The organism is Kitasatospora sp. NPDC058063, from assembly GCF_042885395.1.
Classification (GTDB): domain Bacteria; phylum Actinomycetota; class Actinomycetes; order Streptomycetales; family Streptomycetaceae; genus Kitasatospora; species Kitasatospora lactacystinica.
The window spans coordinates 1-85669 of sequence record NZ_JBHVSD010000012.1; the positions used below are offsets into that span (position 1 = coordinate 1).

The 85669-nt window shown below is 73.0% G+C and carries 76 protein-coding genes and 1 pseudogene; 45 read left to right on the forward strand and 32 right to left on the reverse strand.

Going from position 1 to position 85669, the window contains the following annotated elements; genetic code table 11:
- Positions 1–78 precede the first annotated feature (78 nt).
- Both ACFVUY_RS21770 and ACFVUY_RS21775 read right to left on the reverse strand, forming a co-directional pair.
- Positions 79–1923 (reverse strand): beta-galactosidase family protein, encoded by a 1845-nt coding sequence (locus ACFVUY_RS21770; RefSeq protein ID WP_387732163.1) that lies wholly within the window; start codon positions 1921–1923, stop codon positions 79–81.
- A gap of 107 nt (positions 1924–2030) precedes the next feature.
- Positions 2031–2162: a hypothetical protein gene (locus ACFVUY_RS21775; protein WP_387732165.1), complete on the reverse strand. Its 132-nt coding sequence runs from the start codon at positions 2160–2162 to the stop codon at positions 2031–2033.
- Between the two features lie 142 nt (positions 2163–2304).
- Here ACFVUY_RS21775 and ACFVUY_RS21780 point away from each other — a divergent pair, with 142 nt between their 5' ends.
- Positions 2305–3585 (forward strand): alpha/beta hydrolase family protein, encoded by a 1281-nt coding sequence (locus ACFVUY_RS21780; protein WP_387732166.1) that lies wholly within the window; start codon positions 2305–2307, stop codon positions 3583–3585.
- 126 nt (positions 3586–3711) lie between these two features.
- Here the strand turns inward: ACFVUY_RS21780 and ACFVUY_RS21785 are convergent, their stop codons facing one another.
- Positions 3712–4455, reverse strand: a complete 744-nt coding sequence (locus tag ACFVUY_RS21785) for a class I SAM-dependent methyltransferase (RefSeq protein ID WP_387732167.1) — start codon at positions 4453–4455, stop codon at positions 3712–3714.
- A gap of 364 nt (positions 4456–4819) precedes the next feature.
- Here ACFVUY_RS21785 and ACFVUY_RS21790 point away from each other — a divergent pair, with 364 nt between their 5' ends.
- The 4 genes from ACFVUY_RS21790 to ACFVUY_RS21805 all read left to right on the forward strand — a co-directional run bounded on the left by ACFVUY_RS21790 (position 4820) and on the right by ACFVUY_RS21805 (position 8619).
- Positions 4820–5830 (forward strand): metallophosphoesterase family protein, encoded by a 1011-nt coding sequence (locus tag ACFVUY_RS21790; protein ID WP_387732169.1) that lies wholly within the window; start codon positions 4820–4822, stop codon positions 5828–5830.
- Positions 5831–5909: 79 nt separating this feature from the next.
- Positions 5910–6620, forward strand: coding sequence for a TetR family transcriptional regulator (locus ACFVUY_RS21795; protein ID WP_387732172.1), 711 nt, complete (start codon positions 5910–5912; stop codon positions 6618–6620).
- A complete protein-coding gene (locus ACFVUY_RS21800; protein ID WP_387732174.1) occupies positions 6617–8164 on the forward strand; it encodes an FAD-dependent monooxygenase in 1548 nt (515 codons plus the stop codon). The genes ACFVUY_RS21795 and ACFVUY_RS21800 overlap by 4 nt, the downstream gene beginning before the upstream one ends.
- Positions 8165–8349: 185 nt before the next feature.
- A complete protein-coding gene (locus ACFVUY_RS21805; protein WP_387732177.1) occupies positions 8350–8619 on the forward strand; it encodes a hypothetical protein in 270 nt (89 codons plus the stop codon).
- A gap of 93 nt (positions 8620–8712) precedes the next feature.
- Here ACFVUY_RS21805 and ACFVUY_RS21810 read toward each other — a convergent pair whose 3' ends face one another.
- Complete coding sequence (locus tag ACFVUY_RS21810) at positions 8713–9156, reverse strand: hypothetical protein (RefSeq protein WP_387732179.1); 444 nt, start codon at positions 9154–9156, stop codon at positions 8713–8715.
- A 370-nt stretch (positions 9157–9526) separates the two neighbouring features.
- Between ACFVUY_RS21810 and ACFVUY_RS21815 the strand changes: the two genes are divergently transcribed.
- Positions 9527–10579 carry a hypothetical protein gene (locus ACFVUY_RS21815; RefSeq protein WP_387732182.1) on the forward strand — a complete coding sequence of 351 codons (1053 nt, stop codon included), beginning with the start codon at positions 9527–9529 and terminating at the stop codon, positions 10577–10579.
- A 210-nt stretch (positions 10580–10789) separates the two neighbouring features.
- Here the strand turns inward: ACFVUY_RS21815 and ACFVUY_RS21820 are convergent, their stop codons facing one another.
- Positions 10790–11425: a DUF4937 domain-containing protein gene (locus ACFVUY_RS21820; RefSeq protein ID WP_387732185.1), complete on the reverse strand. Its 636-nt coding sequence runs from the start codon at positions 11423–11425 to the stop codon at positions 10790–10792.
- Positions 11426–11631: 206 nt separating this feature from the next.
- Between ACFVUY_RS21820 and ACFVUY_RS21825 the strand changes: the two genes are divergently transcribed.
- Together ACFVUY_RS21825 and ACFVUY_RS21830 are read left to right on the forward strand one after the other, a co-directional pair.
- Positions 11632–12639 (forward strand): GlxA family transcriptional regulator, encoded by a 1008-nt coding sequence (locus ACFVUY_RS21825; protein WP_387732188.1) that lies wholly within the window; start codon positions 11632–11634, stop codon positions 12637–12639.
- A 34-nt stretch (positions 12640–12673) separates the two neighbouring features.
- Positions 12674–13426 (forward strand): MBL fold metallo-hydrolase, encoded by a 753-nt coding sequence (locus ACFVUY_RS21830; RefSeq protein ID WP_387732191.1) that lies wholly within the window; start codon positions 12674–12676, stop codon positions 13424–13426.
- Between the two features lie 70 nt (positions 13427–13496).
- On the opposite strand, the gene ACFVUY_RS21835 is transcribed toward ACFVUY_RS21830, so the two are convergent.
- From ACFVUY_RS21835 to gcvPA, 5 genes are all read right to left on the reverse strand, one after another.
- Positions 13497–14150 carry a GntR family transcriptional regulator gene (locus ACFVUY_RS21835; RefSeq protein WP_380548517.1) on the reverse strand — a complete coding sequence of 218 codons (654 nt, stop codon included), beginning with the start codon at positions 14148–14150 and terminating at the stop codon, positions 13497–13499.
- Positions 14151–14250: 100 nt separating this feature from the next.
- Positions 14251–14997, reverse strand: coding sequence for an SDR family NAD(P)-dependent oxidoreductase (locus ACFVUY_RS21840; RefSeq protein WP_387694537.1), 747 nt, complete (start codon positions 14995–14997; stop codon positions 14251–14253).
- A 20-nt stretch (positions 14998–15017) separates the two neighbouring features.
- Positions 15018–16193: an ATP-NAD kinase family protein gene (locus tag ACFVUY_RS21845; protein ID WP_387732193.1), complete on the reverse strand. Its 1176-nt coding sequence runs from the start codon at positions 16191–16193 to the stop codon at positions 15018–15020.
- Complete coding sequence (gene gcvPB / locus ACFVUY_RS21850) at positions 16190–17788, reverse strand: aminomethyl-transferring glycine dehydrogenase subunit GcvPB (protein WP_387732196.1); 1599 nt, start codon at positions 17786–17788, stop codon at positions 16190–16192. Before gcvPB ends, ACFVUY_RS21845 begins: the two co-directional genes overlap by 4 nt.
- Positions 17785–19143 (reverse strand): aminomethyl-transferring glycine dehydrogenase subunit GcvPA, encoded by a 1359-nt coding sequence (gene gcvPA, locus ACFVUY_RS21855; RefSeq protein ID WP_387732199.1) that lies wholly within the window; start codon positions 19141–19143, stop codon positions 17785–17787. Before gcvPA ends, gcvPB begins: the two co-directional genes overlap by 4 nt.
- A gap of 96 nt (positions 19144–19239) precedes the next feature.
- On the opposite strand from gcvPA, the gene ACFVUY_RS21860 reads away from it, so the two are divergent.
- From ACFVUY_RS21860 to ACFVUY_RS21890, 7 genes are all read left to right on the forward strand, one after another.
- Positions 19240–20631, forward strand: a complete 1392-nt coding sequence (locus ACFVUY_RS21860) for an ABC transporter substrate-binding protein (protein WP_387732202.1) — start codon at positions 19240–19242, stop codon at positions 20629–20631.
- Between the two features lie 11 nt (positions 20632–20642).
- The gene (locus ACFVUY_RS21865; RefSeq protein ID WP_387694543.1) at positions 20643–21578 is read left to right on the forward strand and encodes a carbohydrate ABC transporter permease; all 936 of its coding nucleotides are present in this window, start codon (positions 20643–20645) and stop codon (positions 21576–21578) included.
- Positions 21575–22435 carry a carbohydrate ABC transporter permease gene (locus tag ACFVUY_RS21870; RefSeq protein WP_387732205.1) on the forward strand — a complete coding sequence of 287 codons (861 nt, stop codon included), beginning with the start codon at positions 21575–21577 and terminating at the stop codon, positions 22433–22435. The genes ACFVUY_RS21865 and ACFVUY_RS21870 overlap by 4 nt, the downstream gene beginning before the upstream one ends.
- The gene (locus ACFVUY_RS21875; protein WP_387732208.1) at positions 22432–24495 is read left to right on the forward strand and encodes a beta-galactosidase; all 2064 of its coding nucleotides are present in this window, start codon (positions 22432–22434) and stop codon (positions 24493–24495) included. Before ACFVUY_RS21870 ends, ACFVUY_RS21875 begins: the two co-directional genes overlap by 4 nt.
- Positions 24492–26672, forward strand: coding sequence for a trehalase family glycosidase (locus tag ACFVUY_RS21880; RefSeq protein ID WP_387732211.1), 2181 nt, complete (start codon positions 24492–24494; stop codon positions 26670–26672). The genes ACFVUY_RS21875 and ACFVUY_RS21880 overlap by 4 nt, the downstream gene beginning before the upstream one ends.
- Before the next feature lie 42 nt (positions 26673–26714).
- Positions 26715–27452 carry a ribonuclease H gene (locus ACFVUY_RS21885; protein WP_387732213.1) on the forward strand — a complete coding sequence of 246 codons (738 nt, stop codon included), beginning with the start codon at positions 26715–26717 and terminating at the stop codon, positions 27450–27452.
- Between the two features lie 95 nt (positions 27453–27547).
- Positions 27548–28249 carry a hypothetical protein gene (locus ACFVUY_RS21890; protein WP_387732215.1) on the forward strand — a complete coding sequence of 234 codons (702 nt, stop codon included), beginning with the start codon at positions 27548–27550 and terminating at the stop codon, positions 28247–28249.
- Positions 28250–28349: 100 nt separating this feature from the next.
- Here ACFVUY_RS21890 and ACFVUY_RS21895 read toward each other — a convergent pair whose 3' ends face one another.
- From ACFVUY_RS21895 to ACFVUY_RS21905, 3 genes are all read right to left on the reverse strand, one after another.
- The gene (locus tag ACFVUY_RS21895) at positions 28350–29642 is read right to left on the reverse strand and encodes a hypothetical protein (RefSeq protein ID WP_387732217.1); all 1293 of its coding nucleotides are present in this window, start codon (positions 29640–29642) and stop codon (positions 28350–28352) included.
- A gap of 297 nt (positions 29643–29939) precedes the next feature.
- Positions 29940–30269 (reverse strand): hypothetical protein, encoded by a 330-nt coding sequence (locus ACFVUY_RS21900; protein WP_387732219.1) that lies wholly within the window; start codon positions 30267–30269, stop codon positions 29940–29942.
- Positions 30270–30398: 129 nt separating this feature from the next.
- Positions 30399–30614, reverse strand: coding sequence for a cold-shock protein (locus ACFVUY_RS21905; protein ID WP_387694551.1), 216 nt, complete (start codon positions 30612–30614; stop codon positions 30399–30401).
- 159 nt (positions 30615–30773) lie between these two features.
- Here ACFVUY_RS21905 and ACFVUY_RS21910 point away from each other — a divergent pair, with 159 nt between their 5' ends.
- Positions 30774–31499 carry a dienelactone hydrolase family protein gene (locus ACFVUY_RS21910; RefSeq protein ID WP_387732221.1) on the forward strand — a complete coding sequence of 242 codons (726 nt, stop codon included), beginning with the start codon at positions 30774–30776 and terminating at the stop codon, positions 31497–31499.
- 142 nt (positions 31500–31641) lie between these two features.
- On the opposite strand, the gene ACFVUY_RS21915 is transcribed toward ACFVUY_RS21910, so the two are convergent.
- Together ACFVUY_RS21915 and ACFVUY_RS21920 are read right to left on the reverse strand one after the other, a co-directional pair.
- Entirely contained in the window at positions 31642–32214 is a 573-nt protein-coding gene (locus tag ACFVUY_RS21915; protein ID WP_387732223.1) for a PH domain-containing protein, read from the reverse strand.
- A 113-nt stretch (positions 32215–32327) separates the two neighbouring features.
- Positions 32328–33569 (reverse strand): GNAT family N-acetyltransferase, encoded by a 1242-nt coding sequence (locus ACFVUY_RS21920; protein ID WP_387732225.1) that lies wholly within the window; start codon positions 33567–33569, stop codon positions 32328–32330.
- 218 nt (positions 33570–33787) lie between these two features.
- On the opposite strand from ACFVUY_RS21920, the gene ACFVUY_RS21925 reads away from it, so the two are divergent.
- From ACFVUY_RS21925 to ACFVUY_RS21940, 4 genes are all read left to right on the forward strand, one after another.
- Entirely contained in the window at positions 33788–35077 is a 1290-nt protein-coding gene (locus ACFVUY_RS21925) for a TolB family protein (RefSeq protein ID WP_387732228.1), read from the forward strand.
- 181 nt (positions 35078–35258) lie between these two features.
- Positions 35259–35579, forward strand: coding sequence for a hypothetical protein (locus ACFVUY_RS21930; RefSeq protein ID WP_387732231.1), 321 nt, complete (start codon positions 35259–35261; stop codon positions 35577–35579).
- Positions 35580–36080: 501 nt separating this feature from the next.
- Positions 36081–37058, forward strand: coding sequence for a sphingomyelin phosphodiesterase (gene sph / locus ACFVUY_RS21935; RefSeq protein ID WP_387732233.1), 978 nt, complete (start codon positions 36081–36083; stop codon positions 37056–37058).
- A 152-nt stretch (positions 37059–37210) separates the two neighbouring features.
- Entirely contained in the window at positions 37211–38041 is an 831-nt protein-coding gene (locus tag ACFVUY_RS21940; protein WP_387732236.1) for a thioesterase family protein, read from the forward strand.
- 57 nt (positions 38042–38098) lie between these two features.
- Here the strand turns inward: ACFVUY_RS21940 and ACFVUY_RS21945 are convergent, their stop codons facing one another.
- The gene (locus tag ACFVUY_RS21945; protein WP_359915267.1) at positions 38099–39424 is read right to left on the reverse strand and encodes a radical SAM protein; all 1326 of its coding nucleotides are present in this window, start codon (positions 39422–39424) and stop codon (positions 38099–38101) included.
- 585 nt (positions 39425–40009) lie between these two features.
- On the opposite strand from ACFVUY_RS21945, the gene ACFVUY_RS21950 reads away from it, so the two are divergent.
- Entirely contained in the window at positions 40010–41284 is a 1275-nt protein-coding gene (locus tag ACFVUY_RS21950; protein ID WP_387732238.1) for a family 2 encapsulin nanocompartment cargo protein terpene cyclase, read from the forward strand.
- Positions 41285–41371: 87 nt separating this feature from the next.
- Positions 41372–42250, forward strand: coding sequence for a geranyl diphosphate 2-C-methyltransferase (locus ACFVUY_RS21955; protein ID WP_387694559.1), 879 nt, complete (start codon positions 41372–41374; stop codon positions 42248–42250).
- Between the two features lie 112 nt (positions 42251–42362).
- On the opposite strand, the gene ACFVUY_RS21960 is transcribed toward ACFVUY_RS21955, so the two are convergent.
- Positions 42363–43007, reverse strand: coding sequence for a dihydrofolate reductase family protein (locus ACFVUY_RS21960; protein WP_387732240.1), 645 nt, complete (start codon positions 43005–43007; stop codon positions 42363–42365).
- A 302-nt stretch (positions 43008–43309) separates the two neighbouring features.
- On the opposite strand from ACFVUY_RS21960, the gene ACFVUY_RS21965 reads away from it, so the two are divergent.
- The 3 genes from ACFVUY_RS21965 to ACFVUY_RS21975 all read left to right on the forward strand — a co-directional run bounded on the left by ACFVUY_RS21965 (position 43310) and on the right by ACFVUY_RS21975 (position 45389).
- A complete protein-coding gene (locus ACFVUY_RS21965) occupies positions 43310–44380 on the forward strand; it encodes a phosphatidylinositol-specific phospholipase C domain-containing protein (RefSeq protein WP_387732243.1) in 1071 nt (356 codons plus the stop codon).
- 114 nt (positions 44381–44494) lie between these two features.
- Positions 44495–44887, forward strand: a complete 393-nt coding sequence (locus ACFVUY_RS21970) for a ribonuclease (RefSeq protein ID WP_359915598.1) — start codon at positions 44495–44497, stop codon at positions 44885–44887.
- 151 nt (positions 44888–45038) lie between these two features.
- Positions 45039–45389 (forward strand): isomerase, encoded by a 351-nt coding sequence (locus ACFVUY_RS21975; RefSeq protein WP_359915600.1) that lies wholly within the window; start codon positions 45039–45041, stop codon positions 45387–45389.
- A gap of 176 nt (positions 45390–45565) precedes the next feature.
- Here the strand turns inward: ACFVUY_RS21975 and ACFVUY_RS21980 are convergent, their stop codons facing one another.
- Positions 45566–47173 carry an alpha/beta hydrolase gene (locus ACFVUY_RS21980; protein WP_387732246.1) on the reverse strand — a complete coding sequence of 536 codons (1608 nt, stop codon included), beginning with the start codon at positions 47171–47173 and terminating at the stop codon, positions 45566–45568.
- A 159-nt stretch (positions 47174–47332) separates the two neighbouring features.
- Here ACFVUY_RS21980 and ACFVUY_RS21985 point away from each other — a divergent pair, with 159 nt between their 5' ends.
- From ACFVUY_RS21985 to ACFVUY_RS21995, 3 genes are all read left to right on the forward strand, one after another.
- Positions 47333–48685, forward strand: coding sequence for an MFS transporter (locus ACFVUY_RS21985; RefSeq protein WP_359898349.1), 1353 nt, complete (start codon positions 47333–47335; stop codon positions 48683–48685).
- A 60-nt stretch (positions 48686–48745) separates the two neighbouring features.
- The gene (locus ACFVUY_RS21990) at positions 48746–49726 is read left to right on the forward strand and encodes an SAM-dependent methyltransferase (protein WP_387732248.1); all 981 of its coding nucleotides are present in this window, start codon (positions 48746–48748) and stop codon (positions 49724–49726) included.
- 93 nt (positions 49727–49819) lie between these two features.
- Positions 49820–51451 carry a purple acid phosphatase family protein gene (locus tag ACFVUY_RS21995; RefSeq protein ID WP_387732250.1) on the forward strand — a complete coding sequence of 544 codons (1632 nt, stop codon included), beginning with the start codon at positions 49820–49822 and terminating at the stop codon, positions 51449–51451.
- Between the two features lie 87 nt (positions 51452–51538).
- On the opposite strand, the gene ACFVUY_RS22000 is transcribed toward ACFVUY_RS21995, so the two are convergent.
- The 5 genes from ACFVUY_RS22000 to ACFVUY_RS22020 form a co-directional block, all read right to left on the reverse strand.
- On the reverse strand, positions 51539–53062 hold the full coding sequence (locus tag ACFVUY_RS22000; protein WP_387732253.1) for a cytochrome P450: 1524 nt from the start codon (positions 53060–53062) through the stop codon (positions 51539–51541).
- 69 nt (positions 53063–53131) lie between these two features.
- Entirely contained in the window at positions 53132–53749 is a 618-nt protein-coding gene (locus ACFVUY_RS22005; protein ID WP_387732256.1) for an ATP/GTP-binding protein, read from the reverse strand.
- Positions 53730–54092, reverse strand: a complete 363-nt coding sequence (locus tag ACFVUY_RS22010; protein WP_359898354.1) for a DUF742 domain-containing protein — start codon at positions 54090–54092, stop codon at positions 53730–53732. The genes ACFVUY_RS22005 and ACFVUY_RS22010 overlap by 20 nt, the downstream gene beginning before the upstream one ends.
- Positions 54093–54170: 78 nt before the next feature.
- Complete coding sequence (locus ACFVUY_RS22015; protein ID WP_380551404.1) at positions 54171–54557, reverse strand: roadblock/LC7 domain-containing protein; 387 nt, start codon at positions 54555–54557, stop codon at positions 54171–54173.
- 17 nt (positions 54558–54574) lie between these two features.
- Positions 54575–56173 (reverse strand): sensor histidine kinase, encoded by a 1599-nt coding sequence (locus tag ACFVUY_RS22020; protein WP_387732259.1) that lies wholly within the window; start codon positions 56171–56173, stop codon positions 54575–54577.
- A gap of 495 nt (positions 56174–56668) precedes the next feature.
- On the opposite strand from ACFVUY_RS22020, the gene ACFVUY_RS22025 reads away from it, so the two are divergent.
- From ACFVUY_RS22025 to ACFVUY_RS22070, 10 genes are all read left to right on the forward strand, one after another.
- A complete protein-coding gene (locus ACFVUY_RS22025) occupies positions 56669–57361 on the forward strand; it encodes a Crp/Fnr family transcriptional regulator (protein ID WP_387732262.1) in 693 nt (230 codons plus the stop codon).
- Between the two features lie 133 nt (positions 57362–57494).
- On the forward strand, positions 57495–58433 hold the full coding sequence (locus ACFVUY_RS22030; RefSeq protein ID WP_387732265.1) for a hypothetical protein: 939 nt from the start codon (positions 57495–57497) through the stop codon (positions 58431–58433).
- Positions 58430–60550, forward strand: coding sequence for a hypothetical protein (locus ACFVUY_RS22035; RefSeq protein ID WP_387732268.1), 2121 nt, complete (start codon positions 58430–58432; stop codon positions 60548–60550). Before ACFVUY_RS22030 ends, ACFVUY_RS22035 begins: the two co-directional genes overlap by 4 nt.
- Entirely contained in the window at positions 60547–61497 is a 951-nt protein-coding gene (locus ACFVUY_RS22040; protein ID WP_387732271.1) for a hypothetical protein, read from the forward strand. The genes ACFVUY_RS22035 and ACFVUY_RS22040 overlap by 4 nt, the downstream gene beginning before the upstream one ends.
- A 155-nt stretch (positions 61498–61652) precedes the next feature.
- A complete protein-coding gene (locus ACFVUY_RS22045; RefSeq protein ID WP_387732274.1) occupies positions 61653–62108 on the forward strand; it encodes a Pycsar system effector family protein in 456 nt (151 codons plus the stop codon).
- Positions 62109–62240: 132 nt separating this feature from the next.
- Positions 62241–63176, forward strand: coding sequence for a class I SAM-dependent methyltransferase (locus ACFVUY_RS22050; RefSeq protein ID WP_387732277.1), 936 nt, complete (start codon positions 62241–62243; stop codon positions 63174–63176).
- Complete coding sequence (locus ACFVUY_RS22055; protein ID WP_387732279.1) at positions 63160–63744, forward strand: GNAT family N-acetyltransferase; 585 nt, start codon at positions 63160–63162, stop codon at positions 63742–63744. The genes ACFVUY_RS22050 and ACFVUY_RS22055 overlap by 17 nt, the downstream gene beginning before the upstream one ends.
- 181 nt (positions 63745–63925) lie before the next feature.
- Entirely contained in the window at positions 63926–64339 is a 414-nt protein-coding gene (locus tag ACFVUY_RS22060; RefSeq protein ID WP_387732281.1) for a hypothetical protein, read from the forward strand.
- Positions 64340–64355: 16 nt separating this feature from the next.
- Positions 64356–65765, forward strand: a complete 1410-nt coding sequence (locus ACFVUY_RS22065) for a sensor histidine kinase (protein ID WP_387732283.1) — start codon at positions 64356–64358, stop codon at positions 65763–65765.
- Positions 65762–66379 (forward strand): response regulator, encoded by a 618-nt coding sequence (locus ACFVUY_RS22070; protein WP_387732286.1) that lies wholly within the window; start codon positions 65762–65764, stop codon positions 66377–66379. Before ACFVUY_RS22065 ends, ACFVUY_RS22070 begins: the two co-directional genes overlap by 4 nt.
- Positions 66380–66515: 136 nt before the next feature.
- Here ACFVUY_RS22070 and ACFVUY_RS22075 read toward each other — a convergent pair whose 3' ends face one another.
- Entirely contained in the window at positions 66516–66914 is a 399-nt protein-coding gene (locus tag ACFVUY_RS22075) for a VOC family protein (RefSeq protein WP_387732288.1), read from the reverse strand.
- 169 nt (positions 66915–67083) lie between these two features.
- Between ACFVUY_RS22075 and ACFVUY_RS22080 the strand changes: the two genes are divergently transcribed.
- From ACFVUY_RS22080 to ACFVUY_RS22090, 3 genes are all read left to right on the forward strand, one after another.
- Positions 67084–68190 (forward strand): helix-turn-helix transcriptional regulator, encoded by a 1107-nt coding sequence (locus ACFVUY_RS22080; protein ID WP_387732291.1) that lies wholly within the window; start codon positions 67084–67086, stop codon positions 68188–68190.
- Positions 68191–68548: 358 nt separating this feature from the next.
- Complete coding sequence (locus ACFVUY_RS22085) at positions 68549–70690, forward strand: HEAT repeat domain-containing protein (protein ID WP_387732294.1); 2142 nt, start codon at positions 68549–68551, stop codon at positions 70688–70690.
- Between the two features lie 186 nt (positions 70691–70876).
- Positions 70877–72313: a WGR domain-containing protein gene (locus ACFVUY_RS22090; RefSeq protein WP_387694593.1), complete on the forward strand. Its 1437-nt coding sequence runs from the start codon at positions 70877–70879 to the stop codon at positions 72311–72313.
- 127 nt (positions 72314–72440) lie between these two features.
- On the opposite strand, the gene ACFVUY_RS22095 is transcribed toward ACFVUY_RS22090, so the two are convergent.
- Positions 72441–73457 (reverse strand): NADP-dependent oxidoreductase, encoded by a 1017-nt coding sequence (locus ACFVUY_RS22095; RefSeq protein ID WP_387732297.1) that lies wholly within the window; start codon positions 73455–73457, stop codon positions 72441–72443.
- A gap of 111 nt (positions 73458–73568) precedes the next feature.
- Here ACFVUY_RS22095 and ACFVUY_RS22100 point away from each other — a divergent pair, with 111 nt between their 5' ends.
- The gene (locus ACFVUY_RS22100) at positions 73569–74045 is read left to right on the forward strand and encodes a Uma2 family endonuclease (protein ID WP_387732299.1); all 477 of its coding nucleotides are present in this window, start codon (positions 73569–73571) and stop codon (positions 74043–74045) included.
- A gap of 1 nt (position 74046) precedes the next feature.
- On the opposite strand, the gene ACFVUY_RS22105 is transcribed toward ACFVUY_RS22100, so the two are convergent.
- The 7 genes from ACFVUY_RS22105 to ACFVUY_RS22135 form a co-directional block, all read right to left on the reverse strand.
- A complete protein-coding gene (locus tag ACFVUY_RS22105; RefSeq protein WP_387732301.1) occupies positions 74047–74688 on the reverse strand; it encodes a hypothetical protein in 642 nt (213 codons plus the stop codon).
- A 139-nt stretch (positions 74689–74827) separates the two neighbouring features.
- A complete protein-coding gene (locus ACFVUY_RS22110) occupies positions 74828–75871 on the reverse strand; it encodes an LLM class flavin-dependent oxidoreductase (RefSeq protein WP_387732303.1) in 1044 nt (347 codons plus the stop codon).
- A 277-nt stretch (positions 75872–76148) separates the two neighbouring features.
- Entirely contained in the window at positions 76149–76538 is a 390-nt protein-coding gene (locus tag ACFVUY_RS22115) for an SCO5389 family protein (RefSeq protein ID WP_387732305.1), read from the reverse strand.
- Between the two features lie 141 nt (positions 76539–76679).
- On the reverse strand, positions 76680–76982 hold the full coding sequence (locus ACFVUY_RS22120) for a hypothetical protein (protein ID WP_387732308.1): 303 nt from the start codon (positions 76980–76982) through the stop codon (positions 76680–76682).
- Entirely contained in the window at positions 76983–77255 is a 273-nt protein-coding gene (locus ACFVUY_RS22125; protein ID WP_387732311.1) for a hypothetical protein, read from the reverse strand.
- A gap of 132 nt (positions 77256–77387) precedes the next feature.
- Positions 77388–79934 (reverse strand): collagenase, encoded by a 2547-nt coding sequence (locus tag ACFVUY_RS22130; RefSeq protein ID WP_387732314.1) that lies wholly within the window; start codon positions 79932–79934, stop codon positions 77388–77390.
- A 156-nt stretch (positions 79935–80090) separates the two neighbouring features.
- The gene (locus ACFVUY_RS22135; protein ID WP_387732317.1) at positions 80091–80327 is read right to left on the reverse strand and encodes a transposase family protein; all 237 of its coding nucleotides are present in this window, start codon (positions 80325–80327) and stop codon (positions 80091–80093) included.
- A 99-nt stretch (positions 80328–80426) separates the two neighbouring features.
- On the opposite strand from ACFVUY_RS22135, the gene ACFVUY_RS22140 reads away from it, so the two are divergent.
- From ACFVUY_RS22140 to ACFVUY_RS22150, 3 genes and pseudogenes are all read left to right on the forward strand, one after another.
- Complete coding sequence (locus tag ACFVUY_RS22140; RefSeq protein WP_387732320.1) at positions 80427–81011, forward strand: hypothetical protein; 585 nt, start codon at positions 80427–80429, stop codon at positions 81009–81011.
- A 257-nt stretch (positions 81012–81268) separates the two neighbouring features.
- Positions 81269–82119 (forward strand): annotated as a pseudogene (locus ACFVUY_RS22145) (IS5 family transposase).
- A 381-nt stretch (positions 82120–82500) separates the two neighbouring features.
- Positions 82501–85536 carry a hypothetical protein gene (locus ACFVUY_RS22150; protein ID WP_387732323.1) on the forward strand — a complete coding sequence of 1012 codons (3036 nt, stop codon included), beginning with the start codon at positions 82501–82503 and terminating at the stop codon, positions 85534–85536.
- Positions 85537–85669: the final 133 nt, after the last annotated feature.

The following is an 85669-nucleotide window of genomic DNA, read 5'->3' on the forward strand; positions in this document are numbered from 1 at the left end:
CCGGCCCGTCGGCGGCCGTGCCCCTCCGGAGGGGCACGGCCGCCGACGGGCCGGTGGAGCGGGCCGGAGCCCGCGAGCTCAGTACTCGGAGCTGGGGGCGGCGGCGAGCGGCCCGAGGTCGGGCCGGTCGCGGAGCTCGATCTCCTCGCCGTGGCCGTCCAGTTCGAGCAGCACGAGCTCGTTGACGCCCGCCCGCCACAGCGGAGCCGGGGCGTAGAGGGTCCGCTGCGGGCCCTGCGCGGAGTAGCGGCCGAGCAGGAAGCCGTTGAGCCAGAGGAGTCCGCGGCCCCAGCCGGGCAGGGCGACGAAGGCGTCGGCGGGCTCGGTGAGCGAGGCCTCGAAGCGGTGGAAGGCCGGGTCCGCGTCGACGGCCGCATCCGCCTCCTCGTAGCGCAGGCGGCCCAGATCGGAGAGCGGCAGGGGGCGGATCTCCCAGTCGAACAGCCGCTGGTGGCCGTGGGAGACGCCGCGGCTGATGCCCTTGCGGTCGTCCAGCAGGGGGCCGTAGTTCACCCGGCCGAGCGCCTCGACCAGGATGTCGAGCACGACGCCCTGCGGCCCGACCTCCAGCGGCAGGGTGTCCGCCGGGGCGTCGCGGTGCAGGACGCCGAGCGGCCGGCCGTCCGCGAACACGTGGGCGCGGTCGCCGATGCCGTCGATGCGCAGCGGCATGGACGGCCGGGGGCCGGAGATCCGGGTGCGGTAGTGGATGAGGCCGAGGGACTGGCCGACCTTCTCCATGGGCTCGGGGACGGGGCGGCGCACCGGCTCGGACAGGGCGTCGAGGTTCGCCAGGAGCCGCGCGGAGGCGGCGCGGCGCCGGACGCGCTGCGGAGCGACGCGCGGGACCGGCCCGGGCAGCTCGCCCTCGGGCAGGGGGAGGTACTTGCCGATGACGGCGCGGAAGGCGTGGAACTTCTCGGTGAGTTCGCCGGCCTCGCCGATCGGGGCGTCGTAGTCGTAGCTGGTGACGGTCGGCTGGTACCCGGTGTCGAACGGACGGGTGCCGGTGTGGTTGGCGCCGGCCCAGAAGCCGAAGTTGGTGCCGCCGTGGGCCATGTAGAGGTTGACGGAGGCCCCGGTGGCGAGGAGCTCGTCCAGTGCCCGGGCGGACTCGGCGGCGTCGCGCACGTGGTGCGGCTCGCCCCAGTGGTCGAACCAGCCGATCCAGAACTCCATGGCCGTCAGCGGGCCCTGGGGCTGGTAGCGCCGCAGCACCTCGAACCGCTCGGCGGGCCGGGAGCCGAAGGTCGCCGTGGCGAGGTGGCCCGGGACGCCGCCGCCCTGCTGCATGGCGTCCTCCGCGCCGTCCGCCGTGAACAGCAGGCAGTCGACGCCGCGTTCGAGCAGGCCGTCGCGCAGGTGGAGGAGGTAGCCGCGGTCGTTGCCGAAACTGCCGTACTCGTTCTCGATCTGCACCGCCACCACCGGGCCGCCCCGGCTCGCCAGCAGCGGCAGGATCTCGGGCACGACGGCGTCGAACCAGCCGTCCACCTCGGCCAGGTAGGCCGGGTCGGCGCAGCGCAGTTGCATCCCGTCGGCGGCGAGCAGTCGGGCGGGCAGGCCGCCGAACTCCCACTCCGCGCAGATGTAGGGGCCGGGCCGCAGGATGACGTCGAGCCCCTGCTGCTGGGCGAGGCGGCTGAAGCGGGCGACGTCGCGCCAGCCGGTGAAGTCGAAGGCGCCGGAGGGCAGCTCGTGGAAGTTCCAGGGGATGTAGGTGTCGACGGTGTTGGCGCCCATCGCGCGCAGCCGGCGCAGGCGGTCCTCCCAGAGGTCGGGATGGACGCGGAAGTAGTGCAGGGCACCGGAGACGACGCGGTGCGGCGCCCCGTCCCGGACGTACCCGGTTTCGTCGTGGTCGAGCATCAGGGGCCAGCTTTCGGAGGGCTGCGGCGGGAGGGGAGGCAGGGTGGCTGCCACGATGATCGAGCGTACCCAGTTCGGGGGCACTTGGAAAGCGCTTTCCCTGAAGGCTTGCCGGTTGCACGCGGGGGTGGGTGCGGGGAAGGGGCGGGCGGCGCCCGGGGTCACTCCTCGAAGGTGAGCAGGATCGCCACCGTGTTGCCCTCGGCGTCCAGGCACGCGGTCGTGTTCGACCCGTCCGGGTTCGCCAGGCCCGGTGCGGGCCGGCGCGGGCCGGGGGCGATCCGGAGCGCCACCCGCGGCCCGCCCGCCGCCCAGGGTGGAGGCGGGCCCGTCCGAGCGGCGGGTCCGCCCGGCGTGGCGGCTCCGACCTGCGGTTGAGCGGGCTACGCCGCGGGCAGGACGCGCCGGTGCCGGTGGCGCACCTAACGTGGCGTCATGTCGACAACTCCCCGGTGGCGGAGCGCCGCGCTCCTCGCCGTGCCCATCGCCGTCCTCCTCCCGCTGACCGGCCCGCAGGCCGCGTCGGCCGCCTCCCCGACCGCCGCACCGCCTTCCGTCGCCACCTCGTCGCGCCCGCCCGTGCCCGTGCCCGTTCCCGTGGAGGTGGGGGCGGACGTGGGCGTCGGCGCGGGCACGGAGCTGGGCCCGGACGCGCAGGCGGGCGTGGACGCGCAGGCCGGGGCGCCGCAGGTGCCCGCGCCCACCACGCACCGGCTGATCGGTGCCGCCTCGGTCCGCCTGGTGGACACCGGTCGGCACGACCCCTGGCGGCCGGACGCCGCCACCCGCGAACTGATGGCCACCCTCTGGTACCCGGCGCAGTCCGCGCGCGGCGGGCAACTGCCGTACCTCTCCCCGGAGATGTCCACCGCCCGGTACGGCACTCCGGACCTCAGCGCCGTCGGGACGGGGGTGCGGGTCCGTACGGTGCCCGCGCCCGGGCGGCACCCGCTGGTGGTGCTCTCGCCCGGCTTCGGCTTCGACCGCTCCTCGCTCACCGCCCTCGCCGAGGACCTCGCGGCCCGGGGCTACGCGGTGGCCGCGCTGGACCACACCTACGAGACGGCCGTGCAGTTCCCCGACGGGCGGTTGGAGTCCTGCCTGATCTGCGACAAGGTGGACGACCGGTTGGCGGCCGAGGTCATCCGCAGCCGGGCGAAGGACATCGCCTTCCTGATCGACCGGCTGACCGCGCCCGGTCCGGGGCTCGTCCGCGGGCTGCGGATCGACGCCTCCCGGATCGGCGCGGCCGGCCACTCCATCGGCGGCGCGAGCGCCGTCGAGGCGATGCGGGTGGACGGCCGGATCCGCGCCGCCGCCAACCTGGACGGCGACTTCTTCGCCCCGCTGCCGGCCGAGGGCCTCTCCCGCCCGGTGCTGCTGCTCGGTGCGCAGCGGCACGCCGGCGCGTCCCCGACGGCGAACTGGGACGAGACCTGGCAGCACCTGACCGGCTGGAAGCGCTGGCTGGACCTGCCGGAGGGCGGGCACCTGTCGTTCTGCGACGTGCACTGGCTGGTGGACGCCCTCGGCATCCGTGACCAGGTGCCGGCCGACACCGCTCCGGAGCAGTACGGCAGCATCAAGGGCGCCCGCGCGCTCGCCGCCACCCGGGCGTACCTCGGCGCGTTCTTCGACCGGCACCTGCTCGACCGCCCGGGCCGACTGCTGGACGGGCCGTCGGCGGCCTTCCCGGAGGTCCGCTTCGCCAAGTAGGGCACGGCCCCGACGGGTTGGACCCACGGTGGCCGCCGCCGGCCCGCCGGCCCGCCGACCGGGGGTGGCCCGCCGGCCGGGGGTGGCCGGTGAGCCGGGGGCGGCCGCGGGGCCGGTGCGGCCGGGTCAGGCGCGGCAGCGCAGCATCTCCAGTGGCGGGTGTGCGAGGAGGTCCGCCCAGAACTCCCTGCCGAACGCGCGGGTTCCGGCCTCGGACACACCCAGCGGCACCCACTCCAGCGCGGTGAACCCGGCCGCCCGCAGGCTCTCCTCGTACACCTCGCGGCGCGGGGCCGCGCCGACGATGCTGATCGGCCGCGGGTCGAGGAGCGCCGTGACCCGCACCCGCGGACCCGTCTCGGTCTCCCCGCCGATCGGCTCGCAGCGGAACCCGTACTCCTCCAGGGACGGGCAGTCGAACCGGTAGTCCGGCTTCTGGGCGAGGACGAAGAGTTCCCCGCCCGGCAGCAGGCTCCGGTGGACGGCGCGGCACATCCGCTCCATCGCCGCGATGTCCTCGGCGTAGTTGAGGCACTGCACCGCCAGGGCGATGTCGAACCGCCGGTCGAGCGGGCGCAGTTCGGCCACGTCGCCGACCTCGTAGCGCACGTCCAGCGGGTCGCGGCGCTCGATCGCCCGCGCGGCGGCGATCATCTCGACGGAAATGTCGACACCGAGGACGTCGGTGGCACCGCGTCGCTTGAACTCCCTGCTGTAGAAGCCGGTGCCGCACGCCAGGTCGAGGATCGACCGGCCACTGACGTCCCCGACCAGGCCGAGGAAGCTCGGCACCTCCCCGTAGCGCGTCAACGGCAGGGCCTTGAACCCCTCGAACGCCTCGCCGATCCCGTCGTACTGCTGCACGCCCATGTGCCGCCCCCTCCGGTGCGTCGTCCTGTCCGTACGGCCTCCCGCGCGCGGCCGAACACGGCCTCCGGGTTCGGAGGCCCCGCCCGGCCGGGCCGTGGTCCCGGCGGAAAGTCTCCTCCGCGCCCGTCCGTGGCCGTACTGGCGGATGACACGAAGAAGTCGGCCGGGCGGCGCGGTTCGCAGGAGCCGACGACCCGGTCCGCCGGGCCGGGCTCGGTCGCTCGACCCCGGACGGCCCGCGCAGGGCCTGCCCGACAGTGCCCGTTCACCTGGCCGCCCACTTGATCGCATATTGATAACGGGTCTGGTCCGAAGCGCGCGGCCGAGGTTCCTCGACCCCGTGCGACAGCCGAAAGGAAAGACCATGGAACGCAGGACCCTGCTCGGCGCGACCGCCGGGGCACTGGTGCTCGGAGGCCTCGCCCAGGGGACCGCCGAGGCGGAACCCGCCGACGGCGGCGGCCTGGTGAGCACGTTCAACGTCATCAGTGACATTCAGGGCGACCTCGGCGACTTCGCCCAGGCGCTGAAGGACATCCGGGCCACCAACCCGCACTCGTCGGGCCTGGCCGTCGCCGGGGACATCACGCCGCGCGGCTACGACTTCGAGTACGCCGACGTGCGGAAGGTGCTGGAGCAGGGGCCGAAGCCCCGCGAGGTGGCCTGGGCCATCGGCAACCACGAGTTCTACGTCCCCAAGTGGGCCGACCCGGACATGCTCGCCCAGAGCAGTTGGCCCAACGGCACCACCGAGGAGTCCCTCTTCCGCAGCTTCTACCGCTTCGCCGAGCGGTCGACGATCTACGCGGAGACGACCTTCGGCGGCATCCCGGTCCTGACCCTCGGCACCGAGCGCTACATGAAGTACCACGACAACTCCCTGTGGGACGAGGTGTGGATCAGCGACGCGCAGTTCCGGTGGCTGGAGGACCGCCTGCAGTACTGGGCGAGGCGCCGGAAGCCGGTCATGGTGATCACCCACCACCCGCTGCCCGACACCGTCTCCGGCACCCGGAGCAAGATCTACCGGAGCGACTACCTCCAGCCCGACCGCCTCCTCGGCCTCCTCGGGCGCTACCGCGACGTGTTCCTCTTCAGCGGCCACACCCACTGGGACCTGACCCTCTCCGACTGGTACGTGCGCCGCGTCGTGCCGGGTACCGCCAACCTCGACGGCTTCTCGGTGATCAACACCGGCGCGGTGCAGACCGGTTTCGCCGACGACGGGCAGGGCGGCGAGGTCACCGTCCCCGGGCACTTCAACCAGGGGCTCCAGGTGGACGTGTACCGGGACCGGGTCGTCATCAGGGCGCGCGACTTCGCGACGGGCGCCTGGATGAAGCGGATATCCGTGCCGCTGTCCACGCGGATCTGACCCTCGGCCCTTGGGCTCGATAAAACTTGCCGCCACGGAAACATTGCCGTGGCGGCAAGTTTGGGCCTACGCTGCTCGCATGGCACCTGCACCTGAGGCCCGTACGACCAGTCGGCCCGGACTCCGCGAGCGCAAGAAGCGGGAGACCCGGGTCGCGCTGAGCCGGGCGGCGATCCGGCTCTGCGTCCTGCACGGCTGGGACGCCGTGACGGTCGATCAGATCGCCGCCGAGGCCGACGTCTCGGTCCGCACCTTCCGCAACTACTTCGCCGGCAAGGCCGAGGCCATCGCCGCCAGCCACCTGGAGCGGATGCTCCGGGTCGCCGACGACCTGCTCGCCCGCCCGGCCGACGAAGCGCTCTGGGACTCGCTGCTCCACGCCGTGCTGGGCCAGTTCGCGCCGCCGGAAGCCTCCGGGGAGGGCAACTCCGCCGCGCAGAGCGAGCGCTGGCGCGAGGGGGTGCGGCTGATGCTGGCCGAACCGGCGCTGGCCGGCGAGATCGTCAAGGCCAACGCCGCCGCCCAGCAGGAGCTGGCCGAGGCCGTCGCGCGGCGCACCGGGACCGACGCCGAGCGCGACGTCTACCCGAAGCTGGTGGCGGCCGTGGTCGGGGCCGGCAGCGCGGTGGCCGTCGAGCACAGCCTGCGCGCCGACGATCCCGAGCCGCTCGGCACGGTCCTGGCCCAGGTCTTCGAGCAGGTCGCCGCCGGCCTGCCCGTCCCGTGGCGAGCGGCGGCGACCGACTCGCCCGCGGTGCCACCTCTTCCCGTTCGCACCAAGGAGACATGACCGTGACAGCCGACGTGATCATCGTGGGAGGCGGCCCGAACGGGCTGATGCTGGCCTGCGAACTGAGCCTGGCCGGCATTCGCCCGATCGTGCTGGAGCAGCTCCCGCAGCCCAGCACCGAACCCAAGGCCAACGGCCTGCTCGGCCAGGTGGTGCGCCTGGCCGACCACCGCGGCCTGTACGAGCCGCTCAGCGGCAGCCCGGAGCCCCCGCGGCCGAACTCCGCCTACTTCATGTTCGCCGCCATGGGACTCGACCTCGGCCGGTTGGACGCCAGCCCGGTCTTCGGCCTGGCCGCCCCGCAGCACCGCATCGTCGAGGTCCTGGAGGAACGCGCCCGCGCCCTCGGCGTCGACCTGCGGCGCGGGTACCGGGTCGGCGCCGTCGCCCAGGACGAGGAGGCCGTCACCCTCGACGTCACCGGTCCCGACGGCGACCGGCGGATGCGCGCCCGCTGGGTGGTCGGCGCGGACGGCGCGCACAGCGTGATCCGCAAGGGGAGCGGTATCGGGTTCCCCGGAGTCAGCTACGACCGCCGCACCAACCGCACCGTCCACGCCACCGTCCCCACCGACTGGGTCGACCCCGTCAACGGCGCCCTCACCATCCCCGGCCACGGACCCGTCCTGCCCTTCCTGCCCCACCGCGCCGAACGGGGCGGCTTTTCCTACGCGCCGTTCCCCGGGCAGCCGCCGCTGATCAGCACCACCGAGTGGGACCAGGTCGCGACGGACGAGCCGATGACCCTGGCCGAAATGGAGTCGAGTATCCGCCGGGTCCTCGGCGTCGACCTGCCGCTCGGCCCGCCGGACGGCACCGGCCCGCACGTGCTGCGTCGGCTGACCGGCGGCAACACCCGGGTCGCCGACCGGTTCCGCGACGGCCGGGTCCTCCTGATCGGCGACGCCGCCCACGTCTACACCTCCGGCGGCGGCCCCGGGCTGAACCTCGGCCTCCAGGACGCCGCCAACCTCGGCTGGAAACTCGCCGCCGTGCTGCGCGACACCGCCCCGACCGGCCTGCTCGACAGCTACGACACCGAGCGCCGCCAGGCCGCCCGCCGCATGGTGCTCAACGCCGAGGCGCAGTCCGCGCTCACCGCACCGGGAAGCGACACGACCGCCCTGCGCGAACTCTTCGCCGAACTGCTCACCCACAAGGAGGTCGTCCAGCACCTCGCCGACCTCACCGCGGGCACCGACGTGCGCTACGACATGGGCATCACCGATCCCCACCCCGCGGTCGGCCGGTTCGCACCGGACCTGGAGCTGACCACCGGGACGGGGAAGGCCAGGATCGCCGAACTCGCCCGAAGCGCCCGGCCGTTGCTGATCGACCTGAGCGAGGACCAGTCGCTGGCAGCCGCACTGGCGGAGGACCAGGACGCCGTCGAAGTCGTCATCGCGAAGGACGGCCCGGCCGGCCTCACCGGTCTGCTGATCCGCCCCGACGGCTACGTGGCCTGGGCCGGCGGCTCACCCTGCACCGACCCGGCCGAACAGGCCGAGCTGCGCGCGGCCGTCGGGCGCTGGTTCACGGTCTGAGCAGCCGCGGCCGCAGCCGGGGCCGACGGGGGCGCTCCCGTCGGCCCACAGCGCCCACAGCGCGCACGGAGTCCGTGGGCTCCGGTCCGTGGGCGCGGATGCGTCCGGCCCGAGCGGACACCATCATGGAAGCGCGGCGCTCGCCCTGCGGGTGCCCTGCGCCGCCCGAGCGCGAAGGAGAAGCCATGGCCCCGGCCACCGATGACCCCTGCGCCGGCCTGCGGAACCTGATCGCCGCCTCCCGGGCCGCGCTCGCCCAGGACGCGGCGAGGGTCAGACATCTCCAGAACCAGCTGGACGACCTCAGCAGCCAGCCGGATCCCGATCCGGCGCAGGTCGCCGAGCTGCGGGCGGAGCTGGGCGACGCCCGCGAGAAGGTGGAGGAGGACCAGCAGGCCCTGGCGGACCAGCAGGACGACTTCGAAGCCAACTGCTCGGGGGACACCCCGCCCTGACCGCTCCGGCGCGGTAGCGGGAGGCGAGTTCGTCGAAGCCGGTGCCGATCGTGCGCAACCGCTTGCGGCGGGCGAAGCACCGTGCTCAGGAGCTCAGCCTTGCCCGAAGTGAATCCCCTCCCCGGGCTCCCGGATGTCGATCCGGTCGGGGACGTCGTCGAACAGGACGAGCAGCAGGTCAGGGGCGGCGGGCGACGGTTGGGGCGACCCGTTCGGCGCGGGGACCGGGTCGGGCGTGTGGAGGTGCGCCACGCCGTTCGACCAGGCGAACCGGGCCGCGCACGCCGCGCCGGAACTGTTCACGACGGGGAGCTCGGACGGGACGTACCTCCCACCGCTCACGACGACCACGGGCCGGCCGTCCCGGTACTCGATCGACAGGGTCGCGATGTCCTCGGGCTCGACCTGGTCGGCCGGGATCAGCGCCGGTTCGGGCGCGGTTGCCCCGGGGGACGGAGACGATCCGAGGTTGGCCATCTGCTCGGGTGACATCTGCACCTTGGCGGGGCCCTTGGCGTTGGGCGTGGACTCGGACATGGCGTCTCCTCACTGAACGGCTCGCTGCCGATGCGCCTGCATCCTTCCATGACGAAGCGTCAGCACATCATCATTGGCGACCCGTTCCGGACCGGGAGGCGGGGCAGCGGCCGGACGGTGCCGGCGTTCCGACGTGAGGGCCTTCGGCTCGGCACTTTCCCCGCGCCTCTCGCATCCCGCGCGCCCCGGCAGGTGGCCTGCGTTCAAACGGGGCCTCACCCGATCGGGTGAACACCCGCCAGTATTCGGGCGCAGGTGAAAGCGGATGGGTGAATCGTTGCCTCCGCCGGACATGGGCGCGTACCTGCCAGGCGCGCGATCCGTTCCGGAGCATCCGTGTTGTGCAGTGCGAGCGAGGGGAATTCCCGTCATGGCGCCTTCGACCACTCCCGGTCTGGTGTGGGCTTCGCCGTTCGGCCTCGGGGGAGGCACCACGTTCAACCCCGCGGTGGTGCCGAACGCGGACGACCGCCTGTCGGTCTTCGTGCGGGGCAACGGCCCCGACCTGTACGTCAAGTCGCAGCAGCGCGACTGGAGCTGGGAAGCGAACTGGACCCGGATCGCTGGCGCGGTCGGCAAGGTCGCGGGCACGCCCGCCGCGGTGCGCGGCCCCGACGGCATCGTCAACGTGGTCTGGCGCGGCCCCGACGGCGGTGTGTGGGCGCTGCGGCAGGACGTGATCAACAGCACCGGCTACGTGGTGTCGCGGATCGCCTCGGACGCGGCATCGGACCCGGCAGCGGTCCTGAACGCGGACGGCCGCGTCTCGGCGTTCTACAACGGCACCGACCGGGCCCTGTGGCACGTCCACCAGACGGCGGTGGACTACGCCTCATGGGAACCGGCCGAGAGCCTGGGCGGCGACACGCTGGCGAACAACGTGCTCGCCCCGGCCGCGGCCCGCGGCGGTGACGGCCGGGTCCAGGTCTTCGTCCACGGTGCGAACGACGAGATCTGGGGCATCAGCGAGCAGGACCCGGACAGCACCGACAACTGGACCAACTACTTCCTCGTCTCGGCACGCAACGCGGGCGTCGTGGGCAGCCCCACCGCCGTCACGGACGCCGACCGCCGCATCCGCGTGTTCTGGCGGGCCGGCACCACCGGCTTCCACGCCGTCCAGCCCGCCGGCTACGGCACCTCCTACACCACCCCCGGAACCACCCAGGGCACCATCGTCGAGGCCCCGGTGGCGATCCTGGCGATGGACGGCCGCCTGGAGGTCTTCGTCGTGGCCACCGACCGCAGCCTGTACGTCTGCGAGCAGAAGCAGCCCAACGCCGACGTCTTCGCCGACGCCGCTCCGCTGGGCGGACACGTGGCGGGCCTGCCCGTCCCCGCCAGGTACCACGACAACCGTCTCCTGGTTCCCCACCGCGGCTCCGACAACGGCATCTGGGCCTTCCAGCAGATGTTCACCTGACATCCCGTCGGCAGGGCGGCCCCGGCACTCCGGTGCCGGGGCCGCCCCATCACATCAGGCACCGTCGAAGCGAGTCGACGCAGGCGGGAACAGCCGGCGGCCCGAGCGGCCCCGACCCGGCCGCCGCTGCGCGCAGGTGTCGGGCATCTCGGTCAGCGCCGCTTTCTCGGGCCCGGTCACGGACAGGCCGTGGGCGTGCTCGGTGTCGGTTCAGGTGCCGGCCCCGATGCGCCAGGAGGGTTCGAGGGGGAGCAGGTGGCCCGTCAGGGTGCGGACGTCGGTGGGGACGCCGGCGCGGGCGAGCAGGGCCGGGAGGTGGTGGGTGGTGTAGTCGCGGTGGGCGGCGGGGGTGGTCCAGAGGGTGGTGACGAGGTGACGCCCGGGGGAGAGGCGGGTGACGGTGCCGCCCAGCATGCCGTCCGCGGCCGCCATGCCCGGCGCCCAGAGCTCGCGCTGGACGTCGAGGAAGTGGTCGGCGCGGCCGGGGCGGAGCCGGCAGTCGGCGGCGCGCAGGACGGTGGCGCGGGCGAGGGCGGCGGGGAGGGAGGGGGCCGCGCCCGGCATGGTGAGGACGACCGGGCCGGTGGCGACCTCGATCCCCGTGCAGCTGGAGCGCTGGTCGGCGTGGGCGGCGGCCCGGTCGTGGCGCTCGCGCATGAAGCGGGCGTACGCGGGTTCGTCGCTCCACAGGGCGAGCAGCAGGGCGCGGTCGGCGCCGGGTTCCCGGCCGCCGGTCTGGCCGACCAGGCCCGGCTGGTCGGAGATCACCGACCAGCGGCGCTGGCCGGCGGCGAACGCCTCGCGTGCTCCGGGCCGGACCCGGCAGTCGATCCACTTGCCGATCATGCGGGCCATCATGCTGCGGGGAGGCGGCGGAGAGGCAATCGGGCGTTGGTCCCGAGGGCGATAGGACCAGGGGTGTAGGGCCCGCGCCGGGGGCGGTGTCCGGATGCGGCGTCGACCGGATGGGCTGCTGTCCGGATGCGGTGCTGTCCGGATGTTGCAGAGTCCCGTCATTGCCGCCATCACTGCCGCCGGGCGAGAGTGGGGGCATGAACGACGCACCCCGCCTGCCGCATCTGGTCGTGATCCCGGTGTTCCCCGGAGTGAACGCGCTGGACGTGACCGGGCCCGCCGAGATCCTCGCGCTGGCCGGGCGGCTGCTGCCGCCCGGGCGGCCGGGGTACGAGGTGCGGGTGTGCGCGGAGCGGAGCGGGCCGGTGGAGACCTTCTCCGGGGTGCCGCTGTACGTGACCGACACCCTGGCCGAGCAGCGGGTGCGGCCGGACACGGTGCTGGTGCCGGGGCGGGTGGACCTGGGCCCGGACGGGCCGGTGCCGCGGGTGGACCCGGCGGTGGTCGCCTGGCTGAGGGAGGCCGGGCCGCGGGCCGGGCGGATCGCCTCGGTGTGCGCGGGCGCGCACGTGGCGGCGGCGGCCGGACTGCTGGACGGGCATCGCGCGACCACCCACTGGGCGACCGCCGAGCGGCTGGCCGCCGACCATCCGGCCGTCGAGGTGGACGCCGACCCGGTGTTCATCCGCTCCGGACGGTTGTGGACCAGCGCGGGCCTGACCACCTCCATGGACCTCACCCTCGCCCTGGTCGCCGAGGACCACGGCGACGACCTGGCCCTGCAGATCGCGCGGATCATGGTCATGTACCTCCAACGCCCGGGTGGTCAGAGCCAGTTCAGCGTGCCCCTGGCGCACCGTACGGGCGGCCGGGCGGACCTGGGCGGCCTGCGCCGCTGGATCGCCGAGCACCTGGACGCCGATCTGTCGGTGTCCGTGCTCGCCGGGCGACTCGCCATGAGCGAACGGCATTTCGCCCGGGTCTTCCGTGCGGAGACCGGTACCACCCCCGGGTCCTACGTGGAGGAGCTGCGCCTGGAGGCGGCCCGCCGGCTGCTGGAGCGCAGCGACCATCCGCTGCCCGGGGTCGCCCGGTCCTGCGGCTTCGGTTCCGTGGAGACCTTGCACCGGGTGTTCAGGGACCGGCTGTCCACCACTCCGGGGGAGTACCGGCGCCGGTTCCGGATCCCGGCGACGACTGCCTGACCGAACGTCAAGTCACCATGAGAGAAGGAATACTGTGAGGATCAAGGCCACGCACATCGGAACCGCGACGGTCCTGCTGGAGGTCGGCGGCCTGCGGCTGCTGACCGATCCGGTCTTCGACCCGGCCCCCGCCGAGTACCGGCGCGACCCGGTGGTCCTGCGCAGCACCCGGGGCCCGGCGGCGGGTGTGCACGAGCTGCCGCCGGTGGACGCCGTACTGCTCAGCCACGACGAGCACCCCGACAACCTGGACGCCACCGGCCGTACCCTGCTCGCCGGGCGCCCGGTGCTGACCACGGTCGGCGGGGCGGCCCGGCTCGGTGGCGGCGCGCTCGGGCTGGCGCCGTGGCAGACCCGGGACCTCACCGTGGACGGCCGCACCCTGCGGGTGACCGGCACGCCCGGTGTGCACGGTCCGGTCGGGGAGGTCACCGGGTTCGTGGTCGAGGTGCCGGGCGAGCCGGAGGCGCTGTACGTCTCGGGCGACACCGTCCACATCCCCGAACTGGACGAGGTGGGGCGGAGGTTCCGGATCGGCACGGCCCTGCTGCACCTCGGCGCCGCCCGGATCGAGGCCTTCGGCGGCGGCGAGCTGATCACCATGGACGCGGCGCAGGCCGCCGCGCTCACCGCCTCGCTCGGAGCCCGCCGGGTCGTGCCCGTCCACTACAGCTCGTGGCAGCACTTCACCGAGGGGCGGACGGAGACCGCCGCACGGTTCGCGGCGGCGGGCCTGGCCGACCGGCTGCACTGGCTCACCCCGGGCGTCGCCGAGGTGCTCGACTGACGAGCGGACCGGGTTCAGAACCCCGGATTCAGAACCCCGGATTCAGGGCGCCGGGTCCAGGGCGCCGGGTTCAGAGCGCGGCGACCGGGGGCAGGCGGTCCAGGATGCGTTCCATGCCGCTGGTCCAGTTGGCCTCCAGCGCGGTGACGGCCTGGTCGACGTCGCCTTCCAGCAGGCACTGGGCGATCCGCTCGTGCTCCTCGGCGGCGCGTTCCAGGATCTCGTGGTCGCCGACCACCACCCGCTCGTAGCGGTGCAGGGTGAGTTTCAGCGACTCGATCATCTCGCGCAGCCGGGCGTTGGCGCAGCCGGAGAGCAGCAGGGCGTGCCAGGCGTCGTCGTAGCGCTCTATGGTGCCGTGCGGGGCCTGGGGGGCGGAGAAGGCGCGGGCCTCGGCGAGCAGCCTGGGGGCGATCTCGGCCAGGTGGGCCGGGTCGGAGGTGCGCAGGGCCAGCGACTCCAGGGCGATCACGATCGCGGTGAGGTCGAGGAACTCCTGTTTGCCGGTGGGGGCGAAGCGGAAGCCCTTGCCGCGCTCGCTGGTGATGATGCCCTCGCGTTCCAGGCTGATCAGGGCCTCGCGCAGGGGGGTTCGGCTGACGCCCAGTTCCTCGGCGAGCTGGACCTCGTTGATCGACTCGCCGGGGGTGAACCGGCCGCGGCCGAGCTGCTCCAGGAGTTCGTCCTTCACCTGCTCGCGCAGCGGCCGCCGCTCGATCGCCATCAAACGTCCCTTCTTCCTCGGTCCGTAGCGTACCGGCCGGGCGGCGCGTGCCGTCGCCCGGCCGTCGTACGGGGTTGCGGTGCTGTACGGTTCGCGGGCGTCAGGCGGTGCCGGCGCCGTCCACGGCGATGACCGCGCCGCTGACGAAGGCGGCGGCGTCACTGGCCAGGAAGGCCACGGTCTGGGCGATGTCCCGGGGCTGGCCGATCCGGCCGAGCGGGCGGTCGGCGGCGTCGGTGTAGAAGGCGTCCGGGTTCTCGCCCAGCTGGCGGGCCTCCTCGGCGAGCATGCCGGTGTCGGTGTCGCCCGGGCAGACGCAGTTGACCCGGATGTTGTCCGGGCCGTGGTCGATGGCCATCGCCCGGGTCATGTTGACCACGGCGCCCTTGGAGGCGCAGTAGGAGACGGCCCGGCCGCCGCCCCTGATGCCCCAGCCGGAGCCGGTGTTGACGATGCTGCCGCCGCCGTTCGCGGCCATCAGCGGCACCACGAGTCCGCTGAGCAGCATGATCGAGCGGACGTTGACGGCCATCACCAGGTCCCAGTCCTCGTCGCTGATCCCGGTGACGGTGGAGCGGCGGATGATGCCGGCGTTGTTGAACAGCACGTCGACGCCGCCGTGCTGTTCGACGGCGGTGCGCACGGCCTGCTCGCAGTCGGCGCGCCGGGAGACGTCGCAGCGGACGAAGGTGCCGCCGATCTCCTCGGCGGCCCGTTCGCCGCGTTCGGTGTCGAGGTCGGCGAGGACGACGGCCGCGCCGAGTTCGGCGAGCAGGGCGGCGGTGGCCCGGCCGATGCCGGAGGCGGCGCCGGTGACGATCGCGCGCTTGCCGTGCAGGTCGATCATGGGGAACTCCTCTACAGGGGTCAGACGGAGAGGCGGTACACGGCGCCGGAGCGGCGGCCGGTGATCACCCGGACGTGGCCGGCGAGGGCGTCGTCGAGGTCGGGGTCGCCGGTGTCGAGCAGCAGCGGGCGTCCGGCCAGGGCGGCGAGCTTCGCCTCGGTGGCGAGCACCAGCAGCCTCTCCCGGCCCGCGGCGCGCAGCAGTTCGGGGGTGAGCTGCTGGTTGCCGCGGCCGAGCAGGAAGCCCTGGCCGCCGATCGGGGAGAGGGCGATGTGGGGGGTGGTGGGCAGGGCGCGCAGCTGGTCGGCCCGGGCGTCGCGGATCAGGATCCGGGCGGCGGTGGCGAGGCCGTCGGAGCGGCCGGGCCCGAGGGCGCTGCCGGGGCCGAGCCGCAGCAGGTCGACGCCGGTCAGGCTGGCGCCGGGCGCGCCGAGCGCGGTGGCCACCGCGTGGGTGGTGCTGCCGGGTCCGAGGAGCAGCAGCCCGCCGGGGCCGACCCGTTCGGCGACCTCGGCGGCGATGCCGGCGGGTGTTCCCGGGTCGGGTCCGGAGCTGCCGGTCTTGCGCTGCTGCACGCGGGCGGGCAGCACCGGGACGGTCAGCCGGCCGTGGAGCCGGGCGGAGACCCGGCCGGCCCGCAGCGCGGCCTCGTCCCGGTCCACCACCTCGGCGTCCTCCAGGCGCACGCCCCGGCCGGTGGCCCAGGCCGCCGCGACCTCGGCGGCGGCCCGGGGGTGGACGGCGAACACGGCGGAGTGCATCTTGACCCCGGCCGGGATGCCGAGCACGGGCAGGCGGGGCTCGGGCCCAAGGGCGTCGAGGACGTCGCGGGCGGTGCCGTCGCCGCCGCAGAACAGCAGCAGTGCGGCGCCGGCCGCGACGAGGGCGCGCACCGCGGCCCGGGTGTCGTCGGCGGTGGTGTTCGCCGCGCCGGGCCGGTGGACGACGCGTGCGGTGCGGCCGGCGGCCCGGGCGGCGTCGGCGCCCATCGCGCCGTCGGCCGTGATCAGTTCCACGTCGGGCGGCAGCTGCCGGAGGGTCAGCGCGGCCCGGGCGACGGCCTGCGGGCGGGCGCCGAGTGCCAGGGCCCGTCGCTGGACCTCGGCGCCGTCGCTGCCCTTGAGCCCGACCCGGCCGCCGAGGCCGGCGACCGGGTTGACCACGAGCCCGATCCGGGTGCTCGGGGCGGAGGTCACGGCTGCTCGCCGAGGACCTTGCGGCGGTAGGCGCGCCAGCTGACCGCCCAGACCGCCGGGTCGTCCAGCGGCTCGTGCCGGATCCGGTGCACGGTGGAGTTGTGCGGCGCGGTGCGGACGGTCTCCGGGTCCTCGTACGCCTCGCGGGCGACCTCGGCGAGGATCGCCGCGTACTCGTCCAGGTCGGCCCGGGAGTAGGACTCGGTGGGCTCCAGGGTCATCGGCTCGGGGACGAGGTACGGGTGGTGGCTGGTCCAGTAGTGGGTGCCGAAGTCGGCGGCGCGGTAGCCGAGGTCCTCGCTGTGCAGGCCGGTGTCCTCGTTGAGCTGCTGCCAGCTGTAGCGGACCTGTTCGACCCGGGGGCGCCCCTCGGCGTAGGGGACGGAGACGCCGCGGATCTGCCGGACCCGGTGCAGCAGGTAGTTGTTGTTGAGGACGGCGGTCTCGGCGGCCTCGCGCAGCCCCTCGGCGCCCAGGGCCGTGATCCAGGCGTAGGCGCGCACCAGGTTCGGGACGACGCCCAGGTAGGGGCGGATCTTGCCGATCGAGTCCGGCCGGTCGTCGTCCAGGACGTACCGCTCGCCGTCGAACTCGACGGTGGGGCGCGGCAGGTAGGGCGCCAGCTCGGCGGTGACTCCGCAGGCGCCGGCGGCCGGGCCGCCGCAGGCGTGCGGGGTGGAGAAGGTCTTGTGCAGGTTGAAGTGACACAGGTCGAAGCCGGCCTCGCGGGCCCGGGTGATGCCGAGGATCCCGTTGGCGTTGGCCTGGTCGTAGGCGCACAGGCCGCCGGCCTCGTGGACGATCCGGACGAACTCGGCGATCCGGGGGTTGTAGATGCCGGTGTCCTCGGGGTTGGTGATGAGCAGTGCGGCGGTGCGCGGGCCGACGGCGGCGCGCAGCGCCTCGATGTCGGGGTAGCCGTCGGCGTCGGGGTGCAGGGTGATCACCCGGAAGCCGGCGGTCTTGGCGCAGGCGGCGTTGGAGGGGTGGGAGAAGGCGGTGGTGATGATCTCGTCGCGCTGCTCCAGCTCGCCGCGCGCGGCGTGGTGGGCGCGGATCACCGAGACGTTGGTCCAGATCGCCGCCGAGCCCGCGCCGGGCTGGAGGCTGACCCGGTCCATGCCGGAGATCTCCTTGAGCAACTGCTCCAGCCGGTGGACGAGTTCGAGGACGCCCTGGACGGTGGAGGCGTCCTGGGCGGGGTGCAGGGCGGCGATCCGGGGGTCGCGGACGAAGGTGTCGTTGACCTTGGGGCTGTACTTCATGGTGCAGGTGCCCTGGCCGACGTCGACGTTGAGGTCGGCGCCGAGGTTCTCCTGGGAGAGCCGCAGGTAGTGCCGGAGCACCTGCTGCTGGCCGATTTCGGGCAGGGCGGGCGGGGCGCTGCGGCGCAGTGCGGCGGGCAGCCGTTCGGCGGGGTCGCCGACAGCGGCGGTGACGGCGGGCTCGGGCAGCGGGGGCAGGACGCCGCGCTCGCCGGGCGCGCCGAGCTCGAAGATCAGCTTCTCGTCCCAGCGGGCCTGGTGGAAGCGGCGCAGGGCGGGTTTGGGGGCGATCCGCGGGTCCACGGACCCGGTGTTCGGGTGGTTCGTCACTTGACGATCTCCTCAAGCGCGTCGGCGAGGCGGTCGATGTCGGCCCGGGTGTGCAGCTCGGTCACGCAGTAGCGGCCCTCGTGGGGGCCGGCCGGGGTGCCGCCGTGCAGGCCGTGGGCGAGCAGCGCCTCGGAGATCTCGGCGGCGGTGCGCTCGCCGGTGTAGCGGACGGTGAAGTCGGCGAAGTGCACGGCCTGCGGGTCCGCCAGGTCGATGCCGGGGACGAGGGCGAGGCGCCGGCGGGCGTAGGCGGTGTTGGCGAGGATCGTCGCGCCGATCTCCCGCATGCCGTGCGGGCCCATCAGCGCGAGGTAGACCCCGGCGGCGATGCCGTGCAGGGCGGCGGCGGTGCCGACCCACTCCTTGCCCTCCTCGCGCAGCGCGAAGGAGGTGCGCTCGTAGGCGACGTCGCCGAAGCCGTACTCGCCGGGGACGTCGGTGGGGGTGAGCCCGAACAGCCGGCTGGGGTACTCGGCGACCAGGCGTTCGTCGTCGGCACTGCCGATGAAGCCGGCGTTGCCGCCGCCGTAGCCGGGGTGGATGCCGAGCGGCTGGAGGTCTCCGCAGGTGAGGTCGGCGCCGAGTTCGGCGGGCGGGGTGAGCACGCCGAGGCTCAGCGGGTTGACGTGGACGACGGCCAGCGCCCCGGCGCCGTGGGCGAGTTCGATGTACTGCGGCAGCTCGTGGTCGACCAGGCCGTCGTGGTCGGTGAGTTGGGCGTAGACGGCGGCCGCGTCGCCCTCGGCCAGCGCCGACCGGACGGCGGCGGGCTCGGCGGGGACGGGCACCAGCTCGTGGACGCCCCGGACGTAGTCGTGGATCCGGGAGAGCCGGTCCGGGTCGATCGCGCCGACCAGCACCAGCCGGCGCCGCCCGGTGACCCGTCCGGCCATCCGCAGCGCCGTGGCGGCGGCCTGGAAGCCGTCGTACGTCGGCACGTTGACGACGTCGACGGCCAGCAGCTCGGCCATCATCGACTGGTACTCCCACAGCGCCTGGAAGCGGCCGTGGTCCTCGTACGGCTCGCCCGCGTAGGCGGTGAGGAACTCGCTGCGGTTGACGATCTCGTCCACCACGGCGGGCACGTGGTGGCGGTAGCAGCCGGCGCCGAGGAAGCTGCGCCCCGGCGGGACGGCGGTGTTGCGGGAGAGCAGCTCCTCCATGTGGGCGACCAGTCGGGCCTCGGAGCCGAGCGGCTCGGGCAGTCGCAGCGGGCGGTCCAGCCGGAGGGCGGCGGGGATGTCGGCGTAGAACTCCTCGACGTCCTGGGCGCCGACCGCCGCCAGCATCGCTTTCCTCACCTGCGGGGCGGAGTTGGGGATGTACGGGTGGGTTCGGGGGACGCGTGTGCTCATGCTGGCACCTTCCGCGATTTCAGTCACAAGCCTTGACGGGGTTGTGAATGCTGAGTTCTGTATACAGCATTCGGCATTCACCAGTCGGGAGGCAAGATGTCCGCAGAAACCCGGCACGAAAAACATCCCCAACTCGCCCTCCACCAGGGCGGATTCAGTTCTGGCCCGGCACGCCGCCGGATCCTCGCCGCCGGACTCGCCGGCGGCGCCCTGCTGTTGGCCGGCGCCACCGGCTGCGCGACCGGCGGTGCCGGCGGCACCAGCGCCAAGCAGCTCACCGGAAGCCCGGGCGCCACCCTCGCCGGGAAGGTCACCATCTGGTCCTGGGACGTCGCCGCCAAGGCCATGCAGCGGCTCGGCAAGGTCTTCGAACAGGCCCACCCCGGAACGACCGTCGAGGTCGTGGACATCGGCTACGACAACGCCTACGACAAGATCACCGTCGGACTCGGGGCCGGCAGCGGCCTGCCCGACATCCTCACCGTCGAGGGCCACAAACTCCCCACCTACATCGGCAACTTCCCGAACGCCCTGGTCGACCTCACCAGCCGCGCCGCCGACCTCAAGTCCCAGTACCCGCAGGCCTCCTGGCGCACCGTCACGGACGACAAGGGCCGGATCCTCGCCCTGCCCTGGGACAGCGGGCCGTGCGCCCTGTTCTACCGGCGCGACCTCTTCCAGCAGGCCGGCATCGACCCGGCGGGCCTCGCCACCTGGGACGACTACGTCACCGCCGGCACCGCCCTCAAGGCCGCCACCGGCAGGAAGCTGCTCATCCTGGACGCCAAACAGGACAGCCTCTTCGCCATGCTGCTCCAGCAACAGGGCCAGCGCTGGTTCACCGGCGGCAAGGTGGCCGTCGCCACCCCCGCCGCCGAACGCGCCCTCACCCTGCTGAAACAGCTCGTCGACCGCGACCTGGTGGACTTCGAGAACGGCTGGGACGGGTTCGTCTCCGGCACCCACGACGGCAAGGCCGCCACCACCCCCACCGCTGCCTGGTGGGACGGCACCCTCACCACCGAAATGGCCGACCTCAGCGGCAAGTTCGGCGTCGTCCCGCTGCCCGCCTTCACCCCCGGCGGCACCCGCACCTCCAACAGCGGCGGCTCCACCCTGTGCGTCACCGCGCAGAGCCGGAACCCGGAGACGGCCTGGGCGTTCCTGTCCTTCCTGCTCGCCGACAAGGCCAACCAGGCCTCGATGATGCAGCACGAAGGCCTCTTCCCCGCCTACCTCCCCGCCCTGGACGACCCGTACTTCCAGCAGCCCTCCCCCTACTACGGCGGCCAGCCCGCCATGCAGCTGTTCGCCGGGCTCACCCGAGACATCCCCACCGTCGAACTCACCGCCGACGACTCCAAGGCCGGCGACATCGTCACCACCGCCGTCAACCAGGTGCTGCACAACGGCGCCGACCCGGGCACCGTGCTGCGCTCCGCCGCCCGCCAGATCGCCACCGCGACCGGCCGCCAAACGGTCGCGTAGGGGCGGGCCCGATGACCAGTCCTCCGGTGTCCCTGCGCAAACCCGCGGCCCCGGCCCAGGCCGCCCCCGCCCCCGCCCGCCGCCGGCGCTCCCCACGCACCGCCGCCTGGCTGTTCGCCGGGCCCACGACCGCGCTCTTCGTCGCCTTCTTCGCCTACCCGCTCGGCGCCAGCCTCTACCAGAGCTTCACCGCCCGCCGCGACGGCGCCGACGTCTGGGTCGGCCTGGACCAGTACCGGCGGATGCTGCACGACCCCGCCTTCCTGCACTCCCTGGTCAACACCGGCCTGATCCTCGCCGTCCAGGTACCCGTGATGATCGGCCTCGCCCTGGTGCTCGCCGTCCTGCTGAACCAGTCCTGGCTGCGTTTCCGGGCCGGCTGGCGGGCGGTGTTCTTCCTGCCCGCGATCACCACCCTGGTCGCCTACGCGGTGGTCTTCCAGGTCCTGCTGCGCACCGACGGCGGACTCGCCAACCAGTTCCTCCAGGCCCTCGGCCTCGGCCCGGTCGACTGGCTCAACTCGCCCACCTGGGCGAGGATCTCGCTGATCGGCTCGGTCACCTGGCGGTGGACCGGCTACAACGCGGTGATCCTGCTCGCCGGACTGCACGCCATCGGCCGCGACCAGTACGAGGCCGCCGCCCTCGACGGCGCCGGCGCCGTACGCACCTACACCGGGGTGATCCTGCCGCAGCTGCGACCGGTCGTGCTGTTCTGCGTCATCACCTCCACCATCGGCACCCTGCAACTCTTCGACGAGAACTACGTGCTGACCCGCGGCGGCCCCGGCGACGCGACCCTCACCCCCGTGGTCTACCTCTACAAGGTCGGCTTCCAGCAGCTCGACTTCGGCTACGCGGCGGCCATCGCCTGGGTGGTCGTGCTGATCATCGCGGCGGTCTCGCTGCTCCAGTTCCGGCTCTACGGAAGGGAGCGCCGCCGATGACCACCACCGCGCCGCTCAGGCCCGGCCGCACTCCGCTGCCCGCCCGGCTCGGCCGGATCGCCGTCCTCGCCGGCCTCACCCTCGGTGCCGTGCTCAGCCTGGTGCCCTTCGCCTGGATGCTGATCGCCAGCACCCACAGCAGCTCCGAACTGTTCCACTCCCCACCGCCGTTCCTGCCCGGCGGCGAGCTGCTGCGCAACCTCGCGCACCTCCAGGAGACCATCGGCTTCGGCCGGGTGCTGCTCAACAGCCTCGGGACCGCCGTCGTCTACACCGTGCTCAGCTCGCTGCTCTCCGCGATGTGCGGCTACGGACTGGCCAAGTACCGCTTCCGCGGCCGCGGACTGCTGCTCGGCCTGGTCCTGGCGACCATGATGATCCCCCTGCAGGTGCTGCTCGTCCCGCTGTTCCAGATGATGGCCAGCCTCGGCTGGATCGACAGCTACCAGGCCGTGATCGTGCCCTTCCTGGCCAACTCCTTCGGCATCCTGCTGATGCGCCAGGGCTTCCTGGACTTCCCCGACGAACTGCTGGAGTCGGCCCGGATCGACGGCTCCGGCGAGCTGCGCACCTTCTACCAGGTCGTCCTGCCGTGCGTGCGGCCGCAGCTGGGCGCGCTGGTGATCTTCACCTTCATGGGGCAGTGGAACAGCTTCATCTGGCCGCTGCTGATGCTCAACACCGAGGACAAGTACACCGTGCCGGTCGCGCTCAACACACTGACCGGGCTGACCCACGTCGACTACTCCGGCCTGATGCTCGGCTCCTTCCTGGCCACGCTCCCGCTGATGGTGCTCTTCCTGGTCTTCCAGCGGCAGTTCGTGGCGGGCCTGCTGGGCGGAGCACTGAAGGGATGACCACGACCGTGACCGAGGACCGCCTCACCCGGGTACCGGGACTTCTGTACGGCGGGGACTGGAACCCCGAGCAGTGGCCCGAACAGGTGTGGGCCGAGGACGTGAAACTGATGGCCGAGGCCGGGGTCAACCTGGTCACCGTCGGTGTGTTCTCCTGGGCCCAGCTCCAACCGGACGCCCACAGCTGGGACTTCGGCTGGCTGGACCGCCTGCTCGACCTCGTGCACCGGCACGGCATCGCCGTCGACCTGGCCACCGCCACCGCCTCCCCGCCCGCCTGGCTGGTCCGCGCCCACCCCGAGCTGCTGCCGGTCACCGCCGACGGCGTACGGCTGGAGTTCGGCTCGCGCCAGCACTACTGCCCCTCCTCGCCCGCCTACCGGGACGCCGCCGTCCGGCTCACCCGGGCACTCGCCGAGCGCTACCGCCACCACCCCGCCCTCGCCCTGTGGCACGTCCACAACGAGTACGGCGACCACGTCGAGGAGTGCTTCTGCCCCGCCTCGGCCGCCGACTTCCGCCGCTGGCTGCGCGAACGGCACGGCGACATCGAGGAGTTGAACCGCTCCTGGGGTACCGCCTTCTGGTCGCAGCACTACGGATCCTTCGAGCAGATCGAGCCGCCGCGCACCGCGCCGGGCCCGGTCAACCCCACCCAGCTGCTGGACTGGCGCCGGTTCTGCTCGGACGCGCTGCTCGCCCTGCACCGTGCCGAGAAGGCCGTCCTGGACGAGGTCTCGCCCGGCGTCCCGGTCACCACCAACTTCATGTCGATGCTCAAGGCCCTGGACTACTGGGAGTGGAGCCGGCACGAGGACTTCGTCTCCGACGACGCCTACCCCGACCCGGCCGACCCGCGCGCCCACGTCAACGCCGCGATGAACTACGACCTGATGCGCTCGCTCAAGGGCGGCCGCCCCTGGCTGCTGATGGAACAGGCCCCCTCCGCGGTCAGCTGGCGGCCGGTCAACGTGCCCAAACCCCCCGACCTCCACCGCCTCTGGTCGCTGCAGGCACTGGCCCGCGGCGCCGACGGCGTGCTGCACTTCCAATGGCGCGCCTCGGTGGCCGGCGCCGAGAAGTTCCACAGCGCGATGCTCCCGCACCGGGGCACCGCCTCGCGCGGCTGGCAGGAGACCCTGCGCCTCGGCGCCGAACTGCGCCGCCTCGGCGAACTCGCCGGCAGCCGGCTGCGCGGGCGGGCCGCCGTCCTGCTCGACTGGGACAGCTGGTGGGCGCTGGAGCTGGACGACCACCCCTCCGCCCGGATGCGCTGGCCCGAGCTGCTCCGCCCCTGGTACGCGGCACTGTACGAGCGCGGCGTCACCGTCGACTTCGTCCCGCCCACCGCCGGACTCGACGCCTACCCGCTGGTGCTCGCCCCCAACCTGTACCTGCTCGACACCGCCACCGCCGACCGGCTCACGACCTACGTACGGGACGGCGGCCGGCTGGTCTGCGGCCCGTTCAGCGGCATCGCCGACCGGCACGACCACATCCACCCCGGCGGCCACCCCGGGCCGCTGCGCGAGCTGCTCGGGATCGTCGTCGACGAGCACTGGCCGATCCCGGACGGCGCGACCACCTCCGTCGTCCTCGCCTCGGACGGCACCGGGCTGCGGGCCGAACGCTGGAGCGAATGGATCGAGACCGGGACCGCCGAGGCCGTCGCCCACTACGGCTCCGGCGAGCTGGCAGGCCTCCCGGCCGTCACCCGCAACCGCCTGGGCGCCGGCAGTGCCTGGTACCTGAGCTGCCACCTCGGCGCCGCCACCGGCCCGGTGCTCGACCGGGCGCTCGCCGAAGCCGGGGTGGGCGCCGAACTGCCCGGCCTGCCGGAGGGCGTCGAGGCCACCCGCCGGCACGCCGCGGACGGCACCGACTACCTCTTCCTGCTCAACCACGGCCCCGTCGAGCGCCTCGTCCCGCTGCGCACCTCCGGCACCGACCTGCTCACCGGCACCGACCTGCTCACCGGCACCGCCACCGGCGACGCCGTCACCCTCGCGCCGCTCGGCGCCGCCGTCCTCCGACTCCCCGCCACCGAGGAGCGCCCGTGAACCCGCTGACCCGCCGCCACTTCCTCGCCGCCTCGGCGGTCGCCGCCGCCGGCACCCTGACCGCCCCGGCCACCGCCCACGGCCAGGAAGGACCGGAAGAATCGGGAGGACCCGACGCCGAACGCTACGCCGACGTCCTCGACCTGCACGGCACCCCCGCCCAGGCCTACCCCGGCGACGCCCGCGGCAACAACCCGATCACCGTCTTCGCCGACCTCGGCGCCTGGCACGCCTACGCCCTGCCCCGACCGGCCGACCGGCCCGGCGGCTTCACCGGCCCGCTGTACCTCGCCCAGGAATACCCGTGGTGGCTCAGCGACGGCCTGACCCGCCTCCAGCTCACCGAACAGGGCCGACCCCTGGACCTCACCGCCGGCGCCCCCGCGCGCGGCACCTCGCTGCCCGGCCTGCTGCGGCTGGCCCACGACCTCGGCGGCGGCCTCGCCCTCACCCTCGAACTGCGCTTCGCCGGCAACCGCACCGCCCTGCTCCGGGCCCGCCTCACCAACACCGGCCCGGCCGTACGGACCCTGGCCGCCGCCTGGACCGGCCGACTGCTGCGCCCCGCCACCGGCCCCCAGCACGAGGCGCCGCGACTGGTCGCCGCCGAACGCGGCGTGGAGGTGCGCTTCGCCAAGGTCCGGCAGACCTGGGACTACCTCACCGACGGCACCGAGTGCTTCGCCGTCCGCCACGCCCGGCCCGTCCGGGTCGTGCTGAGCGCCGACGGCGACGAGCACCGCACCGAACTCGCCGAACCGGTGCGGCTGGCACCGGGGGAGAGCCGCACCCTGGACTGGACCGAGAGCTACACCTTCACCGAGGCCGAGTACGCCCGGGCCGCGAAGGAGGCGGACACCGTGCTGCGCGCCCCGGAGCGGGTCGCGGCCGAGGGCACCGCCCGCTGGCACGGGTACGTCACCCGGGCCACCGAGGGCGTCCCCGCCGCCCGCCGGCGCACCGCCGTCAAATGCGTGCAGACCCTGGTCACCAACTGGCGCAGCCCGGCCGGACGGATCCGGCACGACGCCGTCACCCCCACGCTCTCCTACAAGTGGTTCAGCGGGGTCTGGGCCTGGGACACCTGGAAGCAGGCCGTCGGCACCGCCGCCTTCGCCCCCGGCCTGGCCGCCGACCAGATCCGGGCGGTCTTCGACCACCAGGTGCCGGCGGGCTCCGCCGAGCGCCCGCAGGACGCCGGGATGGTCCCCGACTGCGTCTTCTACAACGACCCGGCCACCGGCGGCGGCAACTGGAACGAGCGCAACTCAAAGCCCCCGCTGGCCGCCTGGGCGGTCTGGGAGGTCTACAAGCGCAGCGGCGACCGCGCCTTCCTGCGGGAGCTGCTGCCCCGGCTCACCGCCTACCAGGACTGGTGGTACCGCACCCGGGACCACCTCGGCGAGGGCCTGTGCGAGTACGGCGCCACCGTGGACCCGGCCAACGCGAGCGCCGAGGACTGCCGGGAGGCGGCGGCCTGGGAGTCCGGCATGGACAACGCCCCGCGCTTCGACGCCGCCGGCGTCCTCCCCAACCGGGACCCGAACGGCACACTGCTCGGCTGGTCGCTCGACCAGCGCTCGGTCGACCTCAACGCCTACCTGGCCGCCGACCACCGCCACCTGGCGCTGATCGCCGCCGAACTGGGCGACCGGCCCGCCGCCCAGCGGCTGCGCACCCGCGCGGACCGGATCGACGCCGCCGTGCGCGACACCATGTACGACCCGGCCGGCGGCTGGTTCCACGACACCGACCTGGCCACCGGCGCCCGGCTCACCGCCCGGGGCCGCGGCATCGAGGGCGCCATCCCGCTCTGGTCCGGCACCGCCACCGCCGCCCAGGCCCGCACCGTCCGCCGGCTGCTGCTCGACCCGGCGGAGTTCGGCACCGCCATGCCGTTCCCCACCGTGGCCCGCAGCTCGCCGTCCTTCGACCCGGCCGGCTACTGGCGCGGCCTGGCCTGGCTCGACCAGACCTACTTCGCCGTCGAGGGCCTGCGCCGCTACGGCTGGGAGCAGGACGCCCGGCGGACGGTCGAGCGGCTGCTGGCCACCGCCGCCGGACTGGCCGGGGACGGCCCGGTCCGGGAGAACTACGACCCGCTGACGGGGGAGGGGCGCAGCTCCACCAACTTCAGCTGGTCGGCGGCGCTGCTGCTGCTCCTGCTGCGCACCTGAGCGACTTTGGCTCCGGGCCGTCCGACCAGGCATGATCGGGGCATGGTCGAACGAGTCATTGCAGCGTGTGACGGAGCAGCCAAGGGCAACCCCGGTCCGGCGGGCTGGGCGTACGTGGTCGCGGACGCCACCGGGGCGCCCCTGCGCTGGCAGGCCGGCGCGCTCGGGCACAGCACCAACAACGTGGGCGAGCTGACGGCGCTGCGGCAGCTGCTGGCCGCGACGGACCCGGCGGCGCCGCTGGAGGTGCGGCTGGACAGCACCTACACCCGTGACTCGGTGACCAAGTGGCTGAAGGGCTGGAAGCGCAACGGCTGGAAGACGGCGGCCGGCAAGCCGGTCGCCAACCAGGAGCTGATCCAGGCGATCGACGCCCTGCTGGAGGGCCGGGACGTCACCTTCGTGTACGTGCCGGCCCACCAGGTGGACGGCGACCCGCTGAACGCCATCGCCGACAAGGCCGCCAGCGACGCCGCCCGCACCCAGCAGGACGCCTCCGGCACCGCCGCCGACCTGCCGGTCCCCGACCCGGCCGCCGCCACGAAGGCCCCCAGGGCGCGCACCGCCCGGCCGGCCGCCTCCGCCGGTAGCACCGGCACCGGCACCGGCACCGGCACCGGCACTGGCACTGGCACCGCCAAGCGGAGCGGCGGCTCGCGCACCCTGAACGCCCGCTTCCCCGGCACCTGCCCGTGCAGCCGCCCGTACGCCAAGGGCGACAAGATCACCAAGGTCGGCGGCTCCTGGGGCCACCCGGAGTGCGCCGCCGCCCACGCCTGACGCGCCGCCCCCGTTCGACCACGAGTACGCCGACGTCGCCGGGTGAGTATCCGTACTCACGCGGTGGCCCGGCCCGGTGGTGGACCATGGTGATCATGAGGAATCGCGCAACGAAGGACGGGCCGGGCCGCCGCACGGCCGTGCGGGTCACGGCGGTGGCCGGGGCCGCCGGGGCGCTGGTGCTCGGCACGGTCGGGTACACGGCGTACGGGGTGGCGGCGGAGGCCTGGACGGGCAAGCCGTACCCCGTGGCGGACCCGGCCGCCGTCGCGCGGCACCTGGACGCCCGGACGCAGACCGTCTACGAGGCCCTCGCGCTGCGCCCGGAGGTGACGCCGGCGCCCGACCACCGCGCGGACGACGGGATCACGGCCCGGATCTACGACGCATGTCCCGCCCGGGGCCTCTCCCACCTCCTGGAGAGCATGAACGACACCGGCGCCGACCAGCCCCGCACAGCCGCTCTGCGCGCGCGGTTCACCCTTGCCGGGGTCGCCCGGTCCGAGTGGGAGGAGGCGGTGGGCCGGGCCCGGCAGAGCCTGACCGCCCAGGGCTGGACGGTCGCCTCCTCCGACGAGTCCGCCCCGGTCCCCAGTCTGACGCTGACGCCACCGGTCACCGGCCCGGGGTCCCTCGCGGAGAGCGCCTCGCTGCGCTTCGACCCCGTGTACCACACCCTCGAGGTGAGCGCGGGCAGCGAGTGCGCCCGCTACCCCGACGGCACACCGGTGGACCAGGAGGGCAGGCCGGCCGACCTGCCGACCGGCACGGCACCGGTGCGGCCGCCCGGCCGGTGACCGCGGGCCGGGAGCATGCGCCCGGCCGGAAACGCGAGACCGGCCGGAAACGCAGGACCGGCCGACCGCTGGTGCGCGGTCGGCCGGTCGAAGGTGCAGGTCAGGCCTTGGGCGGGGTGGCCTGGGCGAGCTGCTTGATGCTCCCGAAGCTCAGGCCCGCGTCGTTGAGTTCGCGCGCCTCGGCCTCCGTGACGCCGAGTCCGGCGAGCTCCTTGAGCTGGGCGCCGGTCAGCGGCGGGGCGGCCGGGAGGTCGCCGAAGTCCTCGGGGTCGAGGCCCTCCTCGTCGTCGCCCCCGGTGGCCAGGCCGAGCACCGCGTCCATCAGCTGGTCGTTGGTCACCTTGACCGCGTCGGCCGGGGCCTGGACGTTCGGGGCCGCCTGGCTGAAGGCGAGCTTCACCGGGAAGTTGACGCCCGGCTCGACCTTGTCGGCCAGCTGGGCGAGGTCGAAGGTGGCGGAGGAGAAGGCGCCGTTCTTCAGGTAGAGGTCGACGCCGATCTTCCGGTCCGGCACGTCGCTCGGGGCCTTGTCCGGGAAGTCGCCCAGCTGCTTGGGGAACTTGGCGGACAGCGGCTTGACGGCCTTGTACATCTCGTCCACCAGCTGCCGGGCCGGGGCGCTCACCCAGAGGTGCTCGGTGCCGTCCTTCTTGCCCTTGTCCTCGTACGTGACGGTGCGGCCGAGCACGTCCTTGATCGAGTTGAGGAGCTGGTTGCCGAGCTCCGGGTCGACGCTGGGGGCGGCGCTCGGCGCGGCCTTCTTGGCGTCGGCCTCCTTCGCCTGGTCGGCGAGCGACTGGAGGTCGAAGGACACCCACTTGCCGGCCAGCACGTCCCCGACCGGCTTCATCTCCTCCGGCAGGTCCTTGCGGAGCTCGTCCACCGTGGACGGGTCCTCGCCGACCAGCTTCATCAGGCCCTTGGCGTCGGCGTGCAGGTACCCCGTGGCGTCGACCTGGCGGTACTCCAGCAGCGCGGTGCCGCTGCGGTCGGCGAGCAGGTAGGAGACGCGCACCGACTTGTCGAGCGTCAGGTCGGTGTTCTTGCCCGCCTGGCCGGCGTTCCTGAAGGCCTCGATGTCCTTGAGCGGCTTGTCGGCGGAGACCGCGACCGTGACGGAGAGGCCGGAGATCGCCTTGGCGGTCTTCTCGTCCATGTCCTCCTTGCCGCCCCGGGCGGAGCCGATGAGCCCGTTGCCCTTGTGCTCGCCGGAGTTGGCGAACGCGGCGACCTGCTCGGGGGTGGCGTCGATGGAGAGGGTGAACCCGGCCGACTTGGCGTCACGGACCTTGTCGAAGGCCTTCGAGACCTTCTGCGCGGCGGACAGCTGCTCGACGGTGCCGCAGGCGGTGAGACCGGTGGCGAGCACGGAGGCGGTGACGGCGACGGGCATCGCCCCACGGGCGGCCTTGCGGATGGCGGTGTTGATGGTACGACTCCTGTTGATCGGGCCCGCTCGGCAAAGCGGACCGTTCCCTCCCCTGCGACGCGCAACGTCACAGCGCCTGCACATGTGATCACATTATCGGCAAGGGGTCATCCGCATTTTTGGCCGGGTCTTTAACCACTTCGGCCAAAACCATGACCAAAAGTCGTAAACCAGGTCTGAGAGCCGTCCCGATCAGGCCCCGAGGGCCCCGATGTTCCCGCCCCCGGCCCCGGTCCGCACCACTCCGGGGCGGACCGGGCGTCAGTGCACCGGGCGCGACAGGTCCTCGACCGTCCAGCCGCCGCCCAGGTCACGGCGCAAGGCCTCCAGCGCAGCGGCCGTCTGCCGCCGGAACAGCTCCTTCTCCTCCTCGGACCACGGAGACGGATCCGGCGGGTACGCCTCGTTGAGCGACGACTGGTACCGGTCGGCGAGCCGCGCCAGTTCGGCCCGGGTCGCCGGGCTGATCGGCAGTCGGTCGAGGTCGCAGGGGTAGTCGTACGGGCTGTCGAGGTCGGGACTGCCGGACGGGCCCGGCCACAGCGGGGTGTCGACGCCGTATTCGAAGAAGAACCGCAGGTAGGAAGGCATGCCGCAGCCTTTCACAAGCTGGACGGAGCGCACCGTGCGGCCGGCCCGGGCCACAGACGGGCGCCGGTGCAGCGGCCGCGGAACTCCTTGGCGGGCGGTGCAGCCGGCGCGGACCCCCGCCCGCCGGTCCTAGCCCTCGACGACCTGGACCTTGTCGGCCTGCATCCCCTTCTGGCCCTGGACCGCCTCGAACGTCACCCGCTGGCCCTCGACGAGGGACTTGAAGCCGGCCCCTTCGATCGCCCTGAAGTGCACGAACAGGTCGGGACCGGACTCCGGGGTGATGAAGCCGTAGCCCTTCTCGTCGTTGAACCACTTCACGGTGCCGTTCTCGCGCTCGGCCATGTCTTCTCCTTGCCCGGGGGTCACGCTGACCGCGCCAGTTTCTCACGCAGCGGAGTCGGGCCGACGCGAAGCGCAGCGATGGCCGTCGGCGGGCCGCCCGCTCTGCCGAGGGCTAAGTCCGGCCCGGCCGGGGCGCGGACCCCGCTACTGTCCGGTCCTATGACAACGGTCACCACACGCACGGTCGAGTACCCGGCCGACGGAATGACGATGATCGGGCACCTCGCGCTCCCGGCCGGCGCCGGGCCCCGGCCCGCGGTCCTGATCGGGCCCGAGGGGCCGGGCCTGAACGACTTCCAGCGCCGCCGGGCCGACGCCCTCGCCGAACTGGGCTACGTGGCCCTGGCCTTCGACCTCCACGGCGGGCGCTGGATCAGCGACCCGCAGGAGATGCTGGCGCGGGTGATGCCGATGCTCGCCGACCCCGACCGGATGCGGGGCATCGGCCACGCGGCGCTCGACGTGCTGCGCGCCGAACCGCGGACCGACCCGGACCGGATCGCGGCCATCGGCTACGGCACCGGGGGCGCCATCGCGGTGGAACTCGGGCGCGCCGGCGTCGACCTGCGGGCGATCGGGACGGTCAACGGGTTCACCACCGGCCGCCCGGGCGAGGCGGCCCGGATCCGGTGCCCGGTGTGGGCCGGGGTCGGCTCGGAGGACCCGATCATGCCCGCCGAGCGGAGGGAGGCCTTCACCGCCGAGATGCAGGCGGCGGGTGTCGACTGGCGTCTCGTGGTCTACGGCGGTGCCCAGCACGCGTTCCACCACCCGACGGTCGGTCACACCGTGCTCCCCGGCGTCGCCCACCACCCGGAGCACGCCCGGCGGGCCTGGCGCGACATCGTCGGCCTGCTCGCCGAGTGCCTGCCCGTGGAGGAGTGAGCGGCCGCGTGGCGTGTGCCGGGAGTCACCCGCCACCGCCTGCTCCGGGAGGGCGACGACCTGATGCCCGTCCGTGGTTCGGACGGGCGGACGGGCGGACAGGCGGGCAGTCGGCCGGGCAGGGCGTGAAGGGTTCCGGTGGCTACCGCTGCTGCAGTACGACGCCGGCGAAGACGACGAGGCCGAGGACGACGGTGCCCAGGACCCCGATGGTCCGGGGCGTCATCCTGTCCCGTGCCTGGTGCTGCGGCGGGACGCGTCGGCTCGGGTCGGTGCTGTGCTTCCACCAGTTGACGACCCGCCGGAAGTCCACGTCGAAGTCGCTCGACGGGTAGAAGGTGCTGCTCTGGAGGGCCGGCAGTGAGCGGCGCCGGCCGTCGACGGTGTGGAGCCGGGCCGCGCGCGTGCCCGTGCCGAAGCCCGTGGTCTCCCGCACGTCGATCCAGCGGATCTCCTGCCAGGAGTAGGTGCGGCCGCGGCCGAATCCCCAGCAGACGGTGATCCCCTCGGCGTCGACCCGGCTCCAGCACCGGCGGGCGCTGGCGCGGCCCGGGACGGCGAGCAGCAGCGTCCCGGCGACGAGCAGGAGCATGGGTGTGAGGCCGAGCCTCTTGTAGCCGATGAGGACTTGGGCCGCGACGACGATGGCCAGCAGCGCGAAATCGGTCCAGGACGGGCGGAACTTGTCTTTCCCCCGGAAGATCAGTTCGTTCACGCCGCGCACACTACTCCTCCGCCACTGGGGCGCGACAGGAGGTTCCCCGCAGCGGGCGGCGCGGCGGCGAAGCTGCGGCAGGTGGAGCCCGGGCGGGCGGACCGGGCGGGACGTCAGGGCAGGTAGTACGTCAGCAGATCGGCCGTCAGCGGCGGGAACAGCGCCCGGTGCAGCTCCTCGTCCCCGCGCCCGTACACGTCCGGCCGGATGCGGCTCAACCCCTCGATCCCGTACGGCCCGAAGAGCAGCGCCGCCAGCGCGTCCGGCGCCACGCCCACGCCGCCGGACGCGCCGAGGTGCTGCATCGTGCCGCCCGTGACCACCTCGCCCGGCCCCTGCGTGCCGACCGGGACGCGGTAGTGGGCGCGGTAGGTGGAGAGCAGCAGTTCGCCGTCGGCGCGGTCCAGGCCGGCGGCGGTGAGGCGCTGGTGGAGCAGGGGGCGCAGCCGGTCGAGCAGCACGGCCGGATCGGGGATGCGGACGTAGTACTGCTCCGCCTCGGGGCGCGGCGTGCGGTCCAGCAGATCGTGCCAGACGCCGGCCGGCAGGGTGCCCGGCCGGTCCACCACGTGGAGTCGCGCCTCGGGTGCCAACGCCGCCACGCCGGCCAGCAGTTCGCGTGCCGCCCGCTCGTCCGCGGCGGCCGCCTCGGCGAGGTGGAACTCGCCGTCGTTCACCGGGGTGGTGCGGCCCACGGCCACCACCTCGCCGGCGCGTTCGACCACCCGCAGTGTGCTCGCGTCGTGCGCCAGCAGCCAGCGCCAGCGGGCGGGGGCGTGGCCCATCGCGAGGTCGAAGCCGTGCTGCGCCTGCTCCTGGAGCGCGGCCAGGGCGGGCAGGTCGGCGGCCCGGGCGGTGCGCAGCGCGGGCGCGCCGTCCTCGGCGGGCGGGGTGGAGCGCAGTGGCCGCGAGACCGGGATGTCGATGGCGTACTCGTAGCCGAACAGCCGGTAGAAGTACGGGATTCCGATCATCACCTGGACCACGTGCCCGCGGGCGGCGGAGCGTGCGTGCGCCCACCGCATCAGGGCCCGGACCAGGCCGCGGCCCTCGTACTCCTCGTCGGTGGCGACCAGTTCGACCTGCCCGGCGGGCAGTCGGACGCTGCCGAGGCGCAGCTCCTCGTCCAGCAGGGTGGCCGTGGAGACGACCCGGTCGCCGTCGGCCACCACCGCGCTGGCCGACCAGCCGGCGTCCGGGTCCTCGACCACCAGGCGGTGGTCGAGTGCGTCCTCCGGGACGCCGCGCTCGGCGAGCAGCGCGCCGAGCTGCTCCAGGTCCTCCGGCCGGGACTCGCGCAGGAGCAGGCCGCCGGGCAGGGGCATCGGCAGGGCAGAGGGTTCGTCGGTGGTCATTCCCGGACCCTCGCACCGGTGGCCGTGTGCGACCAAGGGGTTTTTGCCGAACCGGCAAGAGGGAGTGGGAACGCGCCTGATGTGGAGGGGAGTTGGCGAAATCGTGCCCGTTCCGGGGTGGCCTGGTTGACCGTGGCCACGACCGGAGGGTTGGCTCGCCCCGGGGGGGAGGGGGAACGCGGGGGGAATCGACGAGGAATCCAAGGGGAGGGGAGCCCATGAAGACGACGACGCTCCGGGTGGTCTGCGTCCTGGCCGCCGCGCTGCTGGCGGGGAGCGCGGCACCGGCGGCCCACGCGCGGCCCGCGTCCACGTCCACATCTGCGTCCGAGCGCCCCGCGAGCGGCGACACGGTGCGGGTGAACGTGAGCCCCGACGGCACGCCCGCCGACGACTGGTCCGAGCCGCTCGGGCTGAGCGCCGACGGCCGCTTCGCGCTATTCACCTCGCTGGCCTCCAATCTGGTGCCCGGCGACACCAACCGCCTCTACGACGTCTTCGTCCGCGACCTGTGGACGCGGCACACCGAGCGGGTCAGCCTCGCCGACGGCGGTGCCCAGCTGGACGGCTCCACCGTCCAGGCGGCGATCAGCGGCGACGGCCGGTACGTCGCTTTCAGCAGTGACGCCGTCAACGCTGTGCCCGGGAACGGCAGCGGGCGCACCGACGTCTACGTCCGCGACCGCCTCACCGGCCGGACCGAGCTGGTCACCGCCGGCACCGGCGCCGGAAACTCCGTCAGCCCCGCGATCAGCGCCGACGGCCGGTTCGTCGCCTACTCCTCGGACCGCGCCGACCTTGCCCCCGGGGCACAGCCGGGCACCGCCAACGTCTACCTGACGGACCGCTGGACCGGCAGCACCCGCCTGGTCACGGCCGGGCAGGGCGGTGCCCCCGCCGACGGCGGCTCGGTGGAGCCCTCGCTCAGCGCCGACGGCCGGACCGTCGCGTTCCGGTCGAAGGCGGCCAACCTGCTGCCGGCCGCGACGGCGGCCCCGGCCGTCCGGAAGCCGCCGCCCACCCGGCAACTGTTCCCGCTCTACGTCTACGACGCCCGCACCGGCCGGATCGAGGGCGCGAGCATCGACCCGAGCGGCACCCTGCGCGACGCCGTGCGGCAGAGCCGGCTGAGCCCCGACGGCCGGTACGCGCTGTTCCGGGTGTTCCAGCCGGACCAGGGCGGCACCCGCGTCGCGCTCTACGCCCGGGACCTGCACACGGGCACGGTGACGGAGGTGGCTCCCGCCGGAACCCAGCCGGCCGTCATGACGGCGGACGACCGCTGGGTCTACTTCGTCTCGGACGACGCCGGCCTGGTGCCCGGCGACACCAACGGCGCCCCGGACCTCTTCCGGCGAGACCTGCGGACCGGTCTGGTCGAGCGGGTCGCCGAGGCCGTCGGCCCGTCCTTCGCGCCGGCCGTGGACGCGTTCGGCACCACCTTGCTGTTCGGTGCCCCGAACGGCACCGGCTCCGACGTCCTGGTGCGCTACCTGCCGCCCCGCTGACCGGCCGCGGCGCCCGGCTCCCGCAGGGTTCGGCGCGCCGCGACCAGGGTGAGCAGGCCCCACAGGACGGCCAGCACCGCGGTGACGTGGACGCCGCCGCGGCGGGAATTCGAGATCCTCGTCGAGCGGGACCGGCGGCGCCCAGCCCGCCGGGTCGACCAGCACGTTCTCGGTGTCGCCGATGTCGCGCGTGCCCGTGCAGCCGTGGCCGCCGACCTCGGCGTGCGGCAGCGGCCGCCCGTCGGCGCGGCGGATGGCGCAGGTCCAGCTCACCCTGCCGCTCTTGTCCTTCGCGCTGTGGGCCGCGGTGACCACCACCGCGGTCTCCGCACCGCGCTGCGCCATGATCTGGGCGCGGATGCTCGCGGTTGGCAGGACCAGCAGCAGCACGCCGAGCAGGACGGCCGGCCAGATGATCCAGCCGCGGGGGCGGACGAGGCCGAGCGCGACGACGCCCGCCGAGAGCACCAGGAACGCCAGGATGCCGCAGGGCAGCTGGTAGTCCGGGTTGCTGCCCAGTGCCGCCAGGCCGACCATCAGCACCGGGGTGAGTGCCCCGACCAGCCACGCCGTCCGGCGGACCGTCCGCGCCGACAGCTGCGGCTCCGGGCGCCTGCGGACCCGCTTCGGGGGCGGGACCACCCCCTCGGCGAGCGGCCTCTTCCGTTTCTTCCTGCCGGCCATGTCTTCCCCCGTTCGTTCCTTCGTCGCGCTGGGGACAGTCTGACCGCGGCTCCTGACGCGCGATACGGAGGGCCGGTACGGACGTGCGGTACGGACGTGCGGTACGGAGGTGCGGCACGGAGGTGCGGTACGGAGGTGCGGTACGGAGGTGCGGTACGGAGGGCGGGGCGGTGACTGCCCGTCGGCCCCTCGCCGACGGTGTTACCGACGAGTTCACCGAATGCTCGCCCGATGTCTTGCGGTCCGTGCCGACGGCCAAGTTGGATGAACAACATCCCTCGACCCGACGGGTCCACGACAACGCCCTCACGGAGGCCCGATGCCCCTGTCGTCCGTCCGCCGCGCCCTCGCCGCCGGCGCCGCCGCCACCGTCCTCGCCGTGCTCGGCGCCGTCCCGGCCTCGGCCGAGACCGCCCCCGCGACCGCACCCCCGCTCGACGTGCTGACCTACAACACGTTCCTGATGAGCACCTCGCTCTACCCCAACTGGGGCCAGCAGTACCGGGCGCAGGCCATCGCCTCGGCGGACTTCTTCCAGGGCCACGACGTGGTGGTACTGGAGGAGGCCTTCGACAACTCGGCCTCCGACGCGCTGACCGCCAAGGCCTCGGCCGCCTACCCGTACCACACGCCGGTGGTCGGCCGCTCCACCAGCGGCTGGGACGCCACCTCCGGCAGCTACAGCTCCACCACCCCCGAGGACGGCGGCGTCACCCTGCTGAGCAAGTGGCCGATCCTGCGCAAGGAGCAGTACGTCTACAAGGACGCCTGCGGCTCGGACTGGTTCTCCAACAAGGGCTTCGTCTACGCGGTGCTGGACGTCAACGGCCGCCGGACCCACGTGGTCGGCACCCACCTCCAGTCCACCGACTCGGGCTGCGCGAGCGGCCAGGCGGCGGACATCCGGGCCAAGCAGCTCACCGCGATGCGCTCCTTCCTGGACGCCAAGCGGATCCCGGCCGACGAGCCGATCCTGGTCGCGGGCGACCTCAACATCGACTCGCACGGCTCCGAGTACCAGGCGCTGCTGACCAATGGCAACCTCGCCCCGGCCTCCGCCCGCACCGGCTGGCCGTACTCCTTCGACACCGCCGACAACTCCGTCGCCGCCTACCGCTACCCGGGCGAGCCCAAGGAGGACCTCGACTACGTCCTCTACCGGGCCGACCACGCCCGCCCGCAGCAGTACACCAACCAGGTGGTCTGGGTGCACAGCGCGCCCTGGACGGTGAGCAGTTGGGGCAAGAGCTACACCTACACCGACCTCTCCGACCACTACCCGCTCGCCGCGCACTGACACTCCGGGTCCTCCGGGGGTGTGGGATGCGTCACCCGTGACGCCCCGCCGGCGGTTCGGCCCCTTACGATCCTGAACGCCGAGGTCGGGCGCCGTCGTACCACGGCGGCGCCCGCCCGGCAGCCAGCGATCCGGCCCGAGGAGAAGCGCACGTGACCACCCCCACCGCCGCGCCCGACAGCTACTACCAGCGCACCGGCGAGAACAGCTACAAGCCCACCGTGCAGGCGCAGGGTGCCTGGCACCCCGACGAGCAGCACTTCAGCCCGCTCGGCGGCCTGATCGTGCACGCCATCGACCGCCACCGGGCCGACCAGCGGCGGGCCGACCAGCCGGCCGGGCGCCCCTCCGACGGCCTGGCGCTGGCCCGGATCAGCTACGACATACTCGGCCTGATCGCCCTCGACGAGTTCGAGATCACGGTGGAGACCGTCCGCCCCGGGCGCACCATCGAGCTGGTCGAGGCCACCGTGGTGACCGGCGGGCGGGCCGTGGTCCGGGCCCGCGCCTGGTTCCTCGCCGAGCTGGACACCACCGCCGTCGCCGGCACCCACGACGAGTCGCTGCCCGGGCCCGAGGAGTTCGAGCCCTGGACGATGGCCGGGGTGTGGGGCGGCGGCTACATCGCCTCGATCGACGTCCGGCGCCGGGAGACCGCCCCGGGCCGCGCCGCCGCCTGGATCTCCACCCCGGTCGAGCTGGTCGCGGGGGAGCCCAGCGGCCCGCACGCCTCCTTCGTCAAGCTGGTGGACACCGCCAACGGCATCGCGGTGCGGCAGAACCCCACCGAGTGGATGTTCCCCAACACCGACCTGACGATCCACTTCCACCGCCGCCCCGAGGGCGCCTGGACCGGCCTGGACACCAGCGTGAGCTTCGGCCCGGCCGGCCACGGCGTCACCAGCACCGTGCTGCACGACGTCCACGGCCCGCTGGGCCGGGCCGAGCAGATCCTCACCGTCCGCCCGCTGAACGGGAGCTGACGGGCGGGGCGCCGCCGCACGGACGATGGGCGGCGGCGCCTTCGGAGCGGGCCGTGCTCAGCCCTGCAGCGAGTCCATGAAGGAGCTCACCGAGAAGACCGCCTTGCCCGGGCCCGCCGGGCCGTAGCCGGGCGGGGAGGAGAGGCCGAACTCGTCCAGGGTCGCCCGGTAGGTCTGCAGCAGCCGGATGTGGTACTCCAGCGGCGCGCCCTGCGGGTTGGCCTTGCCGAGCGGGGTGGTGGGCTCGGGGCACCAGGTGGTGAAGCGCGGCACCACGCCGTGGGACATGAAGAAGCGCAGGCCCTCCTCGGTGGAGGCGATCGCCTCGTCCACCGTGGTGAAGCCGAAGGGCTCGGCCATCTCCACGCCCGCGACGAAGTTGGGGATCACGTTCTCCGGGCCGAACACCTCGGTGGAGTCGAGGATCCGGCGGTGCCACTCGTCCCGGCCGACGTAGCGCTCCTTGCCCGGGCAGTAGAGCTCGAACAGCCGCTTGTCCCACACCTCGAAGTTGGGGTGGTAGATCCGCACGCCGTAGTCGTGGAAGCGCTGGACGTCCTCGCGCGGCAGCGCCTGGGCCACCACCTTGCCGATCCAGCGGCCGGGGAAGCGCTCCTCGATGGCCTTGGCGTACTGCCCGTAGAAGTCGGCCTCGTCCCGGCCGCCGACGCGCGAGGTGATCGCCCCGCCGGTGAGGGTGTACGCCTGGGAGGCGCGGGCGGTGTCGTGCTCGTCGATCAGCGCCAGCGCCTCCAGCACCTCCTCGACCGGCTTGACCCCGGTGTACGGGCGGCCGGCGGCCTTGTGCTGGCGCCAGTTGTGGTTGATGTCGCAGTACTGGCACTCCTCCTTGGCGCCGAAGTACTGGCAGACCCGGAAGACCGTGAGGTAGATCAGGTAGCCCCACTGGATGGTCGGGGCGACCTCCATCACCGACTTCCCGTTGGCCAGCGTGTGCCGGTAGTAGTCCGGCATCGGCGGCAGGCCGACATCGGCGATCCGCGCGCCGTCCAGGTAGAGGCCGAGGGTGCCGTCCTCGCCGGCGCCGACCCGGTAGGGCGAGTCGGGGTTCACCCGCACCGACACCACCGTGCGGCGCAGCCCGTACGGCCCGCCGGTCAGCACGATCTCCTCCGGCGGCCGGTTGAGCGCGGCGGCGCCCAGCTCGGGCAGGGTGCGGTGGTCGAAGGAGAAGATGAAGTACGACTTCGGCTTGACCTCGCCGCCCCCGTCGGCGCCGGCGCTGCCGCTGAGTGCCGACTCGTCGAAGGCCATGCCGCCGCGCAGCAGGTCCTCCTTGATCACCGCCTCCCGGGGCACGTCGGGATAGCGCTCCATGAGCTCCTCGACGAGTGCGGTGCGGCTGCGGGCCTGGCTCTCCATGCGCTGGTCTTCCTTCCTGGCCCCGTCCTCACGGCGCCCAGGCCATTCTGGTCCCCCTTACCGGTGGGGCCGTGCACCGGGCCGGGAGGTGACCGACCGGGCCGGTCCGCGCTTCAGCGGGTTCTCCGGGGAGGGGGCATCGGAAGCTCTGCCACCGCGTGTCCCCTCCGGTCGTTCCGCATTCGAACGGACTCTGCCGCGACCGGAACAACGCGATTGGCGGTCCGGGACACGCGTGGGTGTCAGCAGGTTGACGCGGGGGCGGGCGGCTCGGGCGGGAGGGTTCGCGGCCGGGGCGCCCCGGTGCCGGTGTGATCAATGCACGACTGCGGCCCGCTCAAACGTCGTCAGCCCGAACGTTCACCCTATCGGGTGAGGAAGATCGTCCGTTGCGATGCGGAACGCGCCTTCGCGCCTACGGTGGTGAACCGAGCGGGACAGGGGCGGAAGCCCGGGTTCCCGTTCGAGGCCGACGGAATGACGATCCGTCATATGTGCGCGACCCCTTCCCAGAGGAGGCTCCATGCCCCTGCGTGCCAGACCGGAGACACCATGCGGGCCCGTGACCGCGCCGGCGGTGGGCCCATGAGCACCCCGGCGATCGACCGGATCCTGCGCGGGCCCAGCGGGCTGGGCACCTCCGGGCTGCAGTTCCGGCCGCAGGTGTCGGTGCCCGGGGTCGAGGCCCCCGAGGTCCCGGTGCCCGAGGCCCCAGCCTCCGAGGTCCCGGTGCCCGAGGTCCCGGAAGCCGCGACCGAGGTCACGGCGGCGACCCCCGGGTTCCGGCTGCCGCCCGTCCACGTCCTGCCCGTTCCGCCCGCCGCGACCGCGGCGGCCGCGAGCCCGGCCGCCGAGGCGCCGAGCGGCGGAAAGCCCAAGGCCGGCGACCCCATCCCCGGCCTGTACCACCACCCGATCGCCGAGCCCGACCCGGTGCGGGTGGAGGCGCTCAGCGCGGAGATCAAGATCTGGGCGATGGAGGAGGTGGAGCTGTACCCGCCGGACTGGGAGAAGGACTTCGACGGCTTCTCCACCGGGCGCTACATGGTGGCCTGCCACCCGGACGCGCCGAGCGTCGACCACCTGATGCTCGCGGCCCGCCTGATGGTGGCCGAGAACGCGGTGGACGACTGCTACTGCGAGGACCTCGGCGGGTCGCCGATCGGCCTGGGCAGCCGCCTGCTGCTCGCGCACACCGCGCTGGACCCGCTGCACACCACGACGGAGTACCACCCGGACTGGGAGGCCTCGCTGTCGTCGGACGCGCCCCGGCGCGCCTACCGCTCGGCGATGGAGTACTTCACCCGGGCCGCCACGCCCTCCCAGTCGGACCGGTTCCGGCACGACATGGCGCGGCTGCACCTCGGGTACCTGGCCGAGGCCGCCTGGGACCAGGCGGACCACGTGCCGGAGGTGTGGGAGTACCTGGCCATGCGCCAGTTCAACAACTTCCGCCCCTGCCCGACGATCACGGACACCGTCGGCGGCTACGAGCTGCCCGCCGAGCTGCACGCGCTGCCCGCGATGCAGCGGGTGATCGCGCTGGCCTCCAACGCCACCACCATCGTCAACGACCTCTACTCGTACATGAAGGAGCTGGCCAGCCCCGGACTGCACCTGAACCTGCCGGTGGTGATCTCCGAGCGCGAGGGCGTCTCCCGCAAGGAGGGCTACCTGAAGGCGGTCGAGGTCCACAACGAACTGATGCTGGCCTTCGAGGCCGAGGCGGCGGCCCTGGCCCTGTCCTGCCCGGTACCGGCCGTCCCACGGTTCCTGCGCGGTGTGGCCGCGTGGGTGGACGGCAACCACTACTGGCACCAGACCAACACCTACCGCTACACGCTGCCCGACTTCTGGTGACACCGGCCCTTCCGGCGGCGCCACCTCGCACCGGCAGCGAATCCCCTTTGATGACCGACCCCTTGACCATCCACTAGGAGTTGACCCATGTCCGTGACCGACGACATCACCACCCCCGGCAACACCATCCCCGGCCCGGCGACCCCGTACCAGGGCGACATCGCACGCTACTGGGACCACGAGGCCCGTCCGGTCAACCTTCGCCTGGGTGACGTCGACGGCCTCTACCACCACCACTACGGGATCGGGGAGATCGACCGGGCCGCGATCGGCGACCCGGCCGACAGCGAGCGCGAGAAGAAGGTGATCGCCGAGCTGCACCGCCTGGAGTCCGCCCAGGCCGACGTGCTGCTCGACCACCTCGGCGACATCCGCGCCGACCACACCCTGGTCGACGCCGGCTGCGGCCGCGGCGGCTCGATGGTGATGGCCCACCAGCGCTTCGGCTGCCGGGTCGAGGGCCTGACCCTCTCCACCCAGCAGGCCGAGTTCGGCAACAGGCGCGCCGCCGAGCTGGGCATCGGAGACTTCGTCCGCTCCCGGGTCGCCAACATGCTGAACATGCCCGTCGAGACCGGCACGGTCGCGGGCTCCTGGAACAACGAGTCCAGCATGTACGTCGACCTGCACGACCTGTTCGCCGAGCACTCCCGGGTGCTGAGCGTCGGCGGCCGGTACGTGACCATCACGGGCTGCTGGAACCCGCGCTACGGCCAGCCGTCGAAGTGGGTCTCGCAGATCAACGCCCACTTCGAGTGCAACATCCACTCCCGCCGCGAGTACCTGCGGGCGATGGCCGACAACCGCCTGGTGCCGCAGGCCGTCATCGACCTGACCCCGGACACCCTGCCCTACTGGGAGCTGCGCAACACCACCTCGCTGGTGACCGGCATCGAGGAGGCGTTCATCGAGTCCTACAAGGACGGCTCCTTCCAGTACGTGCTGATCGCGGCCGACCGGGTCTGATCGTCCGATCAGGGGCCTTCGCCCCGGTGGCGACGCACGACGACGGCGGCCTCCCCGCACCTGCGGGGAGGCCGCCGTCGTCCGTTCCGGAGCGGCCGGGGCCGGGCGCCGGCTACGGCCTGGTGAAGGTGTAGTGGGTGACGCCGCTCGGACTGGTCACCGCCTCGGTGCGAAAGCGCCGCTCCAGCCCTTCGAGCCCGCCCCAGAGCGGCTCCCCCCGGCCGAGCAGCACCGGCACCACGACCACGTGCAGGTGGTCGATCAGATCGGCCTCCAGGAAGGCCCGGACGGTGCTCGGGCCGCCGCCGATCCGCACGTCCAGGCCGTCGGCCGCCTCCCGGGCCCGGCGCAGCGCCTCCTCGGGGGAGGCGTCGAGGAAGTGGAAGACCGTCCCGCCGTCCATCTCCAGGGAGGGGCGCGGGTAGTGGGTGAGCACGAAGACCGGCGTGTGGAACGGCGGGTTCGGCCCCCACCAGCCCCGCCAGTCCTCGTCCTGCCAGGGGCCGCGCTGCGGGCCGAACTTGTTGCGGCCCATGATCTCCGCGCCGATGCCGTCGCCCCAGGTGCGGGCCATCGCGTCGTCCACGCCGGTGTCGCCGCCCTCCTTGCCGTTCATCCGCCGGAACGTCCGGGTGTCGAAGAACCAGCGGTGCAGCCGGTCGGCGGCGTGGCCGAACGGCGCGTCGAGGCTCTGGCCCTCGCCCGTGCCGTAGCCGTCCAGGGAGATCGAGAAGTTGTGGACCCGGACCAGGGACATCGGTTCCTCCGCCGCTCTGCGCGCCTCACGCGTGTGTCGGGTGCGGACCGCCCGCACCCCGCGCCTGGGCCAAACTAGCCTGGAGCCACCGAACCCCGACGTTCCGTCACCGTCCTCGGGCGTGGCGGGTGCGGCGGATGGGGAGCGCGTGGAGGAAGAGGAAGGGAGCGGGGGAGAAGCGGTGCAGCCGTCACGCTATTGTCGTGCCTTCTTCATCCTGAGCACGCCCGGGCGGGCGATGCTTCGTCAGGCTGCCCGGGAGCAGGGCGGCCGGCATCCCATGACTTGGGGGGACCGTTCCGATGACCGTACGCCGCACCCTGACCGGATTCCTGGCCGCCGGCCTGATGGCCGCCGCGGCGGCCCTGATCCCGACCGCCCCTGCCGACGCCACCACGGGCGGGTCGGGCGACCTGCCGTTCGGCTCCGCGACCACCGTCGGCCTGCACAACACCTACGACCCGGCCGCGTTCCCGTACCTCGCCCAGGGCCTGGACACCGGCACCGGCATGATCGAGCTGGACCTCTGGCCGAACGTCTTCACCAAGACGTGGCAGGTCAGCCACTCCAACCCGTTCGGCAACTCCAACAACTGCACCGCGGCGAGCACCCCCGCGCAGCTGTACGCGGGCGGCACCGACCAGAACCTGGAGAGCTGCCTGGACGACGTCCGGGTCTGGCTCGGGGCGCACCCGGGCGCCGGGCCGCTGGTGATCAAACTGGAGCTCAAGCCGGGCTACTCGGCGAACCTCGGGATGGGCCCGGACCAGCTGGACGCGCTGATCGCCCAGCACCTCGGCTCCGCCGTGCTGCGCCCGGCCGACCTGCTGGCCAGGCCCGGCGGCGGCTCGTACGCGAGCGTCGACGAGGCGGTGCGGGCGGGCGCCTGGCCGAGCCGCTCGGCGCTGGCCGGGAAGGTGCTGCTGTACGCGATCCCGGGCACGGTCGAGCTCGGCAACCCCTTCGACACCCTGCACACCGACGTCGAGCAGGGCCGGCACCTGCGCGACCTGGCGGCGGCCGGCCGGATCGGCCAGGCGCAGGTGTTCCCCTCCGTGCTCGGCGCCGCCACCGGCGACCCGCGCGGCCAGTACACGGGAGCGGACGCCTCGATCCGGCCCTGGTTCGTGGTCTTCGACGGTGACGCCTCCACCTACGTCAGGACCGTCGACACCGCCTGGTACGACAACGCCCACTACCTGCTGGTGATGACGGACTCCCACCTGGTCGCGCCGGAGATCAGCGGTACGGACCCGACCGCGGACCAGGCCCGGGCCCGCACCGAGCAGCTGGCGAAGGCGCACGCGAGCATCGTCTCCAGCGACTGGCGCAGGCTCCCGGCGGTGCAGTCGCTGGTGCTGTCGCGCGGCTGAGGCCGGCCCGGCGGCTGACCGGGCCGAGGCCCTGACAGGTACGTCGAGTTGACCGGAGGTGAAGAGTTGGAACGGGGCTTCCGATGGCTCCCGGCCGCCGCCATCCTGGTTGTCATGACCCGAACTCTACGCGCGTGGAAGACCCGCGTCGCCGCCACCGCCGCCGTTGCCCTGGTCACCCTCGCGCCGATCGCCGTCGCGACCGAGGCACAGGCCGCGGTGAGCGGCTCGGTGTGCCTGTCCGCCCTGCCCTCCCAGGCCGGCACCACCCTCGACCTGATCGCCTCCGGCGGTCCCTTCCCGTACAGCCAGGACGGCGTCGTCTTCCAGAATCGGGAGCGCGTGCTGCCCGCGCAGTCCTCCGGCTACTACCACGAGTACACCGTGGTCACCCCGGGCTCGCCGACCCGCGGCGCCCGTCGCATCGTCACCGGCAAGCAGTACCACGAGGACTACTACACCGCCGACCACTACGTGACCTTCCGCAAGATCAACTTCGGCTGCTGAACCGGCCTCCGCTCCACCGTTTCACCGCTCACCGTTTCACCGCTCACCGCTCCACCGGGCACCTCCGGGGCCCCGGCGCCGCACCCCGCGCCGGGGCCCCGGGCGCGTCCGATAGCGTCGGGGCGTCCGGCAACGACTCCTGGAGGTTCCCGTGCCGCAGATCCTGGTCGACCACTCGGCCGAACTCGACTTCGACCGGGCGGCGCTGGCCGCCGAGGTCCACCAGGCGATCACCGAGGTGATCGACACCACGGTGGCGGACTGCAAGACGCTCTTCCGCCCCGCCGGCCGGCACCACGTCGGCGACGGGACGAGCGGCGAGGCCGTGGTGCTGGTCGAGGTGAAGATCCTGGCCGGCCGCAGCACCGAGCAGCGCGCCGAACTGACCGCCCGGGTGCTCGCCGCCCTGCGCGCCCGGATCGACCGGCCCGCCGCGATCGGCGTCCAGGTCACCGAACTCGACCGGGACACCTACCGGTTCGTCCACCACCCCGGCCACTGAGCCCTGGCCGCTGAGCCCCGGACTCCGAGTCCCGGACTCCGAGCCGTGAACTTCGAGCCGTGAACTTCGAGCCCTGCCACCGGGTCCCTGTCACCGGGCCGGGCCCGGCCCGGCCCGGGGAACGGCGGCGGCGCCGGGCCGGTGAGCCCGGCGCCGCCGGTGGAGCAGGCCCGTGGTCAGTCCGTCGGGCAGTGGATGCCCGCGGCCGGGACGGTGCCGTCCAGCAGGAACGCGTCCACCGAGGCGCGGACGCACTTGCTCGCGCCGTAGCCGGTGTGGCCCTCGCCGTCGCGGCTGATCAGGACGGCGTTGCCGAGTTCGGCGGTGAGCTTCTCGGCCCAGGCGTACGGGGTGGCCGGGTCGCCGGTGGTGCCGACGACCACGATCGGGGCGGTGGCGGCCGACTTGATCACGTGCGGCTTCTCGGTCGCGCGGAACGGCCAGATCCGGCAGTCCGGGTCGAACAGCGAGGCCATCGGGTCGTGCTTGCCGACCAGCGGGGCCTTGGCGGCGAGGTCGGTCAGCGCGGCCTGCAGCTGCTCACCGGCCGGGGCGTCGGTGGCGCCGTCGGCGCAGTGAATGGCGGTGTAGGCGTCCGCCGACGGGCCGTAACGGCCTTCTTCGTCACGGCCGTTGTAGCCGTCGGCGAGGTCGAGCAGGTAGTCGGCCTTGCCGCGCACCATCGCCCAGCCGATGGAGTTGCGCAGGCCGGTCCACGCCTTCTCGCCGCCGTAGAGCCGGCTGAGCACGCCGGTCCAGGCCGCGCTGGAGGTCAGGGTGCGGCCCTTCTCCGTCCTGAGCGGCTTGTCCTTGAGCCCGTCGAGGAAGGCGGCGAGCTTCTGCGGGGCCTGGTCGGCGTCCTTGCCGAGCGGGCAGGCGTCCTTGGTGACGCAGTCCGCGGCGAAGGCCTTCAGCGCCCGCTCGAAGCCGGCCGACTGCTCGATGTTGTGCTGGATCAGCGAGGTGGAGGCCGAGGTGGCGCCGTCCAGGACGAGCCGGCCGACCCGGTCCGGGAACTCCTCGGCGTAGAGCGAGCCGAGGTAGGTGCCGTAGGACATGCCGAGGTAGCTGAGCTTCTGGTCGCCGAGGGCGGCGCGCAGCACGTCCATGTCCCGGGCGGTGTTGCGGGTTCCGACGAAGGGCAGGACCTGTGCGTACTTGGCCTGGCAGGCGTCGGCGAGCTGCTTGCCGTGGTTGTCGCCCGCCTGGTCGGTGTTCAGCCAGGCGTCCCGGGCCCGGTCGTCCAGGCAGTTGAGCGGGCTGGTGCCGCCGGTGCCGCGCGGGTCGAAGCCGACGATGTCGTAGCGGTCGTGCAGCGGGCCGTCGAGGCCCTTCGGGTCGTAGGTGACCATCTGGACGCCGGAGCCGCCCGGGCCGCCGGGGTTGATCAGCAGCGAGCCGATCCGCTGGTCGGGCCTGGTGGCCGGGTTGCGGACCACGGCGACGTCCAGGGTGCCGGCGGCCGGGGCGGTGTAGTCGAGCGGGACCTTGAGGGCGGCGCACTGGAGCGCCGAGACGTCCTCCTTGTTCTGCGGGTCCTTTGCGCAGGGGCCCCAGGCGAGCTGCTGGCCGTAGAAGGCCTTGAGCGCCGGGTCGGCGGCACCGGTGGGCTTGACGGTCGGGGTGGGCGTCGGGGTGGCCGTCGGCGTCGCGCCGGCGGGGGCCGTGGTGGCCGCGGGCGCGGCGGCCGTGCCGCTCCCGCCGGTGCAGCCGGCCAGCAGGGTGGCGGTGGCGAGGGCTGCGACGGCGGCGGGCAGGACGCGCCGCGGATTCCGAGTGATCATGAAATGCACGGCACAGGAATATCACCTGCCTGTCACATCGGTCACATGGGATTCTCGGAGTTCTCCGCGGCGCCGCTCGCCGCGACGGTCGGGGGTGATGCCGTCCGCCGGGCGCGAGGGGTGATTCCGCGGGGCGCCGAACGATGCCATGCTGAGGTCATGACAGAAAGCAGTGCGGTGGCCCCGCTCCGTGAGCAGGCGGAAGCCGGCGGGCGGCGGCGGGAGTTGGCCGCGGCGACGGTCGGATCGGTGGTCGAGTCCTTCGACTGGAGCATCTACGCCGTCCTCGCGCCCTACTTCGCGGCGGACCTCTTCGGGCACGGCAAGCACGGCGTCAGCGGCGTGCTCGGCGCGTACGTCACCTTCGCGGTGGGCTTCGTCGCCCGGCCGGTCGGCTCCTACCTGATCGGGCGGCTCAGCGACACCAGGGGACGGCGCTTCGCGCTGAGCCTCGGCATGGCGGTGATCGCCGCCGCCAGCCTGGGCATCGCCGTCATCCCCGGCCAGCAGGCCATCGGGGTCTGGGCGGCACTGCTGGCCGTGCTCGCCCGGGTGGTGCAGGGGCTCGCCTTCGGCGGGGAGGCGCCGAGCGTGGCCGCGTACGTGACCGAGACCGCCCCGCCGCGGCACCGCTTCGCGTTCAGCTCGATCTCCTACGGCGGGATCGTCCTCGGCTCGCTGCTCTCCTTCGGGGTGCTCACCGTGCTGATCCACACCATCGGCAAGTCCGGTTTGGAGAACGGTGGTTGGCGCCTGGGCTTCGCGGTCGCCGCACTGCTCGGGCTGGCCGCCGTCTGGGTGCGGCGGTGGGCGCCGGAGAGCGCGGAGTTCCGCCGCACCCGGGAGCGCGCGCGGCGCACCGCCCGCCCGCCGTTCCTGCGGACGCTGCGCGAGCACCGCTGGGCGGTGCTCACCGTCTTCCTCAACACCCTCGGGGGGACGGTCGGTTACTACTTCGCGCTGGCGTACCTGCCGCAGTACGCCGCCGCCTACCACGTGGTCGGCAAGGAGGAGGCGGCCTCCTTCATGACGGTGGTGCTCGTCGTGGTGCTGGCCACCATGCTGCTCACCGGCGTCGCCGCCGACCGCTTCGGCCTGCTGCCGGTCGCCCGGATCGGCTTCGGCCTGCCGATCCCGATGGTCGGCATCCTGCTCGCCGGGCTGCGCCAGGGCTGGCTGCCGTTCCAGGTCGTCGCCGTGCTGCTGGGAATGCTGGTGGCCACGGTGCTCGGCACGCTCAACGTCTTCACCGGGCTGCTGTTCCCGACCGAGGTGCGGGCGGTCGGCCTCGGCGTGGTCAACGCGACCACCATCGCCGCGTTCGGCGGCACCTTCCCGCTGCTCGCCGAGTGGCTGAACGGCCGTCATCTGCTGGGCCTGATCCCCGGATACGTCACCGTCTGCACGGCCGGTCCGGCCCTCGCGCTGCTGACGGCGATGAAGGTGCCGTCCTTCGCCGCGGCCGTGCGGGGCGCGGAAGCCTCGGTTCAGCGGACACCGGGAACCGCCTGACGGACAGTCATCCCCTGTGGTTGAGTGGTCCGGACCATTGCTGATCGGGGAGGGCGGAGCATGGGTACCGACGCTTCGGGTGCGGACATACCGGACACTGCCGGACGGGACGGCGGCGCATCGGACACCGGTCCGGGTGCCGGTGGTCCGGACGACTGGGGTTCGGACGACTGGGGGTCCTACGACCGCCCGCCGGGGGCCGGCCTGTCGGAGAGCTGGCTGACCGAGCCCGGGTTCGAGGAGCCGCCGCAGGTGGACCTGCGCACCGACCGGGCGCACTCGGCCCGGGTCTACGACTACCTGCTGGGCGGCAAGACCAACTTCCCCGCGGACCGCGAGGTCGGCGACCGCGTCCTGGCCGACCTGCCCGGCGTGCGCGCGGACGCCACCGCCGCCCGTGCCGTGATGCACCGGATGGTGCGCCGGCTCGCCGAGGTGCACGGCGTGCGCCAGTTCCTGGACGTCGGCACCGGCATTCCCACCGCGCCCAACCTGCACGAGATCGTGCAGTCCGTCGACCCGGCCTGCCGCGTGGTCTACGTCGACAACGACCCGATCGTGCTCGCCCACTCGCGCGCCCTGCTCACCAGCACCCCCGAGGGCCGCACCGCCTACGTCCAGGGCGACCTGCGCGAACCGGAGCGGTTCCTCGCCGACCCGGCGGTGGCCGGCACCCTGGACCTTCGCGAGCCGGTCGCCCTGACGCTGATCAACATCGTCCACTTCCTCTCCGACGAGGCCGCGCACCCGCCCGTCCGCAAGATCCTGGACGCCCTGCCCGCCGGCAGCTTCCTCGCGCTGTCCGCGGGGACGGCCGACATCGCGCCGGAGCGCAGCGCGGCCGCCGCCCGCCGGTACGAGGACGCCGGGATCACGCTGCACTTCCGCTCGCGCGAACGCGTCGAACTCTTCTTCGCCGGGCTGGAGTTGGACGATCCGGGGGTGGTCCTGATCAACCACTGGCACCCGGAGCTCGCCGAGGTCCCGGGCTCGGGCGAGGACACGGTCTCGGTGTACGGGGGAGTCGGCCGCAAGGCGTAGTCGGATCCTTCCTCGTCAAAACGATCGTCTTTACGTGCTCATGTCATTAAAGTGACTGCCCGTCGAACCCCCCACTCGGCAGGCGGAGATTTCATGACCATTGCACGCAGGTCCATCCTCAAGGGCACCTCGGCGGCCGGAGCCGCCCTCGTGGCGGCAGGGACGGCGGCCGCGCAACCCGCGGCCGCCCAGCCGGCCGACGACGCGCCCGCCGGTCCGCTCCTGCAGACCACCCCGCACCGCGCCGGAACGGCCTCGGTGACCGGGCTGCACCTGCAGTTCGGCACCGACGCCAGTACGGAGATGACCGTCTCCTGGCTCACCCCGCAGTCCGTGCGCCGACCACAGGTGCGGTACGGCTCACCGGACGGCGGCCTCGGCCGGGTCGTCCAGGCCGAGACCCGAACCTACCGGGACTCGATCGACAAGGCCGAGGTGTACGTCCACCACGCGCGGCTCACCGGCCTGCGCCCGGGCACCACCTACCTCTACAGTGCCGGCCACGACGGTGCCAACGCCGAGACCGGCACCTTCACCACCGCCCCGCGCGGCCGAACCCCCTTCACCTTCACGAGCTTCGGGGACCAGGCCGCGCCCAACCTCCGCCGCCGGATCACCTTTCCCGACGGCATGCCCTCCCCGCTCGGCAAGTACCCCGTGTTCATGAGCAGCCAGGTCGGCACCGCGGCCTCCGCCGACATCGTCGCCGCCGTCGAACGCGTCGGGCCGCTGTTCAACCTCATCAACGGCGACCTCTGCTACTCCTCCTACGCCGGCCGCCACGGCCAGAGCCGCACCGCGACCTGGGCCGACTGGTTCATCAGCAACAGCCGCTCCACCCGGCTGCGGCCCTGGATGCCCTGCGTCGGCAACCACGAGAACGAGGGCGGCAACGGCCCGATCGGCGCGACCGGCTACCAGGCCTACTTCACCCTCCCCGAATCCTCGGCCTCCTCCGACGAGGAGACCCGGGGCATGTGGTACGCCTTCACCGTCGGCTCGGTGCGCTTCATCAGCCTCGCCAACGACGACGAGGCCATCCAGAACTCCGGCGACGTCTACCTGCGCGGCTACTCCGGAGGCGCCCAACGGCGCTGGCTGGAGCGGGAGTTGCGAGCGGCCCGGAGCAGCCGGGCGATCGACTGGATCGTGGTCTGCATGCACCACCCGATGATCTCCAGCTCGATGCACGGCTCCGGCAGCGACCTCGGCCTCCGCGAGACCTGGGGCCCGCTGTTCGACGCCTACGGGGTCGACCTGGTGGTGTGCGGCCACGAGCACTACTACGAGCGCTCCCACCCCGTCCGCGGCACCCTGCCCAACGACACCCGCACCCCGGTGCCGACCGACACCCGCACCGACCTGGTCGACACCGGGCGGGGCACCGTCCACATGATCATCGGGGCCGGCGGCAACGCCGCCACCACGCAGGACGACCTCTTCGAGAAGCCCAAGGGCCGGGTGGTCGTCGGGCTGGAGGACCCGAAGCCGGGCGCGCCGTACCGGGAGTCGGTCTGGGTCACCGAGGACGCGCCCTGGGCCGCCGTCCAGGACCGCACCCACGCCCACGGCTTCGCGGCCTTCGAGGTCGACCCGGGCGACCGGCGCGGCGGCACGACCACCATGAAGGTCATCTACTACACCTTCGACGGACCGCACGGGGACCTCACCCCGGTGGACACCTTCACCCTGTACCGGCGCCGGACCGACGGGCGCGACGGCTGACGGCCGGGCCGCCCGGCACACGGCCGACCGGCTCAGGTCAGCCGTGCACCGGGCGGCCCGGGGCGGACAAGGGCGGCCCGGGGCGGCTCAGCGCCGGAACAGGCCGGTGAGCACGTCCCACCAACCGCGGCGCTGCGCCGGGACCGCCGGGACCGTCGGCCCGGCCGTCCCGGCGCGCTCGGCGTTCCGGGGGCCCGGGACGGCCTGCTCCGCCGCCGAGCCGCCCTGCTCCGCCTGCTGGGCCCCGGCCTTCGCCTGCTCCGCCTCGGCCTCCTCGGCCTCCGCCACCGAGAGCGGGTCCGGCTCGATGTCGCGGGCGGTGAACTCCACCGGCAGCGCCGTCAGATGACGGGAGATCCAGGCCGAACTCCAGGTCAGCTCCTCCTCGGGCACCCCGAGCCGGACGTCCGGCAGCAGGGTGAGCAGGATGTCGATGCCGGCCTCGGCGACGTGCCGCCCGATGTCCTGGCCGGGGCACTCGTGCGGACCGGCGCCGAAGGACAGATGGGAGCGGTTGCCGTACAGCTGGGCCGCCAGGTCGGGCCGGACCACCGGGTCGACGTTGCCCGCCGCGAGCCCGAGCAGCAGCAGGTCCCCGGCACCGATCCGCTGACCGCCCAGCTCGGTGTCGGCGGTCGCCCAGCGGCCGGCCACCAGGGACATCGGCGGGGAGTCCCAGAGCACCTGGTCGAGCGCCTCGCCCAGGGTCATCTGGCCGCCCGAGAGGTGGGCGCGGAACCGCGGGTCGGTGAGCACCATCTTCAACGAGTCGGCGATCAGGTTGACGGTGGTCTCGTTCGCGGCCAGCAGCACCACCCGCAGGTGCTCCATCACCTCGTCCTCGGTCAGCCCGGCCGGGTGCGCCAGCAGGCGGCTGGTCAGGTCGTCACCGGGGCTGTCGCGCTTGATGGCGATGGTCCGGCGCAGACCGGCGACCACGTACTCGTTGCTGGCGATCGCCGTCTCGGTGCCCTTCACCAGGTCCCGGGCGGCGGTCACCAGCTGTGGCCCGTACTCGTCCGGCATGCCGAGCAGCTTGGTCATCACCAGCATCGGCAGGTGCTCGGCGAACTGGGAGATCAGTTCGGCCCGGCCGGTCGGCCCGACCACCTGGACCAGGTCGGTGGTGAAGCGGCGGACGTGACGGCGGATGCCGCGCCGGTCGAAGCCGTTCAGGCCGTCCAGCAGCGCGCCGCGCAGCCGGCGGTGCTCGTCGCCGTCCGCGAACACGCAGATCGGCTGCCAGGCGACCACCGGCAGCAGCGGAGAGTCCGGCGGGACCTCGTTGTTGCGGAACGCGCTCCACAGGCGCGAGTCCCGGGAGAACAGCGAGGGCGTGCGCATCGCGGCGATGTTGGCGCCGTGGCCGAGCACCAGCCAGGCCCGGTGGTCGCCGTGCAGCAGCACCGGGGCCACCTCGCCGTACTCGGCGCGCAGCTTCTCGTACAGGCCCGCCGGGTCGGTCTCGGCCTCCGGCCCGTACAGGCGGCGCAGGCCGCCGGGGCCGGTCGGGGCGATGCCGCCGCCCGCGTGGGCCGGGCAGCCGGGCGGCGGGGCGGCGGGCGAGGCGGGGCCGGCGGGGAAGGCGGGTTCGGGGAACGGGGTGGTCACGGGGGTCTCCGGTCGCGGGTGGGTTCGGTGACGGGCGGTCGGTGGGGGTGGTACGGACGGACCGTCGGCTCAGCCGCCGGACGGGGCGGCCAGCTCGTACAGGTAGTGCATCAGGGTCATCAGGGTGTCCCGGCTGGACTCCCGGCTGCGCGCGTCGCACGCGACGATCGGCACCTCGGACGGCAGGTCCAGCGCGTCCCGCACCTCTTCGAGCGGGACGGGCGGCGCCTCCGGGAAGCCGTTGACGGCCACCACGAAGGGCACGCCGCGCTCCTCCAGACGCCCGATCACCTCGAAGCTGACCTCCAGCCGGCGGGTGTCAACCAGCACCACCGCGCCCAGGGCGCCCTCGAACAGCCCGTTCCAGAGGAACCAGAACCGCTCCTGGCCGGGGGTGCCGAAGACGTAGAGCACGAGCCGGTCGCTGATGCTGATCCGGCCGAAGTCCATGGCCACGGTGGTGGAGGTCTTCTGCTCGACCCCGGTCGGGTCGTCCACCCCGACCCCGGCCTGGGTCATGGTCTCCTCGGTGGTCAGCGGGCGGATCTCGCTGACCGCGCCGACCAGCGTCGTCTTGCCGACGCCGAAGCCGCCGACCACCACCACCTTGACCGCCGTGGTGACGGTGTCCGGCAGCAGGTCCGGACCGGCCGGCCCGACCACCGTGTCAGAGCCGCTGAAGTCCATGGATCACCGCCTCCAACAGGGCACGGTCGGGAAGCTCCGCCGCGGGCACGGCGGAACTGCGGGCCTCGATCAGCCCGTCGTCGAGCAGGTCCGCCAGCAGGACGATGACCACGCTGACGGGCAGCTCCAGGTAGGCGGAGACCTCCGCCACCGAGAGCGGGGACCGGCACAGCCGCAGGATGGCGGCCTGCTCCGGCTGGTGGGCGGGGGTCGGCTCCGCACGGGAGACGATCAGGGTGACCAGGTCGAAGACCCCCGGTCCGGAGGGGCCGCTGCGGCCCCGGGTGATGACGTACAGCCGGTCGGGCTCGGGGCCGTCCCAGCCACCCTTCTCGGCCGTCATGCCACCGCCTCGCTGTGCTCGTTCATGTGCCCGTCCCGCCGCCGCAGCCCACCGCGGCAGGCCGGGCCGGGTGCCGGCTCACGCGACCGCCTCGGGATTGCGCGGCGGGGTGGACAGGTGCTCGCCGATCCGGGCGACCAGGTCGCGCATCTGGTGGCTCACCAGTCCGGCGTCCACGCCCTCGTCGGCGAGCACCGCGAGATAGGCGCGGTCACCGGCCGCCATCAGGTAGAAGTAGCCGCCGTCCACCTCGATCACCACCAGCCGCATCGAGCCGTCGCCGTGCGGGAACTCGTGGCCGATCGCGCCGGCCAGGCTCTGCAGCCCGGCGCAGGCGGCGGCGAGGCGGTCGGCGGTGTCCGGGTCGGTGCCGTACTGGGCGATCCGCAGGCCGTCGGCGGACAGCACGATGACGTGGCGCACGCACGGGACGCTGTCCGCGAGGTCGTTGAGGATCCAGTCCATGTTGTTGCGGTGCGGAATCACTGCTCGCCCTTCCCTGCCGTGTCTTCACTGGTGTGCGCGGCGCTGGTGTGTCCGGCACCCGCCTGTCCGGTACCCGTCCGTCCGGCACCCGCCGGGCCGGACGGGCCCGGCCCGGTGCCCTTGATGCCGTCCATGAACGCCTCCAGCCACAGGCCCGGCTGCTTCGGCTCCTTGGCGGGGCCCGCCGCCCGGGCCGGCGGCCCCGCCACCGGCCCGGCGGGCTGCGCGGTGGCGCGCGCGGCCCCGCCGAAGCCCCGCGGCATCATCGGGCGGCTCCGCCGGCGCTGCGGCAGGCCGTTGGGCGTCCACTCGGTCACGATCACCTCGTCGTCCCCGGCGCCCGGGCCGGAAGGCCCCCACGGGTTGGTCGAACCGTAGGACGGCCCGACGCCGGCCGAGGTCGTCCGGGTGCCCCACGGGCGGCCCGGGGCCGCGTGCCGGGGCGGGTTCGCCGGAAGCGGACGGGGGCCGGAGAAGGCGCCGATGCCGTGCGCCCGCCCGGTCGGCGGCGCGGTGGTGAGCAGCTCCTGCGGCACGACCAGCACCGCCCGCACACCGCCGTACGCGGAGCGGCGCAGCGAGATCTGGAAACCGTACGCCTGGCAGAGCCGGCCGACGATGGCGAAGCCCAGCCGGGGGGACTCGGTGAGGTCGTCGAAGTCCTTGGAGACCATCGCCTCGCGGATCGAGCGCTCGGCGCGGAACCGGGCCTCGTCGGTGAGGCCGAGGCCGCCGTCCTCGATCTCGATCGCCATGCCGCTCTGCACCTCGGAGGCGCTCAGGTGCACGTGGGTGTGCGGCGGCGAGTAGCGGGTGGCGTTGTCGAGCAGCTCGGAGACGGCGTGGATCAGCGGCTCGACGGCCGGTCCGGTGACGGAGATCTGCGCCACCGGGTGCAGGTCCACCCGCTGGTACTCCAGGATCCGGGACATGCCGCCGCGCAGCACGCTGTAGAGCGCGATCGGCCGGGTCCACTGCCGGCCGGGGCGGGCGCCCGACAGGACCGCGATGCTGTCGGCCAGGCGGCCGGTCAGCGCGTTGCCGTGGTCCAGGCGCAGCAGGTCGTCGAAGACCGCAGGGTCGTTGCCGTGCCGGTCCTCCATCTCCCGCAGGTCCTTGGCCTGCCGGTGGATGATGGCCTGCACCCGGCGGGCGATGTTGACGAAGGCCCGCTCGGCCGAGTCGCGCCGGCTGACCTCGTCGTCGACGGCCTTGGCGACGGCCTCGGCGACGGCCACCAGGGAGCGGCGGAACCGCGGCGACACGGGGGCGTCGCTCTCCTCCAGCGGGCGGGTCAGGACGTCGAAGGAGTACCCGTAGCGGGCCCCGGCGACGATCCGGCGCATCTCGCCCCGGGCGAGCCGGTCCAGCTCGTCCTCCTGACCGGCCAGCCGGCGTTGGAACTCCTCCACCTGCCGGGCGTGCCGGTCGCGCGACTCACTCAGCGCCCGCCCGCGGCGTGCCGACTCGGCGGCCACCACGGCCACCAGCACGGTGCCCGTCGCCCCGCACCACAGCACCCCGGCCCGGGCCCCGTCGGACACCACCGCCGCGGCGACCGCCACGGCCACCGCCATCACGGCCGTCGGCAACAACCAGCCAAGCAGGGGCGCTTGGCGCCGTCTGGCGAGTGACGATCCAGCTCGAAGCATTCAGCATCCTCAAACGATCGGAACAGCAAAGGGGGACAGGCGGGGGATCGGCTCCGCAGGCGTGGTGGTGCAGCATAGCCAAGTTCAGGACATCCTGACCGAAAGTCAAAAATACCGTCCCGCAACCGACTTGTCGTATCCAGCCGGACAACACCGACATCTCGCACACCAGTCGCAACCCGGAGCGGCCACCGCCCTCCCACCAGGCTTCTCGCCCCGCCGCCCGCGCGCCGCCGACCCGCTCCGGATTCGCTCATGCGAAGGGTTTCCTCGCCAAGTCCCGCCACCTCGGACGGAGTTCGTGCTAAGAACGGCGAACCGGGTCAACCGGTCGGGTGGCAATCACCCGGAAGGGGATCCGCGGCCCGGCCTGGCGAGCCGCACCGCGACGCCCCGATTCCCGGGCCCGCGGCGAGCGACGTCTCCTAAGGTCGTCGCATGGACGATCACGACAGCCGAGCACCGGGTCCGCTCGGCCGGACCCTGCGCCACCTCATGGGCGACGCCGTTTGGACGGGCATGCTGGCGGACGCGTTCGAGCGCCGGCACCCGATCGGCACCACCCTGCTGCGCCAGGGCGAACCGGGCACCCACGTCCTCGCGCTGCTGGCCGGAGTGGCCAAGGTGAGCCGGCGGGAACGCGACGGGGACGTCCGGCTGCTGGCGTTCCGCGGCCCCGGCGAACTCCTCGGGGAAGTGGCCGTCCTGGACGACGGCGTCCGCTCGGCCAGCGTCCAGGCGATCTCGGACTGCACGGTCGCGGTCGTCACCAAGACGGCCTTCCTGCGCTTCGTCGCCGAGCACGAGCTGTTTCCCGTGCTGGTCCGCTACGCCATGAGCCGGCTGCGGGAGTCCGACCTGGCCCGGACCGGCGGCGACGTCGTACCCCGGCTGGCGGCCGCCCTGGTCGCCCTGGCCGACCTGTCCGCAGGGCCGGTGCCGACGGCCGGTCGCCGCATCGAACTCGCCCTGACCCGGGACGAACTGGCCCAGCACCTCGGCGTCTCCCGCAACACCGTCACCGCGGCCCTGGTGTCCCTGGCCGCCCACCGCGTCGAGGCCGGCCGGAAGTCCATCGCGCTCCACGACCTCCCCGCCCTCCGCCGGGTGGCCGCATCCCTGCGCGACTGACGAGCCGTCACCTCACCCTTCCGTCGATGTGACCTCCGTCACTCGTTTTCCGCACCGAGTGAGCACACCGCGCCGCGCGACCTCGCGAAGCTTGGTGGCGCAAGGTCAGCACGGGAACCACAAGGAGCAGAGAATGACGGAGTTCGACCAGCCCATGCCCGAGGCCAGCGCGCTGCCGTACAGCCGCAGCCGGCACCTCCCGCCGTACCGGGGCATCGTCGCCGTGGACGCCAAGGACTTCACCGGACACCCGGCGATCGAGCACGGTGTGATCAGCAGGTCGGTGCCGCAGGTACTCCAGTGGTCCTTCGAGCGGGCCGGGCTGGGCGACGTCTGGCAGGACCGGAGGTTCCCCAACTCGACCGGCGACGGATACGTGTTCGGCTTCGACCCGGCCTGGATGCCCTTCCTCGTCCACCCCTGGCTGAACACCCTCCAGGAGGTGCTCACCGAGTTCAACGTGCACTCGGTCGGGACGGTGCGCATCCGGCTGCGGGTCAGCCTCAACATCGGCCCGCTGCCGGACACCGGCGGCGAGTTCGACGGCAACGGCACCCCGCGCAACGACACCCACCGGCTGCTCGACTCCCGCCCGGTGAAGGCCATGCTCGCCGCCTCCAACGAGAGCATCACCCACGTCGCCGCCATCCTGTCCGACCGGTGCTACCAGGACGCGGTGGCGAGCGGCTACACCGGGCGCCACCCCGACCACTTCATCGAGGTGCCGGCGACCGTCGAGGGCAAGCGCTTCGACCAGCAGGCATGGCTCTACGTGCCCTCGCCGTCCGGGAACCTGTACGACCGCAGGATCCTCGGCGACGCCGTGGTGCAGGAGCAGGAGGGACGGGACGGGCAGGACGGCCGGAAGACGGACCGGCCGGCGGAGGGGCGCCGGGCGCCCAGGACGGTCGTGACGCAGCGGGGCGACGGCAGCAACCTGAACAGCGGCACGGTGTACGGCGGCCAGAGCGTCACCAACGCGGGAGGCGACTCGTACGGAGGCTTCGGCGGCGACTACGTCCGGGGCAACAAGGATACCGTCCACGGCGACAAGCACGAGCAGCGCCGGTGAGCCCCGACGAGTACCCGGCCGGGGCTCCGGTCGGAGCTGACGACCTCGACCTCGACGAGTTCGAGGAGCTTGAGGTCGCCTCCGGGGGCCGGCGGTACGTCATCTACGCACCGAACGGCAACATCAACACCGGTTCGGTGCATGGGGGCCAGCGCATCGAGAACGGAGCCGCTGGGACGGCCGCGGGCGGTGAGTGGGTGGAGGCGCAGGACGGACCCATCTCCGCACCGGAGATCCTGGACGCCCAGACCGGGTTCGCCGAGCCGGACTGTTTTCCCGGAGCGTTGGAACAGCTCCGTACCCGATTGCTCTTCCTCACCGGAGAGCCCGGCACCGGACGCCGGACCACGGCCCTCAATCTGCTGTTCAAGGCCAGCGGGAACAGCATGGCCCTGCGTGCTCTCGACAGCGACTCGGACCTGTCGTCGTGGCGGCCCACGCAAAGCGGTGCACGCGGGTACTTGGTGCACGGCCTGTCGACCACGGTCCGGCTCGGCCCGACTGCGATCGCCAAGCTGCGTGACCGGTTGGACGCGGCCGACGCCTGCATGGCGGTGCTGCTTCCGCACGATCCAGACGCGCTGCGACGCCTCGCTCGTGAACTGGACATCACCCCGGTGCGCTATGCGGCCCCGTCGTCGCGTGCCGTCTTCGATACGCGTCTTGCGGCCTTGGTGCCGAACGCGCGACGGCGTCGGGAGCTGCTGGGTCGGTTGGAAGCTGACCTGGACGAACTACTGAAGCCCGAGCTGGTGCCTGCCCAGGTCGCGGAACTCGTCGCCGAGGTGAGCCGGACCGGGTGCGAGGGCCTCGACCCGGCCGACCTTGGCGACCGACTCAGCTTCCTTGCGGAGAAGGAGGTTCCGGGTCTTTTGGAGGAGCTTCGTGAGGACCCGGACGCGCTGGCGTTCCTGCTGGTGACGAGTGTCCTGGAGGGGTTCGACCACCGGATCGTCCGGGACGAGACCGACCGGTTGCTGGAACTGGCCGACGGCCGCCTCGATGCGGTGCTGCGGCCGGGTGCGGACGGGGACGGTGTGGGGCCTCGGCCGAATCCGAGGTTTGTCCTCCGGCGCTCGCTGGATGAACTGCTGGCGACCATCAGGGCCGAGCGGCTGCCCAGCGAGGTCCGGGAGGCCTCGGAGTTCACCTATACGGTGGAGCCGGTTCGATTCAGACGGCACCGGCAGGCGGAGACTGTGCTGCGACATGTGTGGCGGCAGTACGGGGATGTGTCGAAACTGCTGACCGAGTGGATGCAGAACGTTCCGGGCTCCGAGCGCGAACTGGCCGAACCCATGGGCCGTGTGGTGGGACTGGCCGCCGGCTGGGGCGGCGGTCGCCGAGCACTCAGGCAGATTCATGAGCTGGCGAAGTCCGATCACACGCTGAGCCGCAGGACTGCTGCCTACGCGCTGAGTGTCGCGGCGCAAGACCCGTTGCTCGCCGGCGAAGTCAAGTATCGACTCTCCAGCTGGAGCATCAGCGGTGGCTGGAGGCTCCGGTCAACTGTTGTTGACGCCTGCGGCAGGGACTTCGGGGCATCCAGGCCGGAGCTCGCGACCTCGCTGATAGAGACGTGCTATAAGGGGCGGGACGGGGATGAGCGGCACGTCGCTCAGGCCGTTAAAGAGGCCCTTCGTGGGCTGTTCCTGGCAGGAAGCCAGCCGGCCGTCTTCCGTCAGGTCGTGGAGTGGGCGGACGGGCCCGGGGACAACTCTGATTTCGCGCTCGACACCTTCTGCATGCTGTTCATCTGGGACCGGTCCTGGTTCGGGCAACAGCTGAATGCCGGGACCGAGTTCGCAGACTCCGTGATCACCATGATTCGGCGGGGCCTTGACGACAAGCGCTATTTCGGGCGGACGTGTCGCGGAATCATCGGTTGGTCACGGCTGGCGGTCGCGGACGAATCGCTCCGATCAGCCCTGGAAATCCTGCTGATCATGCTCGTGCAGGAGATGCGTCCCGGTGAGCTGAGGCTGCTGCTCGAGATCGAAGAGAGCCGCTACCCCGACCTGGCGGGCCGCGACATCGCCCACCGTGCCCTGGAGGCCTGGCGGCGCGGCGAGCCGCAGCCCTACCGCTCCGCTCCTGCCTTCGGAGGCCCCCGATGACCCTCGACACCGACCCGCCCGTCTACACCCAGGCCACCCGCGCTCCTTGGCGGGAGATCCTTCGGCACCGCTGGTCCGGGCGGCGCGACCGTGCGCTGGTCCTGGGGGATCGCCACGGGGTGTACCACCAGCTGGGGAAGGGCCGTCCGAACCCGGGGGGCGGGGTAGCCGCTCGGCTCGGGCTGCGCGGATTCGACCAGGCGTACCTGGTCGACCTGAACGAGCGTCCGGGCACTCGGGATGTTCGCCTTCCCACGTCCTTCGGCACGGCCTCGCTGGAGGTTCACGTCCTCTGGTGGGTCCACGATGCCGCACGGGCCGTGCAGACCCGGACCAGCCTGGGATGGCTGCCGGTGCGCAAGGACCTCGACGGGCGCTTGTACCAGCTCAGGGAGCAGTTCGCGGCCGCGGGCACCAGGCTGGGCCCCGAGGAGCTGGTCCAGTACCTGGCGGCGCCGTACGTGCTGCCCCACTACGGGCTCGGTTACCGAGTCACCGATGTCTCCGCGCGCGAGCACGGCAACGAACTGCGCCTGGGGGAGCCGGACGCGATGGACGTGCCCTTCGACTGGACGGTCAAGAGCAAGGAGGAGTACGAGTTCTGTCGGCGCTATGTGCAGGACGGCCCGGTCGCCCTCGCTGCCCTCTGGCTCGCCAGGAAGCCGGACGAGGTGCGCGACGTCCTGGACTGGGTGGTCAACCACTCCGACCTGCTCCGGGGAGAGAGCACCTGGCAGGACAAGATGGCCCTCATGCTGGGCAGGCTGACGGAACAGGAGCAGGAGGAGCTGTCCAGGATTCTGCGGGACCGTCTGGTCGCCCTCGGGCGGCAGGTCCCCGGGCCGCCTTCCCAGCCGCCGGGTCCGGGCTTCACCAAGCTCCACACCCACGTCAACGGTTGGGCGGGCGGCGTCCCGAACGGTGTCCCGAACGGCGTGCCGCGATGACCCGGGCAGGCGTGCGCCGCGAGCCGGTGCGCCGTTCGCCCCGCAGGCGTTCCGTCGCCGGAAGCCCTCGGCGGCCGGCCGTTCGACGGTCCCGCCGATCCGTCGCGCCGATAGCGGCGACCACCCCGTCCTCCGTGTCGGCGATGGAGCGCCTGATGGCGGCCAACAGCGCGGAGCTCGTCCGGGCCGACACCAAGGCCGCCGTCTTCCTGGCCTTCACCGGCGCGGTGCTCGCCACCTTCGTCCCCTTGGACGGCGGCGCCGGTTCCGGCGCCCTGGCGTGGACGGTTCCGCTCCTGCGGTGGAGTGCGGTGGCCGGCGCCCTGCTGGCGGTGGGCTGTTTCGCCGCCGCGCTGGTTCCCCGTCATCGCAAGGGGCGGCGGGGGGCCGCGGCCGGTCCGGGGTACTTCGAGCACATCGCCCCGGGTGCGGGCCCGGACCGGCTGCGTCGGGCCTTCGAGCGGGCCGGGCAGGATCCGGCGGGCCCGCTGCTCTCGGCGCTGGCCGGCACCAGTGCGATCATCCGCGCGAAGTACCGCTGGATCGAGGCGGGCACCGTCCTGCTCCTGCTGGCGCTGCCCCAGTTCGTGCTCGCGCTCCGGCCGCTGTGACGGCGGGCCGCTGACGGGCCCCGGCCGCATCGCCACGGCCGGGGCCGGTGGCACGGTCGGAGGCAACAGATGTTGCGCTGCAGGGCAATGATGGTTGACGGCCTCCGGCTCGGGTCCGTACAGTGCCGGGCCATGGAGACGGGCGATCTTGGTCGGCGGGTGGCGGAGGATGTGGCCGGTGGCGGCGGGGTGGAAGGGCTGCGGCGGCTGTCGGGGGTGATCGAGGCGCTGGAGGAGCGGCGGACGGAGCTGGTGGAGGAGCTGCGGCGCGGGCGGGAGGCGACCTGGGAGGAGATCGGGCGGGCCTGCGGGATGACGCGGCAGGGTGCGACCAGGCGGTGGGCCGGACGGCTGCGGGCGCGGTCGTTCGGGGTGGCGGTGGACGCGTACCAGCACGGCCGGCCGGGCTATCCGCGGGCGCTGATCGGCTCGGCGGTGCCCCGGGAGGCCCGACGGGTGCTCGATCTGGGCGCCGGGACGGGCAAGTTGACCGGTCTACTGGTCGACGCGGGCCTGGACGTGGTGGCGGTCGAGCCCGACGAGGGGATGCGGGCGCGGCTGGCCGCGACGGTGCCGAAGGCGGCCGTCCGGGCGGGCTCGGCCGAGCACATCCCGCTGCCGGACGGCAGCGTCGACGCCGTGGTGGTGGCGCAGGCCTGGCACTGGTTCGACCCGGCGGTCGCGGTGCCGGAGATCGCCCGGGTGCTCACCCCCGGCGGCACGCTCGCGCTGGTGTGGAACGTCCGGGACGAGTCCGAACCCTGGGCGGCCGCCCTGGGCGTGCTGATGCACCGCGCGGCGCCGCCGCGGATCGACACCAGGCCGGTCCTCCCGGCGCCGTTCGGTGCGCCCGAGCGGCTGGAGATCGGCTGGGAGCACGTCACCACCCGGGCCGGGATCGTCGACATGGTCGCCTCGCGCAGCTATGTGATCGCGCTGCCGGAGGACCAGCGGGAGCGCCTGCTGGCCGACGTCGAGCAGTTGCTGGCCACCCACCCGGACCTGGCCGGCCGCGAGGAGATCGCCCTGCCGTACGTGACGAGGTGCACCCGTGTCCGTCTCGGCTGAACACGGTCGGCTTGCCGCGGCGCGGCCCGTGGTGCTGCGTCGGCTGGGCGTCGCGGACGCCGAACCGTACCGGGCCTTCCGGCTGGCGGCGCTGCGCGGGACGCCGAGCGCCTTCACCTCCAGCTACGCCGAGGAGGCCGGCAGGCCGCTGTCGGAGACGCTGCACCGGCTGGCCGGGGCCGAGGCCGGGCCGGGCGCGCTGATCGGCGCCTTCGACGGCGCCGGCACGCTGGTCGGCACCGCCGGGCTGAAGGTGCCGCAGCGCGGTCAGGAGCGGCACAAGGGCACGCTGTACGGCATGGCGGTGGCCCGCAGCGCCGCCGGGCGGGGGATCGGCCGCGCCCTGGTGCGGGAGGTGCTGCGCACAGCGGAGCGGGACGGGCGGCTGCGGCAGGTGCTGCTGACCGTCTCGGAGGGCAACGAGCCCGCCCTGCGGCTCTACACCGCCTGCGGCTTCGAGGTGTGGGGGCGCGAGCCGAGGGCCGTCCTGGTCGACGGGCGGGCGGTCGCGAAGCTGCACATGGTGCGCCTGCTGGACGGGGACCGGGCGGAGGCAGCCGGGCGCTGACAGGGGCGGCCGACAGCGGTCGGCTCGGAACGCTCGGCCGGTGACGGTCGGGCTGCGACGGTCGGGTTGCGAGAGTCCGTCGTCAACGGCTCGGCGGCGGCGGCCCGCTGACAATTGTCACGGTGCGCCGGTGTGCGAACACACTGCCCCCGGGAACAGGTCCACGACCAGCATGGATGCCATGAACTCCACCGACCTGCAGCACCCCGACACCCGTCGGGCCTTCCGCACCGTCCGGCGACTCGTGCTCGCCTATCTCGGCCTCAGCATCGTCACACTGGCCGCCGCCGTCGCCCTCCGTGACCACCACACGATGGTCAACGCGCCGGTGCTGGTCCGCGGCACCATCGTCGTGGCCAGCGCCGCCCTCACCCTCCTGCTGACCGTCCGGGCCGCCAACGGCTCCCGGGGCGCGTTCCGGCGGCTGCGGATCCTCTCGGCCGTCATGCTGGTCGCCATCGCCACGATCATCGCCCTGCCGGGGACCTTCCCGGTGTGGATGAAGGTCGAGCAGGGCGTCTGCGGGCTCGCCCTGCTGGGTGTGGCCGCGGTGGTCAACGGACGGCACCTGCGTAGCCTGTTCGCCAGGCTCTGAGGAGGGGGGAACGAGGGTGACCGGCCTCGACCGCGCGGGCGACGACCGCGAGCGCGACCGCGCGGGAGACCGCGCGGGAGACCGCGACCGCGCAGGCATGGACCGCGCGGGCATGGACCGCACGGGAACGGACCGCACGACCGCGGCCCCCGGACCGGGGGCCGCACCGGGCCCCGTCCAGTACTGGGGCCACGGCTGGCGGCGCCCGCTGCTGGCCAGCGGGATGATGGTCTTCCCCGCACTCACCGCCGTCGCCGTCGGCGGCACCGTCTCCGGGGCGGCCGCGGTGGCCGGGTACGCCGTGGTCGTCGCGTTCTGCCTCTGCTACGCGCTGCTGGCCCTCGCCCTCGGACTGGGGCGGCGGCGCTGGATGGCGCTACTGCTGGGGGTGATGACGGCACTGTTCCTGGCCGCGCTGCCGTTCGCCCATGAGGACGCCTTCTTCCTCGCCACCGTGGTCGTCTCCGCGGTGGCGATCCAGTGGCGCGAGCACGCCGCCCGGGTGGTGGCGGCCGGCACGCTGGCCGCGCTGGTGGTGCCCTGGGCGGTGCGCCCCTGGCACACCGGTCCGGGCGGATTCCAGGCCCTGGCCCTGCTGTTCACCTCGCTCACCTGCGGTGCCTTCGCCGGGATCGCCGCCACCAACGACGCCCTGGTCGCCGCCCGGGCCGAGGTGGCGCGGCTCGCCTCGGAGGCCGAGCGCAACCGGATCGCCCGGGACCTGCACGATCTGCTGGGGCACTCGCTCACCGCGATCACCGTCAAGTCCCGCCTCGCCCAGCGGCTCGCGGGCAAGGACCTGGACCTGGCGGTGGCGGAGATGGCGGCGGTGGAGACGCTGTCCCGCCAGGCGCTGTCCGACGTCCGCGCCGCCGTCAGCGGCTACCGCGAGGTGACGCTGGCCGGCGAGATCGCCCGCGGCCGTGAACTGCTGCGCGCCGCCGGGGTGGTGGCCGACCTGCCGACGGCGGCGGACGCGGTCGCGCCGGGGGAGCGTGAGCTGTTCGGCTGGGTGCTGCGCGAGGGGATCACCAACGTGGTCCGGCACGCCCGGGCCGAGCGCTGCTCGGTGCTGCTCACCGCCACCTCGGTGGAGATCCGCGACGACGGGGCCGCCGCCGCCCGGAGCGGACCGGGTGGACCGGGCGGTACGGACGGGACGGGCGATGCGCGCGGACCGGGCGGTACGGGCGACGCCCGGGGCAACGGCGGTGCGGGCGACGGCAAGGGCCTGACCGGGCTGCGGGAACGCGTCGCCGCGGTGGGCGGTACGGTCGAGGCCGGCCCGCTCGACCCGCGCGGGTGGCGGCTGCTGGTCACCGTCCCGCCGGGCGGCCCGGGCCCCGCCGGACCCGAAACCGTCGGGCCGGACGCCGCCGGGTCGGACCCCGGCCGGCCCGACCCCGGCCACGAAGGGACGACATGACGATCCGCCCGATCCGCCTGCTGCTCGCCGAGGACCAGGAGCTGGTCCGCACCGCGCTGTGCACCCTGCTCGACCTGGAGGACGACTTCGCCGTGGTCGCCGCCGTCGGCCGCGGCGACCAGGTCGCGGAGGCGGCGCGGGAGAACCGGCCGGACGTGGCCCTGCTCGACATCGAGATGCCCGGGCTGGACGGCCTGGCGGCCGCCGCCGTGCTGGCCCAGCAGGTCCCGTGGTGCCGGGTCGTCATCCTCACCACCTTCGGCCGCGCCGGCTACCTGCGCCGGGCCATGGAGGCGGGCGCGCTCGGCTTCGTGGTCAAGGACGCCCCGGCGGAGGTGCTGGCCGACGCGATCCGCCGGGTCGCGGCGGGGGAGCGGGTGGTGGACCCGGAACTGGCCGCCGCCACCCTCGCGGCGGGCGCCTCCCCGCTCACCGCCCGGGAGCGCGACGTGCTGAACGCCTCCCGTTCGGGCGCGGGGGTGGCCGAGATCGCCGCCAAGCTCTACCTGTCCGAGGGGACGGTCCGTAACTACTCCTCGTCGGCCATCGCCAAGACCGGCACCCGCAACCGCAGCGAGGCCCTGCGGGTCGCCGACGAGCGTGGCTGGCTCTGACCGCTGTCCCGGCCGGCAGCACCCGGCCGCCGGGCTCCGGCTCCCTCCTGCCGTCGGCGTGCGCCGGCCGCGACGGCACGGACGCGGCCGTGGTGCCGCCCACCCGGTGGAGGCGGGCGGTACGCGGGGCGTCCGGTCAGCGGGCGAACTTCGCGACGGCCGCCGGGGTGACGGGGGTGAAGAAGTTGACGAGGTTGCCGTCGGGGTCGCGGAACAGCAGCGAGCGGTTGCCCCAGGGCATCGTGGTGGGCTCGTTGACGAAGTCCGTGACGAACTCGGACAGGCTGCGGTGGACCCGGTCCACGTCGTCGACGAGGAACTCGGTGATCACGCTCTGATTGGCCGCCGGCCGGGCGGAGCCGGGGGCGAACAGCGGTACGGTGCGGACCCCGGCGATCGCGAGGGTCGCGCCCGCCGTGCGGAGTTCGGCGAAGTCCTCGGTGGCCCACCGCGCCCGGACCGCCAGGGCGCGTTCGTAGAAGTCGACCAGTCGGGCGACGTCGCCGGTGATGATGCGGATCGAAACGAAGTCCATGGGGTGTTCTCCTCGGTCATGCCAGAACGCGAAACGGATACGGAAACGGAAACGGGAGCGGAGACGGAAACGGGAGCGGCCGCGGTCGTGCGGTCATCCGGTCGTGCATTCGGCAGACTAGGAGGAATAGTGGACAGAATCGGTCCCCTATTCGTCCTAGACTTTCGTCATGTCCCGACCCACCGGCCGCGTGCTGACCCTGCTCGAACTGCTGCAGTCGGGCGGCACCCGCACGGTGGCCGAGCTCGCCGACCGGCTCGGTGTGGACGGCCGAACCGTGCGGCGCTACGTGGACCACCTGGTCGACCTCGACGTGCCCGTGGAGTCCGTACGCGGCCGGTACGGCGGCTACCGGCTCTCGCCCGGACACCGCCTGCCCCCGCTCATGCTCGGGGACGACGAGGCCCTGGCGGTGCTGCTCGGCCTGCTCACCGGCCCCAGGGCCGGACTGGCGACGGCCGAACGCACCGCGGGGGAGACCGCGGCGGCCAAGATCCGGCGGGTGCTGCCCCGGCACCTCGCCGGCCGGCTCGACACGCTCCTGGAGTCGCTCTCCTTCACGGACCGGCCGCTCGGGACCACGGACCGGCCCGGCGAGGCCGGCGCACCGGACACCGGGGTCCTGCTCACCCTCGCCGACGCGGTGCGCCATCGACGGCCGGTCGCGGTCCGGTACACCGACCGCCACGGCCGGCCCAGCGAGCGCACGCTGCATCCGTACGGGATCGTCGCCCACGCAGGCCGGTGGTACGTCACCGGCGCGGACGCGGGGATCGGCCAGGACCGGACCCTCCGGCTGGACCGGGTCACGGACGCGAGGGCCCTGCCCGGCTCCTTCGAAGCGCCGACCGGACCGGCCCCGGCCGAGCGCGTCGTGTCGGGCCTGGCCACGGCGGACTACCGGCACGAGGTGACGCTGCGGATCCGCGCGACGCCCGAGTGGATCCGCCGTCACCTCCCGGAGAGTGTCGCGATCCTGGTCGAACCCGAACCCGAACCCGAACCCGAACCCGAACCCGAACCCGAACCCGAACCCGAACCCGAACCGCGGCCGGAGCCGGAGCCGGAGCCGGAGCCCGAACCGCGGCCGGAGCCGGACGCGGACCGGAGTTCTGAGCGCTGGCTGCGCGTCGAGCTCCGGGCGGAGCGACTCGACTGGCTGCCTCCGGTGCTCGCCGCGATCGACCGTCCCTTCGTGATCGAACGGCCCGAGGAGCTGCGAGGCCTCGTCACCGCCCTCGCGGACCGCCTCGCCGCGCACGCCCGCCGGACCTGACGGATCCGCACGACTCGTACGGTGGCAGGAGCGGTCGGACGGCGGCCGCGCATCGCCGCATCGCTGCCCTCCTGAAGCCCGGGGCCCGCTCCCCGTAGGCGAATTCGAGGGAGCGGGCCCCGGTGTTTCCTCAGGGTGCCGGGAGCGTAGCGCGGGGCACTGACAATGACGCAGATGCTCGGGTTCCGGCGGTCGTGGCTCGGGCCCGGCCGACGGGCGACCGGCCCCGGCCGACGGGCGACCGGCCCCGGCCGACGCGCGGCCGTCCGGACCCGGGGCGCACCGACGGCGGCGTCCCCCCGTCACTGCCGTATTCCCCCTGGCGGCGTTGTCGGTCCCGGCTGCCAGGATCGCGCCCATGGACCTCACCACCGCCCTCGCCGGGCTCGACGACCACCCCTGGGCCACCGTCTCGCACGCCTACGGCTGCGCCGAGGACCTGCCCGACCTGCTGCGCGCGCTCGCCGAGGGCGACGACGGGGCGGCCGAGGAGGCGGTCTCCGAGCTGTACGGGAGCATCCTCCACCAGGGCACCGTGTACTCGGCCAGCGTGGACGCCGTGCCGTACCTGGCCCGGATCGCCGCCGCCGGGATCCGGACGGTGGACGTGCTGTGCCTGCTGGGCGGGCTGGCCGAGAGCGAGGACGAGTGGCAGGTCCCCGAGGGCGCCGTCCGGGCCGCCATGGTTGCCCAACTTCCGCTCCTGCTACCGCTGTTGGCCGACCCGGACGAAACCGTCCGGCGGGCCGCCGCCTGGGCCGTCGGCCACACCCGGGACGGCGCGGCCGCGCCGTCCGCCCTGGGGGAGCGCTGGACGGCCGAGCAGGATCCGGAGGTGGCCGCCGAACTGCTCGTCGCCCTCGGCCGGGTGGACCTGAGCACGGCCGCCGGGGAGGCCCGGGTGCTGCTCGGCGAGGAGACCCCGGTGCCGCTGCGGCTGGCCGCGGTCCTGGTCTGCCTGCGGAACGAGGAGCGCTGGGGGGCCGTCCACCACGCGGCCGTGCTCGGCCTGCTGCCCGCCCGCGAGCTCACCGTCGACCGCTACAGCCTTGACCAGGAGGAGCTGCTGTACACGGTCGTCGACACCCTGCTGGAGCGCGACACCGACACCGACCGCGAGGCAGCCCTCGACCTGCTGGAGGCCGCCCTGCGCGACCCGCGCCCCGAGGTGCAGGCCGAGGCCCTGTGGGCGGCCGACCACGCCTGCTACGTCTCGCGCGGCGCCCCGTCCCGGCTGATCCCGGCCGTCACCCCGCTCGCCGCCCAGGACACCGCGGCGAGCCTGCTGGCCAAGCTCGGCCCGCTCGCCGCCGAGGCCGCGCCCGTCCTCGTCGGACTCGCCGACCGGCCGAACGACGGGCCGGACGACGCGCCGAACGATGGGCCGGAGGACGCGCCGAACGACAGGCCGGACGACAAGGTGGCCGACGAGGCCCTCGCGGCGCTGGTCCGGATCGCCCCTCGGCAGGCCGCCCCGCTGCTGGCCCGTGACCTGGAGCGGCGCCCGCGGGCCCGCCACGCCGCGGGTGACTCGCGGGCCCCGGCCTTCCCCTTCGATCCGGAGCTGCTCGCCGCCGTGCGCGCCCGGCTGGCCGTCGAGGGGCTCGGTACCAACGAGACCGCCGACCTGGTCCACCTGCTGCGGCGGTGGGGTCCGCGGGCCGTCGCCGGCCTGCCCGAGCTGTGCGTGGTGCTGCCCCGCTTCCCGTACGCCGCCTCCGCGGTCGCGGCCGTCGTCGCAGGCGGCCCGCCCGAGGCGTGCGAGCGGGCCGCCGAGGCGTTGCGGGCGGAGGCGGGACAGCTCCAGGCGGCCCGCGCCCACTACGACGTCACCGGCGAGCCCGACCTCCTGCTCGCCGCCGTCACCGAACGGCTGGCGGCCTCGCGCGAACGGGCCGAGACGGCCCGGGCGGCCGCCGACCTGGGCCCGGCCGCCGCCGGACTGCTCCCGGCCCTGCTCGCCGCGGTCAGCGAGGACCCGGAGCCGACCGCCCCGCAGCTGGACGCCGACGTCGCGACGGCCCGCGCCGTCTGGCAGATCGACGGTGACGCCGAGGAGGCCGTCCGGATCCTGGCGTCCGTCCTCGACCGCACCGCCGGGAGCCGACTGTGGGCCCGTTGGACGGTGGTCGGCGCGCTGCGCGCCGCCGCGTCCCTCGGGGCGGCCGGCCGGGACCTGATACCCCGGCTGGAAGCGCTGCTCGACGACCCGGAGAAGGCCGCCGGTGCTGCCCGCGCCCTGCTCGACATCGCGGACCCCGACACCGTCGACCTCGGCCGCCTCGCCCGGGCCGCGCTCCACGCGGTCGAGACGGGCGCCGACGTCACGGGCGGCTGCGAGGCGCTGCACGCGCTGGGCGCCGCCGCCCGGGACACCGACCTGCTCCCGTACGTCGGCGAGCTCGTCGAGCGCGACGGCCGGATCGTCACCTCCGGCCTCGCGTACGACATCATCCGGGAGGACGAACGGCTGCGCGCCCTCCTGGCCGAGCTGCGCTGAGCCGAACTGCGCTGAGCCGAGCCGAGCCGCGCTGATCCGAGCTGCGCTGATCCGCGCCGCGCTGAGCCGGGGCCCGCCGGAGCCGACTGTCAGTGCCAGGCCGTAGCTTGGGAGGTGTCGGCGGGCCGGTCCCGAACCGACCCCCATCTCCGTTGCCCGAAAGGGGACTCCGTCGTGTCCGTCGCCGTGGAAGAGCAGGTCACGTACCTCGAACTGTCCGAGGACGAGGGGAGCGCGCACAAGTTCTACGAAGTGCGGCTCGCCGGCCAGGTGGTGACGGTGCGCTACGGGCGGATAGGCGAGCCCGGGCAGAGCAAGTCGACGACGTTCCCGAGCCCGGAGAAGGCGGCCGCGTCGGCGGCCAAGAAGATCGGCGAGAAGGTCCGCAAGGGCTACGCCCCGGCCGTCCGGGGCGTGCGCCAGCGCCGGGCGGTGACCAGGCGGCAGATCGTCAGCAGCCGCTCGACCGCCCGTCAGGCACCGCTGCTGTGGCGCTTCCGCTCCGGCTCGCCCGCCTTCGGGATCTTCGTCGGCGAGGAGCACGCCTGGGTCGGCAACGAGCGCGGCGACGTCTACACCCTCACCCACGACGGCGAGGTGACGGCCCGCTACGGCCTGCCGGACGGCGTCAAGTGCATCGTCGCCGACGACTGGTGGATCTACGCCGGCTGCGACGACGGCAAGGTGTACGACCTGGGCGGCAAGGTCCCGCGGGTGGCGTACGAGATCGCCCAGGACGTGGACATCTTCTGGCTCGACATCCACGACGGCGTGCTCGGCGTCGCCGACGAGCGCGGCGGGCTCACGACGGTGGACCACGAGGACGAGTTCCAGTGGCGCCGACAGGCCGACGGCCGGGCCGGCTGGATGGTGCGCTGCGACGCCGACGGCGTCTACCACGGCCACTCGCGCGGCGTCGCCCGCTACGACAACCGCAGCGGCGACCAGCGGTGGCACACCCCGACCAACGGCGAGGTGCTGTTCGGTTGGCAGGAGGCCGACGAGGTGTTCGCCGGCACCGGCCGCGGCTGGGTGCACCGGCTGCGCAAGTCGGACGGCGCCGAGGTGGCCACCTACCGCTGCGACGCCGCCGTCTTCTCCTGCGCGGCCTCCCCGGACGGCGAGTACGTCTTCGCTGGGGACAACCACTCCTCGGTGTACTGCTTCGCCGCCGACGGCACCCGGCTGTGGAAGCTCGCCACCGGCTGCGGTTCGGCGTACAGCATGCAGTACCGGGCGGGGCGGCTCTACCTGGTGACCACCGACGGCTCGCTGGCCTGCCTGGACGCCGGCGAGCAGGCGGTGCGGGCGGCCGAGGACGGCACGCTGCCGGAGACCGCCGAGATCAAGGGCGCGGGCTGGGAGCCGGTGCTGGCCGGCGCCGGGCCGGAGACGGTCGAGGTGGTCACCGCCCGGACCGGCGGCGAGGTCGAGGTCGAGTGCGTCCAGGACGGCGTCCGGCTGCGGATGCGGGTGGTCTCGCAGGGCTACGACCCGTCGTGGCGGGTGCAGTTCCCCAAGGACATCCGGATCGCCGGGGCCCGCTACCTGGTCGCCGAGGTGCGGGAGTCCGCCTCGGGCGGCTTCTACCGGGCGCGCGGCGAGATCAAGCGCCTGCTCTGACCCCGGGCTCCCGCGACCGGGCCCGGATGCCGTGTCCGACCCCGGGGCCCGGGCCCGGACCCCGGCTCCCGTGTCCGGGGCCCCGGGCGGCCGTAGGGGGGTGACGGCCGCCCGGGGAGTCCGTGCGTCAGACGAGCCGCAGCACCAGCTTGCCGGTGTTCTCGCCCCGGAAGAGCATCCCGAAGGTCTCCGGGAAGTCGTCCACGGTGCCCTCCACCACCTGCTCCTTGACCTTGATCCGGCCGCCCGCGATCCAGCCGGCGAGCTCGGCGGCCGCCTCCGGGTACCGGCGGGCGTAGTCGAACACCACGAAGCCCTCCATCCGAGCCCGCCGCACCAGCAGGGACAGGTAGTTGGACGGGCCCCGCACGGCGCCCTCGTTGTTGTACTGGCTGATGGCGCCGCAGACCACCACCCGGGCGTGCATCGCCAGGCGGGTCAGCGCGGCGTCCAGGACGGGGCCGCCGACGTTGTCGAAGTAGACGTCGATGCCGTCCGGGGCGTGGGTGCGCAGGGCCTTGCGGACGTCCTCGGCGCGGTAGTCGATCGCGGCGTCGAAGCCCAGCTCGCCGGTGAGCAGCGCGCACTTCTCCGGGCCGCCCGCGATGCCCACCACCCGGCAGCCCTTCGCCTTGGCGATCTGGCCGACCAGGCTGCCGACCGCCCCGGCGGCGCCGGAGACGACGACGGTCTCGCCCTCCTTGAGCGCCCCGACCTCCAGCAGTCCGAAGTACGCCGTCATCCCGGGGATCCCGAGGGCGCCCAGGTACGTCGACAGCGGCGCGAGCGCGGGATCGACCGTGAGCGCGCCCTTCCCGTCCGAGACCGCGTACTCCTGCACCCCGAAGGCCCCGACCACGTGGTCCCCGACCCGGAACCCCGGGTGGTTCGACGCCACGACCTCCACCACCGAGCCGGCCCGCATCACCTCGCCCAGTCCCACCGGCGGCAGGTACGAGGGCCGGTCGTCCAGCCATCCCCGCATCGCCGGATCCAGCGACACGTACCGCGTCCGCCCGAGGAACTCGCCCTCGCCCGGCTCCGGCACCGCCTCCTCCCCGTGCGCCCAGTCCTCCGGACGCACCTCCCCGACCGGTCGACTGGCAAGGCGGATCTGACGGTTGACTCCGGTGGCTCCGGCCATGACGTCTCCTGGGGCGCTCGGGCTCGACGGCTGAACGCGCCCGATTCTAAGCAAGCGCTTGTTCAATTGGCCAGAGTGGGACATCGCTGGAGACGGACTAGGCTTCGCCCCGTGGAGACCGAGATCATCGAAGGGGTCACCGTCCCGGTGACGCACTCCTGGGCGCATCAGAGCACCGTCGACCTGCTCCGCGGGCAGCTCGCCCCGGTCCTGCGGTCGAGCGGCCTGTTTTCCGGCTCCGGCGATCTGGCCCTGCCGGGCACGGCGGACCGCTACGTGCCCGACCTGGCCGTCGTGCCAACCGAACTGGCCTGGCACGAAGGGGCGTTGATGCCCGACCGGACGCTGCTGGTGGTCGAGGCGACCGAGCCTTCCAGCGCCGAGACCGACCGGACGGTGAAGCGCCGGCGCTACGCCCAGTTCGGTGCGCCGCTCTACCTCCTGGTGGACCGGCAGGAGCGGGCCTGCACGCTGTTCTCCCAGCCCGGCGCGCTCGGCTGGACCCGGGTCGAGGGGCCGCACCCGTTCGGGGTGCCGGTGCGACTGCCAGAGCCGTTCGAACTCGACCTCGACACCAGCGAGTTCTGAGTCAGTACCGGTCCGCGAGGTGGCCGTAGCCGCCGGCCGTCCAGACGACGCGGCGGAACTCCGGGAGGCTGAGGGCGGCCGTCGGCACGCCGGTGGGTACGCCGGTGGTGGGTGGGAAGTGGACGGTGCCGCAGCGGGCGCAGTACCAGGCCTGGGCCCAGAGGTGTTCGGCCCGGGGCCGGCCGGCGAGTTCGCGGTCGGCGGAGGCGCGGAGTGCGGCCGCGGCGACGAGGAGGACGGTTCCGGCGATGGCGGCGACCACCGGGATCACCACGGGGATCTCGAAGGCGTGGTGGTCCCGGACCGGTGCGGCGAAGGCGGGCGCGTCGTCGTCGAACTGCCGGGCGAAGTTCCCGGCGAAGAACGTGAAGAAGGCGATCACGAGGGCGGCGGCGCCCAGCACCGTCGCCGTGCGGCCGGGTGGCTGGTCGCGGATCGGGACGGGTGCCAGGGCGCGGGCGAGGTCGGAGACGACCTCGCGGGTCCGGTGGGCGCCGCTCCCCTGCGAGGGTCGGGTGGTGACCCGCGTCCTCCCCGCGTGGTACACGGCCGGGACGCCGCGGACCTGGTCGGTGAGCCCGCAGTTCGGGCAGGGGTGCAGGGCGGGCGGCGGCGGTACGGGTGTGGCGTGGTAGGGCCCCATCGCGGTCTCCCCCCGGGGCGGCGTCCGGCCAGGGCGGCCGTCCGTCCGTACCGGCTTGGGACGCCGTGCCGGACGCGGTGGTTGCGGCCGACTCCCGCTGCCTGTCCGCCTGTTGGGGACAGGGAAGCGGTCGGGCGGGTCAGCCCTCGGCGGGCGTCGGCTGCGGACGCCAGCCGAGGGCGGGCCCGAGCCGGGTCGCCAGGTCGGTGAGGATCTGCACGTAGTCCTCGTGTTCGAAGGTGAACGGCAGGGCGAAGGCGACCTCGTCCACTTCGCGGTAGCCGGCGTGGGCGTGCAGCCGTTCGACGAGTTCCTCGGTCGTCCCGACCAAGTCGGGGGCGAACAGCAGCCGGGCCGGGCCCTGCGGGGCGAGGGTGCGCGGGGTGCGGGCGAGGGCGTAGGCCCGGTACTTGGCGCGCTGCTCGGGGGTTGCGCTGTCGGTGGGGATGACCACCAGGCCGTGGGAGACCCGGGCGCGCTCGCCGTCGGGGTGGCGCTCGCGGAAGGCGCGGATCTGGGCGGCCTGGATGGCGGCGAAGTCGAGCGGGCCCTCCTCGCTCTCCGGCTTCACCACGCTGCTGGTGAGCAGGTTGAGTCCCTGCTCGCCGGCCCAGCGGGCCGAGCGCAGGCTGCCGGCGCCGTACCAGAGCCGGGACGCCAGGCCGGGGGAGTGCGGCTGGACGCGGCGGGAGTACACCTCGATGCCCTCGGTGCCGGCGAAGTCGGAGGCGTCCTCGCCGCGGACCAGGGCGAGCAGCCGTTCGGCGCGCCGGGGGCTGAAGTCCTCCTGCTCGCCGGTGTCCGGGTAGAGCGCGCCGCGCACCTGCTCGTAATGGGTGGGCGGGCCGACGCTGAAGCCGGGGTTGAGCCGGCCGCCGGAGAGGACGTCCACGGTGGCCAGGTCCTCGGCGAGCCGCAGCGGGTTCTCCCAGCCGAGCGGGGTGACGGCGGTGCCGAGCTGGATGCGGCTGGTGCGCTGGGTGGCGGCGGCAAGCACGGCGATCGGGGAGGAGATGCCGTACTGGAGGTGGCGGTGGCGCAGCCAGGCGCTGTCGAAGCCGAGCCGCTCGCCGAGGGTGATGAGGTCGAGGGTGGATTCGTGGCCGCGGCGGGGGTTCGCCTCGTCGAAGAGCCCGATGGTCAGGAAGCCGAGTTTCCGCAGCGGGCGAGGGGTCGGCGACATGGTGGGCTCCGCGAGGGGTGAGGGGCGGCCGGGTGAGGGCCGGTCGAGATGGCGCGTTCCGAACGTAAGCGGCCGCCGGGCCGTCCGACAAGATCGACGCACGATCCGGTCACCGGCCCGCAATACGGCGCAACACGGGTGTCACGTGCGGCGGCTCCCACCCCGGTGGGCAGGGTGGGAGCCGCCGCGATCCGGGTCGCGCCCGGGCCGGCTCGGGTCGTGCCCGGGCTCTGCTCGGGCCGTGCTCGGGCCGCGTCCAGGTCGCGTCCGGGGGCTGTCAGCAGCTGCGCAGCTCCGGGCTCTGGTTGCGGATCTGGTTGTGCAGCGAGGTGAACTCGCGGTACGCCGCGCCGTCCTCGGCGCCGGGACGGAAGGCGCCGACGCGGTGGCAGTTGACGAAGGCGAGCTTCACCCCGAAGTGGCTCTCCAGGCTGCCCCGGATCGCGTTGCTGGCGAGCGCGCGCAGCAGCTGGGCGCGCTGCTCGTCGCTGGGCGTGGTGTTGTCGGTGGTGAACTCCTCCTGGCCGGTGGCGAGTTCGGTGCTGAGCCCGGACACGACCTGGTAGGCGTACGGGAGGGAGGTGCGGACGGTCTCGAGGAAGTCGGCCTCGTCGACGCGGCCCTGCTGGGCCTGGGCGAGGAGGGCGGGGGAGACGTCGAGCGACATGGAGGTCCTCTTTCGGGGATGCGTGGGCTTCGACCGGTGGCGGGCAGCGGTGACCGGCGGAACGGGCAGCGCTCACCCGCACCGGTTATCGAAGATGAAAACCATTGCAAGAAAGACTCTCCCGGTCACCCCGACGCCGTGTCAAGCGCCGCCCCCCGAAGGACTGACGGCGGGTGGCACCGGCAGGTGGCCGACCTTGATCACGAACACCGCGATCAACACCGCCGGCGCCGCGAAGACCAGGCCCATCTGGAACGCGCTGGCGATGCCGTGCACCAGCACCTGTGAGGAGTACGGCGCCGGGAGCCGGCCGGTGGCCCGGAACTGGGCGAGCTGCTGCGGGGTGGCCTGCCGCAGGAAGGCCCCGGCCTGCTGCCGGGCCTCGTTGCGGCTGGCCGTGCCGAACACCGTGACCAGGATCGACAGGCCGAGCGAGCCGCCCACCTACTGGGTGGTGTTGAGCATGCCGGTGGCCGCGCCGGTCTCGTGCGGGGCGACGTGGGAGACGGCGGTCAGCATCACCGGGACGAAGATCGAGCCCATGCCGAAGCCGAACAGCAGGGCCGGGCCGAGGATGCCGCCGACGTAGGTGCTGTCCCGGTTCGACAGGGTCTCGCCGTATCGATGCTGACCCTTTGCTGGGCCGCCGTGGCCGGCCTGGTCGGCCGGCCACGGCGCAGACCGGACGTCCTGCTCGCCGACCGGGGCTACGACCACGACAAGTACCGGCGCCTGGTGTGGAAGCTGGGCATCAAGCCGGTGATCGCCCGCCGCAGAGGCCCACATGGATGCCCTGGCTCACGCATCCCCGGGGATGCGTGAGCCAGGGCATCCGGGCTCACGCGCCGGTCAGTACTGGGTGGTGACGGTGACGCCGCTGAAGGCGGTCTTGCCGTAGAGGGTGATGTAGCGGTAGCCGGCCGTGGTGTTGGTGACGGTCACGGTCTGGGTGGTGCCGCTGTTCGTGGAGGAGACGGCGTAGTCCGTGTTGGAGGCCCAGCGGTCCGGGCTGTAGTAGAGGTAGGCGGTCCCGGTGCCGCCGGTGGTGGAGACGGTCAGCGTGGTGGTGCCGGCCGGCATGTAGATGTACATCTGGTCCGAGCTTCCGGCGTCGGCGGCGCGGCCGGTGCGGAAGCAGTTGTAGTCCAGCTTCCGGGCGTCGGGGTCGGTGCAGGCCGCCGGTGCGGCCGGCGCGGTGACGGTGACGGTCCGGGTCGTGGTGGCCGTCTTGCCGTTGCTGTCGGTGACGGTGAGGGTGACGGTGTAGGTACCGGCAGCGCGGTAGGACTTCGACGGGGAGGCCGCGGTGCCGGTGGTGCCGTCGCCGAAGTTCCAGGCCCAGCCGGTGATGCTGCCCTTGCCGGCGGTCTCGGTGGAGCGGTCGGTCAGCTGGACGTTCAGGTCCCGCACCGTGGCGTCGAAGGCCGCCTTCGGGGTGCCCGCGGTGAGGCAGGTGTCGGTGGCGCAGGTGTCGAGCCACCTGGTGAAGTCGGCGTCGTAGGCGGTGCCGATGCCGTTGTAGTACGCGTAGGCGCGGGCGTAGTCGCCGGTGCGGAGGAAGCCGAGCATGGTCTGGACGACGCCCGGGAAGCGCTCGATCATGTAGCGGGCGGCCAGGTAGCCCCAGTGGTAGGTGCGGACGACGTCGCTGTTCAGGTACGTGCTCTGGAGCAGGGTGCTGAGCGCGTAGGTGTGCTTGGGTGCCTGGGCCACCGCGTTGAGGTCGGTGACGCCGCGGTAGGTGTAGGAGATGTACTCGGCGACGCCCTCGATCCACCACAGGTCGGGCACGCTGGTCTGCTGGTAGAAGTCGCCCTTCATGTCGTAGCGGGCGTCCAGGACGTGGGCGTACTCGTGGTTGAGGTTCCAGATCCGGGCGGTGAAGCCGTTCTCGTTCGGGTGCCGGTACATGAGGGAGACCGGCTGGTTGGCCGGGTCGCTCGGGGTCCCGGTCAGGGTGACCCCGCCGTTGTTGGTGTTCGCCTCGTACATCGCGCCGGCGTAGGTCTGGTAGTCGGCCTGACTCGCGAAGACCACGAGCTGCACGGACGACTCGTACTGGCCGGGGATGGGGCCGTTGTCGCGGACGAGGCCGTGGAAGTACGCGTCCTCGCCCTTGAGGTCGGCGCAGACGGCGGCGAGTTCGGCCGCGGTGAGGTCCTGGGCCAGGACGGTGAGGGTGGCGTTGCAGGTCTGCCTGATCGGCAGCACGGCCTTGGTCAGCCGCTGCTTCAGGTCGCAGACGCCGTAGTAGGAGCACTGGTCCTTGTCGAAGAAGGCGGCCGTGTTGGCCGTGCCGACCCACAGCGGGGCGGTGGGGCCGGTCATCGACGAGCTGTCGAGCAGGGCCTTGGCCAGCGGGCGGATCCTGGCCTGGAACGCCGGGTACTTGACGAACCGGGTCAGCTCGATGCCGGCGTTGGAGACCAGGAAGCCGGGGTAGGTGCCGAGCAGGTCGTGGTGGGTGCGGGTGAACGCGTCGAGGGTGTCGATGATGCCCGGGTCCGCGGTCACGGCGTCGACGAAGGACTTGCTCTCGTGCCCCCGGTCCAGCGCGGAGAGGGCGCTGTTGACGTACGTGAGCAGGTTCTTCGAGCTGTTGTACGCGCTGGTGTAGCCGTTCAGCACCTGCCGGTAGGTGTTCAGGTAGCGGCCCTGCTGGCCGGCGCTGTCGGTGAGGATGATGACGTCGTTGGCGACCTGGCCGTTCGCGTCGGTGACGTCCGCGGCGTGCGGGCCGGCCAGGAAGGCGTCGATGCCGCGCGCCACGGCGGCGGTCAGCGTCGCGTCGTAGGGGCCGACGTGCGCGAGGTCCCTGTCCTGCACGTAGTAGCCCGCGCGCAGGTACAGGACGACCTGCCAAGTGGCGGCGGAGTTGTCGCCGGGGTAGGAGGCGGCGGCGCTCTGGAAGGCGTCGGCCATCGTCGCCATCTGGCTCTGGCGGAACAGGGCCGAGGCGTACGGGCTGCCGCCGAGCTGGAACAGCGAGCCGATGCACTGGGGGGTCGAGGCCTTGACGTAGGACACCAGAGCGGCCCCGGTCCGGCCGGCGAAGTCGGCCGGGGTGCACGACTGGGCGGTCGGCTCCGCCGCGAGCGCGCGCGGTGCGGCCTTGGCCAGGCCCTTGTCCTGGCCGGTCTCCGCCGGCGCCGTGCCGGACAGCGGGTTGACCAGCGGCAGTTGCGCGGCGGTGAGCCCGCGGGACTGCGGCGCGCCCGGGCTCTCGGGATCGGCGAACGGACTGCCGGGAACCTCCGACGAGCTGCCGGAAGGCTGATGCGGGCTGGCAGCGACCGGTGCGGGGGTGACCGGCGTGGGGGCGGCCTGGCTCGGTCCGGCGGATATGCCGAGCAGGACGGTGCCTGCCGCGGCAGCTGCGGCCAGCAGCCTGGACATGCGTGAGAGCGGACGCATCGTCTATTCCTTTGTGGGGGAAACGCGAACGGAGCGCCACGGACGTGGGGAAGTGGGAGGCATCCGCAGCGTGTGACGCACCGTCTCACAAGATCGGCGGGGCTATCAATAGGGTGTGACATGTCACCTGTCTCGGGTTCACCTCTGCCGAAAACGGCGGCCCTGGCACACCAGGGCCTGGCAGGCGAAGCGGTGCACCCGCAGGGCAGCCGTCACGGGCCGCCCGCAGCTGGGAAGATCCGACGGATAGCGCAGGTAGGAGCCGTGGACCCGCTCCGACCACGTCCCGCAGTCCGGGCATGACGCACTCGGAGCAGCCACGCGGGCGGCGATCCGCACCACCGCACCGGACGCTTCGACACCGAAGACCTCCACCCGGGGCAGCGACGGGAACAGCGACTCGCCGAGCCACGACCACGAGCGGCCAAGCCCCGGATCGCCCTGCAGATGACCGTGGCGGCGCTGGATGCCGGAGTGAGCACGTCGTGGGTAACAGGCGACGAGACCGATGGCCAGGACCCCGGCCTGCGGGCCCGACTGGAGGCCCGCGAAGTCGGCGACGTGCTGGCGGTCTCCTGCGCGACCAAGGTGCGGATCAACCAGGGCCGCACCGCGATCCGCGCGGACGAGGCTGCTGATCGCCTGCCCGCCTCAGCCTGGCACCGGCAGAGCGCCGGTCCCGGGGCCAAGGGTCCCCGCTACTACGACTGGGCCTGGGTGCACATCGGTACCGGCGACCACCGTCACCTGCTGATCCGCCGCAACCCCACCACCAGCGAACTCGCCTTCTACCTGTGCTGGTCACCCCAGATCGTCCCGCTGTCCGAACTCGTACGAGTCGCCGGCACCCGCTGGTGCATCGAAGAATGCTTCCAGGCGGCCAAGGGCCAGGTCGGCCTGGACCACTACCAAGTCCGGAAATGGACCGCCTGGCACCGGCACGTCACCCAGGCCATGCTCGCCCTCGCGTTCCTGGCCATCGCCGCTCAGGACGCGCGGCCGACCAGACCTGCGGATCCGAACCGCCCGGCCCCCGAAGCCGAGAGTTGGTCGACCTGACCGTCCCGGAAATCCGCCGCTTGATTGGTGCGCTGTTCAGCCCCGTCATGTCCCTGCGTGCACTCCTGCACTGGTCGAACTGGCCCAGAAGCCACCAAGCTTCGGCACGTCGCAGCCACTACCGGCGGCGACTCTCCGTCCCCGCAGGCACGTAGATCGCGAAGTCGCACTGGAGTATTGGAGGGCATCTGATCTATGTTGCGGGCGGTTTGTCCAGGGGTGAGTGACCGGATCTCGGGTGGGTCGTTGCAGGGCTCGTGACTTCTCGGCGCCCGTACCGCAGTGATGTGTCCGATGCCCGGTGGGGCCTGATCGAACCGGTCCTCATAGCCTGGCGGGGCCGCCGCACCGGCCCCGGCGCGGCGGCCCGAGTTCATGACCTGCGGGAGATCGTGAACGTGATCCTCTACGTCAACCGGACCGGCATCCCGTGAGAGTACCTGCCGCACGACTTTCCGCCGTACAAGACCGTCTACGACTACTACGCCAAGTGGGAATCCGGCGGCACCACGCAGCAGGTCCACGACCTGCTGCGTGACCGAACCCGGCGGGCCCACGGCCGTGACACGCGTGCGTCTGCGGCTGTTCTGGACGCCCAGAGCGTGAAGACCTCCGGCAACGTCGCCGAGACCGACCAGGGCATCGACGCGGCCAAAAGATCAAGGGCCGTAAGCGCCACCTGGCCACCGACACCCTGGGCCTCCTGCTCGCCGTGATCGTGACCGCGGCATCGGTCCAGGACTCCGCCGGCGGCAAGCGCCTGCTCGACGAACTCGCCGCCGACCAGCCGACCGTGACCAAAGTCTGGGTCGACGGCGGCTACAACAACACCGTGACCAACCAGGGAGCCGGCCTGGGCATCGACGTCGAGGTCGTCAAACGCCCGACCGCAGCCGGCTTCCAGGCCCTGCCGAAGCGCTGGGTGATCGAGCGGACCTTTGGCTGGCTGTTGCAGCACCGCCGTCTGGCCCGCGACTACGAAGCACTGCCACAACGGTCCCGCACGATGGTCCACTGGGCCATGGCTAACAAAATGAGCCGCGCACTCACCGGAGAATCCACCCCAACCTGGCGAATCGATCCGGGTGAAACGGGCATTTCTGCATAGAAGTTGATCAGATGCCCTCTTGCTGATCGTTTCAGAAAGAGGTTCGGCGCTTCCGAAGGGCGTCCTGAAGGGAGCCGGGGCACACGTATCTGGCCTCGCCGGGCGTAGGCGCTGCGGTTTGAGGTCAGCGGGCGTGGGGTGCTCGCGGGGAAGGTCCGGTACCCGGGTAGGCGGGCGGACAACCTTCCTGGGCGGGCGTTATGGGAGGGCCGTTGAGCCGGGCACAGGTTCTGGCCAAGTTCAGTGAAGTGTGCCGCTGTTGTGATCCGCCTGTGTACTTTCGAGCGATCCGGAAGGCATCGCTTCGCTATGGGGCTGGCGCTCCATGCCCTGGCGGCCATGCCGACGTCTCCTTCATCTTCCTTGCAGATGGGAATCGTGATGAGCACTCCGAGTACCGGAACACCTGCCACCACCCCTGCAACGACTCCAGCGAGCGCGACGGCCCCGGCGAGTACGTCGCCCCAGTTCGAGGTGGACAAGACGATGCTCGACGGCCCGACGCCGAAGGACTTGCTCCCCACCACCGGCAACTACCCGACGGAGATCGTCCGGTACCGCTCGGTGGTGCTCACCGACATTCCCGGGGCGAAGCCGGCACGCGCCCTGACCGGTGCCATCGACCTCGGCGAGGAGAACATGCCGTTCTACAACCGCCCGGCCGAGGGCATGATCGTCACCACCGAGCAGAGCTGGTCGGCCCAGGGCGTCACGCTCGGCCGACTGCTGCACAGCCTCGCGCTCGCGCCCGGCGAGAGCACCAGGGTCGCGGTTGTCGACTGGCAGCGCACCACTAGGGCTACCGGCACCGAGACGGCGTCCGAGGCCGAGGCACTGTCCGGGACCACCGACCAGAACCGGTCGATCAGCGAGGTCGCGAACGCGATCGCCCGCGAGGAGCAGGACGGCAGCTCCCTGGGGTTCCAGTCCAGCCAGTCGTCCAGCTCCGGCGGCAGCGTCGGCGTCGCGTTCTTCAATATCGGCGCCGGCGGCAACTGGAGCAAGTCGTCGAACACGGGCATCGCGACGTCGGTGTCGCGCTCCACGGGCGTGAAAACAGTCGCGGCGGAGACGACGCAGCGGATCAGCGCGCGGACCCAACAGCTGGCGACCGCGGCCCGCAGCCGGAACATGACGGTCGTACGCGAGACGACGCAGACGGAGAAGGACCAGGTCCTCACCCGGGTCGTCACCAACTACAACCACATGCACGCGATGTCGGTGCAGTACTACGAGGTCGTCCAGGTCTACAGCGTCGCGACCAGGCCGACCAAGCTCGAACGCTGCCTGTTCATCCCGCTGCAGGAACTCACCTTCACCCACACCAGCCTCCAGCGGTACAAGGAGGTACTCGCGTCGGTGGCACCGGTCGACTGGGCGGCGAAGATCCGCGCGGCGAACCCGTTCGACACCGCCGTGCGCAGGCTCGACGCGTGCTCGGCACCGGAGGTGCCGACCAGGCAGGAGTTCGACGGGGTGGAACTGGCCGACATCGCCGCTTCGACGATGGGCGTGTACGGGGTGCGCAAGGCCGACGGCAGCCCGGTCCGGTTCGACCCGGCGACGCAGCGGTGGAACGCGCTGCCCACCACGGGCCTGAGCGGTGGCCTGTCCCGCATCGCACCGGGCAAGAACACCGTCTGGGCGCTCAGGGCCACCGACAACATGGTCGTCCAGTTCGACGGGACGACCTGGCGCCCCGACCCGGCGACTGGCTGGGGGCTGCGCATCGCCTGCGGCACGGACGACTCGGTCTACGTCGTCGGCACCAACAACGTGATCCACCAGCGCGGCCAGAGCTCATGGTCGAACTTGGGCATCGTGGCCGACGACATCGCCGTCACCGGCAAGGACAAGCTGTGGTACTTCCGGCAGGGGGTCGTGTACGAGCGCAGTGGCAGCAACTGGGTGCAACGCAGCGCGACGGGCGTGCAGCGTCTGTCCGCCACGTCCGACGGCGCGCTCTGGGCCGTCGTCCAGCCTCAGTCCAGCACCGAAACCATGCCCCTCCTGGTGGAGTCCGGCGCGACGACCATGGTCCGCCCCACGGCTGACGGCCTCCAGAGCGTCACCGGCCTGGCACAGATCGCCTCGGCCGCCGCCGCCGACTACTGGGTGCGGATGAACAACGGGACAGTACGCCGGATCCTGGGACGAGAGACACCCGTAGCCTTCGACGACCAGCCGAAGGAAGACTCCTCCTACGCGTCCAGAATCGACGTCTGGTCCGACGACACCGCAATCCGCGGCATCCAGATCATCTTCCCCAGCCACACCTTCGGCTGCGGCGACATCGCCGCCTCCGGCACGCAGCAGGCGACCTACACCTTCGGCGCCGCCGACAAGCTGATCTCCTACGACGCCTGGTCCGGCAAGACCGCCCGCGGCAGCCTCGCCGGGCTGCGCCTGAAGATGACCTCGGGCGTGGCCAACTTCGGCGTCGCCGCGACCAGCAACGTCGCACCCGACCTGTCCGAGGACGCCGGGGGCGCCTCGGCCATCTGCGGGCTGTTCGGCTCGACGGTGAAGTCCGGCAGCCGCACCTACGTCGCGTCGCTCGGCTTCCACGTGCGGGGCGGGAACGTGCCCCAGTCGGTCCTGGACCACCTGAACGACAACCGCCGGCACTACAGCCAGGCCGTGTGGGCCAACGCCGACGAGCTGACGCTCAGCCGCATCCTCGCCAACTACTCGTACGCCCCCGCGGGTTCGACCGCCGCGCCGGTCCCGCTCGGCATGCTGCTGGACCCGAAGCCGATCGCCGCCACCGGCAACTACCTCGGCTTCCGCTGGAACTTCGCCAGCGAGGAGGAACGACAGGAGTGGACCGACTCCCGCAAGGCGAGCGACAACACGTTCGGAGTACCGGTGACCAACACGATCGCCATCGCCACCAACGGCGTCTTCGCCGAGGCCGTCCTCGGCCGGTCCAACTCGGCCGAGAAGATCGATCTCACCCGCTTCTGGAACTGGAAGGACTCGCCCCTCCAGATCACACCGGCCGACATCGCCCCGGTGTCCACCGCCTCACGTGCGCAGAACCTCGACATCACCGCGGCCGGCATGGGCGTCTCCCAGGCGAAGTTCGCGCCGACGGTGGTGATGCCCGACCCGGTCGGCCTCCAGACGGCGCAGGCCATCGCCACCGCGAACCTGTTCCGCGACATGAGCGGCCTCAACACCATGAGCCAGGTACTCGTCAAGGGCATCGAATCCGCCGCCACCAACGACAAGGAAGCCGGCATACGCGCCCAGGAAGCCCTGAAGACCGCCACCGAACACCTCCAGAAGATGGCCCAGATCGCGGTCGACGCGGCCGGCAAGGCGGCACCGGCCGCGACCGGCGGCGCCAGCAACCTCAGCGCCCTCGGCGGCATGCTCAACCAGGGCAGCAAGGCCGCCGCGGACACCAAGTAGCAGTTCAAGGCACCGTCCAACGGCCGGCTCTCGCAGAGCAAAAAACCTGATCACCGCGCGGGGCGGGCCCGGGGGGCCCCCCCCGCCCCCCCCCCCCCCCCCCCCCCACCCACCAAACGGGGGGGGGCGAATT

What these genes read in the sequence shown, in the direction of transcription:
- ACFVUY_RS21780 (WP_387732166.1), top strand. Translation starts at nt 2,305, where the DNA reads ATGTCGACAACTCCCCGGTGGCGGAGCGCCGCGCTCCTCGCCGTGCCC.
- ACFVUY_RS21785 (WP_387732167.1), bottom strand. Translation starts at nt 4,455, where the DNA reads ATGGGCGTGCAGCAGTACGACGGGATCGGCGAGGCGTTCGAGGGGTTC.
- ACFVUY_RS21790 (WP_387732169.1), top strand. Translation starts at nt 4,820, where the DNA reads ATGGAACGCAGGACCCTGCTCGGCGCGACCGCCGGGGCACTGGTGCTC.
- ACFVUY_RS21795 (WP_387732172.1), top strand. Translation starts at nt 5,910, where the DNA reads ATGGCACCTGCACCTGAGGCCCGTACGACCAGTCGGCCCGGACTCCGC.
- ACFVUY_RS21800 (WP_387732174.1), top strand. Translation starts at nt 6,617, where the DNA reads ATGACCGTGACAGCCGACGTGATCATCGTGGGAGGCGGCCCGAACGGG.
- ACFVUY_RS21805 (WP_387732177.1), top strand. Translation starts at nt 8,350, where the DNA reads ATGGCCCCGGCCACCGATGACCCCTGCGCCGGCCTGCGGAACCTGATC.
- ACFVUY_RS21810 (WP_387732179.1), bottom strand. Translation starts at nt 9,156, where the DNA reads ATGTCCGAGTCCACGCCCAACGCCAAGGGCCCCGCCAAGGTGCAGATG.
- ACFVUY_RS21815 (WP_387732182.1), top strand. Translation starts at nt 9,527, where the DNA reads ATGGCGCCTTCGACCACTCCCGGTCTGGTGTGGGCTTCGCCGTTCGGC.
- ACFVUY_RS21820 (WP_387732185.1), bottom strand. Translation starts at nt 11,425, where the DNA reads ATGATCGGCAAGTGGATCGACTGCCGGGTCCGGCCCGGAGCACGCGAG.
- ACFVUY_RS21825 (WP_387732188.1), top strand. Translation starts at nt 11,632, where the DNA reads ATGAACGACGCACCCCGCCTGCCGCATCTGGTCGTGATCCCGGTGTTC.
- ACFVUY_RS21835 (WP_380548517.1), bottom strand. Translation starts at nt 14,150, where the DNA reads ATGGCGATCGAGCGGCGGCCGCTGCGCGAGCAGGTGAAGGACGAACTC.
- ACFVUY_RS21840 (WP_387694537.1), bottom strand. Translation starts at nt 14,997, where the DNA reads ATGATCGACCTGCACGGCAAGCGCGCGATCGTCACCGGCGCCGCCTCC.
- gcvPA (WP_387732199.1), bottom strand. Translation starts at nt 19,143, where the DNA reads ATGAGCACACGCGTCCCCCGAACCCACCCGTACATCCCCAACTCCGCC.
- ACFVUY_RS21860 (WP_387732202.1), top strand. Translation starts at nt 19,240, where the DNA reads ATGTCCGCAGAAACCCGGCACGAAAAACATCCCCAACTCGCCCTCCAC.
- ACFVUY_RS21865 (WP_387694543.1), top strand. Translation starts at nt 20,643, where the DNA reads ATGACCAGTCCTCCGGTGTCCCTGCGCAAACCCGCGGCCCCGGCCCAG.
- ACFVUY_RS21870 (WP_387732205.1), top strand. Translation starts at nt 21,575, where the DNA reads ATGACCACCACCGCGCCGCTCAGGCCCGGCCGCACTCCGCTGCCCGCC.
- ACFVUY_RS21875 (WP_387732208.1), top strand. Translation starts at nt 22,432, where the DNA reads ATGACCACGACCGTGACCGAGGACCGCCTCACCCGGGTACCGGGACTT.
- ACFVUY_RS21885 (WP_387732213.1), top strand. Translation starts at nt 26,715, where the DNA reads ATGGTCGAACGAGTCATTGCAGCGTGTGACGGAGCAGCCAAGGGCAAC.
- ACFVUY_RS21890 (WP_387732215.1), top strand. Translation starts at nt 27,548, where the DNA reads ATGAGGAATCGCGCAACGAAGGACGGGCCGGGCCGCCGCACGGCCGTG.
- ACFVUY_RS21895 (WP_387732217.1), bottom strand. Translation starts at nt 29,642, where the DNA reads ATGCCCGTCGCCGTCACCGCCTCCGTGCTCGCCACCGGTCTCACCGCC.
- ACFVUY_RS21900 (WP_387732219.1), bottom strand. Translation starts at nt 30,269, where the DNA reads ATGCCTTCCTACCTGCGGTTCTTCTTCGAATACGGCGTCGACACCCCG.
- ACFVUY_RS21905 (WP_387694551.1), bottom strand. Translation starts at nt 30,614, where the DNA reads ATGGCCGAGCGCGAGAACGGCACCGTGAAGTGGTTCAACGACGAGAAG.
- ACFVUY_RS21910 (WP_387732221.1), top strand. Translation starts at nt 30,774, where the DNA reads ATGACAACGGTCACCACACGCACGGTCGAGTACCCGGCCGACGGAATG.
- ACFVUY_RS21920 (WP_387732225.1), bottom strand. Translation starts at nt 33,569, where the DNA reads ATGACCACCGACGAACCCTCTGCCCTGCCGATGCCCCTGCCCGGCGGC.
- ACFVUY_RS21925 (WP_387732228.1), top strand. Translation starts at nt 33,788, where the DNA reads ATGAAGACGACGACGCTCCGGGTGGTCTGCGTCCTGGCCGCCGCGCTG.
- ACFVUY_RS21930 (WP_387732231.1), top strand. Translation starts at nt 35,259, where the DNA reads ATGTCGCGCGTGCCCGTGCAGCCGTGGCCGCCGACCTCGGCGTGCGGC.
- sph (WP_387732233.1), top strand. Translation starts at nt 36,081, where the DNA reads ATGCCCCTGTCGTCCGTCCGCCGCGCCCTCGCCGCCGGCGCCGCCGCC.
- ACFVUY_RS21945 (WP_359915267.1), bottom strand. Translation starts at nt 39,424, where the DNA reads ATGGAGAGCCAGGCCCGCAGCCGCACCGCACTCGTCGAGGAGCTCATG.
- ACFVUY_RS21950 (WP_387732238.1), top strand. Translation starts at nt 40,010, where the DNA reads ATGAGCACCCCGGCGATCGACCGGATCCTGCGCGGGCCCAGCGGGCTG.
- ACFVUY_RS21955 (WP_387694559.1), top strand. Translation starts at nt 41,372, where the DNA reads ATGTCCGTGACCGACGACATCACCACCCCCGGCAACACCATCCCCGGC.
- ACFVUY_RS21960 (WP_387732240.1), bottom strand. Translation starts at nt 43,007, where the DNA reads ATGTCCCTGGTCCGGGTCCACAACTTCTCGATCTCCCTGGACGGCTAC.
- ACFVUY_RS21965 (WP_387732243.1), top strand. Translation starts at nt 43,310, where the DNA reads ATGACCGTACGCCGCACCCTGACCGGATTCCTGGCCGCCGGCCTGATG.
- ACFVUY_RS21970 (WP_359915598.1), top strand. Translation starts at nt 44,495, where the DNA reads ATGACCCGAACTCTACGCGCGTGGAAGACCCGCGTCGCCGCCACCGCC.
- ACFVUY_RS21980 (WP_387732246.1), bottom strand. Translation starts at nt 47,173, where the DNA reads ATGATCACTCGGAATCCGCGGCGCGTCCTGCCCGCCGCCGTCGCAGCC.
- ACFVUY_RS21985 (WP_359898349.1), top strand. Translation starts at nt 47,333, where the DNA reads ATGACAGAAAGCAGTGCGGTGGCCCCGCTCCGTGAGCAGGCGGAAGCC.
- ACFVUY_RS21990 (WP_387732248.1), top strand. Translation starts at nt 48,746, where the DNA reads ATGGGTACCGACGCTTCGGGTGCGGACATACCGGACACTGCCGGACGG.
- ACFVUY_RS21995 (WP_387732250.1), top strand. Translation starts at nt 49,820, where the DNA reads ATGACCATTGCACGCAGGTCCATCCTCAAGGGCACCTCGGCGGCCGGA.
- ACFVUY_RS22005 (WP_387732256.1), bottom strand. Translation starts at nt 53,749, where the DNA reads ATGGACTTCAGCGGCTCTGACACGGTGGTCGGGCCGGCCGGTCCGGAC.
- ACFVUY_RS22010 (WP_359898354.1), bottom strand. Translation starts at nt 54,092, where the DNA reads ATGACGGCCGAGAAGGGTGGCTGGGACGGCCCCGAGCCCGACCGGCTG.
- ACFVUY_RS22015 (WP_380551404.1), bottom strand. Translation starts at nt 54,557, where the DNA reads ATGGACTGGATCCTCAACGACCTCGCGGACAGCGTCCCGTGCGTGCGC.
- ACFVUY_RS22025 (WP_387732262.1), top strand. Translation starts at nt 56,669, where the DNA reads ATGGACGATCACGACAGCCGAGCACCGGGTCCGCTCGGCCGGACCCTG.
- ACFVUY_RS22030 (WP_387732265.1), top strand. Translation starts at nt 57,495, where the DNA reads ATGACGGAGTTCGACCAGCCCATGCCCGAGGCCAGCGCGCTGCCGTAC.
- ACFVUY_RS22040 (WP_387732271.1), top strand. Translation starts at nt 60,547, where the DNA reads ATGACCCTCGACACCGACCCGCCCGTCTACACCCAGGCCACCCGCGCT.
- ACFVUY_RS22045 (WP_387732274.1), top strand. Translation starts at nt 61,653, where the DNA reads ATGGCGGCCAACAGCGCGGAGCTCGTCCGGGCCGACACCAAGGCCGCC.
- ACFVUY_RS22050 (WP_387732277.1), top strand. Translation starts at nt 62,241, where the DNA reads ATGGAGACGGGCGATCTTGGTCGGCGGGTGGCGGAGGATGTGGCCGGT.
- ACFVUY_RS22060 (WP_387732281.1), top strand. Translation starts at nt 63,926, where the DNA reads ATGAACTCCACCGACCTGCAGCACCCCGACACCCGTCGGGCCTTCCGC.
- ACFVUY_RS22070 (WP_387732286.1), top strand. Translation starts at nt 65,762, where the DNA reads ATGACGATCCGCCCGATCCGCCTGCTGCTCGCCGAGGACCAGGAGCTG.
- ACFVUY_RS22075 (WP_387732288.1), bottom strand. Translation starts at nt 66,914, where the DNA reads ATGGACTTCGTTTCGATCCGCATCATCACCGGCGACGTCGCCCGACTG.
- ACFVUY_RS22080 (WP_387732291.1), top strand. Translation starts at nt 67,084, where the DNA reads ATGTCCCGACCCACCGGCCGCGTGCTGACCCTGCTCGAACTGCTGCAG.
- ACFVUY_RS22085 (WP_387732294.1), top strand. Translation starts at nt 68,549, where the DNA reads ATGGACCTCACCACCGCCCTCGCCGGGCTCGACGACCACCCCTGGGCC.
- ACFVUY_RS22095 (WP_387732297.1), bottom strand. Translation starts at nt 73,457, where the DNA reads ATGGCCGGAGCCACCGGAGTCAACCGTCAGATCCGCCTTGCCAGTCGA.
- ACFVUY_RS22105 (WP_387732301.1), bottom strand. Translation starts at nt 74,688, where the DNA reads ATGGGGCCCTACCACGCCACACCCGTACCGCCGCCGCCCGCCCTGCAC.
- ACFVUY_RS22110 (WP_387732303.1), bottom strand. Translation starts at nt 75,871, where the DNA reads ATGTCGCCGACCCCTCGCCCGCTGCGGAAACTCGGCTTCCTGACCATC.
- ACFVUY_RS22115 (WP_387732305.1), bottom strand. Translation starts at nt 76,538, where the DNA reads ATGTCGCTCGACGTCTCCCCCGCCCTCCTCGCCCAGGCCCAGCAGGGC.
- ACFVUY_RS22130 (WP_387732314.1), bottom strand. Translation starts at nt 79,934, where the DNA reads ATGTCCAGGCTGCTGGCCGCAGCTGCCGCGGCAGGCACCGTCCTGCTC.
- ACFVUY_RS22150 (WP_387732323.1), top strand. Translation starts at nt 82,501, where the DNA reads ATGAGCACTCCGAGTACCGGAACACCTGCCACCACCCCTGCAACGACT.